This window comes from Microbispora sp. GKU 823, assembly GCF_002027145.1.
In the GTDB taxonomy this organism is placed as follows: domain Bacteria; phylum Actinomycetota; class Actinomycetes; order Streptosporangiales; family Streptosporangiaceae; genus Microbispora; species Microbispora siamensis.
Genome location: NZ_MWJN01000021.1, coordinates 1 through 105217, shown reverse-complemented (window position 1 = coordinate 105217; position 105217 = coordinate 1). Strand labels below are relative to the sequence as shown.

The window sequence follows — 105217 nt, the reverse complement described above, 5'->3', positions numbered from 1 at the left end:
GACTCTAGGTACTCGTCCTACCTGAGAGCCACTCCGGGGTGGGCTCCACGGGATGACGCGGGCAGGAGTATTGAAACCGGTGAGGTCGTGCCCCGCCAGCCCGGCCGCGACCGCCCCCGAGAGCAGGTCGCGGGCGGCGGCGGTCACCGTCTGGCGCCTCCCCGGCCCCTCCGTGGCGAGGCGCAGGTCCTTGGCGGCCAGGCCGAGGGCGTACCGCGTCTCGAACGGGCCCGACTCGACCACCGGCCGCAGCCGCTCCGCCAGCCCGGCCAGGGGCGTCGCCCCGAGGACGTCCAGGAGGGCGGTGCGGCCGACCCCGAGGTCGTCCGCGTAGGCCAGTGTCTCGGCCAGCCCCACCTGGGCGGTCACCAGCGCGCTCATCACGGCGAGCTTGGCCGCCGCGCCCGATCCCGGCCCGCCCGCCTCGTGGACCGTCCCGAAGACCCGCAGCACGTCCGACACCCGGTCGAGGTCCTCGCGGCGGCCCCCGGCGAGCACGACCAGCGTGCCCTCGGCGGCCGGGCCCACGCTGCCGAGCACGGGCGCGTCGACCAGGCCCACGCTCTCGGGGAGCAGGCCGCGCAGCCGCCGCACCGCGTCGGGGCCGATCGTGGACATCTCCACCAGCAGGGACCCCGGCCGCAGGCCCGGCAACGCCGCCCGCACCACCTCGGACACCGCGTCCGGATCGCTCAGCATGGTGATCACAACGTCCGCTCCGGCGACGGCAGCGGCGGGGGAGGGGGCCGCCTCCGCGCCCGGCACGTCCCGTGGCGTACGGTTCCACACGGCCACCTTGTGACCGGCGGCGACGAGGCGGCCGGCCATCGGGACGCCCATGCGTCCCAAGCCAAGAAAAGCAATCACGTCCTGGACGTTATGGGAGGAACAAGTCATTCCACCAGCGACTAGATTGCATGACACCCATTCCCTTCGCTCATGGATCGGAGCATGTTCGACACCGACGCGCTTGTGCTGCTCGACGTCGTGGCCCGTACGGGGTCGTTCACGGCCGCCGCGGTGCAGCTCAACTACACCCAGTCAGCCGTGTCCCGGCGCATCGCGTCCCTGGAGGCCCAGGCGGGCGGCCCGCTGTTCGCGCGGTTGCCCCGCGGAGTGCGGCTGACGCCCGCGGGCCGGACGCTGCACCGCTACGCCCGGGAGGTGCTGGAGCGGCTCGGCCGGGCGGGGGAGGAGCTCTCCGCCATCCACCAGGGCACCGGCGGGCGGCTGCGGGTCGGCGCGTTCGCCACGGCCAACGCCGTGCTGGTCCCCGCCGCCCTGCGCGAGCTGCGGGCGTCCCGCCCCGAGGTGGCGGTGAGCATGGTGGAGGGCCTGAGCACCGCGCTCATGGACGGGCTCGGCCGGGCGGAGATCGACATCGCGGTGGTGAGCGACTATCCCTCCGGGCTGGGGGCGGGTCCCGAGGTGGAGGTCACCCGCCTGATGGAGGACGAACTGCTCGTCGCCCTCCCCGCCGACCACCCGCTGGCCGGGTGCGAGAAGGTGGACCTGCGCGACCTGCGCGACGAGAGCTGGATCGAGGGCGCGCCTCCCGGCACCGTGACCATGCTCGGCGCCGCCTGCGCCCGGGCCGGCTTCGCGCCCAGGGTCGACCTGCGGATCGGGGAGTGGACCGGCAAGCTCGGCTACGTGGCCGCGGGGCTCGGGGTGACGCTGGTGCCCGCCATGGCCGCGCCCGCCGTACGCGGGGACGTGGCGCTGCGGTCGCTCGGCGAGTTCGCGCCGCGCCGCACCGTGTACGGCGCCCTGCCGCGTACGGCCCCGCTCCCGGCCGCCCGCGCGCTGCTCGGCCTGCTGGCTCGCCAGGCCGTCTGATTCATGGCTTCGGCCGGGCAGCCACGGGGACGGCACGTGTTTCCGGCGCAGGGGCGGGAGAATGGACACGTGTACGACGGCTTCGCCCACATCGGGGGGTATCTGGCCACCGGCCTGCGGGAGGTGACCACCGACCTGTCCGCCCTCGACGGCTCCGGCTGGTGGGCGGTGGTCGTGTCGTACGAGGGGAAGGTCGTCTGCGCGCGGTTCGACACGGTCCGGCCCGCTCCGCTGCCCCGGCCGCGCGGCCCGTGGCGGGGACCCGCCCGCGACGCCTGGGCCACGTCCCTCGACCGGGAGGGGTACGAGCGGGGCGTCCAGCGGATCAGGGACTACATCGAGCAGGGGGAGGTCTACCAGGCCAACCTCTGCCGCGTCCTGTCCGCCCCCTTGCCCTCTCCGGACGTGGACCCCCTCGCCCTCGCCGTACGGCTGGCCGAGGGCAATCCCGCGCCGTACGCGGCCGTGGTGGGCGTGCCGGGGCTGACGGTCGTGTCGGCCTCGCCGGAGCTGTACCTGTCCAGGAGTGGTGCGGTGGTCGAGTCGCGGCCGATCAAGGGCACCGGCGTGACGGCCGACGATCTCCTCGACAAGGACTACGCCGAGAATCTCATGATCGTCGACCTCGTTCGCAACGACCTCGGCCGCGTGGCGGAGGTAGGCTCTGTGACCGTGCCCTCGCTGTTCGCGGTCGAGGAGCACCCCGGGCTCGTGCATCTGGTGTCCACGGTGCGGGCGCGGCTGGCCGGCGACGCCGGCTGGCCGGAGCTGTTCGCCGCCACCTTCCCTCCGGGTTCGGTGACCGGAGCGCCGAAGTCGTCGGCGCTGCGGATCATCAACGAGCTCGAACCTGAGCCCCGCGGGCCGTACTGTGGGGCCGTGGGCTGGGTCGACGCCGACCGGCGCGAGGGGGCGCTGGCGGTCGGCATCCGCACCTTCTGGATCGAGCACGACACGATCCGGTTCGGTACGGGCGCGGGCATCACCTGGGGGTCCGACCCCCGGCGGGAATGGCACGAGACCGAGCTCAAGGCCGCCCGGCTCATCGGCCTCGCGTCCGCGGGCGGGCCGCGACATCGGTAACGAACGGAGCAGGAGATGTCTGTACCCATCTGGGTGAACGGGGAGCTGTACGAGCCCGACAAGGCCGTGGTCTCGGTGTACGACCACGGGCTGATGGTCGGCGACGGCGTGTTCGAGACGGTCAAGGCGGTGAACGGGGAGTCCTTCGCGCTGACCCGCCACCTCGACCGGCTGGCGCTGTCGGCCAAGCGGATGGACCTGCCCGAGCCCGACCTCGCCGCCATCGCCGACGGTGTCCGCCGCTGCCTGGCGGCCGCGCCGAAGTGGCCGCTGGCGCGCATCAGGATCACCTACACCAGCGGCCCGGGCCCGCTCGGCTCCGACCGGGGGTCGGCCGGCACGAACGCGATCGTCATCGTGGGCGAGCAGGCGCCGTTCCCCGCCACGGCCGACGTCACCGTGGTGCCCTGGCCCCGCAACGAGCGCGGCGCGCTGGCCGGCGTCAAGAGCACCTCCTACGGCGACAACGCCAAGGCCCTGGCGTACGCCAAGGAGCGCGGCGGCGCTGAGGCGATCTTCGAGAACCTCGCCGGGAACCTGTGCGAGGGCACCGGGAGCAACATCTTCATCGTCACCGGCGGGCGCCTGGTCACCCCGACGCTCTCCTCCGGCTGCCTGGCCGGCGTCACCCGCGCGCTCACCCTCGAATGGTGCGGCGGCGAGGAGGCCGACGTGCCGATCTCGGCCTTGTACGAGGCCGAGGAGGCGTTCCTCACCTCCACGACCCGCGACATCCAGCCGATCAGGGCCGTGGACGGGAAGGTGCTGCCGCAGGCGCCCGGGCCGATCACGCTGGAGGCCATGAAGGTCTTCGCCGAGCGTTCGGCGGCCGACCTCGACCCGTGATCATCAGTAGGCGTGCTGGCTCTGGGCGTTGAGCTCCTTCAGGCGTACGGCCTTGGCGGGATCGGTGCGGGGGTCGTCGAGGCGCAGCACGTCGAGTCCCTTGGTGATGTCGCTCGAGTAGATGTAGCCGTTGTAGTAGTAGGCCGACCAGGATCCGCCGAGATGGAGATCCGGCGGCAGCGGCCCGCGCTCGAAGTAGGCGATCTCCTGTGGGCGGGCGGAGTCGGTGAAGTCCCAGACCGAGACTCCGCCCATGTACCACCCCTGCACCATCACGTCGCGGCCGGGGACGGGCACCAGCGCGCCGTTGTGGGCCACGCAGTTCTCCTCGGCGCCCTGGGCCCGGGGGATCTTGAAGTAGCCCTGACGTACGAGCCTGCGCTCCGGCGTCAGCGCGTAGATCGCGTCCGCGCCCTTGGTCGCGCTGACCGAGGGCAGGCAGGTGGCGGCCATCCCGCCGCCCATCTCGTCGCTGAAGACCACCTTGGTGCCCTCGTTGTTGAACACGGCCGAGTGCCAGATGGAGAAGTTCTTCTCGTCGCGCACGGTCTGCAGCAGTTCGGGACGTACCGGGTCGGAGATGTCCAGCAGGACGCCGTCGCCGAAGCACGCGCCCGCGGCCAGGTGCTTCTCCGGGTAGACGGTGATGTCGTGGCAGCCGCCCGTCTCCTCCTCTCCCGCAGGCCTGCCCGCGAACAGTTCGGGCTTGGCCACCACCCGCGCCTTCCCGGGGTCGCCGACGGGGACCTCCACGATCGAGATGTTCTGGTGGGGCGGCCCGCAGTTCGTCGTGTCCGGCTCGGGGCCGGGGGAGGAGACGTACAGGTAGACCGTGCCGGCGTCCCTGCCCGGCACGATCGCGTGCGTGTGGGAGCCGCACTCCGTGCGTACGGACTTCAGGTAGCGCGGGTGGGCCTTGTCGGAGATGTCGAAGACGCGGATGCCCTCCCACGCTCCCGCGGCCGCCGGGTCTCCGGCGTCGCTCGCGCAGGTGTCGTCCGTACGGGGCTCGTCCACCGACAGGAACAGCAGGTCGCCGGAGACCGAGATGTCGTTCTGCCCGCCGGGGCACTCCACCCGGGCGACGGCCTTGGGATGCTCGGGGTCGCCGATGTCGTGCACCGTGAAGCCCCGGTAGTTGCCCACGAACGCGTAGCGGCCCTGGAACGCCAGGTCGGTGCCCCAGTCGTCCGGGCCGTCGAACGGCGCCGCCAGGGGGACGTTGGCGACCAGCGTCATGTTGGGGCTGTGCCTGATCTCGTCCTGCCCCGGGATGCCGGTCGGGGCGGCCGTCGGGGACGGCGTGGGCTCACCGGAGGCACAGGCCGGGGCAAGGAGGAGGACGGACGCCACCAGCGCGGCCTTCAGCCTCGGTCTGCTCACATCGCCCCCATGCCCGCGGATCATCGCCCACTATGGAAGTTATGTCGAGCCCGCGGCCGGTGCGGACCGGATTGGTAACGGTTGTGCTGGCAGTTGGGCCGGCACTGGCCGCCTGCTCGTCCGGGGCCACTCCACCGGCGCGCGCCGACGCCCCCGGTGATCGTCCCCCGGCGCTCCCGGGCAGTCCGGTCCGGCGTCTGCCCGCCCGTCGGCGGAGGCGGGCCCGGTGGCGGCGGACGTACGGTTCGCCGAGGCGATGATCCCGCATCACCGGCAGGCGCTGGAGATGGCGGGGCTGGCCGCGGCGCGTACCGGCGACCCGCTGGTGACGGCGGTGGCGGACCGCGTGGTGGACGGGCAGCGCCCGGAGATCGCCGTGATGGAGTCGTGGCTGCGGGGGCTGGGCCGCACCCCTCCGCCGGCGCACGGTCACGGGGCGGGCGGCTACGGCATGGCGAGCGAGGAGGAGCTCACCCGGCTGCGTACGGCACGGGGGCGGGCCTTCGACACGCTGTTCCTCACGCTGATGATCCGGCACCACGAGGGCGCGGTGCGCATGGCGGCGCAGGAACTGCGCCGGGGACGGGACCGGGCCATGCGGACGATGGCCCAGGACGTCGTCTCCGGACAGCAGATCGAGATCGCGCGGATGCGGGGCATCCAGCGCAGGCTGGGCTAGTCCCTAGGAGCTCCACAGCATGTTGGTGAGCTCCTCGTCCAGGTCCATGAAGTCGGTCTCACGGCCGGCGGGGACGAGCTCGTAGGTCCGATGCAGGAACTCGGTGAGGGGGGCCAGGGGCACCTCGAACAGGGCCTGGCCGAAGGGCGAGGTGAGACTGATGTTGAGCGTCCGTTCGCCGTCCGACCGGGCCGGCCAGACCTGGACGTCTCCGTCTCCCACGCGCCGCACGATGCCCACGGTCAGCAACTCGCGGGCGAAGATCCACTCGACCGGCTCGTCATTCCCCACGTGGAAGGCCATCCGAATGGCGTACGGATCCTCGGCCGTGTAGCTCAGGCCGGCGAGCAGGGGGACGGTCGTACGGTCGGGGACCACAAGCCGAAGGCCTAGCTCGGCAGAGACGGTGGTGCTGTTCATCGTCAGCCAAACCTTTTCGTCGTCGGGTCCCCTGTCAGGGGCTTTCACTGCGTCTTCACTGTGCGGTCGGGCCTCGCCGGGCGCTCGTGCTACGAGGCGAACGAAGAGACCCGTAGGAAAGATTCCGCCCCCAGGCCCTTCTGTAACGCACATCACAGCTTGACATTCGGTCATCTACCAGCTCAAACATCACCAACAGGCTTGTCCTTACCTCTGCTTTGCGTGTCGGCGGGGCCGCGCCGGCGATGCCATTGCGGGCGAATGATCTCAGGTCGTGCGTATAGGTCGAGCATGGAGCATCACGATGCTATGACACCACACCCCCACGCCGGGGACGGTCTGGCGAACCTTTCGAAGGTGTTGACGAAGGCGGGACGATCGAGCCGACCGGGCCGTGCTTTCGCCATCACCCCCTCGAGTGCGGTATGGTTTTCCCCGTCGGCGCCGCAAGGCGCAGACGATCCCGGGCGATTAGCTCAGCGGGAGAGCGCTTCGTTCACACCGAAGAGGTCACTGGTTCGATCCCAGTATCGCCCACACAGCTCAGAGGCCATCCGCCACCACGCGGGTGGCCTCTTTTGATCTTCTGAGTGACTAACTGAGTGACTACGGTTCCCGGGCGGGGAAGAGATCGTCCATCGCCTGCGCGCCGTCCAGCAGGACCGGGCGGAGCTGCTTGCGGTAGACGGTCTCGGTCACGATTGTGGTGCCGTGCCCCACGAGCCGGGAGATGTCCTCCAGGGGCATACCGCTGTCGGACAACAGCGAGACGAAGCTGTGGCGCATCTCCCGAGGCGTCCAGTCGTCGGGGTTGACGTCGGTCTTCTTGAGGACGGTCCGGAAGGCCCGGCGGACGTTGCCCGCGTTGAGCGCCGTTCCGTGACGGGTGGCGAAGACGAGGTCGAGGTCCTGCCACTTGTCGCCGGCCCTCTTCCGCGCCTTCTCCTGCTTCTCCCGATGGAGCCGCAGCGCCTCCACGCACCGCTTGGGCAGTGCCAGCGTTCGCCGCGACTTGCGGGTCTTCGTGTCTCCTCCGGCCCGTACGGAGTGCCAGACCATGATGGATGGCGGCACAGGAGGAGTGGCATCCGGCTTCCCGTCCAGGTCCACCCGTGACCAGGTGAGCGCGCGCAGTTCCTCCGTACGGGCGCCGAGGAGGAGGGACAGCACGACGTACGCGTGCATGGTCGTGCCCTCTGCCGCGTCGAGGATGGCCGCGGCCTGATCGAAGGTGAGCGACTTGGACGGACGGCCCTCCTTGCCCTTGGGACCTCGCTCAGCAGGACCACATTCCGCTTGACCTTGTCCCGTGCCTGCGCGCGATCCACGGCCCGCTTCAGGACGGACCGGATGTCCCGCAGGGTCCGGGTGCTGAGCGTCTTCGCACGATCAAAATGAGTTCGGCTTGGACGTGACCATCAATCGCGCATGGGGGCAGGTTATCGACGATAGCGAAGGTGGCTCTTTTGTGTCTTATGGGTTCGATTGCCCGGCTGGACTGCTAGGAGATGTTTATTATAGCAACCGATGGCCAATTGGGTCATAGTGTCGATACTCGTTGGTTCTCGCTGATTCAGGCGGTGTAGAGCTGGACGGTTCCGGACTTAAGCGGGGGCTGGGGGCCGCTAGCCTTGCCGACGGACGGGCAGCGAGTCCCAAGGGGCTGATGACTCGCATGGGCCATGGTTCTCCTCGGGCGGCGTGATCTATCAGCACGCGAACCTTGATCGAGACAAGGTGATTGCCGAAGCGTTGGGAGATGCTTTCAAGTCTTCGATCACCAAGCGTGGCACGTTACCGAAGATAATTATCCTACCGGCCTGCTCTACCTCTTCCCTTGGGGCCCGCTCACCCCGCCGACAGCCGCGCGCCGACCGCCGTCCTCACGGCCCAAGCCGCCGGCCAGCCCCTTCCCGAACAGGAGGCCACGGATGGGCCCTGACCGGCTCGTCTGCCTGACGACCGCCGTTGAGAGGCACTGTTGACACCCACCCCGGTACCCATCTTCACCGCAGACCCGTTGGTCACGTTCAGCCCTCGGCTGGCGCCCTCCGAGACCGCGTCGTTTACCGACCAACTGCAGGGCTGGGGGACCGTCGCCGCAGCAGTCCTGGCCTTGGCAATTGCCGTGATCGGTTGGGTCATCACCAACAAGCAGCGCGAGGCCGACCAAGCCCAGGCGGACAAACAGCGGAAAGAAGATCGGAATAACGCTGACCGGCGACTACTGGAAGAACGGGCAGCAGCCGACCAGCGCCTGCTACAGGAGCGACAAGCCGCTGATCTCCGCCTCCAGCGCCAGCTCGATGCCCAGCGCGAACGCGACCGCCGCGACTTCCTGATTGAGCAGCTTCAGCGGGCCGGTGACGCGTACGGCGAACTCGAGGCCTACGCACGCATGCCCCAGGCTCCCGCCGCCATGGAAAGCTCAAGGCCACCCTGCTGGTTCTCCCGCCGCGGCACGCCTCCCTGCTCAAGGCCAAATACTTCCCCCCGCTGTACCTGCATCAGGAGGCGTTCGACGAGGCCAAGCGCCGGGCGGAGGAAGTCTGCAAGACGGTGCAGACGGTTGACCCAGTGCACATCTACCAAGAGCTCGCCGACAACATCGCCGAGCTGCTCAGCGAGAAGGGGACGCTCGATGGATGACCTGATCGCCTTCCTCCACGCCCGTCACGACGAAACCCACCAGGCCATGGCCCGCCTCAAGTTCCTCGACTCCGTGGTCGGCGGCAGCTATACCGAGGTTGGCGAGCACGCGCAAGCCGAGCACCTGCTGAAGCTTGAGGCTACCGCGTACGACTGGCACCCCGACTACCAGGACGACTGGCGGCCATGACAGAACCCCGAACGAATGAAGAGGTAAGCAACATCGCCGAGGTCTACCCAGCTCAGAGCGACATCGTTCTGATGAACCTCGAGCCGCACAGCGTCGCTCGTATCCATCACCCGGATGGCCCTCGTGAGTACCGTGCGCGAGGGAGCAATCTGATCATGTCGGTCGTCGCAGACCCCAGAACCCTCGAGAGGTTTGGACAGTCGGAGACCTATCACGCTCTCTTCGCGGTCCATCGAGGCATCAACGCTTTGCACTCGGCGGCCTGGACAGACGCGACTCGTTTGATCCAGAAAGGCGGCATCGCGCTCATCCATCACGAGCGCTTAGACGAGTTTGGCCTACCTGACTGGGCGTCGCTCTGGGCCAGCAAGGTGACAGGGGACAACCCGCGTTTTGAAACCGCCATGGTCCTCGCCCGACGGATGCTTGAGGGGCGCCCCCGCGACCCGCGCCCCCAGCTAAGCCCCCTCCTGCTGGAACGTGCTCTCTTCCGAGCTCACGTGGCCCTCGTGGAGGACTGGACGTTATGACTCGCCTCGTTGAGCCTGAGGTGTTCCTCGTTGCCCGCCCATCCGTCGACTACGACGAGCTCGCCGGCTACCTCCACGAGGTGGGCGGGGAGTCCTGGCTGGAGCGGCTCGACCGGGACCAGCTCAGTCCGCAGGACCTCGCCGAGTTCGCCAGAGGTTGTGCTACCAGTCGTTCGAGCCCGGCCTCAACCCGAACGTGACCCGGGTCCGCCCCGACCAGGAGACGTACCTCCGCAACATCCTCGCGTCCGCGCACGGCAGCGTGCTTGAGCACATCAGCTTCAGCTTCGTGCTGCACAACGTCTCGCGGGTCTTTTTCACCCGGCGGCCACAGCTGCGGCGCCGAAGGCTCGGCATGACCCGGTCCGGCACGAGACAATGGGGGCGTTGTGATCGTCTCTCCCGCCCCCGTGCTCGTCGTCGCCTGCGTACGCTCGGACGACGTCCTGCTGCTGCCCGGTCACTGGCCCGTCAGATTGTCCCCGGCCGAGCGGCGCGAGCTGGCGGCGCAGCTCCTCGCCTACGACCAGGAGACCCCCGAACGACCCTGAAGGATTGCCCATGAACGAGACCAAGCCGACAAAGCACACACCGCCACACGTAGTAATCCCCCAGGGTTACCCCCTATGGCTCGTTCAGAGGCGCTACCAAGAGGGCGATGAGAAGCCCTTTCTCGTGAGCCAGGAACCCATCATCGGCTGGGTTTGGATTCGAGACTCCACCGACGGCACATGGTTCCTTGATCCTGTGGTCGTGCAGGATGGCGGCTACGCCCAGGTGGACTACACCAACGCAGAAAACCCGCCGAACATCTGGGTCGACCGGGAAATAACCACCACGCCCCCCAATGCCACGACCTCCGACGCGGCGACGGCCTCGGAGGGGACCGTTGACCCCAGCCCCCGCGCCTACCGTGACGGTAACTGCAACGGCCACCGTGACCGTCACGGCCACCCCGCCGCCGGCGCCGCCCGACTCCTCAACTCTGACTGACCAACTGCAGGGCCGGGGCACTCTCGCAGCGGCGATTGTCGCGGCCTGGGACCTTTTCATCACGATCAAGACCGCCAGGCGCGACCGCGAGGATGGCGCCAACCAACGGGAGCAGGACCGCAAGGACGCCGATCGCCGACTCGCGGAGGAGAGGGAAGCCGCCAGCGCGAACCTCGAGAGACAGCTCGAGGAGCAGCGCGAGCGGGATCGCCGCGAGTTTCTGATCGAGCAGCTCCAGCGGGTAGGGGACGCTTACGGCGACATCGAGGCACACCCCAATACGCCTCAGGCCAGCGCCGCCAGGGAAAGACTCCGGGCCACGCTGCCAGTGCTCCCACCGCGTTACGCCTCGCTGCTCAAGATGAAGTACCTACCGCCGCAGCGGCAGAGCGAGGAGGCTTATACGGAGGCAAGACGCCGTGCAGAGGTGCCCGGGGTGCCGATTGCGGACGTCAAAGCACCACACATCTACAAGGAACTTGCCGACAACATCGAGGAGCTCCTCACCGGAAAGGGCCAGCTGATGGATGACCTGCCATTAGCGCCCACCGCCTCCGCCCGCTCGCTGCGATCGCAGCAGGCTCCACCACCGGCATGTGCATGGTAACCGCCGTGTTCGCGGTCGCCCACCAGGACTGGCGGCGCGCCATCATCACCCTGGCCTGGGCCGCTGCCGCGCTTCTCGTATGGTGGGCGGCCAAACCAGCGCGCAGGCCGGCCCCGGTCAACCGCAGGACGCCAACGACCGCGCGGCCCAGCTGCACCCACGCCACCGCGGTGCCCGTCACCTCCACCGTCACCGGCCAGGTCCTTGCTGCGCTCTGCCCCGCCTGCGACGCCGACCTTCCCGCCTCGGTGCTCACCTCGTCGGCCGCCTACGCCGGGCTCCGCGCGGACACCGCCGCGATCCACGGCATCCTCAGCGGCCTGGACACCGGCCCGCGCCGCGGCTGCCCGCATGCGCGGACCATCGACGTCACCGCGATGATGGAGCGGCACCCGCGACGGCAATGCACCGTCTGCGGCGCAACCTGGGCCGAGACCAGCAAGAGCTGGCCTGCCGCGATGTTCTGAGGAGACGCCGTGGACGACCTGATCGCCTGGCTACGCGCCACCATCGAAAGCGACCTCGCCACCGCCCGCGCCGCCACCTACGGCGAATGGGCGATGTTCGGCCACGGCGACGACAACTACCTGCCGCCCCCGGCATACCCCGGCGAGCAGACGACCCGAGGCCACGGGTGGAACATCAGCCTCACCGCCCCTGGAGGGCTCGACGTGGCGGCCGAACTCCGCCGGGCCGACGCCCGCCACGTCATCGCGCAACAGCCGCGCCAGACGATCGTCCGATGTGAGGCCGAGTTGGGCCTCATCGCCGCCTATGAGGATCAGGCGAGAAGATGGCCCCCGGACACGCCGTACCACGCGGATAGCGACCCGATTGACCTCATGGAATGCGAGCGCTCAAGCGCTCTCGGGGAGGCTGTCCGCCTGCTCGCGCGAGGGTATCGCCACCGGCCCGGCTGGCAGGAAGGGTGGGCACCGTGAGCACCAAGATGACCTGGCAGCGGTACGGCTACAAATCCCTCGCGGCCAGCCAGCTGACTAGGGCACGCTGAGCGGACGTGCGTAAGAGGGAGGACGGACATCATGCCGCATGACAGAAGCGAGCTCTTGAAGTGGGCGCGAGCGGAGGCTGATAGGCTCCGCAGGACACAGGGTGTCAGCGGCAGAGCTTCGACCTTCCAACCATTGGGCGCGGCCGCGCTGGAATTCCTCCGGCGTCACGCTGCTGGGACAAAGTTCCTCACAGCGGCTGAGGATGTATTCCGTGCCGAGTATCCGGAGCCCGCGCACATCGCACTGACCGGCCTATCCCAGGCGCTTGAGGGATGGGCCCAGTTCGTCGAAGACGGCATGGCCGAGACCCTGCCGTTCCCCGTCACCGCCCGCATGGAAGCGGCCACCGACCTCATGGAACAGGTCCAGCAACTCCTCGACGACCAGCGAATGCACCCAGCCGCACCCGTCATGCTGGCCGGTGCAGCCCTCGAGGAGTTCCTTCGCTCCATGGTGGCGGCCACCGGCGCGGCCGTCACGGGGAAGCCCAGCATCAACGCCTATGCCAGCGCCCTGCGCAGCATCGACGCCATCAGCGCCCAGGACATGAAGGACATCACCTCATGGGCCGGCAGCCGCAATGACGCCGCACACGGCCACTTTGACCAGCTCAGCCGCGAGCGGGCCCAGATCATGGCAGACGGCATCAACCTCTTCATCCGCCAGCACACCCCCTGACCTAAGGACGTAGCCATGCGCCGCGTCGAGCCCGAGGTGTTCCTCGTCGGCAAACCGTCCGTCGACTACGACGAGCTCGGCCGCTACCTCGAAGACGTGGGCGGCCTGTCGTGGCTGGAGCGCCTCGACCGGGACCAGCTCACCCCGCAGGACCCCGCCGAGTTCGCCGGGCGGCTGTGCTACCGGTCGTTTGAGCCGGGGCTGAACCCGAACGTCGCGAGGGTGCGCACCGACCAGGAGGCGTACCTGGCCAACATCCTCGCGTCCGCGCACGGCAGCGTGCTTGAGCACCTGTCGTTCTCATTCGTGCTGCACAACGTGTCCCGCGTGCTCACCCACGAACTCGTCCGCCACCGCCCCGGCGTCGCGATCTCGCAGGAGTCGCTGCGGTTCGTCCGGCTGAGCGACATCCCGTTCTGGTTCCCCGAGTGGGCGCGCGAGGACGCCGAGCTGATGAAGCGGGCGACCGAGATGCTCGACCGGATGGAGGAGTTCCAGACCTGGATGGCGGCCCACTTCGGGCTCGACGAGGACGGCGTGCCGTTCGCGGAGAAGAAGCACCGCACCTCGTTCATGCGCCGCTTCGCGCCCGAGGGCGTCGCGACCGGCCTGGTCTGGACGGCCACCTACGCACCCTGCGGCACACGATCGAGGCCCGTACGGCCGCCGGCGCCGAGGAGGAGATCCGCCTCGTGTTCGGCCGCATTGGCGAGCTGATGCGCGAGGAGTGCCCGGCCCTGTTCGGCGACTACACCGTGACCGAGGATGGGGCGTGGGTGCCCGGCTGGCGGAAGGTCTGATCTTCAAGCCCCCGTGAATCAAAGGAGCAGAGCGGCTGAGGACTGAGCTGAATCGTCAGGGGCGGCGGGGGATCGATGCGCGAGCGGCCGTATGCGACGGACCGTTCGTACGGATTCGTGCATCGGCTGCTGCAGGAGTCGGGTGTGGTGCTGCGTAGCCGTGGCGGTGCCCGGCCGGGCCGGCGGGCGAAGAAGTCGGCCGCGGCTTAGTGGCTGAGCCAGTTGGACAGTAGGTTCAGCGGCACACTCGCGAGAAGTCCGGCGACGAAAAAGCCCACTTGCTGGTACAGCGACTTGCGCTCCTTGTCCCTGTCGCGGCGGGTGAGGTACTTGTCGATTCTCTCGGCTTCCTCCTTGTTGATGCTGAGAAGCTCCTGCTGTCGTTGACCTTCGGCGAGGAGCGCGTCGCGGGCGTCTTGCTGGGCTTCGAGGTCGCGTCGGAGTTCGTCCATCAGGGCGGCTGCCTCGGTGAAGGCAGAGTTGACGCGCTCGATGCGGCGACTGAGTCGTTCGCCGGGGTTTTCTCGCGCGGACCGCATGCGTTGTCGGTCGGGGCGTGCCGTGAAGACGGCAACGATGAGGACGAGCACGCCGTTGGCCAGGAAGGGTAGCCAAAGGGCGGCGTCTACTCCGTTGCGTTCCATAAGTACTGCTGCGAAGACCGCGAGAACGGCGGTTGCCAGAAAGCCCAAGAATTGCAGCAGGATGCGCTTCATTGCGGTATTGCAGCGTCTTGGCTGCGGCAGTAGGGCCGAAGTGACGAATCGGGATGTGACCGGATCGTACGGGGTTGAGCTGCGTTCGGGTTGTCGCACGTTCAAGATCGCTAAGACGGGAACATAATTCAGGTTATGTTGCCGACATAAGCAACCATCCGCCCGATTGCCGGCGCGATCGACTAGGAAAACGCCCTTCCTGTGCCGCTGGCATGGGGGCGAGATCAGCAAGACCATGGCCCAGGCGCAGTGCACCATGCGCGCGTCCAATGCGATGAGCATGGCGTACCGAGGCGACCTCGACCAGCTGCGCGCTGCGCTCGTGCGCTCCCGGCTGAGCGGGTAATCTCGGCCGCCGCCGCGCTGCTGGCCTCCACCGTCGACGAGGTGCTTACGGGCGAGGGATGATGAGCGGCATGGACGACGAGGGCTGGGAACAGCGCTTGTCCGAGCGGGCCAAGGCCCGAGAGGTCCTCGCTGAGGCCGAGGAGATCGCGCGCGACGCCGCCGAAGGACACGACGACGATGAGGATGACGGCTGGCTGACGATCATCCCGGGCAGCCCGGACGGATGGCGACGGACCACCGGCCTGCGGCGGTACGTGGTGCGCGACGGTCACCTCATGCAGCTGCCGGAGGAGTAGCCTGATCGACGTAGCCAGCGCACCGCGGTGACGTCTGGAAGTGAGGCCCGGGAGTTCCCGCCGGAGGCGGGGCCCGGGCCTCGCGCTTCTCGCCAACCCCGGTCAGAGGATCAGTTGGACCGGCGTCCCGCCCTCTGCTTCCAGGTGCCTCCCCGCGAGGACACCCACGGCGAGAAGCGAGTGCTCTGCAGAGTCCCAGTCCTCCCGCTTTTTCGCGAGCTCCAGCGCGAGGCCGGCGACCTCCGAGTTGTCGAGCTGCAGAAGCTGCGAGATCACCCGCACCACCTCGAACAGCTCGTTGGCCTTGTCGTGCGGACGCGTAGACATGGTCTTCTCCTGTCTCCGGCGCCTCGCTGGCACCGGGCCAGGGTTGTGTAGCACATCGACTCGCTTACTGCCTGCGCCCAGCGGCGGGCCCCGATCTGGCGAGTAACGACCCTTGGCCGACGTCACCTGGGCTGGTCGGAGCTCCAGCAGCCCGTGCAGTAGCCGTACCGGAGCTTCCCCTTCGTTGTCGACGCCTGGCACGCCTTGCACTTCGCCGGCTGCTCGGTCTCCGGGATGCTGGACTTCACCAGCTTCCGCTCCCACGCGTACGGCTTCCGCTTGCCGGGCGGGCGGCCACGCCGACGGCCGCCGTGGGTCATATCACGCGCCATGCTCAGCACCACCAGCGTCTGCTACAGAACCTGCTCTCGTGGGAATCGTGGTGGACGTCGGTATCCACCCCGCCGCCACCGCCACCTCCGCCGGAGGTGCTCCAGCCGTAGTTGTAGCCGATCACCAGCTTGATTGTCTGGCCGATGCGTAGCCGTGTTCCCGCCTTCGGCGACTGGCCGATCACTCTGCTCTCGCCCTTGGGAACGGTGCTGACCTCCTTCTCGTCGGTCTCCACCACCTCGCTGACGAGGTCGAAGACCCTCTTCGCGCGGTCCTCGGACCAGCCCACGACCTTGGGCATCCGCCGGTGGTCCTTGTAGAAGCCCCACTCCGGGCCCGTCACGAACCGCACCTGCACCTCGTCGCCGGGCTTCACCACCGTGCCGGCCTTCGGTGTCATCCGGTAGATGAAGCAGTAGGCGTCCTGGAAGCAATAGTCCCGGCCGCCGATGCCCTCCGCGACCAGGCGGAGGCCGCGGCTCTCGAGCTGGCTCTTCGCCTGATCGAGTGAGTTGCGCGCGAGGTTGGGCAACGGGCCGGGACTCGGGACCGGCGCCGCCTTGACGGCAGTCTCCTCGTCGCCGAAGACCGAGTTGACGAGGTTCATGCAGCCGGCCATCACGAGGGCCGCGATCATGATCGGCCAGAACAGGTTGACCGACTTCCTGCGTGCCATGTGCTTCCCCGGGGTCTGCTGTCGTCTGAGTCCCCGAGTACCTTCTGGGACGCCTGAGACGACCGAAGGGTTTACCCGTGGTTCGCGCCGGGTCGTGCCACGGATGCGTCACCCGTTCCGCTGGTTGATCCGATTCACACTGTCGTGAAACTCGGCTCCACCCGCGTGAAAAATAACCCTGAGGAAATGAAAGTTCCCGCAAGAAAATCCTTGCGGGAGGCTCGCCCGTCCGCCGGTTCAGCTTATCGCCATCGCGGATTCGAGAACGCCTGCCTCCTTATGGATGGCCCACGTAACATCGCCTCGAGCGCTGGAGGGACATGCTTTTGCCCGGTCCGCCACGCGGCCTCGACGAGGTCCCCAACTACAAGGCGCTCATCTGCGTCCAGAACATGGGGACGCACGAGGCGGCCGCTTACATCATGTCGGAGAAGGACTTTGCTGCCTGGACCGCTTCCGCGGAGCAGTCGGCGACCTGGCTTCTCATGGATCGCCAGGCCGCTGACGACCTTTGCCCGGAAGCGGCGAAGACACGTCAGTACTGGCAGACTGGCATGGAATCCGAGGCCGAAGCCGCCGCGCACACCGACAACCTCCTTCCAGTGGCACGGGCGAGCCGTAGCGGGATCGGTTTGCACATCGAACTGTTGCGCAGGTGGGCGAAGGCCTTGCGCGGTGAGCCACAAGGCACCCGATACGACGACCTCCTGACGGATGCCGGAGTGCGGCGCATAGCCGCAGTCGACCTCGACACCGTCGCAAACGACCTGGCGAAGTGGGCCGCGCACGACTGGGTCGCTGTCATCGACATCAGCGCGAATCGCCAGCATCTCGCGGGACCGCTTCCTCACTTCCCCGGCACCGGGCCGGACGAAGGACAACCTGGGGCCGAGAAACACTGACCTCTTGGTGTATCCGCTGAGGACTCCCAACAAGGCGGCAGAGGACTGAGCCGAGTCCTCGCCTGCCGCAGAACTTCTACCGGTGGGTGCACATGTCAGCGAAGCTTCTTACGAAGGTTCTCCAGCTCAGAAATCAGAAACGACAGCTGGTCCGCCACACTGGCGAGTTTTGACTGGACGCCACGTGTCTGCTTGGCCTGAAGAAGAGTCGCCCACGCCAACGCTTCTTCCGGCCTCCCCTGCCTCAGCGCATTGAGGGCTTCCCTCTCGAAGTCCTTCTCAGTGCCGGGAACCGCCATTCATCCTCCCGTTCAAGGTGACCACCCGAACCACGTAAGCAAAGAATTGAGCATCCGTCTCGATTGGCAACGGGATGCTCACCCCGGCGGACATGTCGGGCAGGTAAGCCCACCTCGTGACCCCTACTCCGAAAGATCCCGTGGATCCCAACGTCATCAACGCCATCGCCGCAAGCGCCGCGGCCGCAGCAGCGATCGGCTCCTGGCTCGCCGCCAGCCGCGCCAACCGCACCGCAAAGCAAGTCGCCGCCATCGAGCAACGTCGCGAGCATGCCGAGCGCGCACCTCGCTTCACCATCACCTGCGCCGCGCAGCGAGGCGACATCGCCCGCCTCAACATCAGGTTCACTGGCCCAGACCAGCTCCACGAGCTGCGCATCCGCATCACCATCCGAGACGACAAGCCGCGAAGCGGATCGCTGCTTGCCGGGGGCCCGACGCAAGCAGAGGTCGCCGCCCATGTCTGGGGCCCCTTCCAGTTCGAGCCACCCATAGACAGGGCCGACAGCCCGCGGACCATCCCGCAAATCGTGCTCATCAACGGCGACGGCCGCACTCTCCAGATGCGGAGAACTCCGCCTCCTCTGTGGGTGAGCAGCGGGGAGCACTGGCACCAGGAATACGACGACAAGCCGGTACGGCTCGAACTCCACTGTGAACACGATGGCTACGAACCGTGGATCCTGCGCCGCGAGATCCCAGTGAGGGCCGCCCCCGAGAACTACCCGGAGTTGCCCGCCTGACCTGCCCTGCGGAAGGAGGTTGCCATGCTGATCAACGGCATGTCGCACTTCCTGCGACGGGAAGACGAATGCCTCCACCCACCACGGGCCGGAGGCATTTCGCGTTTCACGGGGGTGAACGTGCTCATCGACCCCAGCGACACAGTCCTGAGACCGGAAGAACGTCCGGCGGGGTGGACCGCCCGCCGCGTTGGTAAACGCCTCTCCGACCGGTCCGGCCGGGTAGCGCTCACGGTGTGCGGCGAACAGCTCGACGACGAAGAGCGGAAGGGGAACTTCCCGCCGTCCGGCCTTGGACTTGGGGTAGGGCTTGTGCGTCACCATGCCCGCCACCTGCTCCACCCGTACGGTTCCGGCCTCGAGGTCGACGGCGTCCCAGCGCAGGCCCACGCATTCACCCCAGCGGAGAGCGGTGCCGGCGGCCAGGCCGACGAGTGCCCGGTAGCGACCGGGGGACGTGGGGGAGTAGCACGGCCAGGTCCTCACGGCTGATGATTCGATCGTCGCCCGCCTTGCGCCGCCGTACGCCCTCGCACGGGTTGGCACCGACGATCCGGTCACGTACGGCCGACTTGAGCACGGTCGACAGCAGCCGGTGGCACTCGACCACGGTCGCGGGGGCGAGGCGCTTGCTCAGGTCGCTGACCCACGTCTGCACCGCGCTGGGGTCGATGCGCCCGAGGGGGACGTCCCGCCAGCGCGGCAGCGCGTGCGTCCGCATGATCGAATCGTCACGGGCCACGGTGGTGATCTCGTGGTCGCGCGACAGCGGCGGCGGTGTCCAATCCGGACTTCGCCCGTGCCGAGCAAGCGGTTCGCGAGAATCGGCGCGATGAGTTCGTGTCGATGGAGGACGCTTTTCCTGATTGGGCCGATCGCTGATGAGCTACCGCGTGAAGCTTCACGTGGCGGCGTTGTCTCAGATGAAGGGCCTCCCATTAGAGGCGCTCGATGCTCTGATCTCGCGCACGACGGATCTTGTGGAAGAACCTTGGGACGCGCGCGCCCTTCACAAGGAGAGCCCGAATCCCGCATGGCCACCTTCGGGGATTTCGGCGTCATGTACTTCAAGGTGGACGAGGCCGACGAGCTCGTCACGCTCTTCAACGTGACATGGGCGGGGTAACGCGACGACGTAGCGGAATGCCGCGTTGTGCCCGGTGGTCCGCCTGGGTGACGAACTGAGTGACAATGACCGTGGACGGTCACAGACGAAGGCGGACGTCCACGGACTGTCGGGTCAGTTCAGGGCCGCTTCCAAGCCATGTCAGCGATGTGGCCGATCTGCTTCACACCGAAGAGGTCACTGGTTCGATCCCAGTATCGCCCACCACGTTCGTGCAGATCAGGAGGCCGGGCCGCTGTCCAGCGGGTCGGCCTTCGTCTTGCCTGAGTGACTACCGTTCCGGTGACCCGGCATTCCATGGATCGGTCGCGGCGTCAGTCCATCCAGTGGAACCAGACGTCGAAGATCGAATAGTGCGGCCCGTCGCCGAGGTTCGTGTCGATCTTCAGGTGGGGCAAGGCCGGCCGGCTGAGGAGGCGAGGGCCGACGAGAGTGATGCAGTGCCGATCCAGGACCTGGGAGATCTGTTCGCAGCCTTCCTCCCATCCGGGGATCGGCATGTCGGTGACGGCGTCGAGCCATGGCATGGAGTGGCATTCGTGACCGTCGGGGTGATGGGAGCGCTCGCCGGGCGACAGGATGCAGGCGATCGGGGCGAGGCCGGCACAACGCCACTGACAATCCTTCAACCGTCGTATAGCCGTCTGGATCGACGCGGCGCGCGGATCCGTCTCGCCGGGTCAGGAAGACGTCCACAAATGACGCGTAGCCGGAGCCGTAGTGTCCGAACTCCGCGTGCTCAACCACCAGTCCGGGGACTCGATTGAGATCGGCGACCACCTGGCGCAGGTAGCCCTCCACGGCCTCGGCCCCACCCGCCCAGGCGCCCTCACCGCATGCCGACTCGTCCTGGGAGGCGCGGATCTGCGAGTTGGGATCGAGGAGGAGGGCCTCGACGTCTGCAGGGTGATCGTCCTTGCGCATGCCGACAGTCTGCCGGGACGACGGGAGTTGGAACATTCGGGGTGCCCCAGGCTGCGGCGGTAGCCTGATGGCATGACTGCTGAGCCGGTGCATCACGCCGAGGACGACCCTGCGGAGATCTTGCGTGTGCTGCCGGAGCGGTGGCACGAACAGTTCCTCAGCGAGTACCACAGCGCGCTGGATGCAGCCCACGAGGTATGGCGGTTCCAGCAACTTCGTGAGTTGTTGCGTGTGTGGCGGCTACACGCGGCCGCGGTGTCCAATCCGGACTTCGCCCGTGCCGAGCAAGCGGTTCGTGAGAATCGGCGCGATGAGTTCGTCTCGATGGAGGACGCTTTTCCTGGTTGGGCCGACCGCCGATGAGCTACCGCGTGGAGCTCCACGTGGCGGCGCTGTCCCAGATGAAGGGCCTCCCAGGAGAGGCGCTCGATGCTCTGATCTCGCGCACAACGGATCTTGTGGAAGAGCCCTGGGACGCACGCGCTCTCTATAAGGACGAGCCCGAATTCCGTATGACCACATTTGGGGATTTCGGCGTGATGTACTTCAAAGTCGACGAGGCCGACGAGCTCATCACGATCTTCAATGTGACATGGGCGGGGTAACGCGAGACGTAGCGGCAAGCCGCGTTGCGTCCGGTGGTCCGCCTGGGTGACGAACTGGGTGACGACGGCCACGGACGCCCCTAGAACCGTACGGACGTCCGTGGACGGTCAGCCCAGGTCAATGCCGCTTCAATGGCACGTCGGGGATGTGGCCGATCTGCTTCACACCGAAGAGGTCACTGGTTCGATCCCAGTATCGCCCACACAGCTCAGAGGCCATCCGCCACCACGCGGGTGGCCTCTTCTGATCTTCCAAGCGTCTGCGGCTTCGCTGCGTTGAGTGGCCATGCTGATCTACGCTCGGGTCTGTGTGTCCCTGGCTCGATGAGAACGTGATCACAGCGGGTGGCGCTGAGTGTGATTCCGTCGGGGCCGCTGAAGATCCACATATCCTGGGAGAGGAGGCCGGCGACGCTCCACGGCGCTTCGACGTCTGTAACCCCCTTCAGGTACCGCTCTATCTTGCGAGGATCGAGAAGCCTCTTGATGACCTCTGCCATGGCACTCCCTGGTACGCACGGTTCATGCGTACCGATCATGGCTGACAGGACTGACACGGAGAGCTCTGTCCGTACTGCTCTCACTCCAGTGCTGCCACGACCTCGGCGGTGGTGCTGACCGTGGCGATGCGCGGGAAGATGTAGTCGAAGGCGAACTCGTGGGCGTGTGCGTCGAGTGCGGTGACCGCGTCCTCGGGCAGGATCACCTTGAAGCCGAACTCGTCGGCGAAGCGCGCAGTCTGCTCGACGCCGAAGTTCGTGGCGATCCCGGTGATGATCAGGGTGTCGATGGCGCGCTTACGCAGCGCCTCCTCCAGCCCGGTGTTGTGAAACGCGCCCCAGGTGTGCTTCACGATCTCCAGGTCGCCGATCACCCCTTCCGCCAGTTCGCTGCCCGGCGGCTGCTCCGCGATGCCCGGCCGCTCGACCCGCACGGCGACGACGAGTCCTCCCGCCTTTCGCACCGCCTCGGCCAGAGCGAGGCAGCGGGCGACCACGGCAGATCCGGCGTGTGGTGCGGTGGGCTGCTCGACGATGCGCGTCATCAGGTCGATGAGGAGCAACGCGGTACGGCGAGGATCCAGTGACTCCATGATCGGCATGGTAGTGATTCGTTCTCGGGCCGGTGGATCCGGACGGCGGCCGCCATCGCACCGGCTGCCGATCGTGATGTCGCCCACGCACGAGCACCGATGAGCCTCCCGGTACGGCGGATACCGGGGGGCTCGGCCGGTCAGTGGCGGTTGCCGGCTCCGTCTCTCAGGGCCTTCGCCAGTACCTGTTTCCGGTCCACGCCGTCACGCAGCAGGTCGCCGGGCTCTCCAGTGTCCTCGAAGCCGTAGCGTTCGTACAGAGCGATGGCCCGGCCGTTGTCCGGCATCACGGACAATCGCAACGTCCTGGCCGCCCGATCCATCACGGCCCACCGTTCGACCTCTCTGATCAACCGGCCTCCCACCCCCGCGCCCCGAACCATGGGACTCACCCAGAGGGAGATCAGCTCTACCTCGTCGGCCGTCTCCGCCGGAACGCCGCTGACCATTCCGACCGGACGGTCGTCGATCACGGCGATGACATTGTGGGAGCCGGGAATCGCGAGGCGGCCCCGCCAGCGTTCCTCGCGGTCGCCTTCTCCCTGCCACTCCGACAACGTCGAGCCGAACGCGTCCGGCGCCTCGGCAAGCGCGGCGAGCCGCACCTCGCGCCAGATCGGCCAGTCGTCTTCGTTCAGGACACGTAGTTCGATCACTATCAGACAGTGCCCTACAGGCGGCCGCGACGCCAACCGGCGTCAGCCGGCGCGGTCGAGGCGGGCGGCATCGTCGTACGCCTCGCGGGCGTCGAGCAGTTCGTCCCAGTGCTCCGCCACCCAGGCGTAGGCGACCGCCAGCGGTTCGAGCAGGCTGCGGCCGAGCGGGGTCAGTTCGTACTCGACATGCGGGGTGGCCTCGGCGTAGACGGTGCGCAGGACCAGACCGTCCCGTTCGAGGGACCGCAGCGACTGGGTGAGGACCTTGGGAGTGACGCGGTTCAGCGGCACGCGTAGCTCGGAGAACCGGCGCGGCCCGTGCTCCAGGCAGCAGAGGATGAGCGGCGCCCACTTGTCACCGAATCGGATCGGATTGAGCGAGGACGGACACAGCTCGTCGAACATGTCGGCGGGCAGGGGTTCCCTCATGGCCTCACGATAACCGGTATCCCGGCGGTAACCGCGGCTCCGGATAGCGTCCGGGCATCGGCCGGGCACACGGGCTCCGGCCCTCTGGTGAGAGGTGGTTCGCCATGAACATCGTGATCTTCGGAGCGGGTGGCCGGGCCGGGCGGCGGGCGGTCGCGGAGGCGCGCCGCCGCGGCCACCAGGTCACCGCGGTGGTACGCGACCCCGCAGGCCACGGCGACCTGGGCGACGTGCGGGTGGTGGCGGGCGACGTCACGGACCCGGTGAGCATCGAGCGCGCGGCCGCCGGGCATGACGCCGCCATCAGCGCCGCCGCGGACCTGTCCGTGTCACCGCACGACTTCTTCACCGCGTCGGCCCGCGCCCTGTCCACCGGCCTGGCGAAGGCGGGCGTACCCCGCCTGGTGGTGGTCGGTCTCGCATCGGTCCTGCCCGGGGCGTCCGGTGCTCCCCTGATGGACGAGCCCGGCTACCCCAACGAGTACCGCGCCTTCTCCCTCGGCCACGCCGCAGGCCTCGAGGAGCTTCGGAGCTGCGACCTGGACTGGGCGTACGTGGCGCCAGCGGGCGACTTCGACCATGACGGCACGCCCGCCGGCCGGTATCTGCTCGCCGATCACGGCGACATGACCAGCCGGATCACGTACGCGGACTTCGCGATCGCGCTGCTCGACGAGGTCGAGGCACCCCGCCACCACCGCGCCGCCGTCAGCATCAGGGAGGCGTGACGCCCGCGGCGCACGACCACCGGGGCGTCCGGCGGCGCGGGCGCATGTTTCGGTCTCCTACCTGCGGGTACTGCGGCGCGGACGTGCCCGTACCGCTCCACGGAGGAACTCGCCGAATGGATGCCAGCAAGCCTGCCAAGGCCGTCAAGGACGTCGTGGAGAACGCCGCCGAGAAGGTGGCCGACCTCCTGACGCCGGACGTTCCCGGCTCGCCGGGCAGCGCCCCGGCGACCGTCGAGGAGCCGACGACGCCACGCGACCCGCTGCCGCCGAAGAAGGAACAGGGCGCTCCCGCGACCGTCACGCCGACCGGAGCGGAGACCGGCGCGCCCGCCACGTCCAAGGGCCAGCAGGGCGCCCACCTCACCACCGCGCAGGGGGCGCGGCTGCGCGACACCGACCACTCGCTGAAGGCGGGCGAGCGCGGCCCGACCCTGCTGCAGGACCACCACCTGCGCGAGAAGATCACGCACTTTGACCACGAGCGCATCCCCGAGCGCGTCGTCCACGCCCGGGGCGCTGGCGCGCACGGCGTGTTCGAGGCGTACGGCACCGCCTCGGCGGTGACCAGGGCCGGCTTCCTCAAGAAGGGGAAGAAGACCGACGTCTTCGTGCGGTTCTCCACCGTCCTCGGGTCGCGCGGATCGGCCGACACGGTCCGCGACACCCGCGGCTTCGCCACGAAGTTCTACACCGACGAGGGCACCTTCGACCTCGTCGCCAACAACATCCCGGTGTTCTTCATCCAGGACGGCATCAAGTTCCCCGACGTCATCCACGCGGGCAAGCCGCACCCGGACAGGGAGATCCCCCAGGCGCAGAGCGCGCACGACACGTTCTGGGACTTCGTCTCCCTGCACACCGAGGCGCAGCACCACACCATGTGGAACATGTCCGACCGCGGGATCCCGCGTTCCTTCCGGATGATGGAGGGCTTCGGCGTCCACACCTTCCGGCTGGTCAACGAGGCCGGGGAGACGGTGCTGGTCAAGTTCCACTGGAAGCCCAAGCTCGGGGTGCACTCCCTGACCTGGGAAGAGGCGCAGATGCTCGGCGGGATGGACCCGGACTTCCACCGCCGCGACCTGTACGACGCGATCGAGGCCGGCGCCTACCCCGAGTGGGAACTCGGCATCCAGGTGTTCCTGGACACCCCCGACCAGACCTTCGAGGGCATCGACCTGCTCGACCCGACCAAGATCGTGCCCGAGGAGCTCGCGCCGGTGCAGCCCGTCGGGAGGATGACGCTCAACCGGACGCCCACGAACTTCTTCGCCGAGGTCGAGCAGGTCGCCTTCCACGTCGGCCACCTGCCGCCCGGCATCGACGTCACCAACGACCCGTTGCTGCAGACGCGGCTGTTCTCCTATCTCGACACGCAGATCACCCGGCTTGGCGGCCCGAACTTCGCGCAGATCCCGATCAACCGGCCGCACTGCCCGGTCAACGACATGTTCCGGGACGGCTTCCACCAGCACGCCGTGCACGCCGGGGTCGCGCCGTACCGGCCGAACTCCCTGGACGGCGGCAACCCGTTCGTCGCCGGCGACGCCGAGAACGCGTTCGTCGACACACCGGTCGAGGTCGCCAGGGCGAGGAAGGTCCGCGCGAACCCGGTGTCCTTCGACGACCACTTCAGCCAGGCCCGCCTGTTCTGGCTGAGCATGTCGCCCGTGGAGAAGGAGCACATCATCCGCGCCTACACCTTCGAGCTGGGCAAGTGCTACGAGCAGGCGATCAAGGAGCGTCAGCTCCAGTGCTTGGCGAACATCGACCCGGTCCTCTGCCGGGAGGTCGCCACCGGGCTGGGCCTTCCCGCGCCCGAGCCGGCCCTGCCGCTCGCCGACCCGGCGCCGAGCCCCGCGCTCTCGCAGGTGGGCAAGGAGTGGCCGTCCGACGGCCGCATCGTCCGCATCGTCGTGGACGACGGCGCCGACCTCGACGGCGTACGCGACCTGCGCAGGGCCGTGTTCGCCGCCGGCATGGTGCCGCTGCTGATCGCCCCGCACGGCGGCATGCTGGGTGACATGCCCGTGCAGCGGACCTTCGCCACCGCCCGGTCGATCGAGTTCGACGCCCTGCTGGTGGCGGCCGCGCCGGCGCCGGCCCCCCGACGCACTGCCCGCGCGCGACGCCAAGGCGGGCGCCGGCGACATCGCCGCGGTCGACCCGCGGGTGACGCTCATGATCGAGGAGTGCTGGCGGCACGCCAAGGCGATCGGCGCCTGGGGCGCGGGCGCGAAGCTGCTCGCACAGGCCGGAGTCTCCGGCACGCCGGGCGTGGTCTCCGGTGACTCCGCGACGGAGGTCTTCACCGCCGTGCAGCGGCTGATGGCCGCCCACCGCGTCTGGGAGCGGTTCCCCGCCTCGGTGGCCTGACGGACGCTCCACATCGGACGTCGGAAGGGCCTCCTCCCTCGATCCAGGACCGGGGGAGGAGGCCGCCGGGCCGCTACCCGGCGGTGATCAGCTCCGCGATCCGCGCCTGGTCGGAATCCGCGGCGAGGAAGGCGACGAGCTTCTGCTCGACGTCGTCGGCGGTGAGCAGGACGACGTGCCGCAGTTCGAGCTCGCCGAGGAGCGGATGTCGCAGTCTCTTGGTGCCCGAACTCAGCGGCGCGATGTCGTGCTGCGGCCACCACGCGCGTACCTCGGGGCTGGCGGCCTTGAGCCGCGCGGTCAACTCCTCGAAGCCGGGGTCGCCGGGGTGGCGCGCGGCAGCGGAGCGGAAGCGCGCGAGCTGCGCGGACGCCTCCTGCTCCCACTCGACGAAGACGGTTCGCGCGGCCGGGTCGGTGAACATCCACCAGAGCATGTTGCGGGCGTCGGGCGCCAGCAGGAGCCAGTCGGTCCACAGCGCCCGGGCGGCACGGTTGGCCGCGAGCACGTCCCAGCGTCGGCCCGTGACGTAGGCGGGACACGGGTCGAGCCGGTCGACGAGCGCCGCGACGGCGGGTGGAAGGCTCTCCCCTCCGGGCGCGACGACCGATGGCGCGGCAGGGTGGACGAGCTCGTACAGGTGCGCGCGCTCGGCGGCGCCGAGGCGCAGAGCGCCGGCCAGCGCGTCGAGAACTTGACGCGAGGGGCGTAAATCCCGGCCCTGCTCGAGGAACGCGAGGTAGGTCGGAGAGATCGCCGCGAGCGTGGCGACCTCCTCCCGCCGCAGGCCTGGTGTACGGCGCGGGCGCCCGGGGGAAGCCCCACGTCGGCGGGACGCAGGCGGTTTCTCCGGGAGCGCAGGAAATCGCCTAGTTCCCTCGGCCGTGCGGGCTCGACGTCATCGGTCATGATCCTGATACTGCCGTTACTAGCATGAACGTCCAGTGGTTACGACTATCGGGCGACGTTAGCGTCGTCTCGTGACTACACGATCTTCGCGTGCTCCGCACCGGATCCTCACCGAATCGGTTGAGACGACCGTCGCCGACGGGTCACGGATGGGCGCCTTCCTCGCCCGCCCGGCCGGCCCCGGGCCCTTTCCCGGCGTCGTGGTGGCGATGGAGCTCTTCGGCGTGAGCGCCCACGTCCGCGACGTCTGCGAGCGGCTCGCCTCGGAGGGATACGTCGCGATGGCGCCGGACCTCTACCACCGCGTCGCCCCCGGGATCGAACTCCCGCACGACGCGGCGGGCCGCGAGCGCGGCTTCGATCTTCTGCATCGGCTGACGCGGGACCAGGTGGTGCACGACGTGCGCGCTGCCATGGATCACCTGCGGGCGCGTGGCTGCGTGCGCGTCGGCATGGTCGGCCTGAGCCTTGGAGGCCACGTGGCCTACCTCGCGGCCACTCGCCTGGACCTCGCGGCGGTGGCCGTCGTCTACGGCGGATGGATCCCGGTCACCGACATCCCCCTCAGCCGTCCGGAACCGACGCTCGCGCTGACCCCCGGCATCACCGGGCGCGTACTGCTCCTCGTGGGCGCCGAGGACCACGTCGTTCCGCCGGACCATCGCCGGGTGATCGCGGACGCGCTGCGGGCCGCCGCCGTACGCCACGAGATCGTCGAATATCCCGGCGTCGGTCATGGGTTCCTCTGCGACCGCCGCGACACGTTCGACGCCGCGGCGGCCGACGACGCCTGGCGGCGCGTACGGGAGCTCCTGGCCGAAGAACTCGTCGAGCATGGTTCGGTGAGGGGCCGGTAACGCCCTCGCAATAAGAAACATCGCAGTAACACTCCCGAATACGCCATGAAACGGCCAACGGTGAGTCTCATGGTGCGCCCGTGGCGGAACCTGCCGACGGCCATCCTGAGGAGTGTGAGGCGATGACATGCCGGTGAAGATCGATGGCGGCGCCACCGCCTGGCTCCTGGCCTGCACCGCGCTCGTCCTGCTGATGACGCCGGGCCTGGCCTTCTTCTACGGAGGGATGGTCCGGGCCAAGAGCGTGCTCAACATGATCATGATGAGCTTCGTCTCGATCGCCCTGGTCACCCTCGTCTGGCTGGCCGCCGGATACAGCCTGGCGTTCGGCCCCGACATCGGCGGGCTGATCGGCGGCCTGGCCCACGTGGGGCTGCACGACATCACCACCCGATCGGTCACCGGGCAGGTGCCGACGCTGCTGTTCGCGACGTTCCAGCTCACCTTCGCCGTCATCACCGCGGCACTGATCAGCGGCGCCATCGCCGACCGGGCCCGCTTCTCGGCCTGGATGGTCTTCGTCCCGGTGTGGGCGCTCGTGGTCTACGCGCCCATCGCCCACTGGGTGTGGGGCCCCGGCGGCTGGATCCACGCCATGGGCACTCTCGACTACGCGGGCGGCCTGGTCGTGGAGATCACCTCGGGGGCCTCCGGCCTCGCCCTGGCGCTGGTGCTCGGGCCGCGGATCGGGTTCAAGGCCGAGGCCATGCGGCCGCACAACCTGCCCCTGGTGCTGCTCGGCGCCGGGCTGCTGTGGTTCGGCTGGTTCGGGTTCAACGCCGGCTCCGCGCTGGCCGCGGACGGCACCGCCGCCGCCGTCTTCCTCAACACCCTGGCCGCGGGATGCACCGGTCTGCTGGGCTGGCTGCTGGTGGAGCAGCGCCGCGACGGCCACCCCACCACGTTCGGGGTCGCCTCGGGCGTCGTGGCCGGGCTGGTCGCCATCACACCGTCGTGCGGCTCGGTCGACGTGCTGGGCGCCCTGGTGATCGGCCTGGCCGCGGGCATGATCTGCTCGCAGGCGGTCGGCTGGAAGTTCCGGCACGGCTACGACGACTCCCTCGACGTGGTGGGCGTGCATCTGGTCGGGGGCATCGTCGGCACCCTGCTCATCGGGCTGCTGGCCACCCGCGCGCTCACCGGCGCCGACGGTCCGCGAGGTCTGCTGTACGGCGGCGGCCTGGCCCAGCTCGGCAAGCAGGCGATCGCGGTCCCGGTGGTCGCGCTGTACGCCTTCGCGGTCACCTACGGGATCGGCAAACTGATCCACCGGCTGATGGGTTTCCGCGTGAGCGAGGAGGACGAGGTGACCGGTGTCGATCTGGCGCTGCACGCCGAGACCGCCTACGACCACGGCGTGCTCGACCACGCCGTCCGGCTGAGCGTGTCGACCGCGGTCCGGGACCGCACCCGTGACCACATCGGGGGCCAGACCCGGGACCGCGCCGGTGACCCCACCCGTGACCAGGGTCGATGACGTGCGGGGGATCGGCGCCCCGGCCATCGGTGGGTGAGCCGGTCCCTGCGCCGGACCGCGGCATCCCAGGGTGTCCGGCCGGGTGAGATCCGCCTCTTGCGCGAGCTCGCAAAAGGTGACTCTTGCAGTCAAACGTTTGATCGACAATCATGCTCCCATGACGCTCACTAGTCAAACGATTGACTACAAGGATGGTGCCTCATGGGCAAGGCGCTGACCACGATGGCGGTCGCGGTCGCCGTGACGGCGGCCGTCGCGGCCGGCCCTCCCGCCCTGGGCGCCGCGCCGGCGGCCTCGACCGCGGATCAGAAGACCACTTCAGCGTGGCGAGACGGGGCGTTCCAGGTGGACACCGCCGCCGTGGTGTCGCGCTCCGACCTGGTGCTCGAGGGCCCGGCCTGGCGCGACTACCAGAGCATGCCCCTGGGGAACGGCCATCTCGGTGCGGCGGTGTGGTCGCAGGACGGCTTCACCGCCCAGCTCAACCGCAACGACACGTTCCCGGACCTGAAGTCGGCCGGCCGGCTCGTCGTTCCCGGGCTCTTCGAACTCGCCGCCGCGCCCGACTATCGGGGGCGGCTGAACCTGGCCGACGCCGTGCTCGAGCAGAGCGGGAGGGGCATGACGGCGCGCACGTTCGTCCGCGCCGACCGCGACCAGCTCGTGCTGGAGGTCACCGGCGCCGAGCCCGGAAAGGAGCAGACCGCCGACCTCGACCTCTGGGACGGGCGCAACCCCGCCACCTATGCCGAGGGCGGGATCGGCGCGCTCGCGGAGACCTTCACCGATTCCGCATCCGGTGAGAAGACCGGAGCCGTGGCCGCCATCACCGCCGACGCTCGTGACGTGAGCGCGGCGGTGGTCGACGCGAACACGGTCCGGCTGACCTTCACGCCACGTGCCGACGGCAGTTATCGCATCGTCGTGGGGGTCCCCTCGTACACCGGCGGCGACGTCGGCGAGGCCGGCCGCCAGGCGGTGGAGGGCGCGACCCGGGACCGGGTCGACGCGGCACACCTGGACTGGTGGCACGGCTTCTGGAAGCAGACCGCGCCGATGAAGATCACATCCCCGGACGGCACCGGCGAGTACTTCGAGGCTCTTCGCGCCCAGCAGCTCTACACGACTGCGGCCACCCAGCGAGGCGACCTGCCGACGGGCCAGGCGGGCGCCGCCAACATGCTCTACCCCTGGCAGGACACGCCGGTCTCGCCCTCGACCTGGTTCCACTTCAACCTGCGCCAGCAGGTCAACGCCAACTACGGAGCGGGGACCGCCGGCTTCAACGCGCCCTACCTCAACCTCTACACCTCGCACCTGGCGCAGATGAAGGCGTGGACCGAGAGCCACTGGCCGGGCGCCGACGGCGTGTGCGTACCCGAGCTGCTGCGCTTCGACGGCACACCGGACGGGTGCGTCGGCGGGGCCGCGCCAACGTGGACGAACAGGATCCTCACCGGCGGCCTCGAAGTGGCGCACGACCTGTGGCGCCAGTATCGGTTCACGGGCGACGCCTCCGTCCTGGACCGGGGTTACCCCCTGATGAGCGAGGTCGCGAAGTTCTACCTCTCCCTGCTGAAGGAAGGTGACGACGGGCTCCTGCACCTCGAACACGCCAACTCGTTCGAGACCCAGTGGGACGCCACGGACCCCATGCCCGACCTCGCGGGCATGAAGGTCATGTTCCCGGTCATCGCCGGCCTCGCCGATACCCGCGGGGACTCTGGCCTGGCCGGCCGGCTGCGCGCGGCGGTGCGGAAGCTGCCCGAGCTGCCCACCACCACACGCGACGGCAAGAAGGTCTACGCCTGGTCCGCCACGAACGAGCCGGCGAAGAACACCCAGAACACCGACATGGAGCCGCTCAGCCCCTGGGGACTGGCCGGCCCCGACTCCACCGTCATGCAGGACACCTTCGCGGAGCGCGTCTTCCCGCTCACCCGGGAGTGGGACGAGTCGCCGGTCTGGGCCGCCGACCTCGGTCGCGCCGCCGACATGAAGCGGCTGCTCGTCCAGGGCACCGCGGACCTGCAGAAGTTCCCGAACGGCTTCTCCGGGCACGGCCGCAACGACGACCCCGCGTCGATCCACAACATGTACAGCTCGTGGAATGCGGTGGTGGCCAACGCCCTGCAGGACGCCCTCGTCCAGGCTGGCGACGGGACGGTGCGGATCGCGACCGCGCTGCCGGACGACTGGACCGTCGACGGGACGGTCGTGATCGCCGGGGGCCACCGGGTCAGCACCCAGGTGAGCCGGGGCACGCCGACCCTGGTCGGCATCCAGGCCGGATCGACGGACACGCTGAAGATCAAGAACCCCTGGCCGGGGACGCCGGTGCGGTTGGTCGAGGACGGCGGGTCCGGAGGCAGGCCGGTGGTGACTCCCACCCGTGACGCCGTCGTCTCGGCGCGCGTCGAGGCCGGGAAGTCGTACGTGCTGGAGCGGGTCGACCGGCCGCACGGCTCCTTCCGGTTCGAGCAGGTCCAGGGCCGCAAGGCGAGCGCGGTCAAGCGGCTGGGCGTCCAGACGCTCGGTGTCCCGCGGACCACACCGCAGATCCGCAGCGACGACGTGTCCGTCATCGCGCCAGAGAAGCTCCACCCGCTCGTGACGGCGAAGGAGGGCGTCGCGGCGTACGTCGACCGCAGCGACCAGATCACGTCGCTTCCCTCCGAGCTCGCCGGATCGACCCTGGTCAGGGGAGCCAACGGCGACGCGTCCCGGAACGCCCCGGCCGACTACCTGACGCTCGACCTGGCCAGGCCCGCGCCCGTGTACGTCGCCTTCGACGGGCGGGGCGAGGGCACCTGGTGGCCGTCCTGGCTGCGCGACCAGGGCTTCACGCGGACCGGCATGACGGTCGGCAAGCGCGAGTTCCTGCGCAGGGCCGAGATCGTCGACGGCGGCCGGCTGCGGGTCTCGGGCGGCGGAGCGACCCTCTCGCGTGCCGGGGCGGACTGGGGTGACCAGATCATCGAGGTGAAGGTCCGCCAGATCCAGGTGGGCGCGAGCGTGATGTTCCGTGCCCCGGACCGTAGCAACGGCTACGTGTGGAACATCGGGGGACCGCTCGGAAGCGCGGGCGGCCTCGGGCAACTGCGCATGAGCACGGTGGTCAACGGCCGCTCCACGCTCATCGGCTCGGTCGTCCCGATCGAGCCCGCGGCCGGGAACGAGTACACGCTGCGGATCGAGGCGATCGGCGACCGCCTGCGCACCTTCGTCGACGGCAAGCTGGTCGACGACCGGACCGACGGCACCTTCGCGCGCGGACGGGTCGGCTTCAACCTCGGCGGCAGCGACGTCGGCGAGTACGACAGCGTCAAGGTCAGCTCGCCCCAGGGCGCCGTGCTCTTCGACGACGACTTCTCGGGCGACCTGTCGAAGTGGGAGATCCCCGCCGACCGCCAGGACGTGCCGCTCGTCGTCTTCGAGAAGCGGATGCCGGCGGGTCGCGTGGTCCTCGGGCCCAATTCGGGCATCTCGGGCAGGGGCGACTCCAGTTACCTGACCTTCGTCGGCGAACCCGGCAAGTAGCCCGCCACTCGCGGCCGGCCGGTCTCCCGGCCGGCCGCACCTCACGCGTCCCGGCGCACAGCCGCCGCGATGGCGGAGGCCCGGGCATGGGCGGGAGGTCAGGCGTGGATCAGCCGATGCAGGGCCTGCTCGCGGGCGAGCACGGCGGCGCCCTCGACGGTGGCCGTCGCTCCCAGGCCGCTCCGGCGGATCTCGACGGGGATGGACAGGGTGCTCAGGGTCTCCTGGACGCCCTGCACGAGGAGCGGGTTGGAGCCCACCCCGCCACCGAGCACCACCAGGCCGGGATCGAGTAGCGCGACGACCGCGACGACCAGCCGCCCGACCTGCGTGGCGTGCTCGGTCACGGCGCGCTGCGCCGGCGGGCAGCCCTCGCCGGCGCGCCGGAACAGCTCCTCGGCGCTCGTGGGCGGCTCTCCCTCCGACGCCGGCCACGCGGCCGCCGTACGCAGCAGCAGATCCTCGGCGCCGAGGAAGCGTTCGAGGCCCTCGGGGACGGGCTCGCGGCCGGCGTCCCAGGGGAAGGGCAGGTGGGCGACCTCACCGGCCCAGCCGGACGCTCCCCGCAGCAGCCGCCCGCCGAGCACCAGCGCCGCTCCTATCCGCACGCCCGCCTGCACGTACGCGAACTGCGCGGCGTCCTGCGCCACACCGAGGTTCCCCTCGGCGACGGCCGCGCAGTTGACGTTGTTCTCCAGGAGCAGCGGGGCCTGGGGGAGGGACAGCGCCTTGAGCATGTCGTGCACCTCGGGCGACTGCGAGGCGGCGGCGGGATCTCTGTCGGTCACGACGGTCGGGAGCGCGATCACGATCTGCCGCAGCGGCCCGCTGTCGCCGAGCCGCGGCAGCGTCTCGCGCAGGAGCGCGCCCGCGGCGTCGGCGCTGGCCGTCAGGTCCGCCGTGCCGGACCGGGACGCCGGGGACGTGACGTCGCGGCTGACGCCCAGCAGCCGCTCGCCGCTCAGCGCGTGCGCGTGGATGCGTGTGCGGGTGACGCCGACGTCGACGCCCAGCACGTGACCGGCCCCCTCGCCGACGCGCCACAGCAGCGCCGACCGGCCGGTGTGCCCCTGGATGGAGCCGTCCTCCCGCACGAGCCCGAGCTCCTCGAGCTCGGACATCGCCGTGGAGACGGTGGGTTTGGACAGGCCGAGGGCCTGGCTGATCTGGGGCCGGGTGGCCCGGCCGCGCCGCGTGAGCTCCGCCAGCACCGCCCGTGCGCTCGTGCTCAGTGATGTCATCCGGATCCCCGCAGCTCCCGTCTCCACTTGATCCTTTCGTGCCTGCCCTTGACATATCCTAGCCCACTTCGTTAGGTAAATGACCTAACTAACTGGAGGCTGGTTATGCACTCGATCTCACGCCGGAGGCTCCTGAGCCTGCCGCTGGTCCTCGGCGCGGCCGCGGTCCTGCCCGGTTGCGCCGTGTCCGGACCTTCCCGCGGCAGCGGCGGCTCCTCGGGCCCCGTCACGCTGAACGCCCTGTTCATGAAGCAGGCCAGCTACAGCGAAGACGACATCCGCGGCATGCTCGCGGCGTTCCGGAAGGCCCACCCGGACATCACGGTCCAGCCGACCTTCGTCGCGTACGAGGCCCTGCACGACAAGATCGTCATCTCGGCGCCGGCCGGCACGTACGACGTCGTGCTGATCGACTGCATCTGGCCGGCGGAGCTGGCCAGCAAGAACATGCTGCTCGACGTCACCGACCGCTACCAGCAGGCCTGGCTGGACGACATCCTGCCCGGCACGCTCGGCTCCATCACGTACAAGGACCGCAAGTACGGGATGCCGTGGATCCCGGGCGGGAAGCTCTTCTTCTACAACACCCGCATGCTGAAGGACGCCGGGGTCGACGAGTCGGCCATGGCGACCTGGGACGGCGTGCTCGAGGCCGCCAGGACGCTGAAGGCCAAGAAGGTCGTCGAGCATCCGCTGGTCTGGAGCTGGGCGCACGCCGAGGCGATGATCTGCGACTACGCGCAGCTTCTCGGCGCGTTCGGCGGCCGCTTCCTCGACGACGCGGGCAAGGCGGCCTTCCACCAGGGGGGCGGGCTGCAGGCGCTGGAGTGGATGAAGCGCACGCTCGACGAGGGGCTCAGCGCGCCCTCCTCGACCAAGCTCCTGGAGGACGACGTCAAGAAGGTCGTGGTCCAGGGCGACGCGGCGATCGCGCTGAACTGGGACTACATGTACAGCGAGTCCAACGACCCGAAGCAGTCGAAGATCGTCGGAGAGCTGAAGCCCGCGGTCAGCCCCAAGGGGCCGGGCGGTCAGGGCCCGGCGGTCGACGGGTCGATGGGCCTGTCGGTCACCGCGACTTCCAAGCACCCCGACGCCGCGTGGCAGCTCGTCGCCTTCCTGTGCGGGAAGGAGAACCAGCTCCAGTACGTCGAGAGGTCGCTGCCGGTGTGGGACAGCGCCTACGAGGACCCGAAGCTCACGGGCGGGGCGCAGGCGCCGCTGGTGGCGGCCGACAAGGCCCAGTACGGCTCGCTGATCGAGCGCCCCCAGGTCGTGCAGTACAACGCGGTGAGCCAGGAGATCCAGGCCGGGCTGCAGTCCTGCCTGGTCGGCGGCACACCCGCGGCCCAGGCGCTGTCCGACGCCGCGGCCAAGGTCGACCACATCATCGGGGGCTGACCGTGTCCCTCACAGCGCGGCGCCCCACGGCCACGGCGCCGCCGGCGGCCGGGCCCGGACGGGGGAAGGTCGAACGCCAGTGGCCGCTCGCCCTGGCGCTGCTGGCCCCGGCGATGATCGTCGTGTTCGGCGTCGTCCTGTATCCCATGGGCCGCACGCTGGTGCTCAGCCTCGTCGACGCCACCTCGGCGCTGCAGACCGAGTTCACGTTCTCCGGGCTGTCGAACTACACGGCGCTGCTGTCCAACTCGGAGTTCTGGGCCACGGTGTGGCGCACCGCGGTGTTCACCGTCTTCTCCACGGCGGTGGAACTCGTGGTCGGCCTGCTGCTCGCGCAGTTCCTCAACCAGCGCATCCGCGGTCAGTGGTTCTTCCGCAGCCTGGTGGTCCTGGCCTGGGCGCTGCCCACCATCGTCAGCGCCAACATGTGGCGGTGGATCCTCCACCCCGAGTACGGCGCGCTCAACGGCCTCCTCATGCACCTCGGCCTGCTCGACTCCTACAAGGACTGGATCGGCGGCCCGACGCAGGCGCTGTTCGTGGTCGCGCTGGTCGACGCCTGGAAGACCACGCCCCTGGTGGCGATCCTGCTGCTCGCCTCGATGCAGACCATCGGCGACGACGTCTACGAGGCGGCGGCCATGGACGGCGCAGGGGCGGTGCGCCGGTTCCTGTCCATCACGATCCCGATGCTCAAACCGGCCATCGCGGTCGTCCTGGTGCTGCGCACCATCGAGGCGTTCAAGGTCTTCGACATCATCTACATCATGACCAGGGGCGGCCCCGACTCCGGGACCACCACGATCGCCTTCTACACCTACCTGCAGGCGTTCTCCAACCAGGAGTTCAGCCTCGGCTCCGCGGCCGCCTACCTCACCGTGCTGTTCATCTTCGTGCTGTCGCTGGTGTATCTGCGCATGCTCCGTACCGACTCGGGGGGAACGGCGTGAGACCCTCTCGCTTCTACCGCCCCGCGATGTACCTGTGCGGCGCGCTGCTGGCCGTCGTCGTCCTCGGGCCGTTCGCCCTGCTGCTGCTCGCCAGCGTGTCGCCGCAGGCCGGCCTGCTCGGCAAGCCGCCCGACCTGTGGCCGGACTCGCCCACGCTGGACCGCTACGCGGCGATCTTCACCCAGGCGGCGGGCGGGGTCGCCGGCGACTTCCGGGTGGCCCTGGTCAACTCGCTGGTCGTCGCCGGGTGCAGCGTCGCGGTGAGCCTGGTGACCGGCGTGCTCGGCGCCTACGCGTTCGCGCGGCTGCGGTTCCCCGGGCGCAGGCTGGTGCTGTTCGTCTTCATGTTGACGTACATGATGCCGCCGCTGGCCCTCGTGGTGCCCATGTACATGACCGGCGCCGCGCTCGGCCTGCTCGACACGCGGACCTCGCTCGTCGTGGTCTACTGCTCCTTCACCACGCCCTTCGTCCTGTGGCTGCTGTCCGGCTACTTCCGGGCCCTGCCGGCGGAACTCGAGGAGGCCGCCCGCATCGACGGGTGCGGCCGGGTCGGCGCGCTGATCCGGGTGGTGCTGCCGGTGGCGCGTCCGGGCCTGATCTCGGCCGGGCTCCTGGCGTTCCTCATGGCGTGGGACGAGTTCTTCTACGCGCTCATCTTCACCTCGTCCCCGGCGTCGAAGACGGTTCCCGTGGCGCTGGCCGAGTTCACCGGCCGCTACAGCCTCGACTTCGGCCTGATGGCCGCGGGCGGCCTGCTCGCCGCCGTGCCGCCGGTGCTCATCGCGCTCATCTTCCAGAAGCACATCACCCGCGGACTGGCCGCGGGTGCCGTCAAGTAACCCTCGCTTGTGAGAGAAGGTTCGATGTCCCACGACATCTCCATGTCCGACGCGCTCGACCGGCAGCCCGAGGCGCTGGCCTCCGCGGTGCGCACCCTGCGCGAGCAGCTCACCGGCTCCTGGCCCGCGCCGCGCCGCCCGCTGTTCGTGGCCATGGGCGCCAGCCACGCCGCGCTCGCGGCCTGCGTGCACCAACTGCGCGCGTACGGCATCTGGGCGAGCAGGGCCGGATACGGGGAGATCCCGGCGTCCGTCCCGGCCGCCGACGTCGACCTGGTGGCGGGGGTGTCCCAGTCGGGACGCAGCGCGGAGACGATCGACGCCCTCCGGGAGGTGGAGGCGGCGCGGCGGCTGGCCGTCGTCAACATCGCCGAGTCTCCGCTGGCCGAACTGGCGGGCACCGTGCTGAGCTGCGGGACGGTCCCCGATTCCAAGGTGTCCACCTCCGGTTTCACCGTCACGCTCGCCGCGCTCGGGATGCTGGCCGACACGTGGGCGCTCGGCGGGCCGGCCGACGTCTGGCGGTCGCTGGCGGACCACCTGGACGAGACCGCCGGGCGGGCCGAGGACACCGTGGACGCCCTCGTCGAGGACGTCGCGGGGAGCGTCGCCGCCGACGTCGTCGGAGCCGGGGCGTCGCTGACCGCCGCCGAGGAGGGCGCGCTGATGCTGCGCGAGGCCTGCCGGCTTCCCGCCACCGCGTACGAGACCCGGCAGTATCTCCACGGGCCGATGGAGTCGGCCGGCCGCACCGCGCACATCGTCGTCGGGGACGAGCGCGAGGCGGCGCTGGCCCTGCAACTGGCCGAGGCCGGCCACCGGGTTCTCTACGTGGGCCCGTGCGCGGCGCAGGTCCCGCACGTGGAGATCCCGCGCCTCGCCCCGGTGGCCCGCGCGATCGTCGAGAACGCCGTGCTCCAGCGGCTCGTCGTCAAGGTGGCCGCCGCGCGGAACGTTCCGGTGGGCGAGTTCCTGTTCTCGATGGACGACACGAAGGTGGACACCCTCGCCGCGGAGACCGCATGAGCCGCATCGCCGTCGGCGTCGACGTGGGCGGGACGAAGACCCACTGGCGTGCGGCCGGGGAGGAGGGCCACGTCGCGGACCGCATCGTGCCCAGCGACCTGGGCTCGGACATGGACGACCTGGCCGAATGGCTGGTGTCGGACCTGCGCGAGTGGGGAGTGCCGTTCGACGCCCTGGGCGTGGGCGCGCACGGATGCGACAGCGCGTCCCTGTGCCGGAGGTTGCGCGACCTGCTGAGCGCGCGGCTCGCGGTCCCGGTGCGGGTGGTCAACGACGCCCACCTCCTGCCGTACGCGGCCGGCGTCCCGGGGGCGATCGGCGTGATCGCCGGCACGGGATCGGTCGCCGCGGGCACGGGTCCCGACGGCGAGCCGCTTCTCGCCGGGGGCTGGGGATGGGCGCTCGGCGACGAGGGATCGGCCGCCGGGCTCGTCCGCGAGGCCGTGCGCGCCACCTGCCTGCGGCACGACGCCGGCCTCCCGCCGGACGAGCTGGCGCGGGGCCTGCTCGCGGCCTTCCACACCGACGAGGTGCCGGGGCTGTCGCACGCGCTGACCCGCTCGCCCAGTGCGGAGGAGTGGGGCCGTCACGCTCCCGTCGTCTTCCGGGCGGCGCAGGAGGGGTCGGGCGTCGCGCTGCAGGTCATCGAGGAGGGGGGACGGGCGCTGGCGAAGCTGGTCGAGACGCTGGTCTCCCGTGGGGCGTCCGCCACGGCGGTGGTCGCGGCGGGTGGGGTGCTCACCACGCAACCCCGGCTGTTCACCGCCCTGGCCGACGCGCTGGGCAAGAGCCACCCGGATCTCCCCCTCATGCTGCTCGATGCCGACCCGGTGGACGGCGCGGTGCGGCTGGCTCGGGAACTCCTCGCCACCCCACGGGCCTGACCGGCCCCCGGCCCGAGGGACGGGAGGGCCGCTTCCGTCCCTCGGCAATCGGACGGCGTCAGTAGCCGTAGCGGCTCTTGAGGTGGCGCCACCAGTCGCGCAGCATCCACTTGTCGAACTCGGTGATCTGCGTCGCGGAGCCGGCGTTCATGATGAAGCAGCACACGCCGGTCGGCGTCCAGTCGTAGAAGTCGTCGAGCCCGAACCCGTGGCCTATCTCGTGCAGGAGGATGTGGATGTTCTCGCTGTCGAGCGCGCCCACGTAATACTCGCTGCCGATCCGCTGGCCCCAGTCGCCGCCCGCGCCGCCGGTCATGCCCGCGGTGAGCCACAGGGACATGTCGTAGTGGTGCGCCGCGCCGCCCGGGCAGCCGGAGTAGTCGCCGTTCTGGTGGAAGAACCGGCCGCAGGGCGGGCTGCACTGCGGCGCGCCCTCGTTGATGTCACCCACGTAGACGTCGACCGAGTTGTCGGTCCACTGCAACTGGCTCCGGTCCCGTACGGCCCAGCCGACGACCTTCACGTTCACGTCCGGATACGGCCAGCCGTTCCAGCCTTCGAGCTGGTCGATCCACTTGTTGAACGAGCGGGCGAGGCTCGCCTGGATGCGGTCGCGCAGGGAGGCCGACACGGTGGCGGAGGAGTCCCACCGGACGCAGTAGTTGATGCTCCCGCGGCCCGCCATGATCTGGTCCCAGATGTAGTTCTTGAACCCGTAGAGGTCGGTGTACGTCGTCTCCTCGTGCCGCCACACCTCGTTGAGCGGGGTGACGAGGTTGGCCGGCGGATTCCAGGCGTTCCCGCCCGGACTCGGCGTGGGTGAGGGGCTGGGCGAGCGGGTCGGCGTGGGTGACGGGGACGGCGAGGGGGTGCGGCTCGGCGTGACGGACGGGCTGGGCGTGCCGCTGGGGGTGGGGGACTGCGCGACGCCGGTGCAGGCCGCGCCGTTGAGGGTGAACGCCGACGGCTTCGGATTGCTCCCCGACCACGTGCCGTTGAAGCCGAGGCTCACCGACGAGCCCCTGGCCAGGGCGGCGTTCCAGTCCAGGCTCTTGGCGGTGACGTTCTGCCCGCTCTGCGACCAGGTCGCCGACCAGCCCTCGGTCACCTTCTGACCACTGCTCGGGAAGGTGAAGCCGAGCGTCCAGCCGTTCACCGGGTCGCCCAGGTTCTGGATGGTGACGGAGGCGGTGAAGCCGCCCCCGCCGGAGCCCGCCGCCCAGTCGTTGGTGCCGTACGTCACCGTGCAGGCGACGGCGGCCCCGGCGGGGGGCGCCGTTCCGAACGCGAGCGTGGTGCCCAGGACGAGGACGGACACCATCCCCAGGAAGAGCCGAGTCGGTCGCATCACCATGTCCTTTTTGGTCGAGGGGAAAGGGGCACGCAACAATAGGCATCGCACGGGATTCCTGGAAAGAGCGCGACCACAGAAGCCGGGAAAACGTGGAACCCGTGTTGTAAATTTCATTTTCCACAGGGACCGGATTTTGTTTCGGCCTCCCGAAAGGAAACGCGGCCGGTGCCGCTAATCGAACGCCGTCGCGGGCGGCGCGACCGCCGGTCGCGCCGCCCGCTGGGAGCCTCAGGAGAGGAAGCTTCCGTACGGGCCGTTGAGAATGGCGTTCTTCTGCGCCTGACTGAAGTGACAGTTCGGGTAGTCGTAGAGGGACGCCGACATGCACGTTCCGTCGGTGGACGTGGCGTCGGGAAGGCCGAACGCGTGGCCCAGTTCGTGCACAATGCCGCCGTACCACCGGTTCATCGGGCCGTTGAGGCCGGCCGCGCCGTCGGCGTCGTGGCCGCTGAGGATCACCCATCCGTTGCCGCCGCCGCCACCCGCGCCGTCGCCTTCGGCGCTGACCTCGCCGACGTTGATCCACCGGCTGTCGGGCGCGCCGAGGCCGAACTTGCGGCGTAGTTCCTCCTGCATGTTGCACACCGCCCACCAGTACTTGTCACCGCACTTGGGGGTGTTCTCGTACCAGCTGCGCGGCTGGTCGCCGTTGACGACCTCGGCGACCGGGCTGTTCAGCGTGAACGTCTTGCCCAGCTCCTGCTTGAAAAAGCGCTGCGCCTCCTGGAGGACCTTGGCCATGCCGTCCGGGTATCGCTGGTCGTACGCCACGTCGGAGGGCTTGAGCCAGAAGACCCGCACCGTACGCGCCGGGGGAGTGGCGGGGGACGGCGACGCGGACGGCGACGGCGACGGTGGCCTGGAGGGTGACGCCGACGGAGACGGTGACTTGGAAGGCGACGCCGACGGGCTCGCGCTGGGGGAGGCGGTCGTCCCGCCCGTGCAGGCGACGCCGTTGAGCGTGAACCCGGCAGGCACCGGGTTGCTGGTGTTGTTCCAGCTGCCGTTGAACCCGAACGAGGTGCTCGCGCCCGTCGCCAGGGAGCCGTTCCAGCCCACGTTGGCGGCGGTCACGGCACTGCCGCTCTGTGTCACGTTCGCGTTCCACGCCTGCCCGACGGTCTGCCCCGCGCCGAAGGTCCAGCGCAGGGTCCAGGCCGAGACCGGATCACCGAGGTTCGTGATCGCGACGTTGGCGCTGAACCCGCCGTTCCACTGCGAACCGACGGTGTAGGTGACCTGGCAGGCGGCCGAGGCGGCGTGTGCCGCGACCGTGGTCCCCGCGGCGGCGCCGGTCAGGCAGGCGGCCAGGGCCAGGGGGGTCAGGACTGCGCGTAATCGCCGTTGCTGCATCTGATGCCTCCATTGCGGACGCCGTTGTTCACGACTTCGCGGTTCGACCGCGACCGCCCGGAAACATCCAGGAATGCGCTCCCGGGCGCGCGGACCACGAAGTTGTGAACGCTAACAACCGCGTACGGTGATGAATGCAAACGGCGCTGTCAATGGCTCGCGCCGAGATTCGCGGAGAACGTGGAAAAACGCGGCCCGCGCATGGAAAGTTTCAGACAGGGCGCCCGGAATTTCCACAGGTCCGAAAAGTTTTCGGCGCTGCGAATACCGGATTCAAGCGACCACGTGTCAGGGGACGAGCCCCGCCGGGGACGACGCGCCAACCGAGCGCCCAATGGATCGGTTCGGCGATGATTCATGGCCGCCGTAAGCGCTCGGCTCGCCTATATGACAGTTCGGCAGGAGAGGGGTGTCGGTCAAGGTGAGCAGGGACCTCCGGCTGCTGCCGGGATTCCTGCTCAACGTGTCCGGCCAGAGCCGTCTGATGATTGATGTAGCTGGCCACCATGAGAAATTGCCAAGACCTGTGGATCGACGCGCGACGCGGTTGGGGCTCATCCAGTGTCCGGCGTCCGGTCACGTCAGGGGTCGCCGTTCTCGAGCCCGTGGCTGTGCGCCCTGCCGGGTGGCGCGGTGGAATTGACGCCAGGCCAGGGTTGTGCCCAAGGCGAGACTGCCGCCGCTGATGAGGAAGACGGTCCGTATGCCCACTGCGGCACCCAGTGAACCGACGAAGGTCATGGCGAGCACGGATATGGCGCCAGGGGTGATCGACATCAGCCCGATGAACCGGCCCATCAGAGCGTTGTCCACCTCTGTCTGGGTCAGGGCCCCGATCCCCGTTTGGATCGTGACGGTGAGCAGGCCGAACACGACGTAGGCGATAAGGAGGGCGGCCACTGTGGTAGCCCATGTCAGCGACGCGATCAAGGCCGCGAGCGTCATCATTCCTGCGATGATCAGGCCGCGCGGCTTGAGGTGTCTGGCGGTTACAGCGGCGAGTGTTCCGCCGACGATGTTGCCTGCGGTGTCGCCGGCTTGGATCACACCGATCCATCCGGTGGAGAGGTGCAGGGTGTCGACGATGTAGGGGGCAAGCAGCACGGCCATCGGGCTGAGCGCGAAGGTGAGTGCACCAAACACCAGGAGTAGCGCGCGGAGAGCGGGCGAGGAGCGGACGGCGCGCATACCGTCGACGATCGCTGTCCAGGTCGTCTGTCGCTGTTCGGGAGGCGGGCTGTGGATGCCTCGGATCGTCGCGATGAGGACGCCCGACAGCGCGAAGGTCGCCGCGTCGATCGTGAAGGCGATCCAGTAGGTGTGCGAACTGGCCACCAGGACGCCGGCGAGGGTCGTGCCGACCAGTTCGTCGATCACCGTGGTGGTCTGGATGAGCGAGTTGGCGCGCACCTGCTCGTCGGCGGGCACGATCATCTGCATCAGGCCGGCGCGTGCGGGGTTGAAGAAGGTGCCCACGCTCGCTTGGAGTAATGCGATGAGATAGAGCGCGGGCAGGGCGGGTGATGCGAGAGTGAGTATCGCGAGGGCGGCCAGCAGGACCGCTCGGGAGGCGTCGGCGACGATCATGGTCCGGCGGCGGTTGTGACGGTCGACATAGACCCCGGAGACCAGGCCGATCACGATGCTGGGCACGGCGATGATGACGGTTAGCCCGCCGACGGCAGCGACCGAGTGGGTCCGTTCGGTGATCAGCAGGATCAGGGTCAGTGTGGTCAGGGCGTCGCCGAGGGTCGAGACGCTGTGCGCTGTCCATAGGGCGAGGAAATGTCGATCCCGGGCGATGGCGGGCACTCGGACAGCAGTGATCATGATGCGCTAGTCCCCCGGTGAGGGGGCGGCGGCGGACGGCGGGTGGTGTGTTGTGATGCCGTGGAGGATGAGGTCGGCCAGCCCGTCGGTGGTGATGCTTGCGATCCCGGTGTCCCAGCTGCCGCCTCGGCCCAGGGCCATCACGACGGCCAGCACGAGCGTGGCCACGTCCTCGACCGGCAGGCGCAACGCGTCCGCGTCGGGTTCGAAGACGGCGGCAACTGCGGCGTGCAGGCTGGCGTAGGAGGAGTTCCGACTCTCAGACAGCCGGTCCCGTTCCTCCTCCGACATGGACTCGTGGCTTCGTGGCCGGGCCGCCCCGGCCAGGCGTACCGCGTTCGCGACCGCCCCGGTCCGCTCTCCTTGTGCGCGAATGGTCTCGATGACCGCGACCAGACGCTCCGGCAGGGGCGTCGTCGGCTCGATCGCCTCCAACGCCTGCACGACGTGGCCCGGATCGGAGACGTGGGCAAGGCAGGCCGCCAGCAATTCGTTCTTGTCCGTGAACGCTCGGAAGATCGTCGGCTCACTGATCCCTGCGGCGCGCGCGATCTGCAGCGTCGTCACGGATGGCCCGATCTCCACCAGCAGCGGGATGGCTGCCTGAACCACCATCGCTCGCCGTTCCTCGACACTGCGCCGTGGCGCCCGTTTCCGCGATGCCTCATCTGAACTCACACCGCAATGGTATGTAGTGAGTACTCACTACGCAACTGTGCTCGCGCTCCCGGCGGGCTATCGGGAGGAGGTCCGCGCCTGGCTGCTTGTCCTGCTGGAGGGCGACGAGCGCGCCCGGCCACGGTCACACGCGACGCTGTATGCCTACTTCGGGCGCGTCCGACCGCATCTGCTCGCCTGGGCCCCCACCCGCGCCCGCCTCCGCGAGGTCACCGAGGACGACGTGTCCGCCGTGTTGCACGCTCTGACCGGGGCACCTGCTGGCCGGCACCTTCACCTCGCTACGGTCACTGTTCCAGTTCGCCAAACGCCGCCGCCTGATCTTCGCCGACCCGACCCGCCGGCTCAGCGCCGGACAAGCACCACGGCGCGCGTTCCTGTCGATGACCGACGAACAGATCACCGCGGTCAAGCACGTCGCGGCGACACCAGGCCAGCGGCTGGTCATCGCCCTGGCCGCCGTCTACGCCGCCCGCGCCAAGGCGATCCGCGAGCTCACCCTCGACGAGATCGACCCGGCCCGCCGGCGCCTCACGATCGGCGGACACCGGCAGCATCTGACGGAGTTCGTGCACAGCACGCTGGTCGCCTGGCTCAGATACCGCCACCGCAGGTGGCCCCACGCACTGTCGATCAGAAGCGAAAGACCGGTGGGTTCCCCGTGGAGACCTTCAGCGTCGCTGAACACGAGGCGTTCAGCAAAGCAAGATATGCATAAACCATGCTTACGACTCTCCTGGGCGGCGGGAGTCGTACGATCGGGCGCGGTCGTGCAATAGGTAGCCGAGCAGGTCGGCTGCTATTCGTCGGGGTCGGCGATCTCGATGACGTGCAGGGGGCTGTCCAGAGCGTGGGACGGCTGCTGCCATTTGTCGCTGTCCAGGGTGAGGATCGGGCAGACCGACACGTCCGCGATGGCGGCGGCGTGGGCGTCATAGATGTCGAGCCCGGTGATGGACATCGTGTCGACAAGCTTGGCGGATTGGGCGATGCCGTCCAGCGGGGCGACAATAGCGTGCTCGAACGCGGCCAGGCCGGCGAGCAGTGCCTGGGCGTCCGGCGTGCCGCGGCCGTCGAGGAGCGCCCCGGCGGCGGCCAGCGCGGGGACGATGAGCGGTTGCCTTGCCCGGTCGAAGTCCTGCAGGAGGCCGATCAGGTCGGCGTCTCCGCGGGCGACGTCGGCGAGAACGCTGGTGTCGAGGATGTACGGAGTGGCAGTGAAATCACTCACCTGGTGCCGCCGGGAACCCGTGTTCGGCGAGCTGGCGGTTGACGTGTCGCATCATGCGAGCCACCCGCGCCGGGTCGGCCTGCCGGGCGCGTTCGCGCAGCAGGGCAAGTGCACGCTGGTCAGTGATGCGCTTTTCCGCGATGGCGTCGTTGAAGACGGCGGCCACGCTGGTGGCCTTGCCGGTGGCGACGAGATGCTCGGCATATTCGAGGACGTCGGGGTCCACGGTGATGGTTATCCGCGCCTTCCGGTCTCCGCTCATACCCGGAATCATACTCAGGCTCTTTCGAGTGCTGCATGGCAACGACCATGAGGTTGGCCGCGTAAGGCAGGCGGAGGGACGGAGCCTGAGCGTGCGCCGGTGTGTCGCGCGTGTACCGGTCGGCGAGGATCCAGTCGATGAACAGGTCCCAGTCGCCTGGCGGCGGACATCGGGATGGCCTTGCCGCGGCGGCCCGGTCCGAACTACGAGGAGAACCGCGCGTTCACCTCCGTCATCTACGGCTGGCGGCTTTGACGGCGCTGCAGCCAGGCGGCGCGCTACCTGCAAGCAGGAGGAAACTCCGACGAGCCTTGGGTCCCGCCATCGCCCACGGCCCGGGCATCCTGAACCGCGCCGAGTTTCGTGGAGGCCGGGTTAGCTGGCTGGGGTGAGGATATCCGGGTCGATCTGTGTTGGGTAGCGGGTCTCGAATTCGGCTGGTGGGGGGTCGTTGCAGGCGCTGTGGAGTCGGCGGTTGTTGTACCAGTCGACCCATTCCATGGTGGCGATCTCGACGTCGTCCAGGCCGTTCCAGGGCCGGCGCCGGTGGATCAGGTCGGTCTTGTACAGCCCGATGATGCTTTCGGCTAGGGCGTTGTCGTACCTGTCCCCACGGGAGCCGACCGAGCAGACCGCGCCGGCGTCGGCGAGGCGTTCGGTGTAGTCGTCGCCGCGTCGCCAGATGGCCATCTCCAGGGCGTCCAGTACGCAGGTGATCGGCTAGACGCCAGCCGACGATCATGCGCGAGTACGCGTTGATAACCAGCGCCGGGTAGACGAACCCCGACGCGGTGGGATGTAGGTCAGGTCGGCGACTCACAGCCGGTTCGGGGCGGAGACGGTGAAGTCGCGCTTGACCAGATCGGCGGGCCGCTCGGTGAGGGCTTCGGCGATCGTGGTGGGCCGCTTGTGGTCGCCGCGGACCGCACCGTGCAACCCCAGGCGCTTCATCAGCCGGGCCACGGTGCACCGGGCCACGCGGGTGCCGATGAAGGCGACTACCTGGGCGGGACGCCTACCAGGTGACCGGCATCGTGGTCAGGCCGTGCACGACGGTGAAGGAGCGGAACAGGGGCTCGCCCGCCGGCCGCAGGCCCGGGAACCGGCGCAGCAGGGCGGGGAACGCGATCCGCATCTCCATGCGGGCCAGGGGAGCGCCGAGACAGTGATGGATGCCGTGTCCGAATGCGACGTGCCCGATGACATCGCGGCGGATGTCCAGGTCGTCCGGGTTCGAGACCAGCCCCGGGTCGCGGTTGGCGGCGGGAAGGGAGCAGATCACGGTCTCGCCGGGGCCGAGGGTCCGACCACCCAGCCGGACCTCGGTCGTGGTCATCTTGACCGTGCCGGAATGCACGATGCTCAGCCACCGCAGCAGTTCCTCGATGGCGGCGTCCACGCGGTCCGGCTCGTCGCGCAGCAGCGTGAGCTGGCCGGGGTGCCGCAGCAGGGCGAGTGTGCCCAAAGACAGCATGTTGGCCGTGGTCTCGTGCCCGGCGAGCAGCAGCAGGCTGCCGATGCCGGAGAGTTCGGCGTCGCTCAACTCATCGCCGTGGTCGCGTACGAGCATCCCGAGCAGGTCCTCACCGGGATCCTTCCGGATCGTCTTGATCAGGCCTGCGATGTACGCCCGGGCCTCCGACGCCGCGGCCGCGCGTTCGTCCGGAGACAGGGACACGTCCAGGATCCGCTTGGACGTGTCCTGGAAGCCGGCCCGGTCGGCGTACGGCACGCCCAGCAGTTCGCAGATCACCAGGGAGGGAACCGGGAGGGCGAAATCCGTCACCAGATCGGCGGGCGGTCCGCCGCGCTCCATGGCGTCCAGATGGTCGTCGACGATCTGCTGGACTCTGGGCTCCAGCCGGCGCATCCGGCGGACGGTGAACTGGGGCGTGAGCATCCGGCGCAGCCGGGTGTGCTCGGGCGGGTCGGAGCCGAGCAGGTTGCCGGCGCGCATCTCGGCGACCTCCTCCGCGCTGGGCGGCGGGGCGCCGGGCGGCCGGAGCGGAGGCACGAGCGCGTTGCTGTACAGCTCGGGATGGCTCAGCACCGTACGGACATCCTCGAACCTGGTGACCAGCCAGGCGTCGGTGCCGAACACGGTGCGGATCCGGGAGACCCCCTCGTCGTTCCGCAGTGCGGAGAGCTCGGGGGCGGGATGGAATCCGTCCCGTCGCATGTGCAGGGGCGGGGACATGTCGCGCACGCGACCTCCTCGGGTCACCGGCAGTCTGATGATCGCCTTGCCACAATCCGACGATAACCGTCCAATGCCCGCCGTGGACGGTTGTGGGGCGACTCTGGCGGTGACGTACGCGGCCGGACCGCGGGATGCCGCTCTCGACGACGACGGATCCGTGCGGCGTCAGGCCCGGCCAGGCGGCGGCGTCCGATGCGTCCGGCCGTCACCTGGTCAGGCGAACCGCCCGAGGGCGGCGGTGTAGATCTCGACGGCCTCCTCGATCCGGTGGACCAGGCAGTACTCGTCGGTGACGTGCGCCTGCTCGGGCTCACCCGGGCCGCAGATGACCGTGGGCGCACCGCCGCAGGCGGCGGCGAGAACCGAGGCGTCGGTGAAGTAGCTGGCCGCCGGCCGGTCGCCGGGCGCGCCCGCCCCCGCCTCGACCAGGGCCCGTACGAAGGGGTCGTCCGGGTCCGTCCAGATCGCGGGCAGGTCCACGAGCACGTCGAGGGTCGCCTCGTCACCGAGCACGGCCTGCAACCGCTCGCGGAGCCGTCCGTGGTCCTGGCCGGCGACGGTGCGCAGGTCGATGGTCGCGGCGGCCAGGTCGGGCACGGAGTTCACGTTGATCCCGCCGCGCACCGTTCCCACGTTCACCGTGGACGGGCCGAGCCAGGGGTGGTCCGGCACCCCGGTGTCGAACGTCTCGACGGCGCCGATCACGCGGGCGAGCTTGTAGATCGCGTTGTCGCCCAGATGCGGCATCGAACCGTGCGCCGTCGTGCCTCGCGTGGTGGCCTCCAGCCAGAGCGCGCCCTTGTGCCCGAGCAGCACCCGGTTGGCGGTCGCTCGGCCACCAGCAGGGCGCGCGACCGGCCCACCAGGCCCTCGGCCACCATGCCGGCCGCGCCCTCGCAGCCGGTCTCCTCGCCCACGGTGAAGACCATCTCCAGGGCGACCTTCGGCCCGGTGCGGCGCACGTGCCGCTCGGCGGCGATCACCAGCGCGGCGACGCCGGCCTTCATGTCGCTCGAACCACGCCCGTACAGGCGGTCGCCGTCGATCTCCGCGCCGTGCGGCGCGTGCCGCCACGCCTGCCCGCCCAGCGGCACCGTGTCGAGGTGCCCGGTCAGCGTCACCGGCTCGCCCGTCCCCCAGCGGGCGACCAGCCCGGTGCGGCCGGGCGCGTGCTCGTGCGCGCGCACCGCGAAACCGGCGTCCGACAGCCGTCTCGCGAGCGGGCCGGCCACCGCGGCCTCGCCCCCGCCCACCGAGTCGATCCTGATCAGCTCGCGTGCCAGTTCGACCGCCTCGTTCACGCGGACTCCTTCCCTCACCTACTCTGCGACGCCGGCCGCCACCGGTCGGCTGGTCTGCCGTACGACGAGCCGGGGAGCGATGGCGATGCGCTGCGCGGGCCGGGGGTCGCCGGCCTTGACCTGCCCGAGCAGGCGTACGGCCTCCGCCGCCATCTCCTCCACCGGCTGGCGCACGGTGCTGAGCGGCGGGTCGCACATCGTCGCGTGTCCCACGTCGTCGAACCCGACCACCGCCACGTCCTCGGGGACGCGCGCCCCGCCGAACCGCAGCGACCGCACCAGGCCCACCGCGATCTCGTCGTTCGCGCAGACGACCGCGTCCGGCAGCCGGCCGGCGTCGAGCAGCCTGCGCCCGGCCTCGACGCCCCATTCGAGGGTGAACTCGCCGAGCAGCGGCGGCAGGACCTCCACGCCGGCCCGAGCGGCGGTGCGTTCGAACCCGCTGAGCCGCAACCGGGCGGAGGAGCTCTCCAGGCGGCTGCCCGCGAAGACCACGGAGCGGGCCCCGCCCGCGATCACGTGCTCGACCGCGAGGGCCAGCCCGGCCTCGTCGTCCACGCCCACCCAGTCGGCCCCGCCGCCCTCGATGTAGCGGTCGACCTGCACCAGCGGCACCCGGCGGGCCGCGTCCAGCACCGCGGGGACGCTGGCCTCGATGTCGCACGGGCTGATGATCAGCCCGTCCACGCGCCGGGCCAGCAGGGTCTCCAGCCTCCGGGCCTCGACCTGGGGACTGTACTGTGACGCGCACAGCAGCAGGTCGGTGCCGGAGTTCTGCAGCTCACGCTCCACGGCCTCGACGATCGTGGTGAAGAACGGGTTGCCGATGCCCGGGACGACCATGCCGATGGTGCCGGTGGTCTGGTCGCGCAGCGCCTTGGCGACCGCGTTCGGCTGGTAACCGAGTTCGGCGGCGGCGCGCGCCACCCGCTCGGCGATCTCGGGCGTGACCTTGCGCCGCCCCGAGAGGGCACGGGAGGCCGAGGCCACGGAGACGCCGGCCGCTCGTGCCACGTCGTGAATCGTCACGCCCATCGTGTAATCGATTTCCCTTGATCTTTGCCAACGATCGACCTTCTCGACCATCGCGACGCCAGGATCACACGGAACGATAGAGGTTCTGTGAGGAAAACGCACCCTTGACGGTGCTTTTTTAGGCCCACTAGCATGCCCGAAACTCGGGTAATCGATTACCCAATCGATCTCACTCCTTCCCGGCCCCCCCGAAAGGCTCCATCTCTCATGGCGCGATCCACGAGGCTCATCCGCCTGACAGCGGCGACGACGATCCTGGCCACCGGCCTGCTGGCGGCGGCCTGTGGCGGTTCGGACGACTCCGGCTCTTCCGGAGGCTCCGGCGGAGACCGGCCGCGGGTCGGGCTCGTCCAGATCAACCAGCAGGCGATCTTCTTCAACGAGATGAACGCCGGCGCGCAGCAGGCGGCGAAGGAGGCGAACGTCGATCTCACGATCTTCAACGCCAACGACGACCCGGCCAAGCAGAACGAGGCCATCGACAACTTCGTCCAGCAGCAGTTCGACGCGGTCATCGTGGTCGCCATCGACGTCGAGGGCATCAAGCCCGCCGTGAAGATCGCCAAGGACGCCGGGCTGAAGGTCGTCGCCGTGGACGCGATCGTCGACTCGCCCGCCGTGGACACCCAGGTGGGCGTGGACAACGCGGCGGCGGCCAAGCAGGCGGGCGACTTCGTCAACAAGTGGGCCCAGGCGCAGGGCGTGACCGCGCCGAAGATCGGCGTGGTGGGCGCCCTGAACTCCTTCATCCAGAACATCCGCAAGGACGACTTCAACAAGACCGTCGAGGCCGCGGGCGCCAAGATCGTGCAGACCGTCGACGGGCAGAACAAGCAGGAGGCCGCGATGACGGCCGCGGAGAACCTGCTCACCTCCCGCTCCGACATGAACATCGTGTACGCCACGGGCGAGCCGGCCCTGCTCGGCACGGTCGCCGCGGTGAAGTCGCAGAACGCGGCCGACCGGGTCAAGGTTTTCGGCTGGGACCTGACCAAGGAGGCCATCAACGGCATCGACGAGGGGTTCGTCGCCGGTGTGGTCCAGCAGGACCCGAAGACCGAGGGCTACGAGGCCGTCAAGGAGGCCAAGGCCCTGGTCGGCGGCGCCCAGGCGAAGAAGAAGATCGACGTGCCCGTGACGATCGTGACCAAGGACAACGTCGACCCGTACCGCGCCACGTTCAAGTGAGCGGCGAAGGGACTCGCATGACGGACCAAGAGGCGGGTCGCGTTGACCGGGTGGTCATGCGCGACATCCGCAAGCGCTACGGAATGGTCGACGCGCTGCGTGGCGTGACGCTGCGCGTCGGCCCTGGAGAGGTGGTGGGGCTCGTCGGCGACAACGCGGCCGGCAAGTCCACCCTCATGAAGGTGCTGGCCGGCGCCGTCGTGCCGGACTCCGGCGAGATCGTCTTCGACGGCCGGCCGGTCGCCTTCGCCAGCCCCAGGGATGCCCGCGAGCTGGGCATCGAGATGGTCTACCAGGACCTCGCGCTCTGCGACGACATCGACGTCGCCGGGAACCTGTTCCTCGGCAGGGAGCCGCGCAAGGCCGGCGGGATGATGCTCGACGTACGCAAGATGCACGCGGACGCCCGTCGCCACCTGGACGCCCTGAACATCCGGATCCCGCTGACGGACATCCCCGTCGGAGGGCTGTCCGGCGGGCAGCGGCAGGCGGTGGCCATCGCCCGGGCGGTGACCTTCGGGCCCAAGCTGCTCATCCTCGACGAGCCGACGGCGGCGCTCGCCGTCGCCGAGGTCGAGACCGTCCTCGAACTGATCAAGACCGTCTCGGCCCAGGGCGTCTCGGTGATCCTCATCACGCACCGTCTGCAGGACCTCTTCCGGGTCTGCGACCGGCTGTGCGTCATGTACGAGGGCACGCTCAGGGCCGACCTGGACGCCCAGAACACGAGCCTCGAACGGCTCGTGTCCGAGATCGTCGCCCACGACGAGGGAGAGAAGGAGGGGAGGCGACGGTGACCGTCACCAGCCAGCGGGTCGTCACCACCAGGTCGGCCCGGGCCAACGCCCACATCGGCCGGCACGCGCAGACGATCGCGATCGCGGTCGTGCTGGTGGTCCTGCTGATCTTCTTCGCGTTCTCCGCCGACCGGTTCGCCACGACGGGCAACCTGCTCAACCTGTTGCGGCAGATCGCCCCCACGCTGGTCGTCGCGACCGCGATGACCTTCGTGATCAGCACCTCCGGCATCGACCTGTCGGTCGGCTCCACCGTCGCGCTGTCCGGGTCGCTGCTCGCGATCGTGCTGCAGCACGGGTGGAACCCCACCCTCGCCCTGGTCGCGATCCTCGCGCTCGGCGCGCTGATCGGGTTCGTGAACGGATGGTTCTCCTCCTACCAGAACATCCCGCCGTTCATCGTCACGCTCGCGATGCTGTCGATCATGCGGGGTACGGCGCTGCGCGCCACCGAGGGCTACTCGACCCCCATCGACGGCGACCTCTGGATCGTCCAGATCGGCCAGGGCCGCATCGCCGGGGTGCCCGTCCCGGCCATCCTCGCCGTGGTCGTCGCGCTCGTCGGCTGGCTCGTCCTCACCCGGACGCCGTTCGGCCGCTACGTCATCGGCCTCGGCTCCAACGGCGAGTCGCTGCGCCGCACCGGTGTGAACACGCGCAAGGTCGGGCTGACCGTCTACGTGCTCACCGGTCTGGCGGCGGCGGTCGCGGGCGTGCTGATCGCCACCCGCCTCAGCTCCGGCTCGTCCAACGCCGGCAGCGGCTTCGAGCTGGAGGTCATCACGGCCGTCGTGCTCGGCGGCACCAGCCTCTTCGGCGGCCGGGCGAGCATGCTCGGCACGATCCTCGGCGCGCTCACGCTCGGCGTGATCGCCAACGGCCTGGTGCTGCTCCACGTCTCGCCGTTCTACGTGCAGATCGTCCAGGGCGGCATCCTGCTGCTGGCCATCTTCGCCAACAGCAAGGTGTGGGCGAAGTTCGGAGCGATACGGAAATGACGTCCTCAGCCCGGCCCGCGGCCGTGACGACCGTGCTCGGCCCGGTGTCCGCAGACGACCTCGGGATCACGCTCTGCCACGAGCACCTGCGCAACGACGGCGCCCGCGCCTGGCACCCCGCGCCCGAGGGCGACGCCGAGGGCGAGCTGATCGCCCGCGACCCCGTGCGGACGGAGTTCCTCGGCAGGCTCCGCCACGACCCGTACCTCTCCCGCGACAACGTGTCGCTGGACGACACGGGGACCGCGATCGAGGAGGTGCGCAGGTTCGCCGAGCGCGGCGGGCGCACGCTGCTCGAGGTGACCCCCGAGGGGATCGGGCGGGCGCCCGCCGAGCTGGTCGCGATCGCCCGCGCCACCGGGCTGAACATCGTCATGGGCTGCGGCTTCTACCTGGAGAAGACCCATCCGGCCCGGGTCCGCTCGATGACCGCGGCGGACGTCGCCGACGAGATCGAGCGCGACCTGACCGAAGGCGTCGGCGGGGGCGTGGACGGCGTCCGCGCGGGTGTGATCGGCGAGATCGGCGTCTCGCCGGACTTCACCGCCGAGGAGGAGAAGGTGCTGCGCGGCGCGGCCCGGGCGCAGGCCCGCACCGGCGTGCCGCTCTCGGTCCACCTCCCCGGCTGGGTGCGGCACGGCCACCGCGTGCTCGACGTCATCGCCGAGGAGGGCGGCCTGCTCGCCGGGACCGTGCTCTCGCACCTCAACCCCAGCGGGGCGGACCGCGACTACCAGGTGTCCTCGCCCTGCGCGGGGCCTACCTCGGCTACGACATGTGCGGCATGGACTACCTCTACCCGGGCGAGGGCCAGTCCCCGTGCGACGAGGAGAACGCCGCCGCGGTGGCGTGGCTGGTCCGCGCCGGGCTCGGACCCCGGGTGCTGCTCTCCCAGGACGTGTTCCTGAAGACCATGCTCGTCCGCTACGGCGGCAACGGCTACGCCCACATCCTCACGCACTTCGTCCCGCGCCTGCAGCGGCACGGGCTGACCGCCGACGACACCACCCGGCTGCTCGCGGACAACCCGCGCGAACTCTTCCTCGCCGCCGCGCGCGGCCACTGATCACACACACAGACAGAAGGAGACGATTTCCATGACCCGCGTGCTGGTCGCCGGCGAATCGTGGGTGAGCCAGTCGACCCACTACAAGGGCTTCGACGCGTTCACCACGACCACCTACCACACCGGAATCGATCCGCTGCGGGACGTCCTGGTGGCCGACGGCATCGAGGTCGACCACCTGCCCGCGCACGACGTGCCCGCGTTGTTCCCCGGCACGCCCGAGGCGCTGGCCGCCTACGACGTGATCGTGCTGTCCGACATCGGGGCCAACAGCATCCTGCTGCACCCGGCCACCTGGCTGGCCAGCGAGAAGACCGTCAACCGGATCGACCTGCTGGCCGACTGGGTGGAGCAGGGCGGCGGCCTCGCCATGGCCGGCGGCTACCTGAGCTTCCAGGGCTTCGAGGCCAAGGCCGCGTTCGCGGGCACGGCGGTCGAACGGGTGCTCCCCGCCCGGATCTCCCGCTACGACGACCGCGTCGAGACCCCGCAGGGCGTGCCCGGCCTGCTCGCCGACGACGCGCACCCCATCGTGGCCGGACTTCCCGCCCAGTGGCCCGACCTGCTCGGTTACAACCGGTTCGCGCTGCCCGAGGACGCGACGCTGCTCGCGACCGTCGGCGGCGACCCCCTGCTCGCCGTACGGCAGGCCGGGGCGGGCCGCACGCTCGCCTGGGCCTCCGACATCGCGCCGCACTGGTGCCCGGACGAGTTCGTCTCCTGGGACGGCTACCGCACCCTGTTCACGCGGGCGGTCCGCTGGCTCGCGAAGGAGATCTGACATGTCGATCCCGGTGATCCTCGACTGCGACCCCGGGCACGACGACGCCATGGCCATCCTGCTCGCGGTGGCCCATCCGGCGATCGACCTGCGCGCGGTCGCGACGGTCGCGGGGAACCAGACGGTGGAGAAGACCGCGCTCAACGCGCGGCGGATGCTGAGCCTGGCCGGCGTCACCGACGTGCCGGTCGCCGCCGGCTGCGACCGCCCCCTCACGGCGCCGCTGGAGATCGGCGACTACGTGCACGGGGAGAGCGGCCTGGACGGCCCGGCGTTCGGGGAGCCGAGCGTCCCGCTCGACCCCCGCCACGGCGTGGACCTCATCCACGACACGCTGGCGGCCGCCGCGGAGCCGGTGACCGTGGTGGCCATCGGCCCGCTGACGAACATCGCCACGCTGCTCCGCCGTCACCCGGAGGACCGCGAGCGGATCAGGGAAGTCGTGATCATGGGTGGCTCCACGGATCGCGGCAACCACACGCCGTACGCGGAGTTCAACGTGTACGCCGATCCGGAGGCGGCGGCGGAGGTGCTGGGCAGCGGCGTGCCGACGACGTGGGTCGGGCTCAACGTCAGCCATCAGGCGCTGGTGACCGCCGACGTGCTCGCCAGGATCGAGGCGCTCGGCACCCCGCTCGCCCGCGTCTGCGTGGAACTGCTCACGTTCTTCGGGTCCACCTACCACGAGACGTGGGGGTTCCCCGCGCCGCCGCTGCACGACCCGATCACGGTGGCGTACCTGATCGATCCCACGGTCCTGGCGTACGAGCGGGTGGGCCTGCGGATCGAGCTGGACGGCCGGCACACCCGGGGGGCGACCGTGGCCGACCTGCACCGTCGCATGGACTGGGAGCCCAACGCGAACGTCGGCATCGGGCTGGACCGCGACCGGTTCTGGGACCTCATGATCGGCGCCATCGAGACGCTCGGCCGGCCCTCCTGAGCGTCGTCGTAGCACCAACAGCCTGAAACAGGAGAAACGTCATGGAACCGAAAGGTGTCGTCGTCGTCGGGAGCATCTCCGCGGATGTCACCGCCTTCACCCGCCGCCTCCCGCGCCGGGGAGAGACCGTTCTCGGCGACGACGTCACCTTGGTCCTCGGAGGGAAGGGCGCGAACCAGGCGGTCGCCGCCGCCCGTGCGGGAGCGCCCACCTGGCTGGTCGGCTGCGTCGGCAGGGATCCGTTCGGCGAGATCGTCTCGTCGGCGCTGCGCTCCCACGGCGTGGCGCTGACGGAGGTCCGCTCCGTCGGCGACCGGACGGGCGTCGCGCACATCAGGGTGGACGCGTCGGGCGAGAACGACATCGTCATGACCCCTCTCGCCAACGCCGACCTCAGCGCCGAAATGGTGGACGAGAGCATCCGGGCCGTGCGCGACAGGGCGAGCGTGCTTCTCCTCCAGCTCGAGATCCCCGTCGAGGTCGCCTGCCACGCGGCCGAGGCGGGCGCGCGGGCCGGGCTGACCGTGGTGCTCGACCCCCGCGCCCGCGCAGCCGCTGCCCGACCGGGTGTGGCCGCACGTCGCCGTCGTCACTCCGAACGAGAGCGAGGCCGCCGCCCTGACCGGGGTGGAGGTCGTCGACGTCGCGTCCGCCGCGCGGGCCGCGGCCTGGTTCCTCGACCGCGGCGTGGGGCACGCGCTCATCACGCTCGGATCGGCCGGCGCCCTGTCGGTCACCCCTGAGGGCACCCGGCACTTCCCCGCCTACCCGGTCACCCCCGTGGACACCACCGCCGCGGGCGACGCCTTCACCGGCTCCCTGGGCGCGGCCCTCGCGGCGGGCCTCGACACCGCCACGGCCATCCGCAGGGGGATGGCCGCCGGAGCCCTGGCGACGACGCTGCCCGGCGCCAGCCCCTCGCTGCCCGACCGGAAGGCGGTGGACGAACTGCTCGACGCCGTGGCTGAGGGAGCCGCCCGCTGAGGCGCCCCGGTCGCGAGACCCGGCGGCGGCAGGTGTCCGCTGTCGGTGGCGGCCGCTACCGTGTCGCCACGCCCGCGCGTCGGCACGGTCGTCGCGCGGGTCCAGGCGGCGCTCATGCTGGTCGTCTACGGCACCGCCCCGCTCGCCTTCGCGGTGGACATGGGCATCGACCGGAACTGCCTCGGGATGTGGAGCGCAACCGGTGATCCGATGTTCTTCCTGTACACCGACATCGCGCCCACGCTGGCCGCGCTGTGCGTGCTGGCGGCCGTCCGGACTCCCCGCCACCGGTTCCGCCGGCTGGCCGCCTCCAGAACGACTGGACGAGGGTCGCCATGGGGGAGCACGCCTTCCTCTGCACTGCCCGTTCCGGCGGGCAGTTCGCCGGCGTTTCGGACCACGACCTGCTCGCGTACGGGCGCGCGGGATGCCGTGCGTATCGGGGCCGCCTGGAGGACGCCTACCTCATCGCGCCCATCTGCCCCCGCGCAGCCGCCGGGGGAGGACGGCCTGCTGCGGGAGGCGCAGAAGAACGGCCTGGTGGCCGCCGGGCCGGGACATCTGATCGTCCTCAGCCACTCGGACTTCGACATCTGCTTCACCGTGGAGACGTACCGGCGGCGGCCCCCGCTGGAGCTGAAGGGGTGGGACAAGGTCGTGGAGGTCGGCTACGAGAGCACGACCGGGCAGGTCCGGCTCATGGACCCCATGGCCGGGCAGGACGACCTGCCCAACCTCGCGTTCCGGGGCAAGGGCCGTTACCGGATCCGGGTGCACTACCGCAGGCCCGATTACGACGCCTGGACACCTCAGCACATCCTCCTGATGGTCTATCCCGGCAGAGCCCGCCCGCCGGTCGAATACCGCAGAAGCCCCCGATAGCGATTTTTTGTTTGGGCCCCTGAACAGGGCTGTCGAACAATCACGCGCCACGTAGATCTGGGTCTCGTAGTCCAGCGGGCGACGGTGAGAGCGATACCCCTCCCACTCGCGTCCGATGGCGATCGTGCCGGCGGCAGGCTGCGGCCGGCGAGACGAGAGGAGTGGCAACAAGCATGCGCACGTCAGGAAACCTGGGGCTGGCGCTGGCCGTGAGCGCCGCCGTCATCACTCTGTCCACTGCCGCGTCGGCTCATGCGGCGCCCACGGCCTCAACGGCGGCGGCGTCGCCCACCATCGTTCTGGGGGCGGCATCGGCTGCGGCGGGCTCCTCGGCGGCCCTGGACCTCCAGGGCGAGAGGGCAGCGGCGGCCCGCCGCCAGGACGGATGCCACATGACCGGGGCGAAATCCTACGTCTGTGTCAACGTCAAGAGGAGTGGCAAGTACATCAAGGAGGCCTGGGTCAACAGGGGCAATGCCGGCCAGATCTGCGACTACAGGGGCACCGTGACCGTGTACGACGGCCGGGGCAGGATCCTCTACCAGAAGCGCAGCCGCAACCACCCGGGGTGTTCCTACCTGCGGGCCTCGGTCGGCGGCACCGTGAAGAGGAGCTTCCCCTCGGGTCGCAAGGTGTGTGGTTCCTGGTGGCAGGGCGGCAGCGTCAACGGCAGGTGGGAGCGGGTGGGCACCGCCTGCGTCAAGATGTAGCTCCGACGCTCCGGCGACAGCTCGGACCGCTCGTGACGTGCCGGGGACACAGCGCGCGAGGAGGCGGTCACGAACGAAGGGCGCGGGACCACGGTGTTCACGTGGTCCCGCGGTCCCTGCCGGGCGGCGGCGGGTGTCCCCGGGCCGCCGTCGCCCGGTGGGCGTCCCCTGGTCGCCGCCGGAGACGCGGTCTCCGCCGTGCCAGGTCCCCTCAGGCGGCCGTGCTGAGAACGGGACTCCCGGCTGTCGCGGACTGCGTTTGTGGAAGTTTCTTGACATAGGTAGTTTCATTCCTTGAGCGATCTTCGTCGTCCAGCGAGTGGAGCGCCTGAACAGTGGGTCGTAGAGAAAGACCGGTGGACCCTGCGGAGGGACCTGTTCAGGGCTTCGCCCACGCACTACGGAAACTGCGCCAGGAGGCCGGTGGGATCACCTATCGCGCCATGGCGAAACGCGTGGGCTATTCGGTCACCACCCTGTCGCAGGCGGCGGCCGGCGAACGCCTGGCCTCGCTGCCGGTCGTCCTCGCCTACGTGGAAGCGTGCGGCGGCGACCTGGCGGAATGGGAGACCCGCTGGCGGGATGTGGCCGCGGAACTGGCGCGTGAGATGAGGGAAGACGACGAGGCCGAGGCTCCGTACCCGGGACTGGCCTCCTACGACGTGCGGGACGCCGCCCGTTTCTTCGGGCGCGAACGGCTTGTCCACGTCGTGCTCGACCTGCTGGAACGGCATCGCTTCGTGGCGGTCTTCGGACCGTCAGGCAGTGGCAAGTCGTCCCTGCTGCGCGCAGGGGTGGTGCCCGCCCTGCGGGCGTCGCCGCCAGGGCCGCCGCCCGAGATATCCGTCATCACCCCGGGCGACCACCCCATGCGCCATGCCGACCTGCTGCTCCCGCGCGAGTCCGGGGATTCGCTCGTGGTGGTGGATCAGTTCGAGGAGGTGTTCGCCCTCTGCCACGACCGGCGCGAGCGTGCGGAGTTCCTGGACCTACTGCTGAGCTCAAGACGTCCGGAGAGTGCGCTCCGGGTGGTCGCGGCCGTCCGGGCGGATTTCTACGGGCGCTGCGCGGAGCATCGCGAACTCGCCGAATCCCTGCGCGAGGCCGGTCTGCTGGTCGGCGCGATGACCAGGGACGAACTGCGAGAGGCGATCGTACGGCCGGCCATGGCCGAAGGCCTCGTGGTTGAACGCGCGTTGACGGCCGCGATCGTCGCAGACGTCGCCGACGAGCCCGGGGCGCTGCCTCTGATGTCGCACGCGTTGCGGGAGACCTGGCGGCGCCGCCGGGGCAAGACGCTGACGCTGGAGGCCTACGAGAGCGTCGGCAGGGTGCAGGGGGCCATCAGTCACACCGCCGAGGAGCTCTACGCCCGCCTCTCGCCGGCCCAGGCCACGATCGCGCGGCGCGTGCTGCTCAGGCTGATCAACCCCGGCGAGCTGACCGAGGACACCCGCCGTCCGGTTTCCCGCGCCGAGCTGGATCCCCTGGGCGACCCCGACACGGGGGTCGTCATCGAGCTGCTGGCCCGGGCCCGCCTGCTGACGCTTCACCAGGACACCGTGGAGCTCACGCATGAGGCGCTCATCGGCTCCTGGCCGCGGCTGCGCGGCTGGGTCGACGAGGGCCGCGATCGCCTGCGCGCACATCGGCAACTGACCCAGGCGGCCGCGCTCTGGGCCGAGCACGCCCGCGATGCCGGCGCGCTGTACCGGGGTGCGCGCCTGACCGTCGCGGAGAACCTGTTCGCCGAGGAACACCGGGACGATCTCACGCCTCTGGAGCACGACTTCCTCCTGGCGAGCGCCGCCCGCGCCCGTCGTGCCTCCCGCCTGCGCGCCGGTGTCGCCGCGGCTCTCGCCGTGCTGCTGGTCGTCGCCGTCGTCGCCTCGATCGACGCCGTACGGCAGGCCGCCTCGCGGAGCGGCGCCTGGAGGAGACGACGGCCCGGCTGGTGGCGCAGCGTGCCGCCGCCTCGCGTCCGGCCGATCCCGTCCTGGCCCGACGGCTGAGCCTCGCGGCCTGGCGGATCTCCCGCGTCTCGGAGGCCAAGGGGGAGCTGCTCGACTCGATGTCGAGTCCGATGTCCGACTCGTTCGCCGACCCGTACGGAACGCAAGGGTCGCTCTACGCGCTCAGCCCGGACGGCGCCCGACTGGCGTCCTACACTCCCCGAGGAGCAGGCGAGCGGGGCGATCTGCGCATCCATGACGTCGCGGGGAAGAAGCTGATCGCCGGTGTGCGCTGGGAGAACCAGGTCACGGGGCTCGCTTTCAGCCCCGACTCGCGAACCATGGCGGTGGCCGACCTGTCCGGAGTATGGCTGTGGCCGGTCCATGGCGAGCCACGGCGCGGCTCCCCGCTCATCCCCTGGACGGAGCCGCAACGGCCCGTCACACTCACGTTCAGCCCTGGCGGCCGTTTCATCACCGTTGTGGGGGAGGACGTCACGGAGACCTGGGACGTCGAGAGGCGCGTCCGGGTGCTGTCGGAGGAGGTCGTCCAAGTCGGCCCGGACGACCGGCTCGCCCTGGTCATCCCCTGGCAGGTCCGTGCCGTGACCGCCGAGATGACATCGGGCTCCCGGAAGTCCGGACCGCGCGCCCGCCGCGTCGAGCTGTGGGACCTCGTCCGGGGCGGACGTGTCGACGCACCCTGGTTGCCCGCCAGGGCGACCACCGGCGCGTTCAGCCCGGACGGCAGGCTGCTCGCCCTGGCCACCGACGAGAAGGGCGTCGTGTTGTTCGACCTTGCGACCGGCAAGGCTGGGGGGGAACCGCTGGATCCGTCCGCCGAGGGGCTGGAGTTCAGCGCCGACGGCCGCTTCCTCGCCGCCTACAGCGAGGGGCGGGTGAGCCTGTGGAGTGTGCGCGACGGCACGCGCCGGGTGAGCGTCACGCTCCCGCCCACGGGCCCCGACCTGCTCCATCGGCTCTCCTCCGGCGGGCGCCTCCTACGGGTGGCGGACTCGTCGGGGACGGTGCACACCTACGATCTGTCCCCGCACATGGGGTCCGGAACGCTCGCTCCGGGGACGGAGGCGCGGCGCTTCAGCCCGGACGGCCGTTTGATCGCGGTGGCGACAGGCAAGCGGGACGGGTGGAAGGTCTGGATCTGGGACGTCGCCACCCGGAAACCTCTCGGCGCCGCCGAGCCGGACGATCCTCCTGAGAACGCCAGTCCAGAGGGGGAAGGGTACGAGCCGGTTTTCAGTCCGGACGGGCGCACACTAGCGCTCACACACCCGATGTCGAGGGTGGTGACGTTGTGGGACGTCGCGACGAACGCCCGCATCGGTGCTTTCGAACTGAGGTGGCGGGGGGCCGGCGGGGTGTCCAGACTGGTCTTCTCTTCCGATGGGCGGACCGTGGCGGTCACCCCCAACTCCGCTGACGATCGGGACGACGTCACCGAACTCGAACTGTGGGATTTGGCGACCCGCACATGGCGCAGGTCCTTCCCGATGGAAGCCGCGGACCTGAGCTTCCTGCCCGATGGGCGGCTACTGGCCCTGAAGCGATCCACCGACCCCCGCCGGCCCCTCGAAGGCGGGCAGCGGTACTGGACCCCGCCACGGGGAAGGTCTCGCCGTACGAGACCGACGCCCGCGTCCCGGGCCAGGTGCTCTTCTCGGGAGACACGGCCGTGACCGGTGACGTCTCCGGCCGGGTGACCTTCTGGAACGCCGGATTACGCGAGCGGCTCGCCCCACCGCGGATCGCGCACGCCTCGTCCGTCACGGCTCTCGTGCCCTATCCGCCGGGCGGCATGTTCGCCTCCGTCTCTGCTGACGAGATCAGCCTGTGGGAGTGGCACGGCTACCGGCGGCTCGGTTCCGACATCGAACTCACTTCCGACCTCGTTCCCATCGTGGCGTTCAACCGGACCTCGCTGCTCATCTCCTATCCCGATGGCAGGCTGGTGGAGATCACGGTCGACCCGGACGCGGCCGCCGGGGCGATCTGTGCCAGGAACGGCGCTCTGTCCCCTGCCCAGTGGCGCATCCACATTCCGGAACTGCCGTATATGGACACCTGTGCCGTACGCGGCGGGTGATCTTCGTCGTCGCGGGCACGTGCGCCGCGACGACTGCCGGATGGAGACATCGAGGCCGCTGACGCCGCTCTGTGCGAGTGCGCTGCAGAGGCGGCCGTGACCGTCCGGCGGGTTCATCTCCCCACCGGCCGCGGTTCTCCGGACGTGAGCCCGGGGCGGCCGGTGTCGGCGGCGGAGAAGGGACCATGCAAGAGCGCGCGAAGCAGTCGTGCGAGAGCGCGCAGAGCAGGGGTGTGAGAGCGGGCCGAGGAGTTGTGCGAGAGCACGGAAAGGAGTCGTGCAAGAGCAGGCAAAGCCGCCTTCGGGCCGCACGCGGCGGGCGTTAGCGTCTCGCCGACCCGTCGCGCCGCGCCGCTCCCGCGCGCGTACGCGGCCGGTCGTCGTGATCGTACGGGGGGCCGGCCGGGCACAGCCCGCCGCGACGAAGGGGCAGGCGTGAGACGAGCGCGTGGAACCGGTGCCGTGACCGTGGCGCTGGCGATCATCGGAGGTTTCGCCCTCGCCGGTTGTGCGGCGGAGCGGCCCGCGCCGCGTGCCGCGTCACCCGCGGCCGTGCGGTCGCGGGTCGCGAGCACCTCGCCGGCGTCCGTTTCGCCGTCACCGTCCGCCTCGATCGAGGCGAGGGGCCGGGACCAGGTCGACATCTACGCGGCCGACCGGCCGGGGATGCTCAGCCCCGTCGTGAGGGGTTTCCGCTCCCTCGTGTACGTGCCCAACAGCGAGAGCGGCACGGTGGACGTCATCGACCCGGAGACGTACCGGATCGTGCGGCACTTCACGGTCGGGGCGCTGCCCCAGCACGTGGTGCCGTCCTGGGACCTCAAGACGCTGTGGGTGAACAACAACCGGGGCAACTCGCTGACCCCCATCGACCCCCGCACCGGCAAGCCCGGCCGTCCGGTGCCGGTGGAGGACCCCTACAACCTGTACTTCTCGCCCGACGGCAAGTACGCGCTGGTCATGGCGGAGCGGAACAACCAGCTCGACCTGCGCGACCCGCACAGCATGAAGCTGCTGCGCTCGCTGTCGCTGCCCTGCCGGGGCATCAACCACGGCGACTTCACCGCCGACGGCTCGGTGTTCCTCGCGAGCTGCGAGTTCAGCGGCGACCTGGTCGTGCTCGACTGGCGTACGCCGAGCGTGATCCGGCACATCCACCTGGGCCACATGAGCATGCCGCAGGACGTGAAGCTGTCGCCCGACGGCACCGTCTTCTACGTCGCCGACATGGAACGGCACGGGGTGTGGCTGGTGGACGCGGCGACGTACAAGGTCATGCGGTTCCTGCCGACCGGCCGGGGCGCGCACGGCCTGTACGTGAGCCGCGACTCGCGCCGTCTGTACGTGTCCAACCGAGGCGAGGGGTCGGTGTCGGTCGTGTCGTTCCGGAAGCGGAAGGTGGTGGACGTCTGGCGGATCCCCGGCGGCGGCTCGCCCGACATGGGCGGCGTGTCGGCCGACGGCACCAAGCTGTGGCTCAGCGGCCGCTACCACGGCGTCGTCTACGTCTTCGACACCCGGGACGGCAAGGTCGTCCGCACCATCCCCGTCGGCGCCGGGCCGCACGGGCTGTGCGTGTACCCCCAGCCGGGCCGCTACTCACTCGGCCACACGGGCATCTTCCGGTGACGCACTGATCTCGTTCGCAGGATGCTCTATCGGATGCCGAACCGATACGGGAATGGCGAATCGGTATCAAAGGTCATCAATATGATCGATACCGATCATGTCCCCCCGTTCCAGGAGCATCCCTGTGCGTACCCGATCTCTGCTGGCGGCCGCAGCGGTGGCCGCCGGCGTGGTCGCCGCGTCCCAGCCCGCCTACGCGGCGGGCCCGGCCGTACGAATCACCAAGATCTACTACGACTCGCCCGGCTCGCCGGACTTCGGCGCGAACAGCAGCCTGAACGGCGAGTACGTGCAGATCAAGAACACGACGAAGAAGGCCGTCAGCCTCAAGGGCTGGACCGTACGCGACGACACGAAGCGATCGGACCACGTCTACACGTTCGGCCCGTTCACTCTCGGAGCCGGGAAGACGGTCACCCTGCGGACCGGCCGGGGGAAGGACACCGCCACCACCCTCTACTGGGGCAGGAGCGGGGGGACGCTCGCCTACATCTGGAACCAGACCAAGGACAAGGCGTACCTGCGGAACGCCTCCGGCGCGCTGGTCGACTCCTGCGCGTACAACTCGTCGCGGCAGGACTACAAGATCTGCTGACCTCGACCGGCCGCCCCCCGGCGAGGCAGCCGCCGGGGGGCCGGTTCCGTCCGCCATCCGGGCGAGGAGGCGGACCGGTCGACACCGCAGGGGCTCGGGCGGGATGAAACATTCAGCGGTCACGCCGGGATTTAGACCGGCTTCGCCGCCCTCTCTGTCCTGGTTGTGACGGACCGCCCTTCCCAAGGTCCCCGGGGGCGCGGTGTTTAACGCCCGACCGGATCGAGCCCTCCGATCGCCGTGCTGGATCGGTCCGCGTGTGTGGCAATAACCTCCGGGCACTCGGCACTCCTGCAACGGATGAGGTGTGAATTGACCGCACGCTCGCGAGGACGTCGCCTGTCGACGTCGATCGCCGCCGCCATCGCGGCGATGGCCGCCGCGCTCCTGCCGCTCAGCCCCGCACACGCGGCGTACGGCGCGGACCAGCCGGTCTACCTGCAGTTGGTGAGCAACGACGGCAACGCGACGCAGCTCGCCCTCCTGGACGGCACGGTGGCGTTCGACGACGGCAACACGAAGTACCGCTACTCGCTGCGCCTGTGCTGGCAGCACGCCTATCCCGCGCCCTACTTCCTGATCAACGTCAACGGCACCAGCTCGTCCTGGCCGACCCAGACCGGCACGACGTCCGTTGCCGGGTGCTCGCAGACCTTCCTGTACAGCGGAGAGGTGAACTTCGGCAGCACCGTCCGCAACGTCCGGTTCGACGTGACCGGAGGGTGGTTCGGCAGCAACGGCCAGTACCAGACGCGCACCAAGAGCACCGGCACCTACGACAACCCCTACAACTGAACGCGCACTCCGCCCGCGACGGCGGGGACGGCTGAACGGCGAGGTCTCCGGCAGGCGGTTCACTAAGGACCGCCGATGCCGGAGACCTCGTCGCCGTTCCGGCGGCGCGGCACGCCGCACGGCGCTACTCAGCCGTGCCACTCAGCCGCGCCCGGCCGTGCCGCCGATGGGCGGCGATTCCTATCCGAGCCGCCACACGTGGAAGGCGGGGCCGTCGTCGGGCAGGACGACCGTGCCGTCCGGGCCGGGGACGATCGCGGCCCCTCCGTACAACGGCGTCCCGACCGCCCCGAGCGGCAGCCGTACGGGCTCGTGGGCCGTGCGGGCGGCGAACACGAGCAGCCGTTCCCCCGCCCTTTCCCGGACGAAGGCCAGCGCGTCGCCGGAGGCGTACAGCCAGCGCAGCCCGCCGTGCCGCAGGGCGGGCTCGTCCCGGCGCAGCGCCGCGAGCCGCCGGTAGGCGTCCAGGGTCGCGGTCCGCCACCGATCCGGCCGGTCCCAGGGCATGGGACGGCGGCCGTCCTCACCCCAGGCGCCCTCCAGCCCGAGCTCGTCCCCGGCGAGGACCATCGGGGCGCCCGGCAGGGTGAACATCAGGCCTGCGGCGATCTCCACGAGCGCCTCGTCCCCTCCGCACACCGTACGGATGCGGGCCGTGTCGTGCGAGCTGAGGATCGACCACGAGTGGACGAGGGAGCGCCAGGACGTGCGGGCGGCGAAGGCGCGCATCGTCCGCACGATCCGGTCCGCCCCGAGCCGCGGGATGGGCGCGGGCACGCCGAGGAACGGCAGGCGGACGTCCGGCCCGCGCAGCCAGGACCACACCGGCCGGGTGAAACCGGCGTAGTTCATCGTGCCGTGCCAGCCGTCGCCGTCCAGGTCGCCCGACGCGTCGTGAGCGTGCTCGGCGACGAGCAGCGCCTCCGGGTTCTCCTCCGCCGCGGCCCGCCTGACCAGGGCCGCGACCTCCCGGGTGAGGTCGATCTCCCTCAGCCGCCCGGTCATGTTGGCGACGTCGATGCGCCACCCGTCCAGCCCGAAACGCAGCCACCTGCGGACGACGGAGTCGGCGTCGCCGGCCATCAGGCGGCGCAGGCGCTCGCCGGTCCAGTTCAGCTTCGGCAGGGAGGCCACGCCCATCCACGCCTCGTAGCCGAGGGCGTCGTCGCCGAAGTGGAACATCTCCCGCTCCGCGGCGTCCTTGTCGCGCGCCGCCGCGACGAACCACGGGTGGGTGGAGCCGCAGTGGTTCGTCGTGAGGTCGCCGAGGATGCGGATGCCGCGCCGGTGCGCCTCGTCGACCAGCGTCCGGTAGGCGGCGTCGCCGCCCAGCAGCGGATCGACCTCGGTGAGCGAGGACGCGTTGTAGCGGTGGTTGGACGGCGCGGGAAAGACCGGCGTCAGATAGAGGGTGTTCATCCCGAGGCCGGTGACGTGGTCGAGCCGCGCCGTCACGCCGTCCAGATCGCCGCCGAAGACCTGGACGCTCGTGTCCGGCCCCGCGCCGGTGACCGGGTCGTCCCAGCCCGCCGGCACCGCCCACGCCGGGTACGTCCGGTCCGCCCCGGAACGGGCGAAGCGGTCGGGGAAGATCTCGTACACCATCGAGTCGGCGGCCCAGGCCGGCGGGGGCGCGTACGAGACCAGGCGGAAGTCGGCGGAGTCGGGCACGTCGTGGTGGTGCAGGCCGGCGGCGTTGAGCCAGCGGTAACCGCCGTCGCCGGTCAGCAGGAAGCGGTAGCGGGTCACCGGGTTGCGGACGGTCACGTCGGCCCGCCACCAGATCTCGTCCGGTGTCTCCCGGTCGACCACCGCCTCGGTGTAGTGCGCCTCGCCGTCCGGCGTCGACCGCACGTGGACCCCCGTGCGGTGGTCCTTCGGGGTGCGGAGGAACACGGTCACGGTCTCGCCGGGCTCCGGCGCGAGCGTGCTGACGTGGTCGGCGGAGCCGTCGTGGTGGAATCCCCGATCGAGCAACTGTCATCCCTTCACTGCGCCCGCGGTCAGCCCGTGGACGATGTAACGCTGGAGGAACTGGAAGACGGCGACCGTCGGTATCGCGGTGAGCAGCGTGCCGACGGCGAACATGCCGAAGTTGGCGTTGCGCTGGTCGGCGAGCAGGCCGAACAGGCCGACGGCCAGAGTGCGCGCGTCGTCCCCGGTCAGGAAGACGCTCGCGATGAGGAACTCGTTGATGGTGGCGATGAAGACCAGCAGCCCGCTGATCGCCAGCACCGGGGCCGCCAGGGGCAGCACCACCCGGCGGAACGCCTGGGTGTGACTGCACCCGTCGATGAGCATGGCGTCGTCCAGCTCCTTCGGGATCGAGTCGAAGAAGCCCTTGATGAGCCAGGTGTTCACCCCGACCTGCCCGCCGATGTAGAGCAGGACGACGCCCCACACGCTGTCGAGCCCGAACTCCGGCCAGTTGTCGCTGATCGCGCTGAAGATCACGTACAGCGGCACGATGGCCAGGAACTGCGGGAACGCCTGGATGACGAGGAGGCTCACCAGTCCCGCCCGCCGCCCGGCGAAGCGGAACCTGCTGAAGGCGTACGCCGCCAGCGCGGAGACCGCGACGGACAGGGCGGCGGTCAGCCCGGAGACCACCACCGAGTTGCGGTACCACGTCCAGAACGGCGTGGTGGTGAACAGCTTCACGGCGTTGCCGAACCCGGCCCGCGCGGGACGAGGGTGGCCGAGTTCAGCGTCCCGATCGGGTCGAGCGCCGCCGAGACCACGAACACGATGGGCAGCACGGCGAACGCCGTGACGGCGACCGCGGCGGCGTGCCGCGCGGCGAGACCGCGCATCAGCGCACCTCCTTGAAGGCCCGGGTGCGCCGGAACCCGGCGACCGAGATCACGGCGACGATCAGGTAGACGTAGATGGAGATCGCGGAGGCCAGGCCGTACTGCGCGCCCTGCTGGCCGAAGGCGAGCCGGAACGTGTACGTGATGAGTAGGTCGGTCGCCCCGACCGTCGGGTTGTCCGACGGGAACGGGCCTCCGGCGGTCACCAGGAACACGCCGTTGAAGTTGTTGAAGTTGAACGCGAAGGACGACACCAGCAGCGGCGCGAGCGCGAGGAGCAGCAGCGGCAGGGTGATCGTGCGGAACCGCTGCCAGGCGCTCGCCCCGTCCACCTGCGCGGCCTCCAGGTATTCGGCCGGGATCGTCTGCAGCGCGCCGGTGGCCACCAGGAACATGTACGGGAAGCCCAGCCACAGCTGCACGAGCAGCACCGACGCCCGCGCGGTGAGCGGCGTGCCGAGCCAGTCCACGTCGAGGCCGAGCAGCCGGTTGACCAGGCCGAAGTCGGTGTTGAACATGTCCCGCCAGACCAGCAGCATCGCGAAGGCCGGCATGGCGTAGGGCAGCACGATCAGGGTCCGGTAGATCCGGACGCCACGCATGCGGGGATGGTGCAGCACGAGGGCCGCGGCCACCCCGAGCGCGGCGGTCAGCCCGACGACCGCGACCGCGTAGAAGAGGTTCCAGGCGAACACGCCGAGGAAGTGCGTGTTGATCTTCGGGTTGGTCACCGCGGCGGTGAGGTTGGCCCATCCGACGCCGACCTTCCAGCCCTGCGGCAGCGCGCCGCCGTCCGGGGCGGTGAACCTGCCGTGCTCGTCGTCGGCCCGCCAGACGCGGTTCCCGCCCTTCACGCAGTCGCAGTCCGCGTCGTAGGCGAGCGTCGCCCTGCCCTCGTACGCCCGGGTCAGACCCTGGGCGCGGATCGCCCCGCCGTCCACCGGCACGGAGAGGGAGTCGACCTCCTCGCCCCGGGCGGCGGCCTGGGCCGGGGTCAGCACCGTGTACCCCTCCGCCGCCGTGACGCGCCCTCCTGGGCCGAAGGTCGCGCCGCCGATCTCGCGCAGCCCGTCCCCGGTCCCTGCGTACGCCCTGCGCCTGGCCGGGTCGGCCAGCAGGAAGACGAGCGCGTCGCCCTGCTCCGCCACCGTCAGCCGATACTCGGCCGACCCGGCCTCCCGGCGTACGGACGACGCCTCGATGGCGGCGATCGCCTCCTGCTTGGTGCCGAGGTGCCCGTCGCCGATGTTGGTCAGCGCCAGCGACATCGTGTAGAGGACCGGGAACACCTGGAACGCGAGCAGCAGCAGCGTCGTGGGCAGCAGATACTTGGGGGGAAGCCGGCGCGGCGACAGGTAGACGTACAGGGCCGCCGCGGTGACCACCGCGACGATACCGACGCCCAACCGGTTCCCGGCGGAGACCAGCGGCGCGGCGGCCCACAGCGCCACGCCGACGATCAGGCCGAGGGCCAGCACCCGGCCCAGCGTCGCGGCCGTGGAGCCCGGACCGGCGGTCCGGGACCGTCCGGCCCCGGACCTGGCGCCTCCGCCCCCGGAGGCGGCGCCGCCGGAGCCGGAGGGGGAGCCGCGCCGGCCGGGCCGCAGCCCCGAGCCGTGCGTCACGGTCATCCCGCCTGCCCGAGCTGCTCGGCGATGGCCTTGCCCGCGGCCTCGACCGCCGGCTCGACCGGGTCGCCCTTGACGACGGAGTGGATCAGCGCGTTGAACGGCTGCCACACCGCGACCATCTGCGGGATCGCGGGCAGCGGGACGCCGTCCTTGGCCGCGGCCTCGAACTTGGCGACGTCGGGGTCCTTCGCGGCGGCGTACTCCAGCGCGGTCCTGAGCGCGGGCATGCGCGGCTCGGCGTCGAACAGCGCCTTGGCGACCTCGTCGGAGGCGAGCGTGTTGGTGACGAACTCCTGCGCGAGGGCCTTGTTCCTGCCCTTGCTCGCCACGAAGAAGGCCTGGACGCCCACGAAGCTGCGGGCCGGGCCGCCGCCCTTGAACGGCGGCACCGGAGTGACGTCGTACTTCACCCCCGCCGTACGGACGTCGGCCAGGCGCCACGGCCCGGACACCAGGAACGCGGTCTTGCCCTCGGCGAACATGGCGGCCGAGTTGTCGGAGGTGAACGAGCGCTTCAGCGCGCCCGCGCCCTTCTCGCCGAGCGCGGCGATCTTCTCGAACGCGGCGACCGACGCCGGGGTGCCGACGCCGAGGTCGGCGGGGTCGGGGTCGCCGTTGGGCTTGGTGCCGAACAGATGGCCGCCGCCGGAGGTGTAGAGCGGGTACAGGTGGTAGGTGTCGCCCGACTGCCCGTTCTGCTGGCTGACCGGGTAGCCCACGACCTCCTTGACCTTGCCCTGCTCCTTGAGTTCGCGCCCGGTGGCGACGAGCTCGTCGAACGTCTTGGGAGCCTCGGGGGCGAGGTCGGTGTTGCGGTAGAGCGCCAGGTTCTCCACGGCGTACGGCACGCCGTAGACTTGGCCGTCGTAGGTCACGGCCTTGCGGGCCACGTCCACGTAGCCGGACAGCCGGTCCTCGGTCATCTGGATCGGCTCGATGAGCCCGTTCTGGACCAGGTTGCCGATCCAGTCGTGCGCGCCGACGAGGACGTCGGGGCCCTTGCCCGCCTGCGAGGCGGTGACGAACGTCTGCTGCTGGTTCTGCGCGACCACGACGACCTCGGCCTTGATCCCGTTCTCCTTGGCGAACGCCTCGGCGAAGGGCTTGAGGGTCGCCGACCGCATCTGGTCGGCCCAGATGGTGAGGGCGGCCGACGAGGCGGCTGGCCCGGCCGGTGACGCGTCTCCGGACGTCTCGCCGCCCGCGGTGCCGCCGCCGCAGGCCGTCAGCGTGAGGCAGGCGGTCAGCGCGACAAATGATCTGCGCACAGGATCGCTCCAGGTGAGAGGGGCCGTAGCCCGGAAAGAGGGGGGTAACCGCGCGGCGTGGCCCGAAGTTAACAGCGGGTTTCCGCACCTGGAAGACGTTGCAGAAAATTGCTGCTTTGTTTCAAGATGCCTTGCGGCGTTCCAGCGACTGATCGGAAACAGCGACGATGGCAGCACGGCTCGACGAGATCGCCCGGCAGGCGGGAGTGAGCAAGGCGACGGTCTCGCGGGTGCTCAACGAGCGCCCGGGTGTCAGCGTGCGAGCCCGCACGGCCGTCATGGCGGCGATAGAGGCGCTGGGCTACGAGCGGCCGAGCACCATGCGCCCGCGCAGCTTCGGGCTCGTCGGGCTCATCGTCCCCGAGCTGCAGAACCCGATCTTCGCCCTGTACGCCGAGGTCATCGAGACCAACCTCGCCAGGCACGGATTCACGGCCATGCTCGGCACGATGACGCCGGAGGGCTCGGGGGAGGACGAATACGTCGGCATGCTGCTCGACCGCAAGGTCTCCGGCATCGTCTTCGTCTCCGGCCTGCACGCCGACACCCGGATCGACCGCTCCCGCTACGACGACCTGGCCCGGCAGCGGGTGCCCTTCGTGCTGGTCAACGGGCAGGTGCCCGGTCTCGGTGTGCCGTCCCTGTCGTCCGACGACGCCCTGGCCGCGCGGCTCGCCGTACGGCACCTGGCGGGGCTGGGGCACCGCCGCATCGGGTTCCTGAGCGGGCCGGAGCGCTACTCCACCGTGCAGCGGCGGCTGGCGGGCTTCCGCCTCGCCATGCGGCGGCTCGCCGGACCCGGCGCGGGCGACCTGGTCGAGCTGGCCTCCTTCGACGTCGGGGGCGGCCAGTCCGGCGCGGCCCGCCTGCTGGATCAGGGCGCGACGGCCCTGGTGTGCGGCAGCGACCTGATGGCCCTCGGCGCGATCCGGGCGGCCCGCCGCCGGGGCCTGCGCGTCCCTGAGGACGTCTCGGTCGTGGGTGCCGACGACTCGCTGCTGATGGCGTTCACGGACCCCGCCCTGACCACGGTGCGCCAGCCGGTGCTCGCCATCGGCGCGGCCGCCGCGCGGGCGCTGGCCGACCAGGTGAAGGGGCGCGGCGACGGCGGCGGCGAGCGGCTCTTCGACCCCGAGCTGGTCATCCGCGACTCCACCGGGCCCTGCCCTCCGTAGTTCACGGATCGTCGTGCGCAGCGGGGCGGAGAGCTCCCGCGCTCCCCGCCCCGACTTGTCGAAGGGACTACTTGAGGTACGGGCCGTCGGTGCCGATCTTGCCCGGGGCCGGGTTGCCGGGCAGGTCGAGCACGTAGGCGCGCATGTCGCCCTTGCCGTTCAGGTCGATCGACAGGGTTCCGCCGGTGACGGTCTTCCTGTCTCCGGTGACGGCGTCCACGTATGTCCCGTTGGGGATTCCGGTGAAGGTGGCGCCGGAGGAGACGGTGACCAGGACGAAGCTGTCGGTGGACCCGCTGGTGTAGCGGCGCTTGTAGGCGATCGAGCCGGACACGCCCTCGGTGGAGTACTGCCCCATCTGCAGCGCCGGGATGGCCCGGCGGATCTGGTTGAGCCGCTGCAGGTGCTTGACCAGCGGCTGGCTCAGCGTCGTCGCGACCGGGCCGGACGCGCCGGAGACCACGCCGTAGCCACTCGTGGTGACGGTGCCCTCGATCTTGTCTCCGTAGTAGGCGCGGCCGGTCGTGGCGAGCGGGCAGGTGGGCCCGCAGTCGATCTGCTTGCCCTTCTGGAACTCGATCTCCGATCCGTAGTAGAGGGTGGGGATGCCGCGGAAGGTCCACATCAGGCTCATGTTCTCGGCCCAGGCGTCGGTGCCGCCGGCGTAGCGGCTGGACGACTTGTTGGGTCCGTAGTCGTGCGAGTCGACGTAGACGGCGTTGTAGGTGGCGTCGTTGACGCTGTCGTCGGAGTCCTTGCCGTTGTTGAAGGCGTTCTGCGCGTCGGAGAAGTTCATGTGCATGCGCATGTCGATGATGTTCATGCCGGAGAACTTCGAGTGGTCGGGCGCGTGGTAGCTGTTGCCGTTCAGGAAGGCGTTGGTGCTGGTGGGCTGGTTGCCGGTGCCGAGCTGCTCCTCGTAGGTGTACTGCTCGATCGCGGCCTTCTCGTCGTCGGCGCTGTAGTCCTTGCGCTCCTTCCAGGTGTAGAACTGCGCGGAGTGGTTGACCGAGCCGCGGTTCCACTTGTCGTTCACGAACGCGGCGACCTCGCCGAAGACGTAGAAGTCCTTCGCCTTGTCCTCGCCGAACCTCTCCTTGACGCGGTCGTAGATCGCCGGCAGGAAGCGGCGGTTCCAGGTGACCCGGGGGATGTGCACGGCCGTGTCGATGCGGAAGCCGTCGACGCCCATGTCGATGAACCGGTTGTAGGCGTCGATGAGGTACTTCTGCACCTCGGCGTTCTCGGTGTTGAAGTCGGCCAGGTCCTCGTGCAGGCAGCAGCTGCGCGAGTCCTCGCCCTCCCAGTTGCCGATCCAGCACTGGTGGTAGTACTTCGCGGGGAACATCCCGGAGGTCGGGCTCGGCCACTGGCAGTTGTAGATGCGGTATCCCTCGGGGCTGTAGTACTGGGTCGGCGTTCCCCAGTTGCGGCAGGTGTTGCCCGCCGGCTCCTCGGTCGACCACAGGTCGCCGTTGTAGGGCCGTCCCTTGGCCATCTGGTTCTGCGCGGCGGTCATTCCGGGGTCGTCGCCCTGGTGCTCGGCCATCGGGTCGTACTCGCGGCCCGGCTCCTTGGCGCTGTACATCCACTTCCACTGCTCGTCGCGCACGCCGTAGACGGGCGGGACGAACAGTCCCTTGGCGCCCCAACGGGAGCTGTGGTTGTAGACGACGTCCTGGTAGATCTTCAGGCCCTTGGCGTGGGCCTTGTTGATCAGGTCCTGGTAGGTGTAGCCGGGCGTCTCCAGCCGGGTGTCCACCCGGTAGAAGTCCCAGCCGTGGTAGCCGTGGTAGTCGTAGTCGGACCGGTTGAGCACGACCGGGGTGATCCAGATCGCGGAGAAGCCGAGGGCCTTGATGTAGTCGAGCTTGTCGATGAGTCCCTTGAAGTCGCCGCGGAACATCGGGTCGTTGTTCGCCGCGTTGCCGGAGCGGATGTTCTGGCTGCCGCCCCTGTCGTTGGAGGTGTCGCCGTCGTAGAAGCGCGCCGTCATGACGAAGTAGATGGAGTCCTTGCGCGGGTCGCCGCCGAGCGGGGTGCCCTGGGTGGCCGGTGGCGGCCCGTCGCCCGTCGTGACCGAGACGGTGTCGGTGTAGGCGGATTTGTTGCCTGCGGCGTCCAGCGCCCGCACCTTGTAGGTGTAGGTCGTCGTGGCGTCCAGCCCGGACTCCTTGTACGAGGTGCCGGAGGCGGAGCGGACGACGGGGGTCTGCTCGCCCTTGGCCCGGCTGATCTCGTAACCGGTGACGCCGACGTTGTCGGTCGACGCCGTCCAGGTGAGCGTGACGGTCGTGCCCGACGCGGTCGCGGTCAGGCCCGTGGGCACGCTGGGCGCGGTCGTGTCCGGCGGTTCGGGCGTGCAGGGCTCGGGGGCGTTCGCGCGTACGACGCCGTCCTTGACCGTGGTCGTGCCGAGGCCGATGGCGTAGTCGGCGCCGTTGTTGTTGTCCCAGGTGCCCGTGCCGTTGTTGAAGGCGGCCTTGAGCCCCGTCGCGCTGCCGAGGTCGACCGTCTTCTTCGCCCAGTCGGCGCAGGTCTCCTCGTCCATGTCGATGCCCGGGACCGTCGTCCACGAGCCGCCGGTGGGCTGGTAGTGGATCTTCACGGAGTTCCAGCCCCTGGTCTTCTTGTAGTAGAAGACGGTCGCCTTGCCTCCACTCGACGGTGAGGGGGAAGGCGACGGCGAGGCCGTCACGCAGGGGTCGGGGGCGTTGCCGGTGACCACACCGTTCTGGACGACGGTGGTGCCGGTGCCGATGGTGTAGTTCCTGCCCTGGTTGTTGTCCCAGGTGCCGGAGCCGTTGTTGAAGACGACCTGGAAGCTGGTGGCCGCGCCGAGGTCGACGGTCTTCTTCTTCCAGCCGGTGCAGGCGGTGTCCATGGCCACGCCGGGAACGGTGGTCCAGGTGCCGTTGATTCCGTAGTGGATGTTGGCCGGGTTCCAGCTCGTGTAGTAGTAAACGGTGGCGCTGTTGCCCGTGGGTGTCACCGTGGGCGACGGCGAGGTCGTCGTGCCGACGCGGATGGCGACGGCGCTCTTGGCCGGGACGGTGACCGACGCCGTTCCGCCGGGGTTCACCGTCACCGAGCCGCCGCCCGCGACGTTCGGGTACGTGCCGGCGGGCAGGCCGGTGGTGAAGGTGCGGGTGACGCTGCCGTTCTCGTTGTTGATCGCCACCCAGCCCTTGTCGCCGCGGCTGAAGGCGATCAGGTTGCCGCCGTTGTCGGTCCAGTTGCCGACCGAGGTCCCGGCGACCGTGTTGTAGAAGCCCACCATCCCGGCCATCTGACGGTCGAAGCAGGTCCACCGGCCGTTGGAGCAGTCGGTGTCGGTGACGAACCCGCCGTTGGCCGAGGGCGGCCCGGCCTCGCCGTCGCTCCACGTGAAGGAGGAGTAGACGCTGGGCTTGCCGTACGGCCAGGCCAGCATGAAGACGTTGGCCAGCGTGTAGGCGGCGCCGTTCTTGTAGTTGAGGGTGGACCCGTTGCGCTCGGTGTCGTGGTTGTCGACGAACACCATGGCCTTGTCGCTGCCCACCGACAGGCCCCAGCTCTGGCCGAAGCTCTGCAGCCACTTGATCTGGCCGGTGAACTGCTCCTTGAGCTTGCGGCCGTAGACGAACTCGTCCACGTCGCCGATGCCCGTGTACTGGCTCGGCTGGACCGCCTCGCCCTGGCCGTAGATGACCTCCTGGTGGATGTAGGGCGAGCCCTTGAGCCTCGACTTGATCGCCCCGAGGTCGTCTGGGCTGATGTGCTTGGCGGCGTCGATGCGGAAGCCGTCGACGCCCAGGTCGGTCAGCTTGTTCATGTACGCGGCGATCTGGCCTCGCACGTAGTCGGAGCCGGTGTTGAGGTCGGACAGGCCGACGAGCTCGCAGTTCTGCACGCGCCAGGCGTTGTTGCCGTAGTCGGCGTCGTTGATGCCGCAGGTGGGAGAGTGGAAGTCCCCGGAGGAGTAGAGCCCGGGGTAGTCGTACTTGCTGAAGCTGTAACCGCCGTAGCTGGTGGCGCCCTGCCCGGTCATGTGGTTGACGACCGTGTCGACCTGGACCTTCACACCCGCGGCGTGACAGGCGCCGACCATGTTCCTGAAGGCGGTCTCGTCGCCGAACTTGCTGGTCAGCACGTATCGGGCGGGCTGGTAGACGTCCCACCACACCGAGCCGCCCTTGGACATGGAGTCGGCGGGCGGGGACACCTGCACCGACCCGTATCCGGCCGGGCCGAGGACGTCGGTGCACTCCTTGGCCACCGACTTCCAGTTCCAGTTCCACAGGTTGGCGGTCACGCCGGGGCCGGAGGCGGCGCCGGCGGCGGTCTCGGTGAGCGCGGGCAGCGCCACCGCGGTGCCGGTCGCCGTGGTCGCGGTCAGCGCGCCCACGACGATCGCTTTGTACAGTCTCATAGAGCGGGTCTCCTGGACATGAGATCGGGATCCCGTGAAGGCGGCCGGGTGGCGTCAACACCCGGCCCGCTTCCATGAGGTACGCCTGCTTGCGGGCGTACGGATGCTGCGGGTTCGCAGGGGGTCTCCCGGGCGGTCGCGGCCAGGGTCGGGCCGACGGCCGGAGCCGGCGGAGGGCCGGACGTCACGCGGGAGCCGGACACGGACGAGGTGGGGCGGCGCCCTCGCGCCGCGGGGAGAGGGGCACACCATCGGGGCCTCCGTCAGGTTTCCCAGGTGTTGCCTGGAAGTTACTCACCGGACCTGAGTCGTGCAATACCTTGCAGCAAGTTTCAGAAATATTGTTCGGCGTCGCCTGGAAAGAATGCGTGCTCGCGGGATTCGGTCGGGCCGGAATGTCCTCGGGTGACGTCCGAACGATCTGTGCGAGGGGCGGGGAGGGCGGTCTGCCCGGTCTGTGTGAGGGGCTGGGAGGGCGGAGCGGGCGCTCGGCCGGGAGCGATAGCCTCGCGGGGTGAGCCGTACCTCTCGTTCCCGTCGTGCGCCGCGCGCCGCGAGCCCTGTCCCTGCGGCCTGCCGGCCGTCTACGGCGACTGCTGCGGCCGGTTCCACGCGGGACAGGCCGCGCCGACGGCCGAGGCCCTGATGCGCTCGCGCTTCTCCGCGTTCGCCGTCGAGGACGAGGCATACCTGCTGCGGACCTGGCACCCCTCCACCCGTCCGGCGCGGGTCGAGTTCGAGCAGGGCATGCGGTGGACCGGGCTGGAGATCGAGGCGGTCACCGGCGGGAGCCCGATCCACACGGACGGCACCGTCACCTTCCGCGCCCGGTACGCCTATCGGGGACAGCCTGGCGAGATGCGCGAGCAGAGCCGCTTCGTCCGCTACGAAGGCGCCTGGGTCTATCTCGACGCCATCGGCTGAGCCCTGCGAAATTTATGCCGATAGTGGCATTTGAAGGCATTAACGCATGATGTCCGGCCGGAAGGCATAACGACAAAAAATGCGTCATCATCCATGCCGCGCTTGGCATGAGCGGGGCTGAGGCCATGGCGTTGGGTATGAGGCCAACGTTGCTTATGTCCGCGACGAAAGCCCATTGCCGCATGGCCTTGGTAGGTAGGTGCGTTCCACGATGTCTCGCCGCTGCACGTTCCGCTCCCGGCCGTTTCGGGTTCTGACGGCCCGTCGCCTGACGCTGGCCACTCTCGTGGTCGCGGTCGCGTGGAGTGCCGCGGCCCAGGAGGCGAGCGCGCAGTCCCTGCGCGGTGCTCCGATGAGGGTCGTCACCGGCCACGGGGGCGGCGGGGGCCAGGTGGCGGCGGGCGGGACGGCCACGGCGCGGCAGTTCCATTCGGGCAACGGCAAGTTCAACCAGAATCTCAACGGCGTGTTCGCCCCGACCTTCATGATCGGCCAGCAGCAGACCGGCATCACGAATGGCGGGCGCATCAGCACCCAGGGCGCCTTCTGCGGTCCCGGCCCGAGGAAGTGCAAGATCTGGCAGAACATGCCCATCAACGCCAATGGCTGGTGATCGCGGTCGAATACCCGCGGGCCGTCGATTCCACGAATGCGGGGTCGCGCTGACTGATATGGCAATGAAGCCGTAAGACGCCGCGCGCGCCGGGCGCGGGAAACCGGTGGGTCACTAGCCTGAAAAGGCCTGGGCGAAAAGGGGCCGCCCGGAGCATTGCGGCGGCGACTGGCGGGAGCGCGCGATGAAGTGTGAATGGTACGGCGGGACGGCCACGAGGAAGATCGCTCTTGGTCTCCTCGCCTGCGCGTCGGTCGTGGCGGCGCTGGCCGTCGCCGGCCCTGCCGCCGGGGCCACGCGCACGCACGGGCGGGAGACGCCACGCCACCAGGAGTCCGGGCCCCGGGCCGTGCGGCCGACGGGGACGCCCAGCCCGGGCTCACCGCCTCGAGTCCCACGACCAACCGTGGGACGCAGCAGATCACCATCAACGTCGCGAACGGCGGGACCGGCATCCAGAACGCGATGTGCAGGGGCAACCGGGCGTGTGACATCGCGCAGGCGCTCGGCACGCCCTACGTGAGCGCTTCGCCCGTGCCGAACCCGGCCCCGCAGGCGTCGCCCAGAGCGAGAGCGTCGACCCGAGCGGGAGCGGCGGCCCGAGAGGGAGCGGCGAATCGTGCGGGGGCGGCGTCTCGGCATGCGGCCGTCTCTCCGGGTCGGCGGGGGGCCGGTCTCCAGGCGGCGCCGAACCGCGGGCGCGCTGTCCCGCGGCCGGCGCCCGCGCCCCGCCCGGTGCCACCCGTCTCCCGACCGCCCCACCGGTAGCCCTCACCCGCCCGGCGAGGGCCGTACGGCCCGCGGCGATGCGGGCCCTGGCCCCGCAACGTGCTCGGCCTCGACCACACCAGTCGCCTGGACGAGGTCGAGGAGGTGCTCGGGCGCGACTGCACGTTCGAGGCCCCGTCGGGGGTGATCTCCGACTTCGGCCTGGTCGAGTTCGGCTGGTTGCGGGATCGGCCCCAGGACGACTGGAGCGTCGTCTACTTCGGCGCGCAGGCGCACCGGCTCCCGGACCTCACCCGCCAAGACATGCCGGCCGCCCTGCTCGGCCGCTACGGCGGTTTCCGCTCCAGGCTCTACGTCGGTGAACTGCGCGCCGCCGTGGAGGCCCGCGGGTTCACGCTGGAAGAGCGCCCCACCTACAACGAGGGCTGCGTCGATTACTGGGAGCCGACATCGGGGATGGGGATCATCGCGGTGACCGACCCGGAGGAGTGGGATGAACCCTCGGGCACCGTGCTCAAGATGCTCGGGCCGGGACACCGGTATTCGTGGCGGTCCTTCGAGGGACGTGAGCAGGCGTTCAGGAGCTACTCCGATCACCTGCTGACGTTGCCGGAGCGGGAGCTGGTCGCCTGGCTGGACAGGCGCGAACCCGGAGGGGAACGCGAGCGCGCCGATTGGTGGGCCTGTCTCCGCGGTACGGTCGCACGCCGCACCGGTGGTACCCCCACGGAGAACGTACGGTGGCGGCGGCTCGGGATGGACCTCGACCGGCACGCGGCGCAGCGGGGAGTCGACGCCCCGGACGAGGCGGCCGTCAACCTGATCACCGCGCTTGCGAAGGCACGCGAGCCGGGCATCTCCGATGGGCTGCCGACGATGGACGACGCCGTGGAGCGGTGGCTGGCGGCGACGACCACCTTCGCCGACGCCGTGCGGCTGTGCACGGAGCGGCCCCTGACCCCCGATGACGTGCGGTTGTCCCGCCGCCTGCGCAACCAGATCCACCTCGTGCAGCCTTTCGTGCCGCACGTCGCGTCCGCCGCCCTGGCGGAGGAGATGCGGCGCTGGGCCGGGCTCAAAAGCTCGTTGCTTCGCCTGCCGGTGTCGGGGGATCAGGGCGAGGGGGCGACCCCGTGAACGCGGGGCTCCGCCGCGGACGCCTCGGTTGGTAATCTCAAGATGAGGAAGGGGTCACGGCCCTGTCCTCCTGTCCACGGCCCGCCAACGAGGAATTCCTCCGAGTCGTCAGGATTTGCGCACCATGTCGAAAGCCGGTCGGTCCCAAGAGGAGATGCGCCGGCGCAACCTGGGCGATCTGCTGCGGCACGTGCACCTGTCCGGCGCGCTGTCCCGTTCGGAGCTGGCCGACCGGATGGGCCTGAACCGCAGCACCATCATGGCGCTGACCGCCGAGCTGTCCGCGGCGGGCCTGGTCAGCGAGGAGCTGCCCGGAGACACCGGCAAGGCGGGCCGCCGTCGCTGGTGGTCCGCCCGGAGCGCGACCGGGCGCACGTGCTGGCCTTCGACGTCCGGGTCGACCGCCTGGTCGCGGCCCGGGTGGGACTGGGCGGTGAGATCCTCGACCGCCGTGAGGCGGTCAGGCCCCGCGCGGGCGCGGACCTGGAGGACGTCGTCGGCGTGCTCGCGGGCTTCGGCCGCGAGCTGCGGCGCGGCGCCGGCCGGGCTCGGTGGTGCGTGGGGGTCGGCGCGGCCTACTGCGGGATGATCAGGCCCGACGACGGCACGGTGCGGTACGGACCCTACGTGGGGTGGGTGGACCAGGCGTTCGGCGTCGAGCTCGGCTCCCGCCTGGGGCTCCCGGTGCTCGTGGGCAACGAGGCCCACCTGGGCGCGCTGGCCGAGCGCGACCGCGGCGTGGGCCGCGGCTTCGACAACCTGATCTACCTGCACGGCGACGTCGGCGTGGGCGGCGGGATCATCGTCGGCGGCAAGTTGCTCGGCGGCGACGGCGGCTACGGGTGCGAGCTGGGGCACATGATGGTGAACCCGTACGACGGGCGGCCCTGCATGTGCGGCTCGCGTGGCTGCCTGGAGGCGGAGGTCGGCGAGCACGCCCTGATCGAGGCCGCGGGCCGCTCTGGCGAGCTGAGCGGTCGTGAGGGCGTACGCGCCGTGGTGGAGGCCGCCGGACGCGGGGACGCGGCGGCCGAGGAGGCGCTGCACCGGATCGGCGACTGGCTGGGCATCGGCGTGGCGAACCTCATCAACCTCTTCAACCCCGGCATGGTGATCTTCGGAGGGATGCTGCGGGACGTGTACCCGGGCTCGGCGGCGCAGGTCGGGCGCAGGGTCGAGGCGAACGCCATGGTGATCTCCCGCGAGCAGGTGCGGCTGCGGGTGTCGGCGCTCGGCGACGACGTCACGCTGGTCGGCGCCGCGGAGCTGGCCTTCTCCAGGCTCCTGGCCAACCCCCTGGAGGTGCTCGCCGAGATGCGGCGTCGTACGGCACACCGGGCGGCGCCCCGGAGGCGCGCGCTGGCGCTCTGAGGGCACGTCGGCATGGGATTCAGGCGGCACGATTCAACTACGCGACTCGGCGGCCGGCGAACGTCTCGGATCGACGCCAGTGAGGTCTCCCGTGCGGTTGCCTCAGGTGACGAGCCCGACTCCGCCCAGGATGTCGCCTCCCGGCACGCCGTTCCATTCGGGTTCGACGGTGTCGGGCCGCCACCGGTGCAGCGGCACGACGCCGGGCTCCAGCACGTGGAGGCCGTCGAGGAAGCCCAGGACCTGGGCCGCGGTGCGGGGCACGATGCCGCCCGCGGTTGTCGCGGTGTAGACGTCGCGGCCCCGCCTGACCGCGTCCTCGTCCAGGTCGCCCCGGGTGATGTGGGAGATCACGAGGTGACTGCCCGGGACGAGCGGCTTGCGGAACGCGCCGACGACGTGCGCCGCCTCCGCGTCGTCGGTCACGAAGTGGAGGACGGCCAGCATGATCAACGCGACCGGCCGGGTGAAGTCGAGGTGGGTGCGGACGCCGGGGTGGCCGAGGATCGACTCCGGTTTCCGCATGTCGCCGTCGATCACGATCGACCGGGGGTTGTCGGCGAGCAGGGCGCGTGCGTGGGCGAGCACGATCGGGTCGTTGTCGACGTAGACGACCCGGGACTCCGGCGCCACGGCCTGCGCCACCTGGTGGACGTTCTCCTGCGTGGGCAGGCCGGTGCCGATGTCGAGGAACTGCCGGATGCCCGAGTGCGCCAGATGCCGTACGGCCCGCACGAGGAAGGCGCGGTTGGTCCGCGCGACCTCGCGGGCGTTGGGCAGGATCGAGATGATCTTCTCCGCGGCTTCGCGGTCGGCCGCGAAGTTGTCCTTGCCGCCCAGGTAGTAGTCGTACATCCGGGCCACGCTCGGCCTGCCGGGGTCCACCACCCAGGCGGGAGCCTGCTCCTCGTGCACGCTCTGCCCTCCACTGCTCGGGTCCGGTCTGTGTCATAGCTGGGACTACGACCATCCTAGGGACTGGAGTGTCGTTTCTGACCGTCTGATCCGACAAGCGGCAATGTCGGATGTCCCCCCTGTCGACCGCCACCAGGCCCGCCTCCACGAGTCGGTCGAGCGCTTCCGCCGGGAGCGCACCTGGTACGGGCCCGAGTGGGTAGGGCTCGATATGGGAGGGAGGTGACGGCATGGAGAAGCGTCGCCACGGGCGGACCGGCTCTCCGCCCGGCTCCTCGTCGCCACGCGACCGGTTCTGGTCGGTGTTCTCCCCGACGTCCGAACCGCCGCGCAGCGCCCTCGGCCTGCGGATGGTGCTGGCCGTCTTCGGGCTGGTCGTCTGCGGCTTCATCGCCATCACGGGGTACGCGGCGGGGCTGGTCGTGCCGGCCGTCGTCGCGACCGTGCTCGCGATCGTCGCCGCGGCCGACTTCGTCGTGCTGGTCCGCCGCCGCGCCGGGCGATGAGGAAAGGCCGAGCGGGGCATTCAAAAATAGAACGCGTTCTCGTACGCTCCGGGTATGCGTTTCACCTACGCCGAGGCCATGACCGACCCGTCGTACTACCTGCCGCTCGCCCGGGCCGCGGAGGCGGCCGGATACGCGAGCATGAGCGTGGCCGACTCCCTGGTCTACCCCCGGGAGTCGGACGCGAGGTATCCGTACACGGCGGACGGAGACCGGGAGTTCCTGGAGGACAAGAGCTTCATCGAGACGTTCGTCCTCATCGCGGCGATGGGGGCGGTGACGTCGACGATCCGGTTCACGCCGTTCGTCCTCAAGCTCACGGTGCGTCCCCCGGTGCTGGTGGCGAAGCAGGCCGCCTCCGTCGCCTGGCTCACCGGCGGGCGGCTCGGCCTCGGTGTCGGGCTGAGCCCCTGGCCGGAGGACTACGCCGTGACGGGCGTGCCGTGGGCGCGGCGGGGCAGGCGGATGGACGAGGCCATCGAGATCGTCCGCGGCCTGACGCGCGGCGGCTACTTCGAATACCACGGCGAGTTCTACGATCTGCCGCCGGTCAAGATGTCCCCGGTCCCGGCCGAGCCGGTCCCGATCCTGGTCGGCGGGCACAGCGAGGGGGCGCTGCGCCGAGCCGCCAGGCTCGGGGACGGCTGGATGCACGGCGGGGGAGATCCCGCGGAACTGGACGCGCTGCTCGCCAGGCTCGCCGCGCTGCGCGCAGAGGAGGGCACCGCCGACCGGCCCTTCGAGATCCACGTCATCTCTCCCGACGCCTACAGCGTGGACGGCGTGAAGCGGCTGGCCGACAAGGGTGTCACCGACGTGATCGTCGGCTTCCGCAGGCCGTACGTGAAGGGGCCCGACACCGAGCCGCTGAGCCGGAAGATCGAGCACCTGGAGCGCTTCGCCGAGGCGGTGATCGCCAAGGTCGCCTAGCGCCCCGGGATCTCCCGGAGAGTGGACCGGCCGCGGTCTTCCAGGGCGGCCGGAGTAGAACGCGTTCTTGTCAGCGGCCCCCGGGGTCGCGCATGCTGGGGCGCATGGATCTGATCGCGCTGGAGGAGATCCGCCAGACCAAGTACCGCTACCTGCGCTGTCTGGACCTCAAGCGCTGGGACGACTTCGCCGACACGCTGACCGGCGACGCCGTGGCGGCCTACGACAATCCGGTCGCCGGCGACCCGCTGCGGTTCGACGGGCGTGAGGCCATCGTCGGCTACATGCGCGCCAGCCTGGGGCCGGAGGTGATCACGACGCACCTCGCCGGTCACCCCGAGATCGAGATCGACGGCGACGACGCGAGGGGCACCTGGTGCCTCGACGACACCGTCCTCATCCCGCGCCATCGCCTGATGATCCGCGGATCCGCCTACTACGAGGACACCTACCGGCGCTGCTCCGACGGGCGCTGGCGGATCAGCGGCACGGCTACCGCCGGACGTACGAGTACACGGTGTCCCTCGACGACCTGCCCAGCCTGCGGTTCACCGCGAACCGCTGGGCCGCGTGCTGACCTTCCCGGAGCCGGGTCGCGCCGCAGGTCTGTCCGGAACCGCGCCGCCGAGTTCCGCGGTGACGGCGTCGGCCGCTGCCACCAGGGCGGCGCCGCGCCGGGCGATCTCCGCGCCGGTGACGGAAGCGCCGACGTGCAGGGTGAGAACGAGTTCCTGTTCACCGCCGGGGCCGTAGGCGGGCGCGGCGACGAGGTTGACCGGGTGCTTCTTCCGCGGGTTGAGGCCCGCGCGGAGATAGACGCGCTCGCCCAGGCTCGACACCATCTCGCCGACCAGGGCGCGCACCTCCCGCGGCAGCTCGTACGCCGCCACCCCGGCCATGAGGGAGTGCAGTCGCATCCCGGCGGGGGTGAGGCTCTCCACGAGATATCCCGCCGCCCGGCACTGCTCGACGACCGCGCGCAGGTGCTCGCGGTCCATCCGCACCGGCAGCGTCGGCTCCCTGGCCAGCCAGCGCTCCAGTTCCCGGTCGGGTCCCCACAGCACGTACATCAGCCCGACGGGCGGCGCGAACGGGTAGCGCTCGCCCACCCTGACCGGCGGGGCGCCGGGCGGCACGACCGCGTCGAGCACCATGATCTCGTCGCCCACGACGCCGAAGCGGTGCAGGTGGCGTGATACCGCTCGGCCAGCGGCTCCAGGTGACGCCGGGCCACGTCGCCGGCCAGGAAACCGCGCCGCGCCGCCCTTCCCGCCGCGATCAGCGCGGGACCGAGGCCGTACGTCAGCGTGGCGGGGTCGCGCACGAGATAGCCGGCGGCGACCAGTTCGGTGAGGATGCCCAGGCACGTGGGCTTGCTGATGCCCAGCTCGCGGGCGAGCGCGGACAGGCCGAGCCCGCGGCCGCCCGCCGCGACCAGATGGTCGAGCACGGCGACCACCCGCCGGGCGGGCGGAGAGCGCCGCGTCACCGCCATTGACCACCCCTAGAACGAGTTCTACTCTCCGATGAGAAAAGGCTACCGCTTCGGTACATATTTGTACCGCGAACCGAGGGAGTCCGATGGCCACGGAACCGTTCGCCCGGGCGATCGCCGAGGCCGAGGAGATCATCCGCTCCGCGCCCCACGTGCGGTCCGAGCAGGACCTGGCCGAGGGCCTCGACTACCTGGCGGGCGGCATCAAGGCGGCCTTGCACATGACGTGGGCCTACGACCGCGACTTCCCCTTCTTCGCCGCCTCCACGGGCCCGTACGCCAAGCTCGGCCTGGACAACCCCGACACGCTCTACTTCCACGCCTACATCCGGGACGACGCGGAATACGTGGTCACCGGCCGCCGCGGCACCACGGCCGACCTGAGCTTCCAGGTGCTCAACGGCGACTACTCGCCCGCGCGGTCGCCCGACAGCCTCACCGCCTTCGACGACCGCGACATCGAGATCGCCCCGGACGGGTCGTACGAGCTGCGCTTCGGCCCGGCCGGCTCGGGGGCCCGCTCCACGCCGGGCCCGAACCGCTTCACGCTGGGAACGGGCGCGGCGATGCTGATCGTGCGGGAGGTCTTCTCCGACTGGGAGGCCGAGCGGCCCGGCGAGATCCGCATCCACCGCGCCGACACACTCGGGTCGGCGCCCCCGCCCCCGGCCGTGGACAGGATGGCCAGGCGCTACGAGGTGGCCGCGAAGATGCTGCTGGGGCGGCTGCGGACGTTCCTGGCGTTCCCGGAGCGGCACTACCTCACGCTGCCGGTCAACACGATGACCGAGCCGCGGCCCACGCCCGGCGCCTCGCGACGCAGTATTCGTCCGTCGGCCACTACGACCTCGACGACGACCAGGTCATGGTCGTCACCGTGCCCACCGCGGGCCGCGACGTCGCGCCCTACCAGGGGTTCCAGCTCGGCAGCATGTGGTACGTCTCGCTGGACTACATCAACCACCAGACCAGCCTCACCGCCGACCAGGCCCGCCACGACCCCGACGGGAAGATCCGCTACGTGATCGGCGAGCGCGACCCCGGGCTCGCCAACTGGCTCGAACGCACCGGGCACCGCCGCGGCTACCTGCAGATCCGCTGGCAGCGGCTGACCCGCCCACTGGGACCCGGAGACGGCCCCGAGGTGGAGGTGATGCGGTTCGAGGACCTGCCGTCCCGGCTGCCCTACCACGACCGGCAGCGGGTGGGCCCGGGGGGAGTGGGCGGCCAGGATCGTCGCCCGGCAGGCCGCCGTCGCCCGAAGGATGCTGGGCTGATGCCGCTGAAGGACCGGGTCGTGGTGATCTCGGGGGTCGGGCCGGGGCTGGGGCGCGGCCTGGCGCTGCGGTGCGCGGCGGCCGGGGCCGACGTCGTGCTGGCCGCCCGCGGCGAGGAGCGGCTGGCCGCGGTGGCCGAGGAGGTCGCGGCGCTCGGCCGCCGCGCCGTGCCCGTGCGGGCCGACGTCACCGACGAGGCGTCGCGGCGGCGGCTGGTCGCGACGGCGCTGGAGACCTGCGGCCGGGTCGACGGCCTGGTCAACAACGCCTTCGCGATGCCGCCGATGACGGACCTCGTCGACGTGGACCTCGACGCGGTGCGCGCCGCCTTCGAGACCAACGTGCTCGCCGCGTTGCGGCTCACCCAGCTCTTCGCGCCGGCGCTCGCCGAGAACGCAGGCTCGGTCGTGATGATCAACTCGGCGGTGCTGCGGCACTCGCGGCGCACCTTCGGGGTCTACAAGATGGCCAAGGCGAGCCTGCTCGCCCTCGCCCAGAGCCTGGCCACCGAGCTCGGGCCGCGCGGCGTGCGGGTCAACAGCGTCGCACCCGGCTACATCTGGGCGGACAACCTGAAGCGCTACTTCGAGGCCCTGGCCCGGCGGCGCGGCGTCCCCGCGCGGCAGGTGTACGACGAGACCGCCGCCACGCTCGACCTGCGCAGGCTGCCCGAGCCCGACGAGATCGCCGACGCCGCGGTGTTCCTGCTGTCCCCGCTCGCGCGGGCGATCACCGGCCAGTGCCTCGACGTCAACTGCGGCGAATGGCACCACTGACACGTGCGGGAGGTGATCGGATGAGCACGGGACGCGACGGCGTCGGCACGGTCGAGGACCTGCACGCCTGGGCGAGCGGCACCACCGGGCTGACCGACTTCGGGGACGATCCCTACCTCGACGGCCTCGGCGTGCTGCTCGAGTCGTACGCCCGGGAGGCGGCGCTCACCCCGCAGGGCGCCCGGGCGGCCCGAGCGATGCTGCGCGGCGCGCTGACCGCCCGGCTGCGGTGCGAGGAGGCGTGGCGGCGGCACCCGGAGCACACGGCCGTGCCGATCGAGCGGCCGATCTTCGTCACCGGCCTGCCGCGCACCGGCACCACCGCCCTGCACCGGCTGCTGACCGCCGACCCCGCCAACCAGGGGCTGGAGCTGTGGCTGACCGACTCGCCCCGGCCGAGGCGCCGCGCGAGACCTGGGCGGGCGACCCGGAGTATCGGGCCGCCCAGGCCGCGTACGAGCGGCACCACGTGCGCCATCCGGAGTTCATGGGCGTGCACTACATGTCGGCGGACATGGTCGAGGAGTGCTGGCGGCTGCTCCAGCAGTCGATGCGGTCGGTCTCCTTCGAGTGCCTGGCCCACCTGCCCGCGTACTCGGCCTGGCTGGCGGCGCAGGACTGGACGCCCGCCTACCGGCGGCACCGGCGGATCCTCCAGCTCGTCGGGCTGGGCGACCCCGGCCGGAGGTGGGTGCTGAAGAACCCCAGCCACCTGTTCGCCCTGGACGCGATCATGGAGGTCTACCCCGGCGCGCTGGTCGTCCAGACCCACCGCGACCCGGTCACCTCCATGGCGTCGATGTGCAGCCTCGCCGCGCAGGCGACCGCCGGATGGTCGGAGGCGTTCACCGGCGCCGTGATCGGGCGGGACCAGCTCGACCTGTGGAGCCGGGGTCTCGACCGCTTCCGCGCCGCCCGCGCCCGGCACGACCCGGCGCGGTTCTTCGACGTCCGCTACGAGGAGTTCGTCCGCGACCCGCTCGGCATGGTCGAGGCCGTCTACGCCCACTTCGGGCTGCCGCTCGGCGACGCCGCCCGTACGGCCATGGCCCGCCTGCACGAGGAGAGCCGCTCGGGGGAGGCCCGGCCGTCCCACCGGTACGAGTTGTCCGGCTTCGGGCTGACCCCCGAGGAGGTCGAGGCGCGCTTCGCCGGCTGCCCCGCCCGCTGACGTCAGCTCGGGCTGGGCGAGACAGGGCTGGAGAGAACGGCGAGGGCGCGGCCGGTGGCCGCGTCCCAGAGCCGGGCCGTGCCGTCGTAGCCGCCGCTCGCCAGAACCTTGCCGTCCCGGCTGAAGGCCAGCGCGGCGACCTCCCCGGAGTGGCCGGTCAGGGTGCGGATCCGCCGGCCGTTCGAGGCGTCGGAAAGAACGATGGTGTGGTCGTACCCGCCGCTGGCCAGGATCGTGCCGTCCGGGCTGTAACACAGGGCGGTCACGTGTCCCAACGTGTGATCGCTCACGGTCGTCACGACATCACGGGTGGAGGTGTCCCAGATCAGGACCGTGGTGGTGGCCAGGCTGTTCGTCGCGACCGTCCGGTTGTGCCGGGGGCGGAAGGCGGCCACGGTGACGCCCGAGAGCTGGCCGCCGTCGCCGAACCGCCCGGTCAGGGCCCCGGTGGTGCGGGAGGTCTTCACGTCCCAGAGGTCGACGGTCCGGTCGAGGCCGGCGCTCGCCAGAGTCGTGCCGTCGGTGTTGAAGGCCACCGCTTCGACGAAGCCGTTGTGAGCGTTCAGGACCTGACGGCTCTCGCCGGTCTCGGGGTTCCAGAGCCTGACCGTCGTGTCCACGCCACCGCTGGCCAGGATCGTGCCGTCCGGGCTGAACGCCAGCGCGCGGACGGCGCTGACCCCGACCACGCTGGGGCTGGGGCCGGTACCGAGAGTCTCCAGTCCCTGCGAGTGGCCGACCAGGGTGTTCTCGAGACGGCCGGTGGCGACGTCCCAGATCCGGATCTTGTTGTCGCCGTGCCCCGTGGCCAGAAGCTTCCGGTCCGGGCTCAGCGCCATGGAGAAGATCCCGCTGTCGTGCTCCTCCACCATGGAGCCCGGGATCGTCCGGATCACGCGGCCCGAGACAGGGTCCCACACCCTGGCCTGCGGTTCGAGGTAACTGGCGGTGATCAGGAGATCGTCCAGAAAGAGCACAGAGGTGATCGCATCGTGGGCGTGGGCGGAGGAGGCGCCGCCCTGCGAAGCGAGCGAGGCCGCCCACTTCGTGACGGCCGCCGAGGCCACTGCGAGCCCGGCGAGAAGCAGCATGCGCCGCGTCATCGGGCCCCGGCCGGTGGGGAGCGGAGCGGAGGCCGGCGCTCGGAAGGACCGGGCGATCGTGACCAGTTCGACGTAGACGATCAGCTCCGGCAGGCCCAGCAGGGCGCCCCGGGTGAGGAGCTCGACCAGCCAGATCACGGGCAGCGTCCCCACTGTCGCCGCCGCCCAGGCGGGCCACATCGAGATCCGCCAGGCCGTAAGGGCGAAGAGCGGAACACCGAGCAGGAGGACGAACAGCAACAGGAGTGTCCAGACGTCTCCGAACAGTCCGGTACGCGCCGCGAGGGGCGCCCCGGCGACCGCCGCGACGAGCGGCCCGGCGACGCCGAGCAGGAACGACAGTCGCCGGCCCAGACTCAGGTCAGCGCGGCTCAGGTCGGCGCGGCCCAGGCCGGTGCCTGCCGGGACGAACCCCCAGAAGGCGACCGCGAGCGCCGCCATCGAGAGGAACCAGCTCCCCGCCGCGATGCTCATGGACGTGTCGTACGTGGGGGAGAAGTCCCTGTTCCCGTAGGTGATCGCGCCGACCAGCGCGGCCACGCCGAACATTGTGGTCAGGACGGCCGCCGTCGCGGATCCGGCGACGGCGAGCGCCGGCCGGCCTGCCGTCACTCGTCCGGACGCCGGCTCGCCCGATGACGGAGACGCCTGTACGGAGAATCTCCCGGCCGCCGGAGAACCCGTCTGACGACCAGTCGTGGCGACGTGCTCTTCGGCGGCGGGGACGTGAGGGGGCACAGGCGGCGGCCCGGCGGCCTCCGGCGGGGTGAGCGCGTCCGCCTGCGACGAGGCCGGTGCCGTCGCGGTCGCCGCGTCGTCGCCGCGGGGCTCCCGGTCTCCGTTTCCGGCGACTCGGATGGAGCCTGCGGTGCGGCTGGTTCAGGGTCGGGGGCGCGCGCGCCGACCGGTTCGGCCGGTTCTGCCGGTTCGGCCGGTTCGGATCGCACCGGCGGTTCGGCGGGCTCGCGCGGTTCGGTGGGCTCGGGCGGTTCCGGTGATGCGGGCGGTTCGGCACCGAGGGCGCGCAGCCTGGCGGCGGCGGCCGCCGAGACCATGCGGCTGTCGTCGTCGGCCAGCCGCAGGAGCGCCTCGCGCACCCGGGCCCTGACCAGGCCGTTGCCGACCCGGTAGAGGTGGTCCAGCGTGTCCACGGCGTTCAGCCGGTCCCCGGCCATGGGGCTGGTGAGGGCGTGGCCGACGTGCGGAGGCAGCGACCAGTTCACGTTCCGGGCGATGACGGTGCGGCCCTCGACGTTGTCCTGCCGCTTGGGCCGCTGCTGCGGCATCTCGGCCACGACACGGTCGTAGACGTAGCCGTACAGCTCGTCGAGCGTGATGTCGCCGTCGCCGTCCAGGTCGGCCCGGCCGGTACGCAGCCCCTCCACCAGGTGCCGGGTGAACACCGATCGCGGAGCCTCCCCGTGCACCCGGTCGCCTTCGAAGGCGTACTGGGTGGCGTCGGTGGCGGTGAGGACGGTGCGGCCGCGCCCCCGGAACTGGTCCAGCGCGTGCACGTCGTCACCGGCCTTGGCCAGCCGTCCGGCCGGGTAGGCCCCGCTGTAACAGCAGTCGAGGATGAGGACCTTCCGGCGTGACGCGCATGCCTCCATCGCGTAGTCGATCTGCTCGCCCGATATGGCGGTGAAGATCAGACTGTCCCGCCGGGTGTCGCGCGTGGCCAGGTAGAGCCGGCCGTCGTCGTCCTTGAGGCCATGACCGGTGAAGTACAGCAACGTCAGGTCGTCGCCGCGCCGGTCGCGGTACAGGTCGGCGATGGCCTCCCCGACCCGGTGGTTCGGCTCGTTCACCAGCGTGGTGACCTCGAAGCCGCCGATCTCCGGATCCCGGAGCACGGCGGCGAGCGTCTCGACGTCGTGGGCCGGAGCCGTCAGGCGACGCAGACCCGCGTCGTCGTACAGGTAGGTGGCGATCAACAGCGCCAACCGGCGGCCCATGCGCTATCCGTCCGAATGTCGCCGGATGAAGGCACCGATCAGCTCGCGTCGCTCGGCGGCCGTGGCCCGCTCGAGCTCGAGGGAGTCGCCGTCGACGGTGACCACGATCCGGTGCCGCGCCGACTGCCGGTCGAGCCAGTCCTGCAGCACGCCGACCAGCGAGGTGAACACGCCGCCGGAAGCGCTGAAGGCCACCAGGAGCGCGCCCACGGTGACCGGGTCAGGGCTTTTCGCCCCCTCGGGAGCCGGGCCGCCGGGCGCCGTCCGGATCGACTCGACGCCGACCTCGCTCAGCTCCCGGCGGAGCCTCCGGGTGAGCCGGTCGTGCAGGTCGGCGTCCACGTCCGCGTCCGGCAACAGCTCCACGCGCATGCCGATCAGGCCGCCGGCCTCCGGACTTCCGTTCATCCTCGCCCCCTCGCCCGCGCCGCGCGGGCGGAGCCGTGTGTCGCCCTGCTATCGTCGGCCGCCCCCGATGCCGTTACAGCACGCCCCGTCACACCATCCGGCGGCCACCGGTCCGGCGGCGGAAGATCAGCTCGCGGCGAGGGCTCCCATGATGCGGTCCTCGCTGACCTCGGGCCCGGCGAGCTCGCCGACGACCGCGCCGTCACGCAGGACCACCACGCTGTCGCAGTTCTCCACCAGCTCCGACACGTCGGAGGAGATCAGCAGGATCGCCAGCCCGTCCACCGCCAAGTCGTCGAGGAGCGACCGCATGGCCAGCTTGGTCGCGATGTCGACGCCCCGGCTGGGCTCGTCGAGCAGCAGCACCTTCGGGTGCATCGCCAGCCAGCGGGCCAGCAGCACCTTCTGCTGGTTGCCGCCGGACAGCTCCCCGGCCGCCTGCCGGGGCGAGACGGCCTGGATGCCCAGCCGCCGCATGAACGTGGCGACGATCCGGTCCAGGTGCGCGTCGGAGACGATCCCCGCGCGGGACAGGCGGGGGAGCGCGGCCAGCGCGATGTTGTCGCGGACCGACAGCGTCGGCACGATGCCCTCCACCCGGCGGTTCTCCGGCACGAGCCCGACTCCGGCGCGGATCGCGTTCCTGATCGACCACTTGCCCGCGGCGCGCCCGCGATGGTCACCTGGCCCGCGTCCACGCGCAGCGCGCCCGCGATCGCCTTCGCGGTCTCGCTGCGCCCCGCGCCCCGCAGCCCGCCGAGGCCGACCACCTCTCCCGTACGCAGGGCGAGGGAGACGTCGCGGAGCACGTGGCGGCGGGTCAGCCCCCGGGCTTCGAGCAGGGGTTCGTCGGCGGGCGGCCCGGCGGGCTCGCCGGTGACGGCGTCCGCCCCCTCGGTGTGGAAGGGCCGGCCGAGCAGGAGCGAGACCAGCCTGCGGCGGTCGAGGCCGGCGAGCGGTCCCGTATGGACCACCCGGCCCTCGCGCAGCACGGTCACCCGGTCGCAGATCTCGTAGAGCTCGTCGAGCCGGTGGGTGACGTACAGCACCGCCCGGCCCTCGTCGCGGAGCCGGGAGATCGCGCCGAACAGGACGTCCAGCTCGTCGCGCTCCAGCGCGGAGGCGGGCTCGTCCATGACGACCAGCCGCGCGTCCGCGGACGCGGCCCTGGCCAGGGCGACGAGCTGCGCGCGCCGTCGCCGAGCGAGCCGAGCGGGCGTCGCGGGTCGGCGCGCAGGCCGTAGGAGGACAGCAGCTCGGCGGCCCGCGCGTGCATGGCGGCGAAGTCGATCAGGCCGAAGCGCCCGCGCGGCTCCCGGCCGAGGAACAGGTTGGCGGCGATGCTCATCGTGGGGACGAGCCCGGCATCCTGGTGGATCGTGGCGATCCCGAGCCGGGCCGCCTCGGTGGGGGAGGAGAGGGCGATCTCCTCCCCGAGGTAGCGCAACCGGCCGGCGTCCGGCCTGCACACCCCCGAGAGCACCTTGACCAGGGTGGACTTGCCCGCGCCGTTGCCGCCGACGAGCGCGTGGACCTCCCCGGCCCGCAGGGCCAGGGTCACGTGGTCGAGCGCGGGCGCGCCTTGAAAGCTCTTGCAAATACCTGCGGCCTGCAGCACGGTTGCCTCCGCCTCGAATGGTGAGCCCGGCAGGAAACAAACCCGTAACGAGGCCGTCACATTCGATCAAATCTGAGCAACGTGCAGGCGGACGCCCTTGCCGCCCAGCTCGTCGAGCACGTCACGCGGGGCGGCGTCGTCGGTGACCAGATGGTCGATCTGCTCCGCGGACACGGTCTGCACCATCGCGTCGATGCCGATCTTGGTGTGGTCGGCCAGCACGACGACCTCCTCGGCGGCGGCGGCCAGGGCCTGGTCGACGCAGGCGACCTGCATGTTGGGGGTCGACAGGCCGCGGTCGGCGGTGAGCCCGTTGCCGGAGATGAAGGCCCGGCGCACGCGCAGCCCGGCGAGCGACCGCTCGGCCGCGCTGCCGACGAGGGCGAGGATCGGCCCGCGCAGCGTGCCGCCCGTCAGCATCACCTCGATGCGCGGGGAGTTGGCGAGCGCCTGTGCGACCAGCAGCGAGTTGGTGACCACGGCGAGCTCGGTGTGCCTGCTCAGCCTGCGGGCGAACTCCTGGGTGGTGGTCCCCGGGCCGACGACGATCGCGTCCCCGTCCTCGACCAGCGACGCGGCCAGGTCGGCGATGGCGGACTTCTCCGCGGAGGAGAGCGTCACCTTCTGGACGTAGCTGGCCTCCCGGTTCAGGTCGCCGGGGAGGGTGGCGCCGCCGTGGTGCCGGTTGAGCAGGCCCTCCGACTCCAGCGCGCGAAGGTCGCGGCGTACGGTGACCTCCGACGACTGCACCGCCTGGGCGAGCTCGCGCAGGGAGACGGCGCCGTTGGCCCGCACCAACTCCAGAATGCGCTGGCGGCGCTCGGCCGCGAACACGGGCCGGCGCCCGTCGCTGTCCGTGTCGACCACGCCCCCACCCTCCGCTGTGACCGGATCCGATCATAGTCGACCAGCCAAAGCGCCGCACGAGTGACCGAAAATGAACGAATCTGATCTGATCCCTTGACCGGAGGCCGCTCGCGGTGCTTATTTGAGGGCGATAACCGACTCGATCCTGTCCGAATCTGATCGGTCCCGTTCGGAAGGCGCGTTCCCCGCGTGCCCGGCGTCCGCGGGCCCGATCTCGACCCTCCCCCCACGTCATGGCAGGTGGTCGCCGGCGCGCCGCGAAGCGCACCGCCGCGCCGGCCGGACGCGGCCACGCCGTACGGCGCGTCCGCCCGGCCCTGCCCGCAGGAAAGGATCCCTGTGAGAAAGCCCATCCTCTTACTGCTGGCCGTCGTTCTCGGCGCCGTCTGGCAGGTCGCGGGCCAGGTCCCCGCGACCGCCGCCGGCGCCGAGCGGCACGGCCTGCGCGGCGACTACTACCTGTCCTCGGCAGCAGGGAAGTTCGACTTCGCCCAGCTCAAGGCCACCGTGATCGACCCGGATCTCGAGCTGCCCGACCTCAACCCGGTCTTCACCTCGCTGACCGGGCGGGAGGACGACGTCACCGTGCGGTGGACGGGCCGCATCCAGCCCGCGTACTCCGAGGCGTACACCTTCTCGATCATCGGGGACAACGGCTTCCGGCTCTGGGTGAACAACACGCTCGTCATCGACCACTGGGTCGACGACTGGGACAAGGAGCAGACCGGCACCCCGATCACCCTGCAGGCCGGCCAGAAGTACGACATCAAGGTCGAGTACTTCGAGCACTTCGGCGGCGCCAACCTCCACCTGCGCTGGCAGAGCGCCAGCCAGCCCAAGCAGGCCGTGCCGGCGGAGGCGTTCTACCTGCCCGAGGGCTTCGACCCGCCGGGGCCGGACAGCGCCGCCGTCGACGCGGCGGGCGACACCGCCACCCTCGACTTCGGCGACACCGCGCTCGCGCCGCTGCCCGCAGGCGCCGCCGAGCACTTCGGCCTGACGGTGGCCGGCACGAAGTGGCAGGTCGCGTCGGCCGCCCTCGACGGGACCACGAAGGTCAAGCTGAAGCTCGGCTTCCCCATCCCCCGTCTCGCCGCCGACATCCGGGCCTCCTACGACGGCAAGGGCGGCCTCGCCAAGGCGGACGGCACCGCGATCGAGGCGTTCACCTGGGTCCCGGTGTCCAACGGCTCGACGTACGTGCTGAAGACCCGCTGGTCCGGCGACGTGGACGCGAACAACCCGCTGCCCGAGTACCCCCGCCCGCAGCTCGTCCGCGACCGCTGGCAGAACCTCAACGGCACCTGGCAGTTCGCCGCCGCCAAGGACGGTGAGGCGCCGCCCTTCGGCCGCGACCTCGGCGAGCGGATCATCGTGCCCTACCCCGTGGAGTCGAGCCTGTCCGGCATCGGCCGCCACGAGGACCGCATGTGGTATCGCCGCACCTTCGAGGTGCCCGCCTCCTGGAAGAAGGACCGCGTCCTGCTCCACCTCGACGCCGTGGACTACGAGTCGGTCGTCTACGTCAACGGCAAGCAGGTCGGCGCCCACAAGGGCGGCTACGACAGGATCACCGTGGACGTGACCGACGCGCTCACCCGCAAGGGCCCGCAGGAGCTGGTCGTCGGCGTGACCGACCCGACCGACAACGGCCGTCAGCCCATCGGCAAGCAGCGGCTCAACCCGGGCAGCATCTGGTACACCCCCGCCTCCGGCATCTGGCAGACGGTCTGGATGGAGCCCGTCGACAAGACCCACATCGAGGCCGTGGACACGATCCCCGAGGTGCTCGGGCAGTCCCTGCGGGTGAAGGTCAGGGCGAACGGCGACGCCACCGCCGTCGTCACCGCCCGCGCCGGCAAGCGCGTCATCGGCAAGGTCTCCGGCCCGGCCGGCAAGGAACTGGCCGTGCCGATCCCGGACCCCCACCTCTGGACGCCCGACGACCCGTACCTGTACGACCTCACGGTCGAACTCAAGGGCGGCGACAAGGTGGAGAGCTACTTCGGCATGCGCTCCATCTCGGTCGGCCGGGTGAACGGCACGACCCGGGTCCTGCTCAACGGCGAGCCGGTGTTCCAGTTCGGCCCGCTCGACCAGGGCTACTGGCCGGACGGCATCTACACCGCGCCGACCGACGAGGCGCTGCGGTACGACCTGGAGCAGACCAAGGCGCTCGGCTTCAACATGGTGCGCAAGCACATGAAGGTCGAGCCGGACCGCTGGTACGCCTACGCCGACAAGCTCGGCCTGCTCGTCTGGCAGGACATGCCGTCGATGTTCGGCGCGGCGAGCGCGGCCGACAAGACGCAGTTCGAGAGCGAGCTGAAGGAGATCGTCGACGAGCACCGCAGCAGCCCGTCGATCGTCATGTGGGTGCCGTTCAACGAGAGCTGGGGCCAGTACGACATCTCCAGGATCGCCGACTACGTGAAGAGCCTGGACCCCTCCCGGCTCGTGGACAACATGAGCGGCATCAACTGCTGCGGCGCCCAGGACGGCGGCAACGGCGACGTGATGGACTACCACATCTACCCCGGACCCGGCAGCCCCGGTAAGCCCGGCTTCTTCCGGGCGTCGGTGCTCGGCGAGTACGGCGGGCTCGCCCTGCCGGTGATCGGGCACACCTGGACCGGCGGCGGCTGGGGCTACGCGGTCGAGTCCGACTCCGAGTCGCTGACCAAGCGCTTCCTGGAGATGGACGACGCCCTGCGCAAGCTGCACGCCTGCAACGGCCTCAGCGCGGCCGTCTACACCCAGACGACCGACGTGGAGACCGAGATCAACGGCCTGATGACCTACGACAGGGCCGTGACCAAGCCGGACGTCAAGCGCGTGCACGACGCCAACACTGCGCTCACCGGAGAGATCCTCCCGGCCTGCTCCTGACCCGCACGGCCCATGGCGGCCCGGACGACACGTCCGGGCCCCCCGGCACCCCCCACGGCGGGCCGCCCTCAAGCGGGCGCGCCGTCACCCCCCCGGATCGGAAGGAAGACCATGAAGCCCTACCCCCGCACGGCCGCGCTCGCCCTCGCCGTGCTGCTCGGCGCGGCCGGCTGCGCCAAGTCGGAGACCCAGGCCACGGCGGGCCCCAGCGCCGCCGCGTCCGCGCAGCAGCAGGTGGTGCAGACCCCGGCGGGCTCGGCCGGCCCGTCCTGCACGCTGGACCAGTTCGGCGGCACGAAGTTCGACCTGAAGACCGCCACGGTCGGCTTCTCCCAGTCGGAGAAGGAGGCCAACCCGTTCCGCATCGCGGAGACCAAGTCCATCAAGGACGAGGCGGCCAAGCTCGGCATCGCCGACCTCAAGGTCACCAACGCGCAGTCGCAGTTCTCCAAGCAGATCACCGACGTCCAGCAGCTCATCGCCCAGGGCGTGAAGCTGCTCGTCATCGCGCCGCTGAACTCCGACGGCTGGGAGCCGGTGCTCCAGCAGGCCGCCGCCAAGAAGATCCCCATCATCACGGTCGACCGCAAGATCAACGCCAAGCCGTGCAGCGACTACCTGACGTTCATCGGCTCGGACTTCTACGAGCAGGGCAAGCGGGCCGCCGACCAGATGATCACCGCGCTCGGCGGCAAGGGGAAGGTGGCGATCCTGCTCGGCGCGCCGGGCAACAACGTCACCACCGAGCGCACCAACGGCTTCAAGGACCGGATCAAGGAGAAGGCGCCCGACATCCAGATCTCCTTCGAGCAGACCGGTGAGTTCGCCCGGGAGAAGGGCCAGCAGGTCACCGAGCAGCTCATCCAGTCCAACCCGGACATCAACGGCATCTACGCCGAGAACGACGAGATGGCGCTGGGCGCGGTGACCGCGCTGAAGGGCGCGGGCAAGGATCCGGGCGCCATAAAGATCGTCTCGGTCGACGGCACCCGCAGCGCCGTCCAGGCCATCGCCGACGGCTGGCTGCACGCGGTGGTCGAGTCCAACCCCAGGTTCGGGCCGCTCGCCTTCGAGACCGCGCAGAAGTTCCTGGACGGCCAGCCGATCCCGGACAAGGTCATCATCTCCGACCGCGAATACGACGGCTCCAACGCCGAGGCGTCCCTCGGCGAGGCCTACTGACCCGCCGAAGCCCGTCACGGACGCCCGCGAAGGTCCGCGTGCGTCCCGGGCCTCCGCGCGCACGCGCGCGGAGGCCCGCGCGAGGAAGGGAACTCATTGAGCCAGTCCGCTGCACCGGTGCTCGAGGCCAGGCAGATCAGCAAGCGCTTTCCCGGCGTGGTGGCCCTCGACGGCGTGTCCCTCGCCCTCTTCCCCGGCGAGGTGCACGCCCTCGTGGGCGAGAACGGCGCGGGCAAGTCCACGCTGATCAAGGTCTTCACCGGCGTCCACCGCCCGGACGGCGGTGAACTGATCTACAACGGGGCGCCGGCGGCCTTCGGGACGCCGCTCGACGCGCAGCGCGCCGGGATCTCGACCATCTACCAGGAGGTCAACCTCGTCCCGATGATGAGCGTGGCCCGCAACCTCATGCTGGGGCGCGAGCCACGCGGCCGTCTGGGCGTCATCGACACCGCCAGGATGTACGGCGAGGCGGAGCGGATCCTCGCCGGATACGGCGTCGTCACCGACGTGCGCCGCCCGCTGCGCACCCTCGGAATGGGCGTCCAGCAGATGGTCGCCCTGGCCAGGGCCGTGGCGATCGACGCCCGAGTGGTCATCATGGACGAGCCCACCTCGTCCCTGGAGCCGCGCGAGGTCGAGACGCTGTTCTCGGTGATCAGGAAGCTCAGGGACGATGGCATCGCCGTCGTCTACGTCAGCCATCGCCTCGACGAGCTGTACGAGGTGTGCGACCGGGTGACCGTGCTGCGCGACGGGCGGGTCGCGCACACGGGCCCGCTCGCCGAGCTCGAACGGCTGAAGCTCATCGCCCTGATGCTGGGCCGCGACCTCGACGAGGTCAGGACAGGCGGCCTGACCAGGTTCTCCCGCGACCGCCGCCGTGCCAGGGAGCGGGACGGCGCCCGGCCCGCCGTACAGGCCGAGGGGCTGACCCGGCGGCAGGTGCTGCACGGGGTGGACGTCTCGGTGTGGCCGGGGGAGGTCGTCGGCCTCGGCGGGCTGCTGGGTGCGGGCCGCAGCGAGACGGCCAAGGGCATCGTCGGCGCGCTCCCGCTGGACGCGGGCCGGGTGCTCGTCGCCGGCCTGCCCCTGCGCACCGGCTCGACCACGGCGGCGATCAGGGCCGGGGTCAGCCTGCTGCCCGAGGACCGCAAGGCCGAGGGCATCATCCCGGCGCTGTCGGTCAGGGAGAACATCGCGCTCGCCGCCCTGCCGTCGCTGTCGCGGGCGGGCGTCGTCTCCGACGCGAAGATCGACAAGGTCGTCGAGGTCTTCATGCGCCGGCTCAGGATCAAGGCGGCCTCGCCGCACCAGCCGGTGCAGGAGCTGTCGGGCGGCAACCAGCAGAAGGTCCTGCTCGCGCGGTGGCTCGCCATCCGGCCGAAGATCCTCCTGCTGGACGAGCCCACCCGCGGCATCGACGTCGGCGCCAAGGCCGAGGTGCAGGCCCTCGTGGACGAGCTGGCCGAGGAGGGCCTGGGCGTGTTACTGATCTCGTCTGACCTGGAGGAGCTGGTGGAGGGCGCCGACCGGATCCTGGTGCTGCGCGAGGGCGCCGTCGTCGGCGAGCTGTCCGGCGACGACGTCACGGAGGACAAGATCATGGCGTCCATCGCCGAACGAGGAGCGGAGTCCGATGGCTGAAGCGGTCGCACCGCCCGGGCGGCGGGTGCTCGCCTGGGCCCAGGAGTACGGCGTCTACGCCGCGGTCGGCGTCCTCCTGCTGTTCAACGTGCTGTTCACCCCCCACTTCCTCGACGTGGCGAACTTCCGCACCCAGCTCGTGCAGGTCGCCCCGATCGTGATCGTCTCGCTCGGCATGGCGCTGGTCATCGGCACCCAGGGCATCGACCTGTCGGTCGGCTCGGTCATGTCGCTGGCCGCCGCGCTCGTCGCGCTCTACCTCGGGTACGGCGCGTGGCCCGCGCTGCTCGTCGCCCCTCGTCGGCGGGGCCGTGGGCCGGGACGGCGGGGCGGCGCGCTGGTCGCCCTACGTGGGCGTGCAGCCGATCGTGGCCACGCTCGCGTTGCTGGTCGGCGTCCGGGGCCTGGCCAACGTGCTCGTGCCGCAGCTCGTCGAGTTCCGCAACCCCGACCTGATCGCGCTCGGCAGCAGCTCGCTGTCCGGCGTACCGGTCATCGTGGTCATCGCGGCCGTGCTGACGCTGCTGATGGCGTTCCTGGTGCGCAGGACGACGTTCGGCAGGCAGGTGGTCGCGATCGGCGGCAACCGCGCGGCCAGCGAGCTGTCCGGGCTGCCCGTCCGCCGGGTGCTGCTGCTGGTCTACGTGATCTCCGGGGTGCTGGCCGCGCTGGCCGGCGTGCTCGCGACCGCCCGGCTGCAGGCGAGCGATCCGACCTCGCTCGGCCTGTTCATCGAGCTGTCGGCCATCACGGCGGTGGTGGTGGGCGGCACGCCGCTGAGCGGCGGACGGATCCGGGTGCTCAGCACGGTCATGGGCGCGCTGCTCATGCAGCTGCTGTCGGCCACCCTCATCAAGCACAACCTGCCGCAGTCGTGGACGCAGATCGTGCAGGCGGTCATCATCCTGGCCGCCGTTTACGCCACCAGGGAGCGAGGAACCCGATGACCGCAACGCCCGGACGTGAGCAGGTGAGCCGCGTCCTCCAGCAGCACGGCGCGCTGATGGTGCTGGCGGCGCTGGTCATCGTCGGCAGCGTCGCCTTCGACTCCTTCGCCACCGCGGGCAACGCCGCCAGCGTCCTCGTCTCCTCCTCGTTCACCGCGATCATCGCCGTCGGCATGACCTTCGTGATCATCAGTGGCGGCATCGACCTGTCGGTGGGGTCGCTGTTCGTGTTCGGCGGGGTCCTCGCGGCGTACGGCTCGCAGTATGGGCTGTTCGTCGCGCTCGCGCTGCCGCTCGCCGCGTGCGGGCTGGTGGGGCTGCTCCAGGGGCTGCTCATCGCCAGGACGGGCATGGCGCCGTTCATCGTCACCCTGGCCGGGCTGCTGGGCGTGCGCGGGCTGATGCTGGCGATCTCCAACGAGGGCGCCACCACCTACCTCGTGAAGGACTCCGCGTTCGCGCGGCTCGGGCAGGGCGGTGTGCTCGGCCTGACCTGGCCGGTCTACATCACGGCGCTCCTGGCCGTGGCCGCCATGGTCCTGCTCCAGCGGACGGCCTTCGGCCAGAACGTCTACGCGGTCGGCGGCAACGAGCAGGGGGCCGCGCTGATGGGCGTGCCGGTGGCGCGAACGAAGGTCTACGTCTACCTGATGTCGGGCCTGCTCGCGGGCCTCGCCGGGGTGCTGAACGCGGCCCGGCTCTCCTCCGGCGTCACGATCCTCGGCATCGGCCTGGAACTCGACGTGATCGCCGCGGTGGTGATCGGCGGCACGCTGCTGACCGGAGGAGCGGGCGGCATCACCGGCACCATCGCCGGCGTGCTGCTGCTCGGGGTGATCCAGAGCCTGATCAACCAGGTGGGCAACCTGACGTCGGCCTTCCAGCAGGTGGTCAGCGGCCTGTTCCTCGCCCTGGTCGTGGTGGCCCAGCGGCTGCTCGGCAGAGCCCAACGCCTCGGCTGACCGGCCGTCCCCCGGTTCGAGTGGCCGGACGGCCGCTATCACGCGCCGTCCGACCCGCCCAGCTTCACCAGTTCCCGCAGGGTCGTGTGGGGGATGTCGATGCCGGCGAAGGTCAGGAACCGTCCCATCGGCATCGACGAGGCCATCCGCAGCCCGTTCTCGTCGTCCTCCTCGGGCCGCTCGCTCTTCCCGCCGGTGAGGACCCGTACGAGAGCGGGCCCGGCGAGCGGATGCGAGAGCCACTCGCCGAGCGTCGAGTCGAGCGACACCACGGGGACGACGGAGTCGCCGTCGAGGCTGATCGTCGTCTCGGCCACGACGGACGAGGCGTTCTCGCCGATCTGGATCGTGTAGTCGCCCGGCGCGACCACCCACCGGCCGAGCGGGACGTCGTAGTACGCGAACGCCCGCCGGTCCAGGGAAAGCGTGATCGTGCGCGACTCGCCGGGGGCGAGGGAGACCTTCGTGAAGGCCCGCAGCTCCCGGGCCGGCCGCCGTACGGGACCCGCGGTGGTGGCCACGTAGACCTGCACGACGTGCTTGCCCGCCCGCTCTCCGGTGTTGGTCACCCGCACCGTGACGGTCGCCGTGTCGTCGCCCGTACGGACGACGGTGAGGCCGTCGACCGCGAACGTCGTGTAGCTCAGGCCGTGGCCGAACGGGTAGCGCACGGGCAGCTCGACCGTCTCGTAGTAGCGGTAGCCGACCATCACGCCCTCGCCGTAGCGCACGTGCCCGGCCTCGCCGGGGAAGTTGAGGTAGCTCGGCGTGTCCTGCAGCCGGACCGGGATGCTCTCGGCGAGGCGCCCGGAGGGGTTCACGACGCCGAAGAGGAGGTCGGCGACGGCGGAACCGCCCGCCTGTCCGAGCAGCCAGCCCTCCAGCACGGCGTCCACGTCGTCGTGCCAGCCCTCCATCGAGACGACGCCGCCGTTGGACAGGACGACCACCGTACGGCGGGCCGCGGCGGCGACGGCGCGGATCAGCTCGACCTGGACGGCGGGCAGGTCGATCGTCTCCCGGTCGAAGCCCTCCGACTCCTCCCGCTCGCCGAGACCCGCGAAGACGACCGCGACGTCGGCGGACGCCGCGGCCTCGGCCGCCGCCTCGCGAAGCTCCCGCGCGTCGCCCGACCCGTCCAGTGAGAACCCCTGGGCGTAGGCGACGTCCGGGGCGAGGGCCCGGATCGCGTCGAGCGCCGCGTCGACCCGGGTGGCGTTGATGTGGGAGCTGCCGCCGCCCTGAAACCGGGGCCTGGCCGCGAACTCGCCGATCACGGCGATGCGGGCGCTCGCCGAGAGGGGGAGCGTGCCGTTCTCGTTCTTGAGCAGCACGGCGCATTCGGCGGCGAGTTCGCGGGCGAGCGCGTGGTGGGCGTCGGCGTCGAACGCGCCGGACACGCCATGGTGGCGTTCGGTGAGGGCGACGACGCGGCGCACGCTCGCGTTCACGACGGCCTCGTCGAGGTCGCCCGCGCGGACGGCGTCCACGACGCGCCGGTCGCTCGCGCCGCCGGTCCCCGGCATCTCCAGGTCCAGCCCGGCGGCCAGCGCGGCGACGCGGTCCTGGACCGCGCCCCAGTCGGAGACGACGACGCCGGTGAAGCCCCACTCGCGGCGCAGGACGTCGGTGAGCAGCCACCGGTTCTGCGAGGCGTGGACGCCGTTGACGCGGTTGTAGGAGCACATCACGGTGGCCGGCCGGGCCTGGGTGACCACCCGCTCGAACGCGGGGAAGTAGATCTCGCGCAGCGTGCGCTCGTCCACGTCGGCGCTGACCCGCATGCGCTCGGTCTCCTGGTTGTTGGCCGCGAAGTGCTTGACCGACGCGCCCGGTCCCTCCGCCTGCAGCGCGGCGACGTGCGCCGCCCCCAGTACGCCGGAAAGCAGGGGGTCCTCCGAGTAGTACTCGAAGTTGCGCCCGCACAGCGGCGAGCGCTTGATGTTCACGCCGGGACCGAGCACGACCGCCACGCCGAGGGCCCGGCCCTCCCTGCCGATGGCGGCGCCGATCCGGGCGGCCACTTCGGGGTCCCAGCTCGACCCGACCGCGACCGCGGGCGGGAAGCAGGTGGCGGGGATGCTCTCGTTCAGGCCGAGGTGGTCGGATCCGCCGGCCTCGCGGCGGACGCCGTGCGGCCCGTCGCACAGCGTGATGGACGGAATCCCGGCCTCCTCCAGCGGTTTGGTCGTCCAGAAATCCCGGCCCGACAGCAGCGAGGCCTTCTGCTCCAGGGTGAGCGCGTTCAGGGCGAGCGCGTCGAGGTCGGTCCGGGCCATCGGGGAGGCTCCTTTCACGGGGAGGTTTCACATCGTTTCCTGCCCCGGAGGGGAGCAGCGGCAGACAATCTTCCCCCGGCGGGGGGACACGGGGGGCGCCGCGCGCGGCGGCGGGACGGCGTACGGCGGGCGG

At 70.4% G+C, this 105217-nt stretch carries 103 protein-coding genes, 1 tRNA gene and 12 pseudogenes; 67 read left to right on the top strand and 49 right to left on the bottom strand.

What is annotated here, in order from left to right:
* A partial coding sequence (locus B1L11_RS14090) for an NAD(P)-dependent oxidoreductase (protein ID WP_256862523.1) occupies positions 1-867 on the bottom strand: 867 nt, incomplete at its 3' end.
* 84 nt (positions 868-951) lie between these two features.
* On the opposite strand from B1L11_RS14090, the gene B1L11_RS14085 reads away from it, so the two are divergent.
* The 3 genes from B1L11_RS14085 (at position 952) to B1L11_RS14075 (ending at position 3768) form a co-directional block, all read left to right on the top strand.
* Positions 952-1839: a LysR family transcriptional regulator gene (locus tag B1L11_RS14085; protein ID WP_079314884.1), complete on the top strand. Its 888-nt coding sequence runs from the start codon at positions 952-954 to the stop codon at positions 1837-1839.
* Between the two features lie 69 nt (positions 1840-1908).
* Complete coding sequence (locus tag B1L11_RS14080; protein ID WP_256862522.1) at positions 1909-2922, top strand: chorismate-binding protein; 1014 nt, start codon at positions 1909-1911, stop codon at positions 2920-2922.
* A gap of 15 nt (positions 2923-2937) precedes the next feature.
* The gene (locus tag B1L11_RS14075) at positions 2938-3768 is read left to right on the top strand and encodes an aminotransferase class IV (protein ID WP_079314882.1); all 831 of its coding nucleotides are present in this window, start codon (positions 2938-2940) and stop codon (positions 3766-3768) included.
* A 3-nt stretch (positions 3769-3771) separates the two neighbouring features.
* Here B1L11_RS14075 and B1L11_RS14070 read toward each other — a convergent pair whose 3' ends face one another.
* A complete protein-coding gene (locus B1L11_RS14070; RefSeq protein ID WP_218671101.1) occupies positions 3772-5151 on the bottom strand; it encodes an LVIVD repeat-containing protein in 1380 nt (459 codons plus the stop codon).
* 226 nt (positions 5152-5377) lie between these two features.
* Between B1L11_RS14070 and B1L11_RS14065 the strand changes: the two genes are divergently transcribed.
* Positions 5378-5830, top strand: a complete 453-nt coding sequence (locus B1L11_RS14065; RefSeq protein ID WP_306291655.1) for a DUF305 domain-containing protein — start codon at positions 5378-5380, stop codon at positions 5828-5830.
* 3 nt (positions 5831-5833) lie between these two features.
* Here B1L11_RS14065 and B1L11_RS14060 read toward each other — a convergent pair whose 3' ends face one another.
* Positions 5834-6250: an SsgA family sporulation/cell division regulator gene (locus B1L11_RS14060; protein ID WP_036329836.1), complete on the bottom strand. Its 417-nt coding sequence runs from the start codon at positions 6248-6250 to the stop codon at positions 5834-5836.
* Between the two features lie 465 nt (positions 6251-6715).
* Here B1L11_RS14060 and B1L11_RS14055 point away from each other — a divergent pair.
* Positions 6716-6787, top strand: a tRNA-Val gene (locus tag B1L11_RS14055).
* A gap of 69 nt (positions 6788-6856) precedes the next feature.
* Here B1L11_RS14055 and B1L11_RS14050 read toward each other — a convergent pair.
* Positions 6857-7435: a site-specific integrase gene (locus tag B1L11_RS14050; protein WP_256862521.1), complete on the bottom strand. Its 579-nt coding sequence runs from the start codon at positions 7433-7435 to the stop codon at positions 6857-6859.
* Positions 7436-8891: 1456 nt separating this feature from the next.
* Here B1L11_RS14050 and B1L11_RS14045 point away from each other — a divergent pair.
* From B1L11_RS14045 to B1L11_RS50720, 11 genes and pseudogenes are all read left to right on the top strand, one after another.
* The gene (locus tag B1L11_RS14045) at positions 8892-9089 is read left to right on the top strand and encodes a hypothetical protein (protein ID WP_079314880.1); all 198 of its coding nucleotides are present in this window, start codon (positions 8892-8894) and stop codon (positions 9087-9089) included.
* Positions 9086-9619 carry a hypothetical protein gene (locus B1L11_RS14040; protein WP_143737253.1) on the top strand — a complete coding sequence of 178 codons (534 nt, stop codon included), beginning with the start codon at positions 9086-9088 and terminating at the stop codon, positions 9617-9619. Before B1L11_RS14045 ends, B1L11_RS14040 begins: the two co-directional genes overlap by 4 nt.
* A pseudogene (locus B1L11_RS45200) lies at positions 9616-9986 on the top strand (FAD-dependent thymidylate synthase); the annotation flags it as partial. The gene B1L11_RS14040 and the pseudogene B1L11_RS45200, both read left to right, overlap by 4 nt.
* 22 nt (positions 9987-10008) lie before the next feature.
* Positions 10009-10170: a hypothetical protein gene (locus B1L11_RS46800; RefSeq protein WP_179155132.1), complete on the top strand. Its 162-nt coding sequence runs from the start codon at positions 10009-10011 to the stop codon at positions 10168-10170.
* Between the two features lie 10 nt (positions 10171-10180).
* Positions 10181-10612, top strand: coding sequence for a hypothetical protein (locus tag B1L11_RS14030; RefSeq protein WP_079314878.1), 432 nt, complete (start codon positions 10181-10183; stop codon positions 10610-10612).
* Positions 10557-11219 carry a hypothetical protein gene (locus B1L11_RS14025; protein WP_079314877.1) on the top strand — a complete coding sequence of 221 codons (663 nt, stop codon included), beginning with the start codon at positions 10557-10559 and terminating at the stop codon, positions 11217-11219. Before B1L11_RS14030 ends, B1L11_RS14025 begins: the two co-directional genes overlap by 56 nt.
* Positions 11213-11686 (top strand): hypothetical protein, encoded by a 474-nt coding sequence (locus B1L11_RS14020; protein WP_143737252.1) that lies wholly within the window; start codon positions 11213-11215, stop codon positions 11684-11686. Before B1L11_RS14025 ends, B1L11_RS14020 begins: the two co-directional genes overlap by 7 nt.
* 9 nt (positions 11687-11695) lie before the next feature.
* Entirely contained in the window at positions 11696-12160 is a 465-nt protein-coding gene (locus B1L11_RS14015; protein ID WP_079314875.1) for a DUF6221 family protein, read from the top strand.
* A gap of 204 nt (positions 12161-12364) precedes the next feature.
* Entirely contained in the window at positions 12365-12910 is a 546-nt protein-coding gene (locus B1L11_RS14010; RefSeq protein WP_143737251.1) for a hypothetical protein, read from the top strand.
* A gap of 15 nt (positions 12911-12925) precedes the next feature.
* A pseudogene (gene thyX, locus B1L11_RS14005) lies at positions 12926-13710 on the top strand (FAD-dependent thymidylate synthase).
* Positions 13711-13785: 75 nt separating this feature from the next.
* Positions 13786-13920 (top strand): helix-turn-helix domain-containing protein, encoded by a 135-nt coding sequence (locus B1L11_RS50720; RefSeq protein WP_372974673.1) that lies wholly within the window; start codon positions 13786-13788, stop codon positions 13918-13920.
* Here the strand turns inward: B1L11_RS50720 and B1L11_RS14000 are convergent.
* Entirely contained in the window at positions 13917-14426 is a 510-nt protein-coding gene (locus B1L11_RS14000) for a hypothetical protein (RefSeq protein ID WP_079314873.1), read from the bottom strand. The two genes, B1L11_RS50720 and B1L11_RS14000, sit on opposite strands and share 4 nt — an antisense overlap.
* Positions 14427-14842: 416 nt before the next feature.
* On the opposite strand from B1L11_RS14000, the gene B1L11_RS13995 reads away from it, so the two are divergent.
* Positions 14843-15070: a hypothetical protein gene (locus B1L11_RS13995; RefSeq protein WP_143737250.1), complete on the top strand. Its 228-nt coding sequence runs from the start codon at positions 14843-14845 to the stop codon at positions 15068-15070.
* Between the two features lie 102 nt (positions 15071-15172).
* On the opposite strand, the gene B1L11_RS13990 is transcribed toward B1L11_RS13995, so the two are convergent.
* The 3 genes from B1L11_RS13990 to B1L11_RS13980 form a co-directional block, all read right to left on the bottom strand.
* Positions 15173-15397 carry a hypothetical protein gene (locus B1L11_RS13990; protein WP_079314871.1) on the bottom strand — a complete coding sequence of 75 codons (225 nt, stop codon included), beginning with the start codon at positions 15395-15397 and terminating at the stop codon, positions 15173-15175.
* A gap of 122 nt (positions 15398-15519) precedes the next feature.
* Positions 15520-15729, bottom strand: a complete 210-nt coding sequence (locus tag B1L11_RS13985) for a hypothetical protein (RefSeq protein ID WP_143737249.1) — start codon at positions 15727-15729, stop codon at positions 15520-15522.
* A gap of 2 nt (positions 15730-15731) precedes the next feature.
* Complete coding sequence (locus B1L11_RS13980; RefSeq protein ID WP_079314869.1) at positions 15732-16406, bottom strand: PASTA domain-containing protein; 675 nt, start codon at positions 16404-16406, stop codon at positions 15732-15734.
* A 320-nt stretch (positions 16407-16726) separates the two neighbouring features.
* Between B1L11_RS13980 and B1L11_RS13975 the strand changes: the two genes are divergently transcribed.
* Positions 16727-17308, top strand: coding sequence for a hypothetical protein (locus tag B1L11_RS13975; RefSeq protein ID WP_079314868.1), 582 nt, complete (start codon positions 16727-16729; stop codon positions 17306-17308).
* A 95-nt stretch (positions 17309-17403) separates the two neighbouring features.
* Here B1L11_RS13975 and B1L11_RS46795 read toward each other — a convergent pair whose 3' ends face one another.
* Positions 17404-17607: a hypothetical protein gene (locus B1L11_RS46795; RefSeq protein ID WP_179155131.1), complete on the bottom strand. Its 204-nt coding sequence runs from the start codon at positions 17605-17607 to the stop codon at positions 17404-17406.
* A 140-nt stretch (positions 17608-17747) separates the two neighbouring features.
* On the opposite strand from B1L11_RS46795, the gene B1L11_RS50715 reads away from it, so the two are divergent.
* Positions 17748-18350 (top strand): hypothetical protein, encoded by a 603-nt coding sequence (locus B1L11_RS50715; protein WP_256862520.1) that lies wholly within the window; start codon positions 17748-17750, stop codon positions 18348-18350.
* Positions 18351-18656: 306 nt separating this feature from the next.
* Here the strand turns inward: B1L11_RS50715 and B1L11_RS54790 are convergent.
* The 3 genes and pseudogenes from B1L11_RS54790 to B1L11_RS13965 form a co-directional block, all read right to left on the bottom strand.
* A pseudogene (locus B1L11_RS54790) lies at positions 18657-18776 on the bottom strand (hypothetical protein); the annotation flags it as partial.
* Positions 18745-19071, bottom strand: coding sequence for a hypothetical protein (locus tag B1L11_RS48245; protein WP_218671099.1), 327 nt, complete (start codon positions 19069-19071; stop codon positions 18745-18747). The gene B1L11_RS48245 and the pseudogene B1L11_RS54790, both read right to left, overlap by 32 nt.
* Before the next feature lie 719 nt (positions 19072-19790).
* Complete coding sequence (locus B1L11_RS13965; protein WP_079314867.1) at positions 19791-20003, bottom strand: hypothetical protein; 213 nt, start codon at positions 20001-20003, stop codon at positions 19791-19793.
* A 469-nt stretch (positions 20004-20472) separates the two neighbouring features.
* On the opposite strand from B1L11_RS13965, the gene B1L11_RS13955 reads away from it, so the two are divergent.
* Positions 20473-20763 (top strand): DUF6247 family protein, encoded by a 291-nt coding sequence (locus B1L11_RS13955; protein ID WP_079314865.1) that lies wholly within the window; start codon positions 20473-20475, stop codon positions 20761-20763.
* 8 nt (positions 20764-20771) lie between these two features.
* Positions 20772-21005, top strand: a complete 234-nt coding sequence (locus tag B1L11_RS13950; RefSeq protein WP_143737248.1) for a hypothetical protein — start codon at positions 20772-20774, stop codon at positions 21003-21005.
* Between the two features lie 209 nt (positions 21006-21214).
* Here B1L11_RS13950 and B1L11_RS45190 read toward each other — a convergent pair whose 3' ends face one another.
* The 4 genes from B1L11_RS45190 to B1L11_RS13935 form a co-directional block, all read right to left on the bottom strand.
* Positions 21215-21505, bottom strand: coding sequence for a hypothetical protein (locus B1L11_RS45190; protein ID WP_143737247.1), 291 nt, complete (start codon positions 21503-21505; stop codon positions 21215-21217).
* Positions 21506-21585: 80 nt separating this feature from the next.
* Positions 21586-22098, bottom strand: coding sequence for an isochorismatase family protein (locus tag B1L11_RS13945; RefSeq protein WP_079314892.1), 513 nt, complete (start codon positions 22096-22098; stop codon positions 21586-21588).
* Between the two features lie 140 nt (positions 22099-22238).
* Positions 22239-22754: a GNAT family N-acetyltransferase gene (locus tag B1L11_RS13940; protein WP_079314863.1), complete on the bottom strand. Its 516-nt coding sequence runs from the start codon at positions 22752-22754 to the stop codon at positions 22239-22241.
* Positions 22755-22796: 42 nt separating this feature from the next.
* A complete protein-coding gene (locus tag B1L11_RS13935) occupies positions 22797-23183 on the bottom strand; it encodes a helix-turn-helix domain-containing protein (protein ID WP_079314862.1) in 387 nt (128 codons plus the stop codon).
* A gap of 104 nt (positions 23184-23287) precedes the next feature.
* On the opposite strand from B1L11_RS13935, the gene B1L11_RS13930 reads away from it, so the two are divergent.
* The 3 genes and pseudogenes from B1L11_RS13930 to B1L11_RS53965 form a co-directional block, all read left to right on the top strand.
* A complete protein-coding gene (locus tag B1L11_RS13930) occupies positions 23288-23911 on the top strand; it encodes an NAD(P)-dependent oxidoreductase (RefSeq protein WP_079314861.1) in 624 nt (207 codons plus the stop codon).
* 116 nt (positions 23912-24027) lie between these two features.
* Entirely contained in the window at positions 24028-26205 is a 2178-nt protein-coding gene (locus B1L11_RS13925; protein ID WP_372974672.1) for a catalase, read from the top strand.
* Positions 26126-26290: pseudogene (locus tag B1L11_RS53965) on the top strand (hypothetical protein); the annotation flags it as partial. The gene B1L11_RS13925 and the pseudogene B1L11_RS53965, both read left to right, overlap by 80 nt.
* 73 nt (positions 26291-26363) lie before the next feature.
* Here B1L11_RS53965 and B1L11_RS48240 read toward each other — a convergent pair.
* Both B1L11_RS48240 and B1L11_RS54785 read right to left on the bottom strand, forming a co-directional pair.
* Entirely contained in the window at positions 26364-26930 is a 567-nt protein-coding gene (locus B1L11_RS48240; RefSeq protein WP_256862524.1) for a hypothetical protein, read from the bottom strand.
* A gap of 9 nt (positions 26931-26939) precedes the next feature.
* Positions 26940-27080: pseudogene (locus B1L11_RS54785) on the bottom strand (helix-turn-helix domain-containing protein); the annotation flags it as partial.
* A gap of 190 nt (positions 27081-27270) precedes the next feature.
* Between B1L11_RS54785 and B1L11_RS13915 the strand changes: the two are divergent.
* The 3 genes from B1L11_RS13915 to B1L11_RS13905 all read left to right on the top strand — a co-directional run bounded on the left by B1L11_RS13915 (position 27271) and on the right by B1L11_RS13905 (position 33073).
* Positions 27271-28056: a dienelactone hydrolase family protein gene (locus B1L11_RS13915; protein ID WP_218671097.1), complete on the top strand. Its 786-nt coding sequence runs from the start codon at positions 27271-27273 to the stop codon at positions 28054-28056.
* A gap of 127 nt (positions 28057-28183) precedes the next feature.
* Entirely contained in the window at positions 28184-29533 is a 1350-nt protein-coding gene (locus B1L11_RS13910; protein WP_079314859.1) for an ammonium transporter, read from the top strand.
* A 201-nt stretch (positions 29534-29734) separates the two neighbouring features.
* Positions 29735-33073, top strand: a complete 3339-nt coding sequence (locus B1L11_RS13905; protein WP_079314858.1) for a hypothetical protein — start codon at positions 29735-29737, stop codon at positions 33071-33073.
* 98 nt (positions 33074-33171) lie between these two features.
* On the opposite strand, the gene B1L11_RS13900 is transcribed toward B1L11_RS13905, so the two are convergent.
* The gene (locus B1L11_RS13900; protein ID WP_079314857.1) at positions 33172-34314 is read right to left on the bottom strand and encodes an ROK family transcriptional regulator; all 1143 of its coding nucleotides are present in this window, start codon (positions 34312-34314) and stop codon (positions 33172-33174) included.
* 105 nt (positions 34315-34419) lie between these two features.
* On the opposite strand from B1L11_RS13900, the gene B1L11_RS13895 reads away from it, so the two are divergent.
* The 5 genes from B1L11_RS13895 to B1L11_RS13875 are packed head-to-tail and all read left to right on the top strand — an operon-like array spanning position 34420 to position 39417.
* Positions 34420-35715, top strand: coding sequence for a sugar ABC transporter substrate-binding protein (locus tag B1L11_RS13895; protein ID WP_143737246.1), 1296 nt, complete (start codon positions 34420-34422; stop codon positions 35713-35715).
* 2 nt (positions 35716-35717) lie between these two features.
* On the top strand, positions 35718-36665 hold the full coding sequence (locus B1L11_RS13890; protein ID WP_218671096.1) for a carbohydrate ABC transporter permease: 948 nt from the start codon (positions 35718-35720) through the stop codon (positions 36663-36665).
* Positions 36662-37507, top strand: a complete 846-nt coding sequence (locus B1L11_RS13885; protein WP_204049487.1) for a carbohydrate ABC transporter permease — start codon at positions 36662-36664, stop codon at positions 37505-37507. Before B1L11_RS13890 ends, B1L11_RS13885 begins: the two co-directional genes overlap by 4 nt.
* A 24-nt stretch (positions 37508-37531) precedes the next feature.
* Complete coding sequence (locus tag B1L11_RS13880) at positions 37532-38533, top strand: SIS domain-containing protein (RefSeq protein WP_079314854.1); 1002 nt, start codon at positions 37532-37534, stop codon at positions 38531-38533.
* Complete coding sequence (locus B1L11_RS13875) at positions 38530-39417, top strand: N-acetylglucosamine kinase (RefSeq protein WP_079314853.1); 888 nt, start codon at positions 38530-38532, stop codon at positions 39415-39417. The genes B1L11_RS13880 and B1L11_RS13875 overlap by 4 nt, the downstream gene beginning before the upstream one ends.
* Positions 39418-39475: 58 nt before the next feature.
* On the opposite strand, the gene B1L11_RS13870 is transcribed toward B1L11_RS13875, so the two are convergent.
* From B1L11_RS13870 to B1L11_RS13820, 13 genes are all read right to left on the bottom strand, one after another.
* Complete coding sequence (locus tag B1L11_RS13870) at positions 39476-40765, bottom strand: cellulose-binding domain-containing protein (protein WP_256862519.1); 1290 nt, start codon at positions 40763-40765, stop codon at positions 39476-39478.
* Between the two features lie 234 nt (positions 40766-40999).
* Positions 41000-42124 (bottom strand): cellulose-binding domain-containing protein, encoded by a 1125-nt coding sequence (locus B1L11_RS13865; RefSeq protein WP_079314851.1) that lies wholly within the window; start codon positions 42122-42124, stop codon positions 41000-41002.
* Positions 42125-42700: 576 nt separating this feature from the next.
* Complete coding sequence (locus tag B1L11_RS13860) at positions 42701-43954, bottom strand: MFS transporter (RefSeq protein WP_079314850.1); 1254 nt, start codon at positions 43952-43954, stop codon at positions 42701-42703.
* Between the two features lie 6 nt (positions 43955-43960).
* Positions 43961-44569 (bottom strand): TetR/AcrR family transcriptional regulator, encoded by a 609-nt coding sequence (locus B1L11_RS13855; protein ID WP_079314849.1) that lies wholly within the window; start codon positions 44567-44569, stop codon positions 43961-43963.
* 350 nt (positions 44570-44919) lie between these two features.
* Positions 44920-45207, bottom strand: a complete 288-nt coding sequence (locus B1L11_RS13850; RefSeq protein WP_143737245.1) for a hypothetical protein — start codon at positions 45205-45207, stop codon at positions 44920-44922.
* A gap of 224 nt (positions 45208-45431) precedes the next feature.
* On the bottom strand, positions 45432-45863 hold the full coding sequence (locus tag B1L11_RS13845) for a hypothetical protein (protein WP_079314847.1): 432 nt from the start codon (positions 45861-45863) through the stop codon (positions 45432-45434).
* On the bottom strand, positions 45856-46125 hold the full coding sequence (locus tag B1L11_RS13840; RefSeq protein ID WP_079314846.1) for a hypothetical protein: 270 nt from the start codon (positions 46123-46125) through the stop codon (positions 45856-45858). Before B1L11_RS13840 ends, B1L11_RS13845 begins: the two co-directional genes overlap by 8 nt.
* Positions 46126-46500: 375 nt before the next feature.
* Entirely contained in the window at positions 46501-46815 is a 315-nt protein-coding gene (locus B1L11_RS54780) for an integrase core domain-containing protein (protein ID WP_079314845.1), read from the bottom strand.
* A 126-nt stretch (positions 46816-46941) separates the two neighbouring features.
* Entirely contained in the window at positions 46942-47103 is a 162-nt protein-coding gene (locus B1L11_RS54775; protein ID WP_179155134.1) for a hypothetical protein, read from the bottom strand.
* Between the two features lie 37 nt (positions 47104-47140).
* The gene (locus B1L11_RS13830; protein ID WP_079314890.1) at positions 47141-48322 is read right to left on the bottom strand and encodes a cytochrome P450; all 1182 of its coding nucleotides are present in this window, start codon (positions 48320-48322) and stop codon (positions 47141-47143) included.
* Between the two features lie 216 nt (positions 48323-48538).
* On the bottom strand, positions 48539-49141 hold the full coding sequence (locus B1L11_RS50705; RefSeq protein WP_256862518.1) for a M20/M25/M40 family metallo-hydrolase: 603 nt from the start codon (positions 49139-49141) through the stop codon (positions 48539-48541).
* Positions 49027-49626 carry a M20 family metallopeptidase gene (locus tag B1L11_RS50700; RefSeq protein WP_256862517.1) on the bottom strand — a complete coding sequence of 200 codons (600 nt, stop codon included), beginning with the start codon at positions 49624-49626 and terminating at the stop codon, positions 49027-49029. The genes B1L11_RS50705 and B1L11_RS50700 overlap by 115 nt, the downstream gene beginning before the upstream one ends.
* 18 nt (positions 49627-49644) lie before the next feature.
* Positions 49645-50661, bottom strand: a complete 1017-nt coding sequence (locus B1L11_RS13820) for a LacI family DNA-binding transcriptional regulator (RefSeq protein ID WP_079314844.1) — start codon at positions 50659-50661, stop codon at positions 49645-49647.
* A 207-nt stretch (positions 50662-50868) separates the two neighbouring features.
* Here B1L11_RS13820 and B1L11_RS13815 point away from each other — a divergent pair, with 207 nt between their 5' ends.
* The 17 genes and pseudogenes from B1L11_RS13815 (at position 50869) to B1L11_RS13745 (ending at position 66085) form a co-directional block, all read left to right on the top strand.
* Entirely contained in the window at positions 50869-51849 is a 981-nt protein-coding gene (locus B1L11_RS13815) for a substrate-binding domain-containing protein (RefSeq protein ID WP_079314843.1), read from the top strand.
* 17 nt (positions 51850-51866) lie between these two features.
* Positions 51867-52646, top strand: coding sequence for an ATP-binding cassette domain-containing protein (locus B1L11_RS13810; protein ID WP_079314842.1), 780 nt, complete (start codon positions 51867-51869; stop codon positions 52644-52646).
* On the top strand, positions 52643-53644 hold the full coding sequence (locus tag B1L11_RS13805) for an ABC transporter permease (RefSeq protein ID WP_079314841.1): 1002 nt from the start codon (positions 52643-52645) through the stop codon (positions 53642-53644). Before B1L11_RS13810 ends, B1L11_RS13805 begins: the two co-directional genes overlap by 4 nt.
* A pseudogene (locus B1L11_RS50695) lies at positions 53641-54312 on the top strand (phosphotriesterase-related protein); the annotation flags it as partial. The gene B1L11_RS13805 and the pseudogene B1L11_RS50695, both read left to right, overlap by 4 nt.
* Positions 54313-54419: 107 nt before the next feature.
* Positions 54420-54710 carry a hypothetical protein gene (locus tag B1L11_RS50690; RefSeq protein ID WP_306291653.1) on the top strand — a complete coding sequence of 97 codons (291 nt, stop codon included), beginning with the start codon at positions 54420-54422 and terminating at the stop codon, positions 54708-54710.
* 31 nt (positions 54711-54741) lie between these two features.
* A complete protein-coding gene (locus B1L11_RS13795; RefSeq protein WP_079314840.1) occupies positions 54742-55491 on the top strand; it encodes a glutamine amidotransferase in 750 nt (249 codons plus the stop codon).
* A 1-nt stretch (position 55492) separates the two neighbouring features.
* A complete protein-coding gene (locus B1L11_RS13790) occupies positions 55493-56434 on the top strand; it encodes a nucleoside hydrolase (protein WP_079314839.1) in 942 nt (313 codons plus the stop codon).
* 41 nt (positions 56435-56475) lie between these two features.
* Positions 56476-56922, top strand: a pseudogene (locus B1L11_RS50685) (PfkB family carbohydrate kinase); the annotation flags it as partial.
* Between the two features lie 79 nt (positions 56923-57001).
* The gene (locus tag B1L11_RS48230; RefSeq protein ID WP_256862515.1) at positions 57002-57418 is read left to right on the top strand and encodes a PfkB family carbohydrate kinase; all 417 of its coding nucleotides are present in this window, start codon (positions 57002-57004) and stop codon (positions 57416-57418) included.
* Positions 57419-57463: 45 nt separating this feature from the next.
* Positions 57464-58300 carry a hypothetical protein gene (locus tag B1L11_RS13780; protein ID WP_079314838.1) on the top strand — a complete coding sequence of 279 codons (837 nt, stop codon included), beginning with the start codon at positions 57464-57466 and terminating at the stop codon, positions 58298-58300.
* A 173-nt stretch (positions 58301-58473) separates the two neighbouring features.
* Complete coding sequence (locus B1L11_RS13775) at positions 58474-59010, top strand: hypothetical protein (RefSeq protein WP_079314837.1); 537 nt, start codon at positions 58474-58476, stop codon at positions 59008-59010.
* A 335-nt stretch (positions 59011-59345) separates the two neighbouring features.
* Entirely contained in the window at positions 59346-61022 is a 1677-nt protein-coding gene (locus B1L11_RS13770; protein WP_306291652.1) for a helix-turn-helix domain-containing protein, read from the top strand.
* Positions 60965-62659, top strand: coding sequence for a WD40 repeat domain-containing protein (locus B1L11_RS13765; protein ID WP_079314835.1), 1695 nt, complete (start codon positions 60965-60967; stop codon positions 62657-62659). The genes B1L11_RS13770 and B1L11_RS13765 overlap by 58 nt, the downstream gene beginning before the upstream one ends.
* The gene (locus tag B1L11_RS13760) at positions 62656-63066 is read left to right on the top strand and encodes a hypothetical protein (protein ID WP_143737244.1); all 411 of its coding nucleotides are present in this window, start codon (positions 62656-62658) and stop codon (positions 63064-63066) included. The genes B1L11_RS13765 and B1L11_RS13760 overlap by 4 nt, the downstream gene beginning before the upstream one ends.
* Before the next feature lie 435 nt (positions 63067-63501).
* On the top strand, positions 63502-64695 hold the full coding sequence (locus B1L11_RS13755; protein WP_079314833.1) for a hypothetical protein: 1194 nt from the start codon (positions 63502-63504) through the stop codon (positions 64693-64695).
* 124 nt (positions 64696-64819) lie between these two features.
* On the top strand, positions 64820-65290 hold the full coding sequence (locus B1L11_RS13750; RefSeq protein WP_256862514.1) for a lamin tail domain-containing protein: 471 nt from the start codon (positions 64820-64822) through the stop codon (positions 65288-65290).
* 312 nt (positions 65291-65602) lie between these two features.
* On the top strand, positions 65603-66085 hold the full coding sequence (locus B1L11_RS13745) for a hypothetical protein (protein WP_079314831.1): 483 nt from the start codon (positions 65603-65605) through the stop codon (positions 66083-66085).
* A 180-nt stretch (positions 66086-66265) separates the two neighbouring features.
* Here the strand turns inward: B1L11_RS13745 and B1L11_RS13740 are convergent, their stop codons facing one another.
* From B1L11_RS13740 to B1L11_RS13725, 4 genes and pseudogenes are all read right to left on the bottom strand, one after another.
* Entirely contained in the window at positions 66266-68062 is a 1797-nt protein-coding gene (locus B1L11_RS13740; protein ID WP_079314830.1) for an alpha-amylase family glycosyl hydrolase, read from the bottom strand.
* A gap of 3 nt (positions 68063-68065) precedes the next feature.
* A pseudogene (locus B1L11_RS13735) lies at positions 68066-68898 on the bottom strand (sugar ABC transporter permease).
* Positions 68898-70529: an ABC transporter permease subunit gene (locus B1L11_RS13730; RefSeq protein ID WP_079314829.1), complete on the bottom strand. Its 1632-nt coding sequence runs from the start codon at positions 70527-70529 to the stop codon at positions 68898-68900. The pseudogene B1L11_RS13735 and the gene B1L11_RS13730 overlap by 1 nt, the downstream one beginning before the upstream one ends.
* Positions 70526-71797 (bottom strand): maltose ABC transporter substrate-binding protein, encoded by a 1272-nt coding sequence (locus B1L11_RS13725; protein ID WP_079314828.1) that lies wholly within the window; start codon positions 71795-71797, stop codon positions 70526-70528. Before B1L11_RS13725 ends, B1L11_RS13730 begins: the two co-directional genes overlap by 4 nt.
* Positions 71798-71964: 167 nt before the next feature.
* On the opposite strand from B1L11_RS13725, the gene B1L11_RS13720 reads away from it, so the two are divergent.
* Positions 71965-72972, top strand: a complete 1008-nt coding sequence (locus B1L11_RS13720) for a LacI family DNA-binding transcriptional regulator (RefSeq protein WP_079314827.1) — start codon at positions 71965-71967, stop codon at positions 72970-72972.
* Positions 72973-73039: 67 nt separating this feature from the next.
* Here B1L11_RS13720 and B1L11_RS13715 read toward each other — a convergent pair whose 3' ends face one another.
* Positions 73040-77383 carry a carbohydrate binding domain-containing protein gene (locus tag B1L11_RS13715; RefSeq protein ID WP_079314826.1) on the bottom strand — a complete coding sequence of 1448 codons (4344 nt, stop codon included), beginning with the start codon at positions 77381-77383 and terminating at the stop codon, positions 73040-73042.
* A gap of 501 nt (positions 77384-77884) precedes the next feature.
* On the opposite strand from B1L11_RS13715, the gene B1L11_RS13710 reads away from it, so the two are divergent.
* The 5 genes and pseudogenes from B1L11_RS13710 (at position 77885) to B1L11_RS13695 (ending at position 82157) form a co-directional block, all read left to right on the top strand.
* Positions 77885-78307: a YchJ family protein gene (locus tag B1L11_RS13710; RefSeq protein WP_079314889.1), complete on the top strand. Its 423-nt coding sequence runs from the start codon at positions 77885-77887 to the stop codon at positions 78305-78307.
* A 286-nt stretch (positions 78308-78593) separates the two neighbouring features.
* Positions 78594-78920, top strand: a complete 327-nt coding sequence (locus tag B1L11_RS13705) for a hypothetical protein (protein WP_143737243.1) — start codon at positions 78594-78596, stop codon at positions 78918-78920.
* A gap of 828 nt (positions 78921-79748) precedes the next feature.
* Positions 79749-80786: a hypothetical protein gene (locus tag B1L11_RS46785; protein WP_079314824.1), complete on the top strand. Its 1038-nt coding sequence runs from the start codon at positions 79749-79751 to the stop codon at positions 80784-80786.
* 124 nt (positions 80787-80910) lie between these two features.
* A pseudogene (locus B1L11_RS53960) lies at positions 80911-81045 on the top strand (sugar kinase); the annotation flags it as partial.
* Between the two features lie 86 nt (positions 81046-81131).
* Positions 81132-82157, top strand: a complete 1026-nt coding sequence (locus B1L11_RS13695; RefSeq protein ID WP_306291650.1) for an ROK family protein — start codon at positions 81132-81134, stop codon at positions 82155-82157.
* A 102-nt stretch (positions 82158-82259) separates the two neighbouring features.
* Here the strand turns inward: B1L11_RS13695 and B1L11_RS13690 are convergent, their stop codons facing one another.
* Positions 82260-83072 (bottom strand): SAM-dependent methyltransferase, encoded by an 813-nt coding sequence (locus B1L11_RS13690; RefSeq protein ID WP_256862513.1) that lies wholly within the window; start codon positions 83070-83072, stop codon positions 82260-82262.
* 230 nt (positions 83073-83302) lie between these two features.
* Here B1L11_RS13690 and B1L11_RS13685 point away from each other — a divergent pair, with 230 nt between their 5' ends.
* The 3 genes and pseudogenes from B1L11_RS13685 to B1L11_RS53955 all read left to right on the top strand — a co-directional run.
* On the top strand, positions 83303-83578 hold the full coding sequence (locus B1L11_RS13685) for a DUF6343 family protein (protein ID WP_079314823.1): 276 nt from the start codon (positions 83303-83305) through the stop codon (positions 83576-83578).
* 54 nt (positions 83579-83632) lie between these two features.
* On the top strand, positions 83633-84508 hold the full coding sequence (locus B1L11_RS13680; RefSeq protein WP_079314822.1) for a TIGR03619 family F420-dependent LLM class oxidoreductase: 876 nt from the start codon (positions 83633-83635) through the stop codon (positions 84506-84508).
* A gap of 92 nt (positions 84509-84600) precedes the next feature.
* Positions 84601-84933, top strand: a pseudogene (locus B1L11_RS53955) (nuclear transport factor 2 family protein); the annotation flags it as partial.
* Between the two features lie 123 nt (positions 84934-85056).
* Here the strand turns inward: B1L11_RS53955 and B1L11_RS13670 are convergent.
* Both B1L11_RS13670 and B1L11_RS48225 read right to left on the bottom strand, forming a co-directional pair.
* The gene (locus tag B1L11_RS13670; protein ID WP_218671107.1) at positions 85057-85677 is read right to left on the bottom strand and encodes a hypothetical protein; all 621 of its coding nucleotides are present in this window, start codon (positions 85675-85677) and stop codon (positions 85057-85059) included.
* Entirely contained in the window at positions 85578-86003 is a 426-nt protein-coding gene (locus B1L11_RS48225) for a helix-turn-helix domain-containing protein (RefSeq protein WP_218671094.1), read from the bottom strand. Before B1L11_RS48225 ends, B1L11_RS13670 begins: the two co-directional genes overlap by 100 nt.
* Before the next feature lie 86 nt (positions 86004-86089).
* Here B1L11_RS48225 and B1L11_RS13665 point away from each other — a divergent pair, with 86 nt between their 5' ends.
* The 4 genes and pseudogenes from B1L11_RS13665 (at position 86090) to B1L11_RS13655 (ending at position 89227) form a co-directional block, all read left to right on the top strand.
* Positions 86090-87028, top strand: coding sequence for a hypothetical protein (locus B1L11_RS13665; protein ID WP_218671093.1), 939 nt, complete (start codon positions 86090-86092; stop codon positions 87026-87028).
* Positions 86935-88056: an SDR family oxidoreductase gene (locus B1L11_RS13660; protein ID WP_306291656.1), complete on the top strand. Its 1122-nt coding sequence runs from the start codon at positions 86935-86937 to the stop codon at positions 88054-88056. Before B1L11_RS13665 ends, B1L11_RS13660 begins: the two co-directional genes overlap by 94 nt.
* Positions 88044-88418 (top strand): annotated as a pseudogene (locus B1L11_RS53950) (sulfotransferase); the annotation flags it as partial. The gene B1L11_RS13660 and the pseudogene B1L11_RS53950, both read left to right, overlap by 13 nt.
* A gap of 125 nt (positions 88419-88543) precedes the next feature.
* Positions 88544-89227 (top strand): sulfotransferase, encoded by a 684-nt coding sequence (locus B1L11_RS13655; protein ID WP_372974671.1) that lies wholly within the window; start codon positions 88544-88546, stop codon positions 89225-89227.
* 2 nt (positions 89228-89229) lie between these two features.
* On the opposite strand, the gene B1L11_RS13650 is transcribed toward B1L11_RS13655, so the two are convergent.
* The 7 genes and pseudogenes from B1L11_RS13650 to B1L11_RS13630 form a co-directional block, all read right to left on the bottom strand.
* Entirely contained in the window at positions 89230-90870 is a 1641-nt protein-coding gene (locus B1L11_RS13650) for a WD40 repeat domain-containing protein (protein ID WP_179155133.1), read from the bottom strand.
* Positions 90871-90938: 68 nt separating this feature from the next.
* The gene (locus B1L11_RS13645; RefSeq protein WP_079314819.1) at positions 90939-92285 is read right to left on the bottom strand and encodes a caspase family protein; all 1347 of its coding nucleotides are present in this window, start codon (positions 92283-92285) and stop codon (positions 90939-90941) included.
* 3 nt (positions 92286-92288) lie between these two features.
* Positions 92289-92693 (bottom strand): hypothetical protein, encoded by a 405-nt coding sequence (locus tag B1L11_RS13640; RefSeq protein ID WP_143737241.1) that lies wholly within the window; start codon positions 92691-92693, stop codon positions 92289-92291.
* Between the two features lie 126 nt (positions 92694-92819).
* Positions 92820-93308: an ATP-binding cassette domain-containing protein gene (locus tag B1L11_RS48220; RefSeq protein WP_218671106.1), complete on the bottom strand. Its 489-nt coding sequence runs from the start codon at positions 93306-93308 to the stop codon at positions 92820-92822.
* Between the two features lie 98 nt (positions 93309-93406).
* Positions 93407-93463, bottom strand: a pseudogene (locus B1L11_RS50675) (hypothetical protein); the annotation flags it as partial.
* 224 nt (positions 93464-93687) lie between these two features.
* Positions 93688-94311, bottom strand: coding sequence for an ATP-binding cassette domain-containing protein (locus B1L11_RS48210; protein WP_218671092.1), 624 nt, complete (start codon positions 94309-94311; stop codon positions 93688-93690).
* 66 nt (positions 94312-94377) lie between these two features.
* The gene (locus tag B1L11_RS13630; RefSeq protein WP_218671091.1) at positions 94378-95178 is read right to left on the bottom strand and encodes a DeoR/GlpR family DNA-binding transcription regulator; all 801 of its coding nucleotides are present in this window, start codon (positions 95176-95178) and stop codon (positions 94378-94380) included.
* Positions 95179-95517: 339 nt separating this feature from the next.
* Here B1L11_RS13630 and B1L11_RS13625 point away from each other — a divergent pair, with 339 nt between their 5' ends.
* The 3 genes from B1L11_RS13625 to B1L11_RS13615 all read left to right on the top strand — a co-directional run bounded on the left by B1L11_RS13625 (position 95518) and on the right by B1L11_RS13615 (position 100896).
* A complete protein-coding gene (locus tag B1L11_RS13625; RefSeq protein WP_218671090.1) occupies positions 95518-98067 on the top strand; it encodes a PA14 domain-containing protein in 2550 nt (849 codons plus the stop codon).
* 111 nt (positions 98068-98178) lie between these two features.
* Positions 98179-99249 carry an ABC transporter substrate-binding protein gene (locus B1L11_RS13620; RefSeq protein WP_079314818.1) on the top strand — a complete coding sequence of 357 codons (1071 nt, stop codon included), beginning with the start codon at positions 98179-98181 and terminating at the stop codon, positions 99247-99249.
* 117 nt (positions 99250-99366) lie between these two features.
* Entirely contained in the window at positions 99367-100896 is a 1530-nt protein-coding gene (locus B1L11_RS13615) for a sugar ABC transporter ATP-binding protein (protein WP_256862512.1), read from the top strand.
* A 54-nt stretch (positions 100897-100950) separates the two neighbouring features.
* Here B1L11_RS13615 and B1L11_RS50670 read toward each other — a convergent pair whose 3' ends face one another.
* Positions 100951-101124, bottom strand: coding sequence for a hypothetical protein (locus B1L11_RS50670; protein WP_256862511.1), 174 nt, complete (start codon positions 101122-101124; stop codon positions 100951-100953).
* A gap of 83 nt (positions 101125-101207) precedes the next feature.
* Between B1L11_RS50670 and B1L11_RS50665 the strand changes: the two genes are divergently transcribed.
* Both B1L11_RS50665 and B1L11_RS50660 read left to right on the top strand, forming a co-directional pair.
* Complete coding sequence (locus B1L11_RS50665) at positions 101208-101843, top strand: ABC transporter permease (protein ID WP_256862510.1); 636 nt, start codon at positions 101208-101210, stop codon at positions 101841-101843.
* Positions 101840-102805, top strand: a complete 966-nt coding sequence (locus B1L11_RS50660; RefSeq protein WP_079314816.1) for an ABC transporter permease — start codon at positions 101840-101842, stop codon at positions 102803-102805. The genes B1L11_RS50665 and B1L11_RS50660 overlap by 4 nt, the downstream gene beginning before the upstream one ends.
* A 38-nt stretch (positions 102806-102843) precedes the next feature.
* Here B1L11_RS50660 and B1L11_RS13600 read toward each other — a convergent pair whose 3' ends face one another.
* A complete protein-coding gene (locus tag B1L11_RS13600; RefSeq protein ID WP_079314815.1) occupies positions 102844-105084 on the bottom strand; it encodes a glycoside hydrolase family 3 C-terminal domain-containing protein in 2241 nt (746 codons plus the stop codon).
* Positions 105085-105217: the final 133 nt, after the last annotated feature.

What these genes read in the sequence shown, in the direction of transcription:
- B1L11_RS14085 (WP_079314884.1), top strand. Translation starts at nt 952, where the DNA reads ATGTTCGACACCGACGCGCTTGTGCTGCTCGACGTCGTGGCCCGTACG.
- B1L11_RS14075 (WP_079314882.1), top strand. Translation starts at nt 2,938, where the DNA reads ATGTCTGTACCCATCTGGGTGAACGGGGAGCTGTACGAGCCCGACAAG.
- B1L11_RS14060 (WP_036329836.1), bottom strand. Translation starts at nt 6,250, where the DNA reads ATGAACAGCACCACCGTCTCTGCCGAGCTAGGCCTTCGGCTTGTGGTC.
- B1L11_RS14050 (WP_256862521.1), bottom strand. Translation starts at nt 7,435, where the DNA reads ATGCACGCGTACGTCGTGCTGTCCCTCCTCCTCGGCGCCCGTACGGAG.
- B1L11_RS14045 (WP_079314880.1), top strand. Translation starts at nt 8,892, where the DNA reads ATGGATGACCTGATCGCCTTCCTCCACGCCCGTCACGACGAAACCCAC.
- B1L11_RS14040 (WP_143737253.1), top strand. Translation starts at nt 9,086, where the DNA reads ATGACAGAACCCCGAACGAATGAAGAGGTAAGCAACATCGCCGAGGTC.
- B1L11_RS14030 (WP_079314878.1), top strand. Translation starts at nt 10,181, where the DNA reads ATGAACGAGACCAAGCCGACAAAGCACACACCGCCACACGTAGTAATC.
- B1L11_RS14020 (WP_143737252.1), top strand. Translation starts at nt 11,213, where the DNA reads ATGGTAACCGCCGTGTTCGCGGTCGCCCACCAGGACTGGCGGCGCGCC.
- B1L11_RS50720 (WP_372974673.1), top strand. Translation starts at nt 13,786, where the DNA reads ATGCGCGAGCGGCCGTATGCGACGGACCGTTCGTACGGATTCGTGCAT.
- B1L11_RS14000 (WP_079314873.1), bottom strand. Translation starts at nt 14,426, where the DNA reads ATGAAGCGCATCCTGCTGCAATTCTTGGGCTTTCTGGCAACCGCCGTT.
- B1L11_RS13995 (WP_143737250.1), top strand. Translation starts at nt 14,843, where the DNA reads ATGGACGACGAGGGCTGGGAACAGCGCTTGTCCGAGCGGGCCAAGGCC.
- B1L11_RS13990 (WP_079314871.1), bottom strand. Translation starts at nt 15,397, where the DNA reads ATGTCTACGCGTCCGCACGACAAGGCCAACGAGCTGTTCGAGGTGGTG.
- B1L11_RS13985 (WP_143737249.1), bottom strand. Translation starts at nt 15,729, where the DNA reads ATGGCGCGTGATATGACCCACGGCGGCCGTCGGCGTGGCCGCCCGCCC.
- B1L11_RS13980 (WP_079314869.1), bottom strand. Translation starts at nt 16,406, where the DNA reads ATGGCACGCAGGAAGTCGGTCAACCTGTTCTGGCCGATCATGATCGCG.
- B1L11_RS13975 (WP_079314868.1), top strand. Translation starts at nt 16,727, where the DNA reads ATGCTTTTGCCCGGTCCGCCACGCGGCCTCGACGAGGTCCCCAACTAC.
- B1L11_RS46795 (WP_179155131.1), bottom strand. Translation starts at nt 17,607, where the DNA reads ATGGCGGTTCCCGGCACTGAGAAGGACTTCGAGAGGGAAGCCCTCAAT.
- B1L11_RS48245 (WP_218671099.1), bottom strand. Translation starts at nt 19,071, where the DNA reads ATGCGGACGCACGCGCTGCCGCGCTGGCGGGACGTCCCCCTCGGGCGC.
- B1L11_RS13965 (WP_079314867.1), bottom strand. Translation starts at nt 20,003, where the DNA reads ATGCCATGGCTCGACGCCGTCACCGACATGCCGATCCCCGGATGGGAG.
- B1L11_RS13955 (WP_079314865.1), top strand. Translation starts at nt 20,473, where the DNA reads ATGACTGCTGAGCCGGTGCATCACGCCGAGGACGACCCTGCGGAGATC.
- B1L11_RS45190 (WP_143737247.1), bottom strand. Translation starts at nt 21,505, where the DNA reads ATGGCAGAGGTCATCAAGAGGCTTCTCGATCCTCGCAAGATAGAGCGG.
- B1L11_RS13945 (WP_079314892.1), bottom strand. Translation starts at nt 22,098, where the DNA reads ATGGAGTCACTGGATCCTCGCCGTACCGCGTTGCTCCTCATCGACCTG.
- B1L11_RS13935 (WP_079314862.1), bottom strand. Translation starts at nt 23,183, where the DNA reads ATGAGGGAACCCCTGCCCGCCGACATGTTCGACGAGCTGTGTCCGTCC.
- B1L11_RS13930 (WP_079314861.1), top strand. Translation starts at nt 23,288, where the DNA reads ATGAACATCGTGATCTTCGGAGCGGGTGGCCGGGCCGGGCGGCGGGCG.
- B1L11_RS13925 (WP_372974672.1), top strand. Translation starts at nt 24,028, where the DNA reads ATGGATGCCAGCAAGCCTGCCAAGGCCGTCAAGGACGTCGTGGAGAAC.
- B1L11_RS13910 (WP_079314859.1), top strand. Translation starts at nt 28,184, where the DNA reads ATGCCGGTGAAGATCGATGGCGGCGCCACCGCCTGGCTCCTGGCCTGC.
- B1L11_RS13905 (WP_079314858.1), top strand. Translation starts at nt 29,735, where the DNA reads ATGGGCAAGGCGCTGACCACGATGGCGGTCGCGGTCGCCGTGACGGCG.
- B1L11_RS13900 (WP_079314857.1), bottom strand. Translation starts at nt 34,314, where the DNA reads ATGACATCACTGAGCACGAGCGCACGGGCGGTGCTGGCGGAGCTCACG.
- B1L11_RS13895 (WP_143737246.1), top strand. Translation starts at nt 34,420, where the DNA reads ATGCACTCGATCTCACGCCGGAGGCTCCTGAGCCTGCCGCTGGTCCTC.
- B1L11_RS13880 (WP_079314854.1), top strand. Translation starts at nt 37,532, where the DNA reads ATGTCCCACGACATCTCCATGTCCGACGCGCTCGACCGGCAGCCCGAG.
- B1L11_RS13875 (WP_079314853.1), top strand. Translation starts at nt 38,530, where the DNA reads ATGAGCCGCATCGCCGTCGGCGTCGACGTGGGCGGGACGAAGACCCAC.
- B1L11_RS13870 (WP_256862519.1), bottom strand. Translation starts at nt 40,765, where the DNA reads ATGCGACCGACTCGGCTCTTCCTGGGGATGGTGTCCGTCCTCGTCCTG.
- B1L11_RS13865 (WP_079314851.1), bottom strand. Translation starts at nt 42,124, where the DNA reads ATGCAGCAACGGCGATTACGCGCAGTCCTGACCCCCCTGGCCCTGGCC.
- B1L11_RS13860 (WP_079314850.1), bottom strand. Translation starts at nt 43,954, where the DNA reads ATGATCACTGCTGTCCGAGTGCCCGCCATCGCCCGGGATCGACATTTC.
- B1L11_RS13855 (WP_079314849.1), bottom strand. Translation starts at nt 44,569, where the DNA reads ATGGTGGTTCAGGCAGCCATCCCGCTGCTGGTGGAGATCGGGCCATCC.
- B1L11_RS13840 (WP_079314846.1), bottom strand. Translation starts at nt 46,125, where the DNA reads ATGAGCGGAGACCGGAAGGCGCGGATAACCATCACCGTGGACCCCGAC.
- B1L11_RS54780 (WP_079314845.1), bottom strand. Translation starts at nt 46,815, where the DNA reads ATGGCCATCTGGCGACGCGGCGACGACTACACCGAACGCCTCGCCGAC.
- B1L11_RS13830 (WP_079314890.1), bottom strand. Translation starts at nt 48,322, where the DNA reads ATGTCCCCGCCCCTGCACATGCGACGGGACGGATTCCATCCCGCCCCC.
- B1L11_RS13820 (WP_079314844.1), bottom strand. Translation starts at nt 50,661, where the DNA reads ATGGGCGTGACGATTCACGACGTGGCACGAGCGGCCGGCGTCTCCGTG.
- B1L11_RS13815 (WP_079314843.1), top strand. Translation starts at nt 50,869, where the DNA reads ATGGCGCGATCCACGAGGCTCATCCGCCTGACAGCGGCGACGACGATC.
- B1L11_RS13810 (WP_079314842.1), top strand. Translation starts at nt 51,867, where the DNA reads ATGACGGACCAAGAGGCGGGTCGCGTTGACCGGGTGGTCATGCGCGAC.
- B1L11_RS50690 (WP_306291653.1), top strand. Translation starts at nt 54,420, where the DNA reads ATGTGCGGCATGGACTACCTCTACCCGGGCGAGGGCCAGTCCCCGTGC.
- B1L11_RS13795 (WP_079314840.1), top strand. Translation starts at nt 54,742, where the DNA reads ATGACCCGCGTGCTGGTCGCCGGCGAATCGTGGGTGAGCCAGTCGACC.
- B1L11_RS13790 (WP_079314839.1), top strand. Translation starts at nt 55,493, where the DNA reads ATGTCGATCCCGGTGATCCTCGACTGCGACCCCGGGCACGACGACGCC.
- B1L11_RS13775 (WP_079314837.1), top strand. Translation starts at nt 58,474, where the DNA reads ATGCGCACGTCAGGAAACCTGGGGCTGGCGCTGGCCGTGAGCGCCGCC.
- B1L11_RS13730 (WP_079314829.1), bottom strand. Translation starts at nt 70,529, where the DNA reads ATGACCGTGACGCACGGCTCGGGGCTGCGGCCCGGCCGGCGCGGCTCC.
- B1L11_RS13720 (WP_079314827.1), top strand. Translation starts at nt 71,965, where the DNA reads ATGGCAGCACGGCTCGACGAGATCGCCCGGCAGGCGGGAGTGAGCAAG.
- B1L11_RS13715 (WP_079314826.1), bottom strand. Translation starts at nt 77,383, where the DNA reads ATGAGACTGTACAAAGCGATCGTCGTGGGCGCGCTGACCGCGACCACG.
- B1L11_RS13685 (WP_079314823.1), top strand. Translation starts at nt 83,303, where the DNA reads ATGGAGAAGCGTCGCCACGGGCGGACCGGCTCTCCGCCCGGCTCCTCG.
- B1L11_RS13680 (WP_079314822.1), top strand. Translation starts at nt 83,633, where the DNA reads ATGCGTTTCACCTACGCCGAGGCCATGACCGACCCGTCGTACTACCTG.
- B1L11_RS48225 (WP_218671094.1), bottom strand. Translation starts at nt 86,003, where the DNA reads ATGGCGGTGACGCGGCGCTCTCCGCCCGCCCGGCGGGTGGTCGCCGTG.
- B1L11_RS13665 (WP_218671093.1), top strand. Translation starts at nt 86,090, where the DNA reads ATGGCCACGGAACCGTTCGCCCGGGCGATCGCCGAGGCCGAGGAGATC.
- B1L11_RS13660 (WP_306291656.1), top strand. Translation starts at nt 86,935, where the DNA reads ATGTGGTACGTCTCGCTGGACTACATCAACCACCAGACCAGCCTCACC.
- B1L11_RS13655 (WP_372974671.1), top strand. Translation starts at nt 88,544, where the DNA reads ATGGGCGTGCACTACATGTCGGCGGACATGGTCGAGGAGTGCTGGCGG.
- B1L11_RS13645 (WP_079314819.1), bottom strand. Translation starts at nt 92,285, where the DNA reads ATGGGCCGCCGGTTGGCGCTGTTGATCGCCACCTACCTGTACGACGAC.
- B1L11_RS13640 (WP_143737241.1), bottom strand. Translation starts at nt 92,693, where the DNA reads ATGAACGGAAGTCCGGAGGCCGGCGGCCTGATCGGCATGCGCGTGGAG.
- B1L11_RS13620 (WP_079314818.1), top strand. Translation starts at nt 98,179, where the DNA reads ATGAAGCCCTACCCCCGCACGGCCGCGCTCGCCCTCGCCGTGCTGCTC.
- B1L11_RS50670 (WP_256862511.1), bottom strand. Translation starts at nt 101,124, where the DNA reads ATGACCGAGCCGACCGACAGGTCGATGCCCTGGGTGCCGATGACCAGC.
- B1L11_RS50660 (WP_079314816.1), top strand. Translation starts at nt 101,840, where the DNA reads ATGACCGCAACGCCCGGACGTGAGCAGGTGAGCCGCGTCCTCCAGCAG.
- B1L11_RS13600 (WP_079314815.1), bottom strand. Translation starts at nt 105,084, where the DNA reads ATGGCCCGGACCGACCTCGACGCGCTCGCCCTGAACGCGCTCACCCTG.